Annotated in this window: 101 protein-coding genes and 1 tRNA gene (2 of these 102 only partly in view); 40 read left to right on the top strand and 62 right to left on the bottom strand. The window is 64.5% G+C overall.

Features of this window, described 5'->3' with window-relative positions; all coding sequences use genetic code 11:
• Nucleotides 1-1147, bottom strand: the 5' portion of a protein-coding gene (locus tag ABID26_RS18580; protein ID WP_354416025.1) for a glycosyltransferase family protein. Its footprint begins 56 nt before the window's first position; 1147 of the gene's 1203 nt are visible here — the first part of the coding sequence; its start codon is at nt 1145-1147; its stop codon lies beyond the left edge, outside the window.
• Nucleotides 1148-1347: 200 nt separating this feature from the next.
• Here ABID26_RS18580 and ABID26_RS18575 point away from each other — a divergent pair, with 200 nt between their 5' ends.
• Nucleotides 1348-2844 (top strand): lipopolysaccharide biosynthesis protein, encoded by a 1497-nt coding sequence (locus ABID26_RS18575; protein ID WP_292298486.1) that lies wholly within the window; start codon nt 1348-1350, stop codon nt 2842-2844.
• Between the two features lie 81 nt (nt 2845-2925).
• Entirely contained in the window at nt 2926-3948 is a 1023-nt protein-coding gene (locus ABID26_RS18570) for a phosphoribosyltransferase (protein WP_320302527.1), read from the top strand.
• A 178-nt stretch (nt 3949-4126) separates the two neighbouring features.
• On the opposite strand, the gene ABID26_RS18565 is transcribed toward ABID26_RS18570, so the two are convergent.
• The 8 genes from ABID26_RS18565 to ABID26_RS18530 all read right to left on the bottom strand — a co-directional run bounded on the left by ABID26_RS18565 (nt 4127) and on the right by ABID26_RS18530 (nt 12532).
• Nucleotides 4127-5206 (bottom strand): glycosyltransferase, encoded by a 1080-nt coding sequence (locus ABID26_RS18565; protein WP_292298483.1) that lies wholly within the window; start codon nt 5204-5206, stop codon nt 4127-4129.
• 72 nt (nt 5207-5278) lie between these two features.
• Nucleotides 5279-5722 carry a hypothetical protein gene (locus tag ABID26_RS18560; RefSeq protein WP_126096530.1) on the bottom strand — a complete coding sequence of 148 codons (444 nt, stop codon included), beginning with the start codon at nt 5720-5722 and terminating at the stop codon, nt 5279-5281.
• A gap of 11 nt (nt 5723-5733) precedes the next feature.
• Entirely contained in the window at nt 5734-7179 is a 1446-nt protein-coding gene (locus ABID26_RS18555; protein WP_292298481.1) for a GMC oxidoreductase, read from the bottom strand.
• Nucleotides 7180-7273: 94 nt separating this feature from the next.
• The gene (locus ABID26_RS18550) at nt 7274-8605 is read right to left on the bottom strand and encodes a UDP-glucose dehydrogenase family protein (RefSeq protein WP_126096532.1); all 1332 of its coding nucleotides are present in this window, start codon (nt 8603-8605) and stop codon (nt 7274-7276) included.
• 170 nt (nt 8606-8775) lie between these two features.
• Entirely contained in the window at nt 8776-9642 is an 867-nt protein-coding gene (exoK, locus tag ABID26_RS18545) for an endo-1,3-1,4-beta-glycanase ExoK (RefSeq protein WP_435528583.1), read from the bottom strand.
• 134 nt (nt 9643-9776) lie between these two features.
• Nucleotides 9777-10169 (bottom strand): single stranded DNA-binding domain-containing protein, encoded by a 393-nt coding sequence (locus ABID26_RS18540; protein WP_126096534.1) that lies wholly within the window; start codon nt 10167-10169, stop codon nt 9777-9779.
• A gap of 126 nt (nt 10170-10295) precedes the next feature.
• Nucleotides 10296-11312 carry a glycosyltransferase family 2 protein gene (locus tag ABID26_RS18535; RefSeq protein ID WP_292298478.1) on the bottom strand — a complete coding sequence of 339 codons (1017 nt, stop codon included), beginning with the start codon at nt 11310-11312 and terminating at the stop codon, nt 10296-10298.
• A 62-nt stretch (nt 11313-11374) separates the two neighbouring features.
• Nucleotides 11375-12532 (bottom strand): nucleotidyltransferase family protein, encoded by a 1158-nt coding sequence (locus ABID26_RS18530; RefSeq protein ID WP_354416024.1) that lies wholly within the window; start codon nt 12530-12532, stop codon nt 11375-11377.
• A gap of 498 nt (nt 12533-13030) precedes the next feature.
• Here ABID26_RS18530 and ABID26_RS18525 point away from each other — a divergent pair, with 498 nt between their 5' ends.
• From ABID26_RS18525 to ABID26_RS18500, 6 genes are all read left to right on the top strand, one after another.
• A complete protein-coding gene (locus ABID26_RS18525; RefSeq protein ID WP_126096537.1) occupies nt 13031-13183 on the top strand; it encodes a lasso peptide in 153 nt (50 codons plus the stop codon).
• A 158-nt stretch (nt 13184-13341) separates the two neighbouring features.
• Entirely contained in the window at nt 13342-13641 is a 300-nt protein-coding gene (locus ABID26_RS18520) for a PqqD family protein (protein WP_126096538.1), read from the top strand.
• 140 nt (nt 13642-13781) lie between these two features.
• A complete protein-coding gene (locus ABID26_RS18515; protein ID WP_245460151.1) occupies nt 13782-14144 on the top strand; it encodes a lasso peptide biosynthesis B2 protein in 363 nt (120 codons plus the stop codon).
• A gap of 3 nt (nt 14145-14147) precedes the next feature.
• The gene (locus ABID26_RS18510) at nt 14148-16067 is read left to right on the top strand and encodes a lasso peptide isopeptide bond-forming cyclase (RefSeq protein WP_292298474.1); all 1920 of its coding nucleotides are present in this window, start codon (nt 14148-14150) and stop codon (nt 16065-16067) included.
• Entirely contained in the window at nt 16064-17041 is a 978-nt protein-coding gene (locus tag ABID26_RS18505; protein ID WP_126096541.1) for a phosphoenolpyruvate carboxykinase (ATP), read from the top strand. The genes ABID26_RS18510 and ABID26_RS18505 overlap by 4 nt, the downstream gene beginning before the upstream one ends.
• A gap of 8 nt (nt 17042-17049) precedes the next feature.
• A complete protein-coding gene (locus ABID26_RS18500) occupies nt 17050-18963 on the top strand; it encodes an ABC transporter ATP-binding protein (protein WP_292298472.1) in 1914 nt (637 codons plus the stop codon).
• Here ABID26_RS18500 and ABID26_RS18495 read toward each other — a convergent pair.
• On the bottom strand, nt 18934-19200 hold the full coding sequence (locus ABID26_RS18495; protein ID WP_126102446.1) for an exopolysaccharide production repressor protein: 267 nt from the start codon (nt 19198-19200) through the stop codon (nt 18934-18936). The genes ABID26_RS18500 and ABID26_RS18495 overlap by 30 nt on opposite strands.
• 607 nt (nt 19201-19807) lie before the next feature.
• On the opposite strand from ABID26_RS18495, the gene ABID26_RS18490 reads away from it, so the two are divergent.
• The 3 genes from ABID26_RS18490 (at nt 19808) to ABID26_RS18480 (ending at nt 23059) form a co-directional block, all read left to right on the top strand.
• Nucleotides 19808-20485, top strand: a complete 678-nt coding sequence (locus ABID26_RS18490) for a sugar transferase (protein WP_126096543.1) — start codon at nt 19808-19810, stop codon at nt 20483-20485.
• A gap of 172 nt (nt 20486-20657) precedes the next feature.
• The gene (locus ABID26_RS18485) at nt 20658-21848 is read left to right on the top strand and encodes a polysaccharide biosynthesis/export family protein (protein ID WP_245460152.1); all 1191 of its coding nucleotides are present in this window, start codon (nt 20658-20660) and stop codon (nt 21846-21848) included.
• Between the two features lie 116 nt (nt 21849-21964).
• On the top strand, nt 21965-23059 hold the full coding sequence (locus ABID26_RS18480; RefSeq protein ID WP_126096545.1) for an acyltransferase family protein: 1095 nt from the start codon (nt 21965-21967) through the stop codon (nt 23057-23059).
• Nucleotides 23060-23332: 273 nt separating this feature from the next.
• On the opposite strand, the gene ABID26_RS18475 is transcribed toward ABID26_RS18480, so the two are convergent.
• Nucleotides 23333-24616 carry an O-antigen ligase family protein gene (locus ABID26_RS18475; RefSeq protein ID WP_126096546.1) on the bottom strand — a complete coding sequence of 428 codons (1284 nt, stop codon included), beginning with the start codon at nt 24614-24616 and terminating at the stop codon, nt 23333-23335.
• Between the two features lie 404 nt (nt 24617-25020).
• Here ABID26_RS18475 and ABID26_RS18470 point away from each other — a divergent pair, with 404 nt between their 5' ends.
• Together ABID26_RS18470 and ABID26_RS18465 are read left to right on the top strand one after the other, a co-directional pair.
• Entirely contained in the window at nt 25021-25800 is a 780-nt protein-coding gene (locus ABID26_RS18470) for a helix-turn-helix domain-containing protein (RefSeq protein ID WP_126096547.1), read from the top strand.
• A gap of 194 nt (nt 25801-25994) precedes the next feature.
• Entirely contained in the window at nt 25995-27167 is a 1173-nt protein-coding gene (locus ABID26_RS18465; protein WP_245460153.1) for a glycosyltransferase family 4 protein, read from the top strand.
• Nucleotides 27168-27262: 95 nt separating this feature from the next.
• Here ABID26_RS18465 and ABID26_RS18460 read toward each other — a convergent pair whose 3' ends face one another.
• The 8 genes from ABID26_RS18460 to ABID26_RS18425 form a co-directional block, all read right to left on the bottom strand.
• A complete protein-coding gene (locus ABID26_RS18460) occupies nt 27263-27844 on the bottom strand; it encodes a DUF1349 domain-containing protein (RefSeq protein WP_189521398.1) in 582 nt (193 codons plus the stop codon).
• A gap of 11 nt (nt 27845-27855) precedes the next feature.
• Entirely contained in the window at nt 27856-29295 is a 1440-nt protein-coding gene (locus tag ABID26_RS18455) for an aldehyde dehydrogenase family protein (RefSeq protein ID WP_126096549.1), read from the bottom strand.
• A 192-nt stretch (nt 29296-29487) separates the two neighbouring features.
• Nucleotides 29488-29973 carry a hypothetical protein gene (locus ABID26_RS18450; protein WP_126096550.1) on the bottom strand — a complete coding sequence of 162 codons (486 nt, stop codon included), beginning with the start codon at nt 29971-29973 and terminating at the stop codon, nt 29488-29490.
• Nucleotides 29974-30036: 63 nt separating this feature from the next.
• Entirely contained in the window at nt 30037-30924 is an 888-nt protein-coding gene (locus tag ABID26_RS18445; protein WP_126096551.1) for an ABC transporter permease, read from the bottom strand.
• On the bottom strand, nt 30921-31880 hold the full coding sequence (locus ABID26_RS18440; protein WP_126096552.1) for an ABC transporter permease: 960 nt from the start codon (nt 31878-31880) through the stop codon (nt 30921-30923). The genes ABID26_RS18445 and ABID26_RS18440 overlap by 4 nt, the downstream gene beginning before the upstream one ends.
• A 31-nt stretch (nt 31881-31911) precedes the next feature.
• On the bottom strand, nt 31912-33555 hold the full coding sequence (locus ABID26_RS18435; protein ID WP_292298464.1) for an ABC transporter substrate-binding protein: 1644 nt from the start codon (nt 33553-33555) through the stop codon (nt 31912-31914).
• Between the two features lie 56 nt (nt 33556-33611).
• A complete protein-coding gene (locus ABID26_RS18430; protein ID WP_126096554.1) occupies nt 33612-34385 on the bottom strand; it encodes a DUF427 domain-containing protein in 774 nt (257 codons plus the stop codon).
• A 12-nt stretch (nt 34386-34397) separates the two neighbouring features.
• Complete coding sequence (locus ABID26_RS18425) at nt 34398-35756, bottom strand: LLM class flavin-dependent oxidoreductase (protein WP_126096555.1); 1359 nt, start codon at nt 35754-35756, stop codon at nt 34398-34400.
• A 192-nt stretch (nt 35757-35948) separates the two neighbouring features.
• Between ABID26_RS18425 and ABID26_RS18420 the strand changes: the two genes are divergently transcribed.
• Entirely contained in the window at nt 35949-37748 is a 1800-nt protein-coding gene (locus ABID26_RS18420; protein WP_354416023.1) for an ABC transporter ATP-binding protein, read from the top strand.
• Between the two features lie 7 nt (nt 37749-37755).
• On the opposite strand, the gene ABID26_RS18415 is transcribed toward ABID26_RS18420, so the two are convergent.
• The 6 genes from ABID26_RS18415 to ABID26_RS18390 all read right to left on the bottom strand — a co-directional run bounded on the left by ABID26_RS18415 (nt 37756) and on the right by ABID26_RS18390 (nt 44433).
• The gene (locus tag ABID26_RS18415) at nt 37756-38649 is read right to left on the bottom strand and encodes a sugar phosphate isomerase/epimerase family protein (RefSeq protein ID WP_126096557.1); all 894 of its coding nucleotides are present in this window, start codon (nt 38647-38649) and stop codon (nt 37756-37758) included.
• A 70-nt stretch (nt 38650-38719) separates the two neighbouring features.
• Nucleotides 38720-39658 (bottom strand): ABC transporter substrate-binding protein, encoded by a 939-nt coding sequence (locus ABID26_RS18410; RefSeq protein ID WP_126096558.1) that lies wholly within the window; start codon nt 39656-39658, stop codon nt 38720-38722.
• 83 nt (nt 39659-39741) lie between these two features.
• Nucleotides 39742-40740, bottom strand: a complete 999-nt coding sequence (locus tag ABID26_RS18405) for an ABC transporter permease subunit (RefSeq protein ID WP_126096559.1) — start codon at nt 40738-40740, stop codon at nt 39742-39744.
• Nucleotides 40737-42281 (bottom strand): sugar ABC transporter ATP-binding protein, encoded by a 1545-nt coding sequence (locus tag ABID26_RS18400; protein WP_354416022.1) that lies wholly within the window; start codon nt 42279-42281, stop codon nt 40737-40739. Before ABID26_RS18400 ends, ABID26_RS18405 begins: the two co-directional genes overlap by 4 nt.
• On the bottom strand, nt 42278-43654 hold the full coding sequence (locus ABID26_RS18395; protein WP_126096561.1) for an FGGY-family carbohydrate kinase: 1377 nt from the start codon (nt 43652-43654) through the stop codon (nt 42278-42280). Before ABID26_RS18395 ends, ABID26_RS18400 begins: the two co-directional genes overlap by 4 nt.
• Entirely contained in the window at nt 43651-44433 is a 783-nt protein-coding gene (locus tag ABID26_RS18390) for a DeoR/GlpR family DNA-binding transcription regulator (protein WP_126096562.1), read from the bottom strand. Before ABID26_RS18390 ends, ABID26_RS18395 begins: the two co-directional genes overlap by 4 nt.
• Nucleotides 44434-44625: 192 nt before the next feature.
• Here ABID26_RS18390 and ABID26_RS18385 point away from each other — a divergent pair, with 192 nt between their 5' ends.
• The 3 genes from ABID26_RS18385 to ABID26_RS18375 are packed head-to-tail and all read left to right on the top strand — an operon-like array spanning nt 44626 to nt 47793.
• On the top strand, nt 44626-45666 hold the full coding sequence (locus ABID26_RS18385) for a class II aldolase/adducin family protein (protein ID WP_354416021.1): 1041 nt from the start codon (nt 44626-44628) through the stop codon (nt 45664-45666).
• A 4-nt stretch (nt 45667-45670) separates the two neighbouring features.
• Nucleotides 45671-46945, top strand: coding sequence for an FGGY-family carbohydrate kinase (locus tag ABID26_RS18380; protein ID WP_126096564.1), 1275 nt, complete (start codon nt 45671-45673; stop codon nt 46943-46945).
• The gene (locus tag ABID26_RS18375) at nt 46942-47793 is read left to right on the top strand and encodes a TIGR01459 family HAD-type hydrolase (protein WP_354416020.1); all 852 of its coding nucleotides are present in this window, start codon (nt 46942-46944) and stop codon (nt 47791-47793) included. Before ABID26_RS18380 ends, ABID26_RS18375 begins: the two co-directional genes overlap by 4 nt.
• A gap of 9 nt (nt 47794-47802) precedes the next feature.
• Here the strand turns inward: ABID26_RS18375 and ABID26_RS18370 are convergent, their stop codons facing one another.
• The 7 genes from ABID26_RS18370 to ABID26_RS18340 form a co-directional block, all read right to left on the bottom strand.
• A complete protein-coding gene (locus tag ABID26_RS18370) occupies nt 47803-48870 on the bottom strand; it encodes an ABC transporter ATP-binding protein (RefSeq protein ID WP_126096566.1) in 1068 nt (355 codons plus the stop codon).
• Between the two features lie 3 nt (nt 48871-48873).
• Nucleotides 48874-49722, bottom strand: coding sequence for a carbohydrate ABC transporter permease (locus tag ABID26_RS18365; RefSeq protein WP_126096567.1), 849 nt, complete (start codon nt 49720-49722; stop codon nt 48874-48876).
• Nucleotides 49722-50645, bottom strand: coding sequence for a carbohydrate ABC transporter permease (locus ABID26_RS18360; RefSeq protein WP_126096568.1), 924 nt, complete (start codon nt 50643-50645; stop codon nt 49722-49724). Before ABID26_RS18360 ends, ABID26_RS18365 begins: the two co-directional genes overlap by 1 nt.
• 223 nt (nt 50646-50868) lie before the next feature.
• On the bottom strand, nt 50869-52146 hold the full coding sequence (locus tag ABID26_RS18355) for an ABC transporter substrate-binding protein (protein WP_126096569.1): 1278 nt from the start codon (nt 52144-52146) through the stop codon (nt 50869-50871).
• Nucleotides 52147-52173: 27 nt separating this feature from the next.
• A complete protein-coding gene (locus tag ABID26_RS18350) occupies nt 52174-53376 on the bottom strand; it encodes a PLP-dependent transferase (protein WP_126096570.1) in 1203 nt (400 codons plus the stop codon).
• Nucleotides 53373-54104: a FadR/GntR family transcriptional regulator gene (locus ABID26_RS18345; RefSeq protein WP_126096571.1), complete on the bottom strand. Its 732-nt coding sequence runs from the start codon at nt 54102-54104 to the stop codon at nt 53373-53375. The genes ABID26_RS18350 and ABID26_RS18345 overlap by 4 nt, the downstream gene beginning before the upstream one ends.
• A 124-nt stretch (nt 54105-54228) precedes the next feature.
• Complete coding sequence (locus ABID26_RS18340; protein ID WP_126096572.1) at nt 54229-54936, bottom strand: DJ-1/PfpI family protein; 708 nt, start codon at nt 54934-54936, stop codon at nt 54229-54231.
• A gap of 87 nt (nt 54937-55023) precedes the next feature.
• On the opposite strand from ABID26_RS18340, the gene ABID26_RS18335 reads away from it, so the two are divergent.
• A complete protein-coding gene (locus tag ABID26_RS18335) occupies nt 55024-55971 on the top strand; it encodes a GlxA family transcriptional regulator (RefSeq protein ID WP_126096573.1) in 948 nt (315 codons plus the stop codon).
• Nucleotides 55972-56011: 40 nt separating this feature from the next.
• Here the strand turns inward: ABID26_RS18335 and ABID26_RS18330 are convergent, their stop codons facing one another.
• From ABID26_RS18330 to ABID26_RS18320, 3 genes are all read right to left on the bottom strand, one after another.
• Nucleotides 56012-56728, bottom strand: coding sequence for a DUF2161 domain-containing phosphodiesterase (locus tag ABID26_RS18330; RefSeq protein WP_126096574.1), 717 nt, complete (start codon nt 56726-56728; stop codon nt 56012-56014).
• Nucleotides 56729-56847: 119 nt separating this feature from the next.
• Complete coding sequence (locus ABID26_RS18325; RefSeq protein WP_245460155.1) at nt 56848-57198, bottom strand: hypothetical protein; 351 nt, start codon at nt 57196-57198, stop codon at nt 56848-56850.
• A gap of 385 nt (nt 57199-57583) precedes the next feature.
• Nucleotides 57584-60427 (bottom strand): autotransporter outer membrane beta-barrel domain-containing protein, encoded by a 2844-nt coding sequence (locus ABID26_RS18320; RefSeq protein ID WP_354416019.1) that lies wholly within the window; start codon nt 60425-60427, stop codon nt 57584-57586.
• Here ABID26_RS18320 and ABID26_RS18315 point away from each other — a divergent pair.
• Nucleotides 60417-60593, top strand: a complete 177-nt coding sequence (locus tag ABID26_RS18315) for a hypothetical protein (RefSeq protein WP_292298444.1) — start codon at nt 60417-60419, stop codon at nt 60591-60593. The genes ABID26_RS18320 and ABID26_RS18315 overlap by 11 nt on opposite strands.
• A gap of 391 nt (nt 60594-60984) precedes the next feature.
• Here ABID26_RS18315 and ABID26_RS18310 read toward each other — a convergent pair.
• Both ABID26_RS18310 and ABID26_RS18305 read right to left on the bottom strand, forming a co-directional pair.
• Nucleotides 60985-61060, bottom strand: a tRNA-Ala gene (locus tag ABID26_RS18310).
• Between the two features lie 164 nt (nt 61061-61224).
• Nucleotides 61225-61620: a TIGR02300 family protein gene (locus tag ABID26_RS18305; protein WP_126096577.1), complete on the bottom strand. Its 396-nt coding sequence runs from the start codon at nt 61618-61620 to the stop codon at nt 61225-61227.
• Between the two features lie 194 nt (nt 61621-61814).
• On the opposite strand from ABID26_RS18305, the gene aroA reads away from it, so the two are divergent.
• From aroA to rpsA, 3 genes are all read left to right on the top strand, one after another.
• Nucleotides 61815-63173 carry a 3-phosphoshikimate 1-carboxyvinyltransferase gene (gene aroA, locus ABID26_RS18300; protein ID WP_126096578.1) on the top strand — a complete coding sequence of 453 codons (1359 nt, stop codon included), beginning with the start codon at nt 61815-61817 and terminating at the stop codon, nt 63171-63173.
• Between the two features lie 259 nt (nt 63174-63432).
• A complete protein-coding gene (gene cmk / locus ABID26_RS18295) occupies nt 63433-64083 on the top strand; it encodes a (d)CMP kinase (RefSeq protein WP_126102449.1) in 651 nt (216 codons plus the stop codon).
• Nucleotides 64084-64289: 206 nt separating this feature from the next.
• On the top strand, nt 64290-65987 hold the full coding sequence (rpsA, locus tag ABID26_RS18290) for a 30S ribosomal protein S1 (protein ID WP_126096579.1): 1698 nt from the start codon (nt 64290-64292) through the stop codon (nt 65985-65987).
• A 129-nt stretch (nt 65988-66116) separates the two neighbouring features.
• Here the strand turns inward: rpsA and ABID26_RS18285 are convergent, their stop codons facing one another.
• The 4 genes from ABID26_RS18285 to ABID26_RS18270 all read right to left on the bottom strand — a co-directional run bounded on the left by ABID26_RS18285 (nt 66117) and on the right by ABID26_RS18270 (nt 70141).
• Complete coding sequence (locus tag ABID26_RS18285) at nt 66117-66824, bottom strand: SDR family NAD(P)-dependent oxidoreductase (RefSeq protein ID WP_354416018.1); 708 nt, start codon at nt 66822-66824, stop codon at nt 66117-66119.
• Nucleotides 66825-67053: 229 nt separating this feature from the next.
• Nucleotides 67054-68634, bottom strand: a complete 1581-nt coding sequence (locus tag ABID26_RS18280) for a 5-guanidino-2-oxopentanoate decarboxylase (RefSeq protein ID WP_126096581.1) — start codon at nt 68632-68634, stop codon at nt 67054-67056.
• Nucleotides 68631-69299: a TetR family transcriptional regulator C-terminal domain-containing protein gene (locus tag ABID26_RS18275; protein ID WP_126096582.1), complete on the bottom strand. Its 669-nt coding sequence runs from the start codon at nt 69297-69299 to the stop codon at nt 68631-68633. Before ABID26_RS18275 ends, ABID26_RS18280 begins: the two co-directional genes overlap by 4 nt.
• A complete protein-coding gene (locus ABID26_RS18270; RefSeq protein ID WP_126096583.1) occupies nt 69269-70141 on the bottom strand; it encodes a dimethylarginine dimethylaminohydrolase family protein in 873 nt (290 codons plus the stop codon). The genes ABID26_RS18275 and ABID26_RS18270 overlap by 31 nt, the downstream gene beginning before the upstream one ends.
• A gap of 211 nt (nt 70142-70352) precedes the next feature.
• Between ABID26_RS18270 and ABID26_RS18265 the strand changes: the two genes are divergently transcribed.
• The 6 genes from ABID26_RS18265 (at nt 70353) to ABID26_RS18240 (ending at nt 76226) form a co-directional block, all read left to right on the top strand.
• A complete protein-coding gene (locus ABID26_RS18265; protein ID WP_126096584.1) occupies nt 70353-71168 on the top strand; it encodes an ABC transporter ATP-binding protein in 816 nt (271 codons plus the stop codon).
• 56 nt (nt 71169-71224) lie between these two features.
• The gene (locus ABID26_RS18260; RefSeq protein ID WP_126096585.1) at nt 71225-72019 is read left to right on the top strand and encodes a transporter substrate-binding domain-containing protein; all 795 of its coding nucleotides are present in this window, start codon (nt 71225-71227) and stop codon (nt 72017-72019) included.
• Between the two features lie 206 nt (nt 72020-72225).
• On the top strand, nt 72226-72891 hold the full coding sequence (locus ABID26_RS18255) for an ABC transporter permease (RefSeq protein WP_189521519.1): 666 nt from the start codon (nt 72226-72228) through the stop codon (nt 72889-72891).
• Nucleotides 72891-73700, top strand: coding sequence for an ABC transporter permease (locus ABID26_RS18250; RefSeq protein ID WP_126096587.1), 810 nt, complete (start codon nt 72891-72893; stop codon nt 73698-73700). The genes ABID26_RS18255 and ABID26_RS18250 overlap by 1 nt, the downstream gene beginning before the upstream one ends.
• An 83-nt stretch (nt 73701-73783) precedes the next feature.
• Nucleotides 73784-74785, top strand: a complete 1002-nt coding sequence (locus ABID26_RS18245) for an Ldh family oxidoreductase (protein ID WP_126096588.1) — start codon at nt 73784-73786, stop codon at nt 74783-74785.
• Between the two features lie 457 nt (nt 74786-75242).
• The gene (locus ABID26_RS18240) at nt 75243-76226 is read left to right on the top strand and encodes a complex I NDUFA9 subunit family protein (protein WP_126096589.1); all 984 of its coding nucleotides are present in this window, start codon (nt 75243-75245) and stop codon (nt 76224-76226) included.
• A 68-nt stretch (nt 76227-76294) separates the two neighbouring features.
• Here the strand turns inward: ABID26_RS18240 and ABID26_RS18235 are convergent, their stop codons facing one another.
• Complete coding sequence (locus ABID26_RS18235; RefSeq protein ID WP_126096590.1) at nt 76295-77665, bottom strand: cytochrome P450; 1371 nt, start codon at nt 77663-77665, stop codon at nt 76295-76297.
• 225 nt (nt 77666-77890) lie between these two features.
• Nucleotides 77891-78088 carry a hypothetical protein gene (locus ABID26_RS18230; protein WP_126096591.1) on the bottom strand — a complete coding sequence of 66 codons (198 nt, stop codon included), beginning with the start codon at nt 78086-78088 and terminating at the stop codon, nt 77891-77893.
• Between ABID26_RS18230 and gyrB the strand changes: the two genes are divergently transcribed.
• Nucleotides 78063-80534: a DNA topoisomerase (ATP-hydrolyzing) subunit B gene (gene gyrB, locus ABID26_RS18225; protein ID WP_126096592.1), complete on the top strand. Its 2472-nt coding sequence runs from the start codon at nt 78063-78065 to the stop codon at nt 80532-80534. The two genes, ABID26_RS18230 and gyrB, sit on opposite strands and share 26 nt — an antisense overlap.
• 110 nt (nt 80535-80644) lie before the next feature.
• Here gyrB and ABID26_RS18220 read toward each other — a convergent pair whose 3' ends face one another.
• The 10 genes from ABID26_RS18220 to ABID26_RS18175 all read right to left on the bottom strand — a co-directional run bounded on the left by ABID26_RS18220 (nt 80645) and on the right by ABID26_RS18175 (nt 92969).
• Nucleotides 80645-82042, bottom strand: a complete 1398-nt coding sequence (locus tag ABID26_RS18220; protein ID WP_126096593.1) for an NAD(P)(+) transhydrogenase (Re/Si-specific) subunit beta — start codon at nt 82040-82042, stop codon at nt 80645-80647.
• Nucleotide 82043: 1 nt separating this feature from the next.
• Nucleotides 82044-82466, bottom strand: coding sequence for an NAD(P) transhydrogenase subunit alpha part 2 (locus tag ABID26_RS18215; RefSeq protein ID WP_189521399.1), 423 nt, complete (start codon nt 82464-82466; stop codon nt 82044-82046).
• Nucleotides 82466-83746, bottom strand: a complete 1281-nt coding sequence (locus ABID26_RS18210; protein ID WP_126096595.1) for a Re/Si-specific NAD(P)(+) transhydrogenase subunit alpha — start codon at nt 83744-83746, stop codon at nt 82466-82468. Before ABID26_RS18210 ends, ABID26_RS18215 begins: the two co-directional genes overlap by 1 nt.
• Before the next feature lie 86 nt (nt 83747-83832).
• Nucleotides 83833-84057 (bottom strand): aa3-type cytochrome c oxidase subunit IV, encoded by a 225-nt coding sequence (locus ABID26_RS18205; protein WP_126096596.1) that lies wholly within the window; start codon nt 84055-84057, stop codon nt 83833-83835.
• A 160-nt stretch (nt 84058-84217) separates the two neighbouring features.
• Nucleotides 84218-84367 carry a DUF3096 domain-containing protein gene (locus ABID26_RS18200; protein WP_126096597.1) on the bottom strand — a complete coding sequence of 50 codons (150 nt, stop codon included), beginning with the start codon at nt 84365-84367 and terminating at the stop codon, nt 84218-84220.
• A gap of 143 nt (nt 84368-84510) precedes the next feature.
• Nucleotides 84511-85272: an N-acyl amino acid synthase FeeM domain-containing protein gene (locus ABID26_RS18195; protein ID WP_126096598.1), complete on the bottom strand. Its 762-nt coding sequence runs from the start codon at nt 85270-85272 to the stop codon at nt 84511-84513.
• Between the two features lie 422 nt (nt 85273-85694).
• Nucleotides 85695-88010 carry a putative bifunctional diguanylate cyclase/phosphodiesterase gene (locus ABID26_RS18190; protein WP_126096599.1) on the bottom strand — a complete coding sequence of 772 codons (2316 nt, stop codon included), beginning with the start codon at nt 88008-88010 and terminating at the stop codon, nt 85695-85697.
• A 149-nt stretch (nt 88011-88159) separates the two neighbouring features.
• Entirely contained in the window at nt 88160-91636 is a 3477-nt protein-coding gene (locus ABID26_RS18185) for an indolepyruvate ferredoxin oxidoreductase family protein (protein WP_354416028.1), read from the bottom strand.
• A gap of 204 nt (nt 91637-91840) precedes the next feature.
• Nucleotides 91841-92368, bottom strand: coding sequence for a hypothetical protein (locus ABID26_RS18180; protein WP_126096601.1), 528 nt, complete (start codon nt 92366-92368; stop codon nt 91841-91843).
• The gene (locus tag ABID26_RS18175; RefSeq protein WP_126096602.1) at nt 92361-92969 is read right to left on the bottom strand and encodes a CGNR zinc finger domain-containing protein; all 609 of its coding nucleotides are present in this window, start codon (nt 92967-92969) and stop codon (nt 92361-92363) included. The genes ABID26_RS18180 and ABID26_RS18175 overlap by 8 nt, the downstream gene beginning before the upstream one ends.
• 199 nt (nt 92970-93168) lie before the next feature.
• Here ABID26_RS18175 and ABID26_RS18170 point away from each other — a divergent pair, with 199 nt between their 5' ends.
• The 4 genes from ABID26_RS18170 (at nt 93169) to ABID26_RS18155 (ending at nt 97746) form a co-directional block, all read left to right on the top strand.
• Nucleotides 93169-94074, top strand: a complete 906-nt coding sequence (locus ABID26_RS18170) for a branched-chain amino acid ABC transporter permease (protein WP_126096603.1) — start codon at nt 93169-93171, stop codon at nt 94072-94074.
• A gap of 232 nt (nt 94075-94306) precedes the next feature.
• Complete coding sequence (locus ABID26_RS18165) at nt 94307-94912, top strand: TRAP transporter small permease subunit (protein WP_126096604.1); 606 nt, start codon at nt 94307-94309, stop codon at nt 94910-94912.
• Nucleotides 94909-96705 carry a TRAP transporter large permease gene (locus ABID26_RS18160; protein ID WP_189521400.1) on the top strand — a complete coding sequence of 599 codons (1797 nt, stop codon included), beginning with the start codon at nt 94909-94911 and terminating at the stop codon, nt 96703-96705. Before ABID26_RS18165 ends, ABID26_RS18160 begins: the two co-directional genes overlap by 4 nt.
• Nucleotides 96706-96717: 12 nt before the next feature.
• Entirely contained in the window at nt 96718-97746 is a 1029-nt protein-coding gene (locus ABID26_RS18155) for a zinc-dependent alcohol dehydrogenase family protein (RefSeq protein WP_126096605.1), read from the top strand.
• Nucleotides 97747-97926: 180 nt separating this feature from the next.
• Here ABID26_RS18155 and ABID26_RS18150 read toward each other — a convergent pair whose 3' ends face one another.
• A complete protein-coding gene (locus ABID26_RS18150) occupies nt 97927-99036 on the bottom strand; it encodes a TRAP transporter substrate-binding protein (RefSeq protein ID WP_126096606.1) in 1110 nt (369 codons plus the stop codon).
• Between the two features lie 245 nt (nt 99037-99281).
• Here ABID26_RS18150 and ABID26_RS18145 point away from each other — a divergent pair, with 245 nt between their 5' ends.
• The gene (locus ABID26_RS18145) at nt 99282-100055 is read left to right on the top strand and encodes a gamma-glutamyl-gamma-aminobutyrate hydrolase family protein (protein WP_126096607.1); all 774 of its coding nucleotides are present in this window, start codon (nt 99282-99284) and stop codon (nt 100053-100055) included.
• 26 nt (nt 100056-100081) lie between these two features.
• Here the strand turns inward: ABID26_RS18145 and ABID26_RS18140 are convergent, their stop codons facing one another.
• The 5 genes from ABID26_RS18140 to ABID26_RS18120 form a co-directional block, all read right to left on the bottom strand.
• A complete protein-coding gene (locus tag ABID26_RS18140) occupies nt 100082-100468 on the bottom strand; it encodes a hypothetical protein (RefSeq protein ID WP_126096608.1) in 387 nt (128 codons plus the stop codon).
• A 137-nt stretch (nt 100469-100605) separates the two neighbouring features.
• Entirely contained in the window at nt 100606-101589 is a 984-nt protein-coding gene (locus ABID26_RS18135; RefSeq protein ID WP_126096609.1) for a 2-hydroxyacid dehydrogenase, read from the bottom strand.
• On the bottom strand, nt 101586-102608 hold the full coding sequence (locus ABID26_RS18130) for a LacI family DNA-binding transcriptional regulator (protein ID WP_126096610.1): 1023 nt from the start codon (nt 102606-102608) through the stop codon (nt 101586-101588). The genes ABID26_RS18135 and ABID26_RS18130 overlap by 4 nt, the downstream gene beginning before the upstream one ends.
• 62 nt (nt 102609-102670) lie before the next feature.
• Nucleotides 102671-103555 (bottom strand): DMT family transporter, encoded by an 885-nt coding sequence (locus tag ABID26_RS18125; RefSeq protein WP_189521520.1) that lies wholly within the window; start codon nt 103553-103555, stop codon nt 102671-102673.
• A gap of 251 nt (nt 103556-103806) precedes the next feature.
• Entirely contained in the window at nt 103807-104214 is a 408-nt protein-coding gene (locus tag ABID26_RS18120) for a DUF2000 family protein (protein ID WP_126096612.1), read from the bottom strand.
• 38 nt (nt 104215-104252) lie between these two features.
• On the opposite strand from ABID26_RS18120, the gene ABID26_RS18115 reads away from it, so the two are divergent.
• Nucleotides 104253-105137: an AraC family transcriptional regulator gene (locus ABID26_RS18115; RefSeq protein WP_126096613.1), complete on the top strand. Its 885-nt coding sequence runs from the start codon at nt 104253-104255 to the stop codon at nt 105135-105137.
• A gap of 190 nt (nt 105138-105327) precedes the next feature.
• Here ABID26_RS18115 and ABID26_RS18110 read toward each other — a convergent pair whose 3' ends face one another.
• Complete coding sequence (locus ABID26_RS18110; RefSeq protein WP_126096614.1) at nt 105328-105801, bottom strand: MarR family winged helix-turn-helix transcriptional regulator; 474 nt, start codon at nt 105799-105801, stop codon at nt 105328-105330.
• Nucleotides 105802-106182: 381 nt separating this feature from the next.
• On the opposite strand from ABID26_RS18110, the gene ABID26_RS18105 reads away from it, so the two are divergent.
• The 5 genes from ABID26_RS18105 (at nt 106183) to ABID26_RS18085 (ending at nt 111997) form a co-directional block, all read left to right on the top strand.
• Nucleotides 106183-107223 carry a CobW family GTP-binding protein gene (locus ABID26_RS18105; protein WP_126096615.1) on the top strand — a complete coding sequence of 347 codons (1041 nt, stop codon included), beginning with the start codon at nt 106183-106185 and terminating at the stop codon, nt 107221-107223.
• Nucleotides 107224-107386: 163 nt separating this feature from the next.
• On the top strand, nt 107387-108361 hold the full coding sequence (locus ABID26_RS18100; protein ID WP_126096616.1) for a WD40 repeat domain-containing protein: 975 nt from the start codon (nt 107387-107389) through the stop codon (nt 108359-108361).
• 113 nt (nt 108362-108474) lie between these two features.
• Nucleotides 108475-109851, top strand: a complete 1377-nt coding sequence (locus tag ABID26_RS18095) for an aspartate aminotransferase family protein (RefSeq protein ID WP_126096617.1) — start codon at nt 108475-108477, stop codon at nt 109849-109851.
• A gap of 11 nt (nt 109852-109862) precedes the next feature.
• A complete protein-coding gene (locus ABID26_RS18090; RefSeq protein WP_126096618.1) occupies nt 109863-111269 on the top strand; it encodes a glutamine synthetase family protein in 1407 nt (468 codons plus the stop codon).
• A gap of 59 nt (nt 111270-111328) precedes the next feature.
• Nucleotides 111329-111997, top strand: coding sequence for a UdgX family uracil-DNA binding protein (locus tag ABID26_RS18085; RefSeq protein ID WP_126096619.1), 669 nt, complete (start codon nt 111329-111331; stop codon nt 111995-111997).
• Between the two features lie 293 nt (nt 111998-112290).
• On the opposite strand, the gene ABID26_RS18080 is transcribed toward ABID26_RS18085, so the two are convergent.
• Together ABID26_RS18080 and ABID26_RS18075 are read right to left on the bottom strand one after the other, a co-directional pair.
• Nucleotides 112291-113556: a glycerate kinase type-2 family protein gene (locus ABID26_RS18080; RefSeq protein WP_126096620.1), complete on the bottom strand. Its 1266-nt coding sequence runs from the start codon at nt 113554-113556 to the stop codon at nt 112291-112293.
• A 172-nt stretch (nt 113557-113728) separates the two neighbouring features.
• Nucleotides 113729-114203, bottom strand: partial view of a heme-degrading domain-containing protein gene (locus ABID26_RS18075; protein WP_126096621.1) — the 3' portion only. It continues 32 nt past the right edge of the window; the window shows 475 of its 507 coding nt (coding positions 33-507); its start codon lies off the right edge, out of view — the gene reads right to left on this strand; its stop codon occupies nt 113729-113731.

The raw sequence follows: 114203 nt of genomic DNA, 5'->3' as shown, positions 1-114203 counted from the left end.
TTCCGCGAACGGACGTCAGGCCGCGCAGCTTGTCGACGAAGGCCAGGCAATCGCTGCGGTCGTAACTCCAGGTCCTCGGATTGCGGGCCAGCACCCGCGACTTCAGCGTGCCGAAGCGCTCCTGCCCCATCCGGCCGAGCGCGGTGTCGAGGCCTTCCGGCGTGGCTTCGGCTAGAAGCACGCCGATGTCCTGCCGCTCGAGGAACCGGCCGGTTTCGGTGCTCGCCATCGAAACCGGCACAGCGCCGAAGCGGCAGCCTTCATAGAGGCGGTTGGGAAGCAGCCATTCGGAATTCTGGCCCTGCTCGAAGAAATCGATCGCCCAGGAGAAATGCACCTCTCGGTAGATCGCCGCCATGTCCTCCGGATTGCGGTAGGGACCGCGAAAGGAGAGCCAGGGCTCGGCTTCGACGAAGGCATGAAAATCCGGGAATTCGGACAGTGCCGGGCGGCCCCTCAGCACCACTTCGAAGCGTCCGTTCTGCCGGCGGGTGAATTCGGCCAGCAGCTCCAGCGAGCGGCGGCATCTGAGCGCGCCGAACCAGCCGATGCGCCAGGGCGGCGCCACCGGGCTGTCATCTTCGCGCCGATGGTCCGCCGACACCGGCATGGTGTCGAAATATTTGTTCTCGATCAGCTCGACCGGTGCGACGATTTGCCCGAACGGCTTGAAATAATTGGCGATGAAGGCGGGGGAACTGGTGACCAGAAGCTTGACGTCGCGGGCGAGATAGCGCTCGGCGCCGCGCAGCATCCTGCCGATCAGGTCGTTGCGCAATACCAGCCGATGGATGTCCAGGCATTCGTAGACGATCGGCACGCTTGCGCCGAAAACCTGCTTGGCGCGGCGGGCGAGCGCCAGCATTTCCAGGTTGCGCGCGATGATGAGATCGGGTCGCGGCACCACACCAAGCTTGGCGCCGATCGACATCGCGGCCTTGGCCACCGCGCCGAGGCGCTGCGCGAATCGGCCATCGCGCGTCAGGCCGAGATCGACCGGCTCGAGACCTTCGACCTCGGCGATCGGACTGGAGGTGCGGCGGAAGCCCGCCAGGGTGATCCTGGCGCCGCCTGCCCTGAGCATTTTGACCCTCCGGCGTACCGCCGGATCGGAGACGTCATGCACAAGGTACAAGACATGCAGCATGAAATTCGACCGCTGTTGGGCCCGCCACCCGAGGGGAATGCTAGTACAGCTTTTGCTGCATCGCAACATTTTTGGTGCAGCGTAGCAAATGCTGCGCAATTTTTTGTTGCGCTGCAAAAACCTCTTGCGGTAGCTTGTTCATGGCGGCGGGCGCCGGTCGCGACGATGTCGGACCGGCGTAAAAATCAGGGATCCTGAATTTGGAAACCAGTGCATTCGATCCGCCCGAGGGCTCACTGCGCAGATCGGTCGGACGCGGCGCCATCGTCACCGCGATGGCGCAGGGCGTGCGGGTCGCCACCCAGATCGTCTCCGTCATCGTGCTGTCGCGGCTGCTGTCGCCGCAGGATTTCGGCGTGGTGGCGATGTGCGCGCCGGTGCTCGCCTTCATCGCGCTGTTCCAAGATTTCGGCCTGACCCAGGCGACGATCCAGAAAACCGGCATACGGCACGAGGAGGTCAACTACCTCTTCTGGATCAACACGGCGGTGAGCGCGATCCTCGCCTGCGTGCTTGCCGCGGCGGCTCCTTTGGTGGCCGCCTTCTACGCCGAACCGCGCGTGACAGGGCTGGTCGCCGCGTTCGGCCTGCAGATCATGGCCTACGGCCTCGGCGCGCAGCACCTGGCGCTCATGACGCGCCGCATGGAATTCACCCGGCTCGCCATCATCGATGTCGCCAGCGCCGTTTCCGGCCTCGTCGTCTCGATCACCTGGACCTTCGTCGACCGCTCCTACTGGGCGCTTTTTGCCGGCACGCTGACCGGCGCCGTGCTGCCGACGCTTTGCTACTGGGTGTCCTCGCGCTGGCGTCCCGGACTGCCGTGCAAGGTCGAGGGCATCGGCCAGTTGATCCATTTCGGTGCCGGCATCACCGGCTTCAACTTCGCCAATTTCTTCGCCCGCAACCTCGACAACGTGCTGATCGGCAAATACTGGGGCGAGGCGCAGCTAGGCCTCTACGATCGCGCCTACAAGCTGCTGCTGTTCCCGCTCAGCCAGATCACCAATCCGCTGTCGAAGGTGATGGTGCCGGCGCTCTCGCGTCTGAAAGACGAGCCGGATCGTTACCGCAGCGCCTATCTGCGCGTCATGCCGCTGATCCTCCTGGTGGCGCTGCCGGGCGTGGCCTTCGCCACCGCCATGTCCGACACGCTCATCCCGTTCGTGCTCGGCCAGCAGTGGCGGGAGAGCGCCAACATCTTCCTGGCGCTGGGTTTCGCCGGCCTGCTGCAGCCGCTCAACAATCCGGCCGGATGGCTGTTCGTCAGCCAGGGCCGCTCGGGCGACTTCATGCGCTGGGGCATTGTCACGGCCATAACCTCGGTGATGGCGTTTGCCGTCGGCCTCCCCTATGGCGCTCTCGGCGTCGCCATCGCCTATGCCGTCAGCGAATATCTGCGGACGCCTTTCCTCTGGCTCTATGTCGGCAAGGCCGGACCGTTGCGCGCGAGCCATGTGCTCTACGCAGCGACCCCGTTCGTGCTCGGCGCGCATCTGGGGCTGGCGCTGGTCTGGCTCGCCAAGCCGATGCTGCCTGCGCAGCCCGTCATCGCCCTGGCAGGCGGCGCGGTGCTGTCCTATGTCGTCACCATCATCGTCGCGCTCGCCTTTGGCGCCGGCCGCGAGGCGCTTCGAGAGGCCTTGCGGCTGATCCCGGCGCGCGGGCTCTCGCCGGCACCCAGCGAGGCGAAATAGCTTGCTCGGCGCAACGGCAATTGCGCTTCGATCACCGGCCGACAGCCGGCGAAACCGCTGATTTGAGGGTAAGGCAACAGCATGAATTACCGATCGATTTCAGACATGAACGACGCGATCGCGCGGAACCTGCACCGGCTGCCGCGTGACATCGACCTGGTCGTTGGCGTGCCGAGAAGCGGCATCCTCGCCGCAACGCTGGTCAGCCTGACGGCGAACATCCCGATGACCGATCTCGACAGCTTCCTCGCCGGCAAGATCTATACGTCGGGGATCACCAAGCGCCGCGCCGCGCTCGACCGGCAGCATGCCGAAATGCGCAAGATCCTGGTGATCGACGACAGCGTCAGCGGCGGCAACGCCATGCGCGATGCGCGCGCAAAGATCGCCGCCGCCGGTATCCAGGGCGATTTCGTCTTCGCCGCCGTGTTCGGGCTGCTCTCGCAGCATAAGGAAACCGACATCGTCTTCGAGGTCGTGCCGCATCCCAGGATGTTCCAGTGGAACTTCATGCACCACGTCTTCCTCGAGCAATGCTGTGTCGACATAGATGGGGTGCTTTGCCTCGATCCGACCGAGGAAGAGAACGATGACGGGCCGGCTTACGAGAAATTCCTCGCCGAGGCGCGGCCGCTGCTCGGGCCGACCCGCAAGATCGGCTGGCTGGTGACGAGCCGGCTGGAAAAGTACCGCAAGCTGACCGAGGCGTGGCTTGCCAAGCACGAGATCAAATACGACCATCTCATCATGCTCGACCTGCCGAGCAAGGCGGAGCGGCAGCGGCTCGGGGCGCATGGCAGCTTCAAGGCCGAGTTCTACCGCAAGTCGGACGCCATCCTGTTCATCGAGAGCGAGCATGAGCAGGCGCTCAAGATCGCCAAGCTGTCCGGCAAGCCGGTGCTGTGCGTCGAAACCAACATAGTGAGCTTTCCCGATGCGCTTTCCCTGCCGGCGCTGGAGCAGGCGGCGCGCAACCTGCCGGCGCGGCTCAGGCAGGTCAATTCGCCCGACGGGCGCAAGAAGGTCGTCAAGACCGCCGCGCGTGCCCTGCTTGGCGAACGCGCCTACGAGATGCTGAAGAGCCGGGTCAAAAGACCAGCGTAAGTAGAATCTTACGGGGTTGGTCTTAACGCAATTCCGGACGGAAAACCGTTACACACTTTTCCTGGAATTGCTTTTTAAAGCGCGTCGCGCTGAAACGGATTCAGGCGAGGCGCTTTAAGTCTTTGTTTTTATGCATGCCGTTTTCGCAAAACCGCTGCGCACTTTTGCGCGATATGCATTAAGCAGCGCGCCGGGCGCGCTGCCGGGCCGCCCTGTCGAGCAAGGCGAAGAAGGTGGCGAACTGACGATCAGGATCGAGCTCCGGGCGCTGAGAGAAGGCGAGCGCCGCCTCTGACAGCCGTTCATACTCTTCGCGGTCGTTCCACAGCTGCCTGACAGCCGCGACCCAGTGCTCGAGCGGCGCGTCGTAGTCCAGCACCAAGCCGCCCGAGCCGATCGCCTCCGGCAAGCCGCCGCGCCGCGAGCCGACGACGGGAATGCCGCTGCAATGCGCTTCAGAGGCGACGCGGCCCCAGGCCTCTTCCCATTTGCTCGGCGCAAGCAGGATTTTGGTGCGGCCGTAGAGGGTCTTCATGTCGTCGGTGCGGTTTTCCAGCTTGATGTTGGAGAACGGCGCGATCGTCTCGGCGATGCGGGCGCGGTGATCGTCCTCCAGCTTCCAGCTCTCGACGAACAGGAAGGGTATTTCCGGGCAGGCGGCCGCGATGCGCACCGCCAGATCGAAACCCTTTTCCTCATAAGGGTTGATGAAGGTGACGTACTCGCCCGTCGTCGGCGTGCTGTAGGCGGCGGGATTGATGGTCGGCGGGATCACCGCGGAATCGATGCCGAACTCCCGCTTGTAGGTGCGCGCCGTGAATTCGGAATTGGCGACATAGGATGCCGAGCTCAGCTCGCGCAGGTCGCCGCCCAACTCGTGGAATTCCACGTTCCTGAGGTAGACGACCAGCGGCACGCCCTCAGCCTGCAACGCCTTGCCGAGCGGAACCGACTTGTGACACTGCACCACCGCGACGTCCGGCTGCATTTTCTTGACGGCAAAGGCGGCCGCTTCCCAGGGAAACCAGGCCCGCACCACCGGATAGCCGGGGAAGCTGTCGACGACGGCGCGTTGGCCGAAGAGCTTCATCTTGGCGCGCGCCTTGTAGCCGAACATGCCCTGGCCGAACAAAGCGGCGAGCACCGACGCCTCATGGCCATGCTCGATCAGCTGCTCCGCCAGGTGATGCGTGCTTGACTGGACGCCGCCGCTGAACTGCGGCGGATAACCATTGCCGCCTGCGAAGAGAACTTTCATGGGTTCGGCTCCTTGTCACATTTTTCTTGGCCAGTGTCGCTGGCTTGCCGGCGAGCATGTCCGACGGGCGGTTCAGGCATTCTGCGGCTCGAGATTGGCGAACGGATTGGTGCATGGGTGCCAGCCGGTAAAGCGGATCGGATCGTTCGGCGAGCTACGCCACGCATAATCGGTCAGCATGTGGAATTCGGCGATGACCCAGCGCTCGAAATTCCCGACATCCTGCTGCTTCTGCCTGGGCAGGAATTCGCGCGCCTTGTCGAGCTTCACGGTCTCCAAGAGCGTCACCGCATCCGCCAGCTTGTCGCTCGGAAACACCCACGGATTGCGATTGCGGAATTCGAGCACGAACTGCTGCAGGTGCTCGATGCGCATGTTGAGCGGCCCGAAGTATTTCTCCAGCGTGAGGCGGACGAGATCCTCGTCGGAGAAGGACGACACGGCGGCAGCGGCAATGCCGGTCGAGGCAATGCCGCCGGCAACAACGGCCAATGCGGTGCGTCGGGTGATCTTCATCGGCCCCTCCTTCATGCCAGCCGGCCCGCGGCCCGCAGCGAAAGGGCAGCGGCGGTGAGGCTTGGGTTGGCGCAGGAACAGCTCGGATAGGTGCTGGTGCCGACAACGACCAGGTTGCGGAGCCGGTGGTGGATCATGTCGCGATCGACCACCGAGTCGGCCGGGCCGGTGCCCATCCGCAAGGTGCCCTGTACATGCGATTCGGTCGGCCTTATGCCGCGATCGAAGATCTGCTCGACCGGCAGCGGCTTAAGCAGCGACGGCAGCCGCTCGAGCGCCTTGGCCATGCCCTTGGTCGCATAATCGGACGCGCCCTTGAAGCTGACGAAGGCATTCTCGTTTTGATCGAGGATCACCCGGTTTTCCGGGTCGAGCAGGTTTTCGGTGACGATGACCAGCGGCAGCACTTGCCTGAGCCGCCCTTTCTCGGCGCGCATGCCATGCTGCCAGCGGTTCTCGAAATAGACCAGCGCCGCCGCGTGCTCGGCGCGATGCGGGCCGTCATAAAGGCCGAAATTCAGGCCGGTGGTGATGGTGCTGCCGTCGAAATTGTCGACCCCGTCGAGATAGACCTCGTAGTTCCAGCCATAGGATTCGTGCAGGCCGAGCCCGACGAACTCGCCGCCGAGCCCGGAGCGCAGCATGATCGCCGGGCTCTGGATGGCATTGGCGCCGAGGATCACGAGGTCGCCGCTGACCGAATATTCCTTGCCGTTGCGCAGGAACGTGACCGAACGGACCGAGCCGCCGGCATGGTCGAGCCGGCGCACTTCCGCGCCGAGGCACACAGACACGTCGGGGTGCTGGAAGACATGCATCAGGCCGTTGTTGATGGTGAACTTGGCGTCCGCCGGGCACAGCCAGCACCGGAGATTGGCGCAGCACGAGGCACGCTGCGCCGTCGCCACACGGGCGCGGGCGGTCGGCATGACGAAATGCTGCTCCGGCTGCGCCGCCTTCATCATCCGATCCGGGGTCGACATGCGGTGCGGCGGCTGCGGGAACGGCCGCGAGCGCGGCAGCATGCGGGCCATGTCGGGATCGCCGGAGATCGACATGACCTCCTCGGCATCGCAGTAGAACGGCTCCAGTTCGTCGTAGCTGATCGGCCAGTCGTTGCCGACGCCATAGGTGCTCTTCAGCCTGAAGTCGTTGGGATGGAAGCGCGGCGTTTGCGCGAACCAGCAGTTGGTGCCGCCGCCAAGGCCGATCGTGTAGTTCCACGGCTTGTCGGCGTTGTCGGTCTTGTAGGTGCTTTCGTCGTCTATGTCGGTGTTGGCGTTCTGGTCGAGCTGCCATTCATGCGTGTTGTGGCGGCCCCATTCCAGCACCAGGGCGCGGGCTTTGCGCCGCTTCAGGAACTCATGCAGGAAAAAGGCTGAGCCGAAACCGGAACCGATGACGACGAGATCGAAATGCTCGTTGGCGATTTGCTCGGGCCGAACGTCCAGCGCCATCAGATCGAACCCTTTCCCGAAACGCGCGCGATCATCGTCGGGCTCTGTTGTCGTTCGCCGGAGCCGTTTGGCGGGAAGCTCAGCGCAGCCACCGTCATGCCGCCATCCTGCCGATCGAGTGGTATTCGATGCCGTAGCGCGCGATGACCTTCGGGTCGTAAAGGTTGCGGCCGTCGAAGATGACCGGCGTGGTCAGCGCGTCCTTGAGCGCGTCGAAGGAGGGAGCCCTGAAGTTCTTCCATTCCGTGCAGATCAAAAGCGCGTCGGCGCCGCGCACGGCCGCTTCCTTGGTGCCGCACAAGAGAAGGTCCTCGCGCATGCCGTAGATGGCCTGGCATTCCTGCATGGCCTCCGGATCATAAGCCTGCACCTTGGCGCCGGCCGCCCACAGCGCCTCCATCAGGGTGCGCGAAGGCGCTTCGCGCATGTCGTCGGTATTCGGCTTGAAGGCCAGCCCCCAGAGCGCAAACGTCTTGCCCTTGAGGTTGCCCTGGAAATAGCGGTCTACCTTCTCGAACAGCACCGATTTCTGCGCGTTGTTGCGCTCCTCGACGGCGCGCAGCAGCTTGGCGTCGAACTTGACGCCCTCGGCGGTCTTGATCAGCGCGCGTACATCCTTGGGAAAGCAGGAGCCGCCATAGCCGAGGCCGGGATAGATGAAGTGGTAGCCGATGCGCGGATCGCTGCCGATGCCCTTGCGCACCTCCTCGATGTCGGCGCCCAACTGCTCGGCGAGATTGGCCATCTCGTTCATGAAGCTGATCTTGGTCGCCAGCATGCAATTGGCGGCATATTTGGTGAACTCGGCGCTGCGCACGTCCATCACGATCATCTTCTCGTGGTTGCGGTTGAACGGCGCGTAGAGCTCGCGCATCACCGCCTCGGTGTCCTCGCTGGAGGTGCCGACGATGATGCGATCCGGCCTCATGCAATCGGCCACCGCCGAGCCTTCCTTGAGGAATTCGGGATTTGAAGCGACGTCGAACTGCAGATCCTCGCGGCCGCGCGCCTTCAGCGTCTCGGCGACCTTCGCCTTGATCTTCTCGCAAGTGCCGACCGGCACGGTCGATTTGCCGACGATGATCTTGGGCGCGTCCATCTCGCGGCCGATGGCTTCGGCGACGGCGAGCACGTATTTCAGGTCGGCCGAGCCATCCTCGCCGGGCGGCGTGCCGACAGCGATCATCTGGATCTGGCCGTGCTTGACCGCGGCAGCCGCGTCGGTGGTGAAGCGGATGCGGCCGGCGGCGTGGTTTTCCTTGACGAGGCTTTCCAGCCCGGGTTCGAAAATCGGGATGAGGCCTTGATTGAGCCGCTCCACCTTCGCTTCGTCGATGTCGACGCACACCACTTCGTGGCCGACCTCGGCGAGCACCGCGGCCTGGACGAGACCGACATAGCCAATTCCAAACACCGTCAAATTCATTTGGTTCTATTCCTGTTTAAGGCCGGGCCGCAAAACGGCCCGGCCAGTTCAGATGTCCCCCAGGCCCTGTACGGAACCTAGACGTTGTACACGATCTTATCCGAACCGAAGGTCGGCGCAGCAAAAACCGGTTCTTTTCGCCGGCGCTGACCTTCGGCTCGCGATCATGCCTAGTTGCTGTTGGTTATGGTGCATGCCAGCGATTCCGGGAATTGGCACGGCTGACCCAAAGCAGTGAAGGCGATGCGCTTGACTTGCATGGTCACCTTGCGGCCAGGGTCCGCGAAGGCGCCCATCCAGTTGGTCAGCTTGTCGCTGCCCCACAGGCTAAAGAAGATCTTCTGCGGATTGGTCGGCAATTCGTCCGGATTGGTCACTTCGTTGACCAGCTTGCCGTTGACATACCAGCGCAGCCGGTCCTTCTCCCAGACGAAGCCATAGTCGTTGAAGCCCTTGTCGGCGCCGCCCTCGACATCGACCAGCTTGCCATTCTTCGGCTTGCCCTGGATGTAGCTGTTGACCTGGACTTTCGACGGATCCTTGGTCAGCACCTCGAAATCGATCTCGTCCCAGGGCTTTTTGTCCTGCGGCCCGATATAGGTGAAGAACGCGGCGTTGAGGCCGGAGCCGGTATCCGTCTTCATACGCGCCTCATAGACGCCGTAGCCGAAGCGCTGCTTGGTCTGGATCTCGGCGCAGGCGAACTCGCGGTCCTTCAATTTGCGCTTTTCGAAGCTCAGCGAAAGCACGCCGTCGGAAAGCCGGACAAGGTCCTTCGACCATGTGCAATTCTGATGATTGCCGTTGTTCCAACCGTCGGAGACGTACCAGCGCGAACGATCGAAGCTCGAAAAATTGTCGACGAAGGACGGCGCGCTCTGCATGTCCTGGGCATGCGCCGGGGCTGCCGCAAAAGCAGCTGCAACCGCAAACAGCGCGCCTGCCAAGCCAAGCCAAGGGCTCCCCGGCCCATTCGAGCGCACGCGCGGCCTGCCGCAAGCCGCCGCGGTTATCGTGTTATTCGACTCTGCGTTCATAACAAACTCACCTTGTGTTGTCCGCCCCAACCCAAAGTCATTCCTGGCCCGCCTCCGGCGAGCCGCTTCTGATCCTCTGCCCGTTGAACTCCTCTAATGTCTCTACTGATGACGGCGCCGCTTTCGCCGCGCCGTCAGCTTCTTGCCGCAGACCTCGCATGTCCGGCCTGAGAGCCGGGTCGACCGTCACCATCGTCGACAATCGCGTCGAGCGAATGACGCAGTTCCTTCATCAAGCCTTTCTGGCGGGCGAGCTCGGCGATGCGCCGCTCGTAGTTCAGGATCGCGCCGGTCATGGCGCTGACGTCCGACGACTTATCTGTCGACGCGGAGCCATTCTCCATTGCTTCGACCAGGAAGGCGGCGTTGGTGGCCGTCGACCGATAGCGGTTCTCCAGCCCGGCCTTTTCCGCCTCGATCTCGGCGCTGATCTGGTCGAAGAGCTTCGCCAGACGGTCGAAACGCTGGAGATCGGTCTGCCGGTCGCGGGCCGGGTCCCTGGATCTGAAGCCAAAAATCGAAGCCATCCGATCGGCCTTCCGAAATTGCTGCACCGCAACATAGAGTGCCATTCTCAGCGTAAGTAGGCAACCTCGTAGTTTCGGAAAGCGGATTTTTTTGGGAACGGTCCCGATTCCAGCGCCTTTGCCCGATCATTCCTTTGCGCCACTTGTTGCCGACATCAGGAAGCGCATCGGCGGCACTTGCTGCTTTGCAGTAATGCCGGCGCGGCGAAACAGCGCGTCCAGCTTGTCAGCGGCCACGCCGCGAACGATCGGGATCAGATTGGACTGGCTAGCGAAGGCATAGGCGGCGGCCGACGCCAGCCCGCGCTCCGCCTTCACGTCGAGGAAATTACGCAGCCGGTATTTGTCGCGCACATGGCGCTCGTGGCGCCGCAATGCGGCCCTCGAGCCTTCCGGCAGGTTGCCCAGCGCAAGCAGCGCCAGGTCGGCATCGGCAAGCCGCTTCAGATCCTGGGTCCTGTGGCGGCCGCTCAGCGAATCGGCGCGAACGATCGCGCCGTAGCCGCAGGACTTGATGATCTTGAAACGCGCCCCGCAGGCGACCGCGCGCGCATAGAGCTCGTAATCCTCGCCGAGCCGCAGGTTTTCGTCATAACTCAACCGGTGACGCTCGAGGAACGCCCGGCTGATCACCGGCTTGAGGAAGCCCAGTTCGCCGCGCAGCACGCGGCGGCGGGAGATGTTGCCTTCGATGAAACGCTCGAAATCGAGGAATTGCGGCTCGGGCGCAAAGCATGGCGCCGCGACCTTGGTGGGATCGGCCGCGGCATCGTCCCTGATCAGCATGATGTTGTCGGCCGCGAAATCCCAGTCGGCGCTGGCAAACAGCCGGTGGAAGCGGCCCTCGAGGAAGAAATCGTCGGCGTCGAGGATGCTGATGAAGGGCGAAGTGGAGGCCTTGATCGCGGCGTTGCGGGCGGAAGACGGGCCGCGGTTGACGTCGAGGCGCATCACCTTGAGCCTGCCGCTGCCGTCATCGGCGGCGCGCGCCACATGTTGGGTGTCGTCGCTGGAGGCGTCGTCGACCACGACGACTTCCGCCACCTCCGCCTCGCGCAAAGCCGAAGCGATGGCGACCGGTATGGTCCGCGCCGCGTTGCGGGCGGCGATGATGACGCAGACCCTGGGGGTCGTCACGGACATGGTTCACCTTTCGATTGCATGAGTGACAGCCCCGCCCACGAAGTTGAATGCCGAACCGGTTTTCATCCGTTGCCCCGCGCTGGCGCAATGGCCGCCGGCCGCTCGAAGATGCGCCGGCTGAGATCGGCGGAGGCCGCCCAGCCGGCCTCGGCCAGATAGCGCACCGGCTCGCGGCCGCAAAGTTCCCACAGCACCGCCCGCCGCTGCGGCCAGCGCAGCGACGACAGCCAGGGCGCGATCACCATGTGGAAGAGATCGGCGTTTTCGATGCGCGCCAGGATGCGGGTGGCGCGATCCGAAAGCAGCGTGGCGGTGCCGCCAAGCAGGACATCGGCCGCGCGCAGACCAAGCAGCAGCGTATCCGCCAGGCCCTGCTCGGCGGCGTGGTCGAGCACCTTCTGCTGCTCGGCTTCGCTCAGCCGGTTGGCCGCGGCTCTGACGTCGCAGACATAGCCGGCGCAGGGCTCGCGGTTGAAGAAGGCCTTGGCCACGCTGATGCAGGACAAGAGCAACATGTCGGACGCCGAAATCAGGGGCATGGCGGTTCCGGCAACCTCGACCTCGCGCTTGCGGCGCAGGAAGCCGTCGATGTCGCGCGGGCTCGGCGAACCCGGTTGCTGCAGCCGATGGTGGAGATCGACCGTGGCAGCCCGAACTCCGTCGTCGCGCACCATATGCTGCTCGCCGAGGAAGCGCACCCACCAGACCGAGCGCGACTTGCCTGCCACCTCGTATCCGACGGAACGCAGGGCCTCGCGAGCGGCGGCAAAGCCCGCCGGCGAAACCAGTATGTCGACATCGCCGGACGGCTTCATGAAATGATCGCCATAAAGCACATGCTGCTGGAGCGGACCTTTCAGGAAGATGAAGTCGATCTGCCTGCCCCGCAGCACCTGATGGATGGCGAGCGAATCGCCGATGCAGGCGGCGTTCATCGACATGGTGCGCCGTCGATAGCCATCGAGCCATGCGGGCAATCCGGCTGGCGCCGCGCCGGTCGTCCCGCGCGCCAGAGCCTTGAGCACGAAGACCGCGACCTTGTTCAACCTGGCAATGTCGGCGACGTTGACCACGGAGATTGCCGGAGCCGGCGTGCCGCCAAGGTCAGCGGCACCTGCGGCCGGACTGAAGAACAGCCGTAGACAGGCCTGCACATAGGCGACTTCGTCGGCGCAGCCGGCCGCACGCAGCCTGTCATAGGAAGCATCCTGCACGGCCATGCCCGATGTCGTTCTCCGCAAAAACCGCCCGCGGCTGTTATACTGCAGCTGCGAAGAAAAGCATCGCCAAAATCGCCGCGGCCGTCTAGTCACTCGCTGCGCTCGGCACCGTTCCTGCAACCACAGCGTTCAAATGAGAGGCGCAACGATCACTTTTGAAGACAGGCCCGGCTGCGCCGACGTGCAGCAATAAGCGGCATTCTTTGCAGCAATTTCTTCCCGGCTATAAAATAGGCATTCGCGAGCGGAAAATTATTGCAATTAAATCATAGGTTTATTTATGCGGCAAATATCCGGCGCTGAATTCTCGCGCGGGGCGCGCCCGATTATGGGATGCCTGCGGTTTGTTCACTGCAGAATATGCCCGCAACCGAGAATTGATTAACACCCGGTAAATCAGGCTTGACTCATAAATGTTGCCGTGCAGCAATTGCAACGCAGCATAGCAATATGCTGGCGGCATTCTGAAGCCGCTTCCAGTCTTAATCGGAGAGTAGAATGGAACAGAATGTTGAAAAGCATGAATACGAGACCCCCAGCCTGACGGTTCATGGTTCGATCGAAACGATCACGCAGGGTGCCTCAGGCACGACGGCTCTTGACGCGGCATTTCCCGCGCACACGCCGGTCGGCGATCTCACCTTCTCCTGAAGGTTAAGGCGTCCGGCATGTCGTAGTTGGGGCTCCGGACGCCGCTTTAGCTAGATGGGCCGGGGGACCAGTTGCCCCGCTTACTGGCCGGGCGATCGCAGGCAACCGATCCCGGTCCAGGTCGGAAGACGCGTGGCGTTCAACAATGAGGTTTTAGGATGCACTGGAACCCATCGGACCATGACCGCGTGGTCGCGACCGGCGATGCGGTGGCTTGCGAATTCGGCAACGGACTGGCGCTGCTCCATCTCAAATCCAACATCTACTACAGCCTGAACGGCGTCGGCGCCTACATCTGGGAGCTGATCCAGGAGCCGCGATCGATCCTCGACATAAGAAGCGCCGTGCTGACGCGCTACGACGTCGAAACGGAGCGCTGCAAGGCCGATGTCGAGGGCTTGCTCAAGGGGCTGATCGAAGCCGGGCTTGCGAGGCTCCACCATGAGGAACTGGCCTAAAGCGCGTCGCGATCCTTCGGATTCGCTCCATGCGCTTTAAACTCTTGATTTTGCGCATGTCTTTGTCCCGAAACCGGTCCCACTTTCGGCAGACATGCTTTAGGGTCCTCTCGCTGAGCGGCGCGGAGGCGCTGTTTCTGATGCGCTGCCTGGCAGTGGTCAGTGCCGTGCGGCTGGGACTGACCATCTTCTCCTATAACCGTGTGCGTGGCCTGGTGACGCGGCTGGAGGCGAGAGATGACGCTGATATCGCCGATCTGCGGCGCATCGCATGGGGCGTCGCCGCTGCCGCACGGTTTGTACCCGGCGCCAGCTGCCTCACCCAGGCGCTGTCCGGCCACTATCTGCTTGCCCGCCAGGGCAGCGCCTCGAAAATCCGCATCGGCGTGAGGCGCGACACCGGCGCGGAACTCAAGGCGCATGCCTGGCTGGTCAGCGGCAACCACATCGTGCTCGGCGGCTCGATCCACGGCTTCACCCATCTCGTCGATCACGGGCAATAGGCCATGAGCGGGGTCGCCGGAATTCTGCTGAGGCAAGACGGCAGGCCCGCCGCGGCAGCCGACATCCAGCAGATGCTGGCACGCATACGCCACCGGGGCCGCGACGGCAGCTCGTGGTGGACGGACAGAAGCGTGGCGCTTGGCCATGCCTGGCTCGACACGACGGGCGAGGACGGTCCCGGCCCGCTGACCATGGCCGGCGGCAAGCTCGCCGTCACGGCGGATTGCAGGCTGGACAACCGCGACGAGCTTTTGGCGCGGCTCGGCATACGCGACCCGACGGCCGCCGACGCGATGCTTTTGATGCGCGCCTATCTCAAATGGGGCGAGGCCTGCCCGACCTATCTGCAAGGCGATTTCGCCTTCGCGATCTGGGATTCCGAGCGCCGGGCATTGTTTTGCGCCCGCGACCATTTCGGCATCAAGCCGTTCTACTACCACGCGGGCGCCAGGCGCTTCGCGTTTGCCTCGGAGATCGGCCCGCTGCTGGTCCTGGAGGGTGTCAACACACGCATCAGCGAGCATCAGATTTCCGGATTCCTTGCCGGGCTGCCCGACGATCCACAGTCGACCCACTATGCCGAGATCTTCCGTTTGCCGGCACGCCATACCCTGACGGTGACGGACAACCAGGTGACGCTTCGTCAGTACTGGCACATCGAGCCTTCGCCAGAGCCGCTGCGCTCGGACGCGGCCGAAGAATTCAGGCATCTCTTCTACCGGTCGGTGCAAAACCGGATGCGCGGCACCCCTGCTATTGGCGCAATGCTGAGCGGCGGCCTCGATTCATCCTCGATCGCCTGCGTGGCCGGCCTGCAAGCCGCGGCGGCGCGGAAACCGGAGCTCAAGACCTTCTCGCTGGTCTTCGAGAAGGGCTCACCGATGGACGAGAAGCGGTTCATCGATGCAGTGCTGGGTCACCACCGGCTCGACAGCACGATGATTTCCATCGGCAACTACGCGCCTTTCGCCGAGTTCGAACGCATCCTCGAGGAACAGGAAGGGACTTTCCTGGCGCCTGGCCTGTCGCTGACCCGCAGCATCTACCGGACCGCGAAGACCAAAGGGGTGAAGGTGCTGCTCGACGGCCATGGCGGCGATGAAGTCGTTTCGCACGGGCATGGGCTGCTGCATGAGCTCGCCAAGGCGGGTCGATGGCTGGCGCTGTGGCGCGAGCTGCACAGCGCCGCCAATATCTATGGTGAGGGCATGCCGTCGCTGTATTTCAGGTTCCTGACCGTCTACGGGCCGGCCTGGCGAATCGCCAGGATGAGGGCGATGGCCAAACGCGTTCTCGGCAAGCTGCGGCGCAGACCATTCCAAGCGCCGCGCTCGGCCTGGGCGGGACTGGTCAATCCGGAGCTTGCCAGGCGCACCAACCTCGCCGAACGTTTCCACCGCGCCGGCTACATGCCGGCCAACGTCAGCGCCAGCGAAGCGCTGACGCATCGCTGGCTTCTGTCCACCGGGCTGGTGCCGCACGCTTTCGAAGTTCTTGACAAGGCCGCCGCCAATTTCGGCATCGAGCCCCGCTACCCGTTCTGGGACAGGCCGCTCGTTGAGTTCTGCCTGGGGCTGCCCGGCGAGGAAAAGCTCAAGGACGGCTTCGGCCGTCTTGTGCTGCGCCGAGCCATGCAGGGCATTCTGCCGCCCGTGGTGCAGTGGCGGCGCGACAAGATCGATTTTACCGCAAACCTCGTCAAAGGCATGATCGTCAATCATCGCGATCTCCTGGACAGGCTGCTGGTGTCGGACAGCGACTTGATCGCCCCCTATGTCAATCTGCTCGAAGTGAACGCCGCCTACGCCCGCATGCTTCGGGAGCCCGAGCAGGCGACGCTGCCCGATGTCCAACATATCTGGCGTTCGGCCTCGCTGTCGCTGTGGCTGCGGCAGGTCCAGCATGATGGAAGCCCTGCATGAACCCTCGGGCCGTTTCTCTTGCCACAAGGCCCGAAGCGGCCGCTCGGAATGGACGCGTCCGTCGCTTCTACAAGGCGTACGGTCTGACGATTGGGTCCGAGGTGGCTCTACCGGAACTGGAACCGACCGCGCCGGCAACGCCGGACATCGAGATTGCTGTCGGGCCGATCGATTTTCCGGAGGCCGCATCGGCGAACGCCACGGCCTTCCGGTTCGAGCAGAGCCATCAATATCTTTCATGGCCGGCGATCGGGACATTCAGGATCAGCGGTGCCGGCCGAATCGATGTTGACGCAGCGCCCGGGATCGACGACCCGCTGCTTGCCTTCCCGCTTCTCGGGCCCGTGCTGGCGCTTGCCCTGCATCAGCGCCGTCTGCTCATCCTGCACGCCAGCGCGGTCGCGGTGGGTGACCAAAGCCTGATCTTCATGGGCGACAAAGGCGCCGGCAAGTCGACCATGGCGGGCGCGATGATCCGCGCCGGTCACCTTCTGCTTACCGATGATGTCGTGGCGCTGGATCTGTCCAATCCTTCACGGCCGATGATCCTGCCCGGTTTTCCGCAGCTCAAGCTTGCAGCGGACGCTGCCGACGCCATCCGCATAGGCCAAGCGGAGGTGCGGCCGCAGGTGCATCCGCAGATCGAGAAGGCGCAGCATCGTCTGCGTGACGGATTTGCCGGCAAAGCCGTGAAGGCGGCCCGGATCTATGTGCTGGAGCGCGGGGAGCGGGCGGCGATCATGCCGCTGCCGGGCGCCGGCGCCCTGCCGGCGATCATCAAGTTCTCCTACGTCACCCGGTTTGGCCGACAGGCGCTGGTCGGCGATTTCGCGTCCACGCATCTCAGTCAATGCGCGCAGCTTGCCGCTCGCATCGGCGTCTGCCGGCTTGAAGTGCCGGCAGGGCTGGGGCGGATCGATGAAGTCGTCGACCTGATCGAGCGCGATCTGGCGGCAGGCGCGCAAACAAGGTGATAAGAGGCATGGCCTGGTCCTCAAAGCTTCGCCTGTCGCTTTTGCGGGATGTCGCCGGCTTCGGCGGCGTGATGGCGCAGGTCGGTGGACGGCGCACGGCGACGGCGCTGGCCTTCCTGATCCTGGGAAGCCTGACCGAGGGGCTCTCGATCCTGCTGTTGATCCCGCTCCTGCATCTGATCGGCAACGCCGACCAGGATTTCGCCGTGCGGATGCCGAACGCACTGCGCTGGGTGGCGCCCGGCGGCACGCTGTCGCTGGCGACGGTGCTCGCCCTGCTCGTCGCCCTGGTGGCGCTGCAGGCGATGTTCAACCGTTTCAAGTCGCTCTACATGGCGCGGCTGCTCTATGACTTCGTCAACCGCGTGCGCATGAACCTGTTCGAGAGCATCGGCAAGGCGCGCTGGGGCGTCTTCACGCGTATGCGCAGCTCCGACCTCGACCATGCGCTGACCGGCGACATCGACAGGGTGCAGGCGGCCGCCTTCTCGCTGCTGATGCTCGCCCAGACGGCGCTGCTGCTTGCCGGCTATCTCGTGGTGTCGCTGTTCATCTCACCGGTGATGACGTCCTTCGCCATCCTCATCGGCGTGCTCTTGTTCGTCGCGCTGCAGCCCTTCCGTGCGCGTGCCACCGCCTATGGCCGCGTGCTGACCGGCAGCCGCCAGGACCAGTACCGCACGGTTTCGGAATTCCTCGGCGGCATCAAGGTGGCCAAGAGCCTGAACGTCGAGGCGGGTTATTTCACGCAGCTCCGCGCGACGCTCGAGAAGATGAAGGCGGACAACATCGCTTATGTCCGCAACAGCACCATCGGTACCGCGCTGTTCCAGGTGACGAGCGTCATCGGGCTCAGCCTGTTCATCTATATCGCGCTGGTGCGCTTTCACCTGTCGCTCGCCGAGATCGTCGTGCTGCTCTTGGTCTTCATGCGGGTCGCGCCTCGCTTCATGGATATGCAAGTGCAGGCGCAGCAAATGCTGATCAACCTGCCGGCATATACCGCCATGCAGGCCCTCAAGGCGCGCTTCGACGCCGAGCGCGAGATGGTACCGGGCGATGCGGGACATGGCGCCAGGCTGTCGCTCGACACCGGCCTCAACGTCCGCGACGTCTTGTTTACTTATGGCGACGGCGACGGAAAACCGGTGGTCGAAGGCATCACCTTCGACCTTCCCGCCGGCAAGGTGACGGCGCTGATCGGTCCGTCCGGCTCGGGAAAGAGCACGATCGCCGACATGCTGCTTGGACTGCTCGAGCCGACCGAGGGCACGATCCTTGCCGACGGCGTCGAGATCACTGCCAAGAACCGCAGGGCCTGGCGCGACCAGGTGGCCTATGTGCCGCAGGACGTGTTCCTGCTGCACGACACGATCGCCGCCAATCTGCGCCTGGCTGCGCCGCGGGCCAGCGACGAGGAGCTTTGGACGGCGCTGCGCAAGGCGCATGCGGCCGATTTCGTCGAGCGGCTCGACCGGAGGCTGGAGACGGTGGTGAGCGACCGCGGCGTCCGGCTCTCGGGCGGCGAACGCCAGCGCATCGCGCTGGCGCGGGCGCTGTTGCGCAAACCCGTGCTGCTCATCCTCGACGAGGCTACAAGCGCGCTCGACTGGCAAAATCAGTCGCTGATCGCCCAATCGATCGAAGACCTGCGCGGCCAGATGACGATCCTCACCATCGCGCACCGGCCGTCGATGATCGCTTTCGCCGACTGGGTCGTGGCCATCGAGAGCGGGCGCATCGTCGAGGTCGGGCAATATCAAAGGCTGAAGGCAAAGCCCGGCAGCCGGCTGGCCAGAATGCTCTCCGGCGAGCGAGCCGAACGGGAAACCGCAACGCTGGCCGACAAGGCATTGGCCGACAATGCGCCGCTTCCGGCGCCGGGTGAACGATCAGCGGAGGCTGCCGCGCCTGGCGCTTAGCTTTTCGCCCTCGGCCACCTTGATGCCACGGTCGGCCTCTCGGCTCTTATCGGCGGGCACTGGCCCGCTCCTGGCAATCATGGCGTAGACCAGAAGGAAATAACCCACCTGAATGACCACGGCGCAAATGACGGTACGCATGATGATGGTGCCAAGCGATGCGCCGTCGAAGTAAGACCAGCCGACCACGATCGCGAGCGCGAATATCATCCCGACGATGAATTTTGGTAAAGACATGCTCGTCGGCCCGTCAACCGACACAAGCATGCAAAAGCTGTGACTTACCCACCCGCGTGACTCCCCGTTGCGCCAAAGAGCTATTTCTGGCTGCCCAACTCGGCCGGTTGCTTCCGGCCTTTCTGACCCATCCAAACTATGACAGAAACAGTTTGCGACTCTATTAAGGCGAGACCTTCGCAGCAAGGGCAAGCGCAAGTGATTTCCAACGGTTTTGCGGGATCGGCTCTGCCATGCTGCGACGCACATTCCGGCGCCACCACATATTCAGGATAGCTAAACTGACCATAGTAAAACTCAAAATATTAATTAGTATTTTACGCTAAGAACTTACCTCCGCGAGTGATTCGGCCAGCCTGCAACCACCAATCGTCTGCAACAAAGAATGAGCTGTCCAAAAACGGCCCAAATGGCGCACTACATTTCCCTGATTTTCCCTCACCTTGTCATAAACATGCCACAAAGGCCAAAATTTGTGCAGGGCAGGTTTATTATTTAGTCAATTCATGACGTGAACATTTCATGCGGATGGGAAATTGTGTGTTGCGCTGCAGCATTTTTTTGATATCGTGCCATAAACCATCCGTTCAACGTATGGAGCTTTTGCATGAGGGACGTCGCCAAGCCGGCCAATGCGGGTTTTTCGCAGGCCGGCATTGATTTTCCACCCCCCATCGGCGGTCTGCTCAAACGCAGTTTCGATATCGTCGGTTCGCTCGCCGGTCTGATTCTGCTCAGCCCGCTCTTCCTGATGGTCGCCCTGCTGGTCAAGCTTTCCGACCGCGGGCCGATCTTCTATGGCCACAAGCGGATCGGCCGCGGCGGAAGGATTTTCGCCTGCCTCAAATTCCGCACCATGGTCCAGGATGGCGAGAAGGTACTCGCGGCGCATCTGGCCGCCAATCCGGACGCCAATGCCGAGTGGCTGGCGACGCGCAAGCTGAAGAACGATCCGCGCGTGACGCGTGTCGGCCAGGTGCTGCGCAAGCTCAGCCTCGACGAGCTGCCGCAGATCATCAACATCCTGCAAGGCGACATGAGCCTTGTCGGGCCGCGCCCGGTCGTGCGCGACGAGCTCGAGATCTACGGCAGCGCCGCCGTCTACTATCTGAAGTCGCGCCCCGGTCTCACCGGGCTGTGGCAGGTGAGCGGACGCAACGACGTGTCCTACGACACGCGCGTCGCCTTCGATCGCCACTATGTCGAGAACTGGTCGATGGTCGAGGACATTCGCATCATCGTCAAGACCGTGCCAGCCGTGTGGATGTCGCGCGGCAGCTATTGACCGACGGGCCTCCCCGCCGAACTCGGGGCAGGTATCCGGCAGTGATCTCATCGGGCGGATGGGGCCAAAGCGGATCGGAAACGTTCATTTGAAAAAACACCCCTTCGGACTGTCTTTCGCCTGCAGTCTTCTTTCCAGGGCGCCCGGCCGATTCGCGGCCGCGGCGCTTGCGATGTCTCTGCTTACGCCGCAGATGGCGGCGGCCGAGGATTACCGGCTCGGCCCGCAGGACAAGCTCAACATCCGCGTCGCCGAATGGCAGACGGTCGACGGCACGTTCCGCGACTGGTCGGCGATCAACGGCGACTACTCGGTCGGCCCCGCCGGGACGCTCTCGGTGCCTTTCGTGGGCGAGATGCAGGCGGCCGGGAAGACGACGTCGGAGGTCGCAAATGCGATCGGGCTTACGCTGCAGCGCAAGCTGGCCCTGCCCGACAAGCCTGAAGCCTCGGTCGAAATGGCCCAGTTCCGGCCGTTCTACATTTCGGGCGAAGTGCAGAACCCCGGCCAGTTTCCCTATGTGCCCGACCTGACGGTGCTGAAGGCGCTGAGTATAGCCGGCGGCATCCGGCGCAGCGCCGATTACGGCCCTCAGCTCGGCAAGGACCTGGTCACCGCCAAGGGCAGTTTCGATATTTATGACGACCAGCGGCTGCGGCTGATCATCAAGCGCGCCCGCATCGATGCGGACCTCGCCGGCAAAGCGAGCTTCGACGTGCCGAAGGAGGTCGAGGGCGATCCGAGAGTGCAGGCGATCGTCGCCGACGAAATGCAGATTCTGACGGCCGACCAGAAGGCGCTGAAGCTGAAGCTCGACGCGCTCGACGACCTGAAAGGGGTTCTGCAGGGCGAAATCGAATCGCTGGAGAAGAAGATCGCCAACCAGCAGCAGCAGGTGGATCTGGCGCAGCAGCAGCTCACCAGCATCGGTCCGCTGGCGCAGAAGGGCCTGGTCGCCAATGCGCGGCTGCTCGATTCGAAACAGTCGGTGGCCGACCTGCAGGGCAAGATCCTGGACTATGAAACGGCGATCCTCACCGCCAAGCAGTCGATCAGCAAGGCCGAGCAGGACGCCATCGATGCCCGCAACACGCTCAATTCCAACCTGGCCGCCAGCCGGCAGCAGGCCGAGGCGGACCTCAACGAGGCGACGCTGAGGACAGCCATGCAGAAGGGCCTGATCGCACAGGCGTCGGATCCGGCGACGATGGCCACCATGACCGGCAGCGAGGAACCCACTCTGCTTTATTCGCTGGTGCGCGTTGCCGACGGCAAGACCAGCGAGGTCGACGCCAAGGAAGACACGCCGGTGCTGCCGGGCGACGTGATCAAGGTCAAGCTGGCGCCGACGGCCAGCCAATAGCGCAACGAGCTCGGGCCTCGCTTCAGCGGCCCGGCACGGAGGCGGGAGGAACAAGTCAGGCTCGTTCGCGCCAAGGCGCGGGCGAGCGATCTGTTTGCACCGCTTGAAGGCACAGAATGCAGCCCGCCGCTCCGCGTCACGTCTACCTCAACCTCGACGCCATTCGCGGCGTGGCCGCGATCAGCGTGATGCTCTACCACTTCTCGCCGTTCCTGGCCGACGGCAAGGTGCTGCCATCGAGCTATCTCGCGGTCGACCTGTTCTTCCTGCTCAGCGGCTTCGTCATCGCCCATGCCTACGACCGCAAGATCGAGAACGGCATGGGCTTCGGCACGTTCCTGGCCATCCGCCTGATACGCCTCTATCCGCTCTATCTCGCCGGCACGCTGCTCGGTTTCTTCTACCTGCTGGTCAAGAACGGGCTGATCCCGGCCGAATATATGCCTCTATCCGAGATCGGCATGCAGCTCACCACTGGCATGCTCTTCATTCCGCTGGTCGGCGAGGCCTACCATACGATCTTTCCGCTCAATCCCGCCTCGTGGTCGCTGTTCTTCGAGCTGATCGTCAACATCGCCTATGTCGCCATCTTCTTCCTGCTGTCGAGACGATTGCTGACGGGACTGATCGCCGTCAGCCTCGTGCTGCTGATCGTCGCCTCGGTATTCGCCGGCACGCTCGATTTCGGCATGACCGGCAAGACCATCATCAGCGGGCTGCCGCGCGTGTCGTTCTCCTTCTTCCTGGGGGTGCTCTTGTGCCGGTCGATGGCGCGCTACCAGGACAGCCTCGGCTTCCTGCGGCGCGGCTGGTGGGTCGAGGCCGCGATCCTGCTCACGCTCGCCGTCTTCGCCATCGCGCCTGTGGGCGCAGCCGGGCGCGTCGCCTATGATCTCGCTTCTGTCGCCATCGTCTTCCCGGTCATGGTGGTGACCGGCGCCGTGGCGCCGACCGCTCCGCGGCTGGCGGGCTTCTATGGTTGGCTGGGGCGTATCTCCTACCCGATCTACATAATCCACACGCCGATGCTGATGATCATCGCCGGAGCCGGCAAGGCGGTATCGGTCGACCCGTTCGCGCACCATCCCTGGTTCGGCCTCTTGATGGCCGCGGCGGTCATCGCCATCGCCGACATCGCCACCCGCATCTATGACGAGCCGCTGCGCCGCTTCCTGCAGCGGCAAATGCAGCGCGCGCGGGCGGTGGCCTAAGGTCTGTCGATATTCAGGTGATGCCGGCCTGCGAACGGCTACTTCCTCCGCTTCCGGTGCTCACGTACTTCAAGTACGCTCCGCTCCGGCCTTCGCCGGCCGAAGCCCTCATAAATGTCTCCGCCCTATGAAGGCTACGGCCGGCGTAGGCCGGTTCTCGGAAGCCACCTTTCTCGGCTCGGCCTGACCTGAATCTCAACAGACCTTACAGCGGTTCAGTTTTTCCGAACGGAAGACTGCCCCACACTTTTCCTTGGAATTTGTTGCAGCCGGTCAGACCGGGGCCGGCATGTGGCCGGCGGCCGGCTTTTCATCCTGGACCGGGATGACGACCCGCCGTCGCCGGGCAACCGGCATCGGGCTCAGCTTGAACAGGCCGAAATAGACGATGAAGGAGGCCATGAAGTAAGGGCCGAGGATCTCGACCTCGAAGAAGGAGCGGATCAGCATCAGCCCGACAACGCCGGCGAGCACCACCGAATCGGCGTTCCAGGCGCCGAACACCACCTTCGATACATGACCGTAGAAGGCGCGCAGGATGATCAGCGCCAGCATGGTGACGCCGACGAAGCCGATCTCGACCAGGGTCTCGATATAGGTGTTGTGGAAGTGGAAGCCGGTGCGGGTCGTGATGTAGAATTCCGCCCACAACCGTTCCGGATCGGCGAAGCCTTGCACCCAATAGGCCGCATAGCCGTAGCCGAGCAGCGGATGCAGTTGCGCCGCCTCCCAACCCTGCTGCCAGAGATAGGTGCGGCCGGTCAGCGTCGAATCCTTGCCGAAGATGCCGAGCACGACGTCCAGCAGGCCGAGGTTCAGCGCGGCCACCACGCCGGCCACCAGCGCGCCGCCGCCGACCACGAACAGCACGCGGCGGTAGCGCCGCGACAGGACCCTGCTCATGGTCAGCAGGATGACGATACCGAGCACTGCCGGCAGCGAGGCGACGGATGTCGCCGAGTGGGCGATCGCCAGCATGTAGGCCGACATCAGGATGATCGGCGCGGTCCAGAAGAAGCTCAGCCAGTTGCGCCGGTAGAACATCAGGAAGACGAGGGACAAAAAGATGCCGAGCGACGAGAAGAAACCGACCAGGTTCTTGGAGGTGAAAGCGCCGACGAAATTGAAGGTGCCGTCGATCGTGTCGAGTGCGTAAGCGTTGACTTTCAGCGAATAGAGCAGGACGAAGAAGATGCCGATCAACGAGCCCAGCACAAGCGTGCGGACACTGATGGTGCGGGCCGCGATATAGGCACAGACGATGTGCGAGGAATACTGCACCGCCGCACGCGCGCTGATGCCGGCAGCCTGCGACCAGAAGACCGACAGGCAGACATAGGCTGCGAAGAGTATCGGCAACCAGGCGTTCGAGAGCTTCCAGGTGAAGCGCCTGTAGTCGACGAAGAGCAGCGGCAGCCAGACCGCGTAATAGGCAAGGATCAGGATCTGGCCGAAATTGCTGGAATAGGCAAAGGCAAAGACGGAGATCACTACGGCAAAGGCGCCATAGGCCTTGTTTGCCTCCGGGTCGAGCAGAATGGATTTTGGAATCTTCATGCCGGATTTTCGTCCGTTGAGCCTTGGATGCCGCCGCAATTCATTGTGCACTGCAGCATAACCTATCGCCCTCTGGCCGGTGGCTCAACCGGAAATCTTGTCACGGGCAAAAGGGGCGGCCATCGGAGGCTTGTTGCATAGCGAAAAGGCCGGAATGGGGCGGGAGCAGGGCTCGGGCCCTGGTTAAGATTCGTTTCCTGCATTGACGCCGGCGCCGGCTTCGGCCAGCGCCGGCGCCCCTGATTTGTTTTTTGGCTTGAGACGGGCGCGCCCTTGCTCAACGAAAGCCACGGCGGGCCACCCGGGCCAGTTATTTCAGCTTGCCCTCGACCTCCTTGATCGCCGCCAGCGCGCATGCCTCGTCCAAATTGCCGCCGGGAGCGCCGCCGACGCCGATCGCGGGCATGCGCATGGGCAACATCTGGGCGCCGCTGGCCAAGGCGATCGCCTCCACCGGCACCGACAGGCATGTCGACTGCCTGATCGACCTGATCGGCGCCGACATCGCGCATGACCTAGTGACGGTGACACGCTATTCGGCGACCAAGACGCCGGAATTCGTCAAGCATCGGCATTTCTCGGACGAGATGGTGCGGCGCTATCTCGACAACTACTACGTCTTCGATCCCTTCTATGCCTCGTGGCGGCGCGAGCGGCGGCTCGGCATCATGCCGCTCAAGGGACTGGCCGACGAGGAGGCCAAGCGCGGCCAGTACATAGCCGGCTTCCTGGCGCAGTCGGAGATCTGCGACGAGGTCGGCATCCTGCTTGCCGATGGCGGCGACTGGTGCCTCGGCATCTTCCTCGACCGCTCGACCATATCGTTCAGGGACAGCGAGATCGCGCAGCTCACCGAACGGCTGCCGGTGTTCGAGGCCCTGCATGCGCTCGACATCAAGGCGCGCGGCAGCGACTTTTCCCGCACCTCGGCGCCGACCGGTCCCGGCGCCTCGCCACAGCAGAAGCCCAGAATACCGGAAAGCCTCTGGCCCGAGCTTTCGCTGCGCGAGCGAGAGCTGGTGCAGCTGATTCTCGCCGGACACCCGACCGCCAACATCGCCGAGCGGCTCGGCATCACCGTCGGCACGGTCAAGAACCACCGCCGCCGCATCTATGAGAAGCTCGACATCACCACCGAGCGCGAATTGTTCCTGCAGTTCTTCCAGCATCGCATGGACGTCTAAATTACGCTCGGCGCCATCCATGAAACCGCGGCATGTAGGTGTCCAACCCGTGCGATGGCGGCCAGCTGGTAACCAGCAGCGAGCCTGGCATGACGGCTTGACGGCCTGGCCAGAGGAGATCACAGGGGGAATGCGGGGTCTCAATAGCGCCGGTTCCTACGATCCGCCGGGCTATGGAGTGGGGGTGGACGGGTTTGCGACGAACACTGATTGTCTGCCACGACCCGCCTTTTCCGCCGACGTCCGGCGGCGATCTCAGGAATTTCGGCAATGCCATGGCTGCCGCCGCGTTCGGCCCGGTCTGCCTGGCCTCGCTTGCGCCGCGCATCGGCGAAGCCCATCCAGCCGGCGTGGACATCCGCGTGGCTCAGCTAACCAATCTGTCCGAGCGGCGGGCGCCTTCGCTTGGCTGGCGCAGGATGAAGGGCGAGAGCCGGATAGCGCTTCCAGCCCTGGCGCGCCTCAAGGCGCTGGTTCAGGACTTCCAACCGGACACGATCATCGTCGAAGGCATTGCGCTGTTCAAACTTCTCGCGCCCTTGCGGCCGATGGCCCGGCAACTCATTCTCGACATGCACAATGTCGAATCCGACCTCGCCGATCAGTTGCCGCGCAAGAAGAAGTGGCGGCCGTTTTCGTCCGGCGTCAGGCCACTTGAAAGAAGGGCGGCTGCCATCGTCGACCGGATCTGGATCTGCTCGCAGCTGGACCGCGAGCGGCTGGAGGCATTTGTCCGGCCCGCAATACCCGTCGACCTTGTGCCAAACGGTATCCCGCGCGCCGATCTGATGCCACGGACGCTGCCGCCACAGCCGGCCATCTCCGATAGCTTTCCAGTCATCCTCTATGTTGGCCATCTGGGCTATGCGCCGAACATCGACGCCGCCGAGCGGTTGGCCCTCGCCGTCCTGCCGCGCGTCCGGCAGGCGTTGCCGACCGCGAAGCTCGTCCTCGCCGGCCGTTCGCCACGGGCGCCCGTTCGTGCCCTGGCACGGCTGGACGGGGTCAGCCTGGTCGAGGACCCGGACGACACCAGGCCGTTGTTGTCCGCCGCCCATCTGACCATCGTGCCGCTCGCCATGGGCGGCGGCACGCGCATCAAGATACTCGAAGCGATGGCCTGGGGCGTTCCGGTCATCGCAACGCCATTGGCGGTGGAAGGCCTCGGCCTGATCGACAGCGAAGAGGTGTTGTTGTCCGAGAGTAACGACGATCTTGCCCGCCTGGCGGTCGAGCTGTGCCTGGATCGTGCCCGCATGGCCAGCCTGCGGGCCCGAGCCTATGATGGCGCGTGGTCCCGGTTCGGGCCGGAGGCGATCCGCGATGCGGTGCGCCACGGGCTGGGACTGGACGGCACCGGCCGATGACGCCAACCTTGGCGGGCTCCACGAACCACCGAGCCGCCCTCATGCAATTCCGGCCCAAAACCGTTACAGATTTTCCTGGAATTGGTTTTGCGCAATCAGCCGTGCAAGTCCCTGGAAATCGGCGGAGCGACCACAAAGTCGGAGAAGGTGACCTCGAAGCCTTCGCGCTGCGGCGAGCAGCACATCATGCCGACATCGACGCTCTTGGAGGTGGGGAAGTAGGCCAGCCGCACCGGCTTCCAGTGGCTGTCCGACGCATCGAGATATTGCACCCGGATCGCCTCGGCGTGGCGGGTCAGACGGATCCGGACGCCGTTCGGGTCCGGGGGAATAGCGACCAGCGACCAGTCGGACCTGTCGTTGGTGACGACGACGGAGAAATAGGCGAGGCCGTCGGTGTATTCGATGCCGGCCTTGATCCAGTGCGTTTCGCTCAGGCGCAGCATCATCCCGGCCTGATCGTAGAGCGCCTCGTATTCGCCCTTGATCGTGACCTCGGCGCTGAAGTCGCCCGCGACCGGCCTATAGAGAAAGTGGCCGTTGTCGCGCCGGAAGCCGTAGAAGGTCTCACGCCAGAAATCGGTCTCCTTGCCGGTGCGGACATGGAGCGTCCCGTCGCCGAACACATGGTGCGGCGGCGGGTTGCGCCAGGTCATTCCGGCAAGGTCCGACATCATTGAGCCGCCCGTTAGCCGGCGAGCGTATAGGCCGTCTTCACGGTGGTGTAGAACTCCATGGCGTAACGGCCCTGCTCGCGCGGGCCATAGCTCGAGCCCCTGCGGCCGCCGAACGGCACATGGAAATCGACGCCCGCCGTCGGCAGGTTGACCATCACCATGCCGGCTTCGGAATTGCGCTTGAAATGCGTCGCGTGCTTCAGGCTCGTCGTGCAGATGCCGGAGGTCAGGCCGAACGGCGTGTCGTTGGCCACAGCCAGCGCCTCGTCATAATCCTTGACGCGGATGACGTTGGCGACCGGGCCGAAAATCTCCTCACGCGAGATGCGCATGGCGTTGGTGGAGCCGAGGAACAGCGCCGGCCGCAGATAGAAGCCGGGCGTTTCCCGCTCCAGCCGCTCGCCGCCGAAGGCGAGCTCGGCGCCTTCCTGGCGGCCGATCGCGATATAGTCCTCGTCCTGCTTCAGCTGGGTCTGGTCGACGACCGGACCGATCTGCGTCTTGGCGTCCAGCGCATCGCCGATGACGAGCTTGTCCAGGCGCTCCTTCACGGCGTCGACGAAGCGGTCGTGGATGCCTTCGGTGACGATGAGGCGCGAGGACGCCGTGCAGCGCTGGCCGGTCGAGAAATAGGCGCCGTTGATCGCGCAGTCGACAGCAACCGCCAGGTCTGCGTCATCGAGCACGACGAGCGGGTTCTTGCCGCCCATCTCGAGCTGGAACTTGCGCATATGCTCCACACTCGCCGCGGCGACGCGTTTTCCCGTGCCGACCGAGCCGGTGAAGGAAATGGCGTTGACGTCGGGGCTGTCGAGCATGGCCTGGCCGACCACCGAGCCCTTGCCCATGACCAGATTGAGCACGCCCTTGGGCAGACCGGCGCGATGCAGGATGTCGACGATGGTCCAGGCGCTTTCGGGAACCAGCTCCGCCGGCTTGAAGACGATCGTGTTGCCGTAGGCGAGCGCCGGCGCGATCTTCCAGGCGGGAATGGCGATCGGGAAATTCCACGGCGTGATGATGCCGACGACGCCGACGCCCTCGCGCGTCATCTCGACGCCGACGCCGGGCCGCACGCTCGGCACCATCTCGCCCGACAGGCGCAGCGTCTCGCCGGCGAAGAAATCGAAGATCTGGGCCGCCCGGATGGTCTCGCCGACGCCTTCGGCCAGCGTCTTGCCTTCCTCGCGCGCCAGCGAACGGCCGATCTCGTCCTTGCGCGCCATGATCTCGTCGGAGGCCTTCTTCAGCACGGCATGGCGGGCCAGCGGCCCGGAGCGCGACCAGGAGGGGAAGGCTGCCTTGGCGGCCGCGATGGCTTGCCTCGCCTCCTCCGGCCCGGCCGAAGCATATTCGCCGACGACATCATTGGTGTTCGACGGGTTGATGTTGTGCGAGCCGGCCTCGCCCAGCCACTCGCCGTCGATCAGGTTCTTGCGGAGCACGGTCATCTTTTTTCCTTCGAGATTGGCTTATTTCTTCGAGATTGGCGGGGCGGCAAGCGCCGCCCATTTGTCAGACAAATGATATACGCATTGCCCGCCGAAAGGTCTACCCGAGAGCTTTCGATAAAGGTAGGCGCGCGGCAGCGGAAGTCCATCGGCTTCGACCGCGACGACCTGTCACGATGTAGAGGCAGCGCCTTAGACGGAGAACGACCAGAACAGGCAGGCGAGCGTGGCCGCGGCGAAGATGACGAAGAACAGGCTTCTGAGCAGGATATTGCGGCGAAGCTCGTTCATGGTGAGATGCGCTACCACGATGGCCGCGACGAAGAGAAAGCGCCAGTTGAGAAGCGCCCAGAGCGCACTTCCCTGGCCGAAAGCAAATCGGGCGAGAAGCGAACCGACGATGGTGGCGAACAGCACGATCGTGGCGCAGAAGATCGCGTCGGCGGCATGGGTGAGCACGATGCCGGCGGCGCGGATGGGCAGGATCATCATCAGCAGCGCGCTGAAGAAATAGATGGCGGCAATGGCGAGGAAGGAACCCGCATCCGCAATGCCGTCGAGACGCTTCATGCCGAAAACGCCGTAAGGGTAACCGTGCCTGGCGACCGCCAGCGACAGCGCCATCAGCAGGGCGCTCAACACCGTGACCAATGCGAATGTGCCGAGGGCCTTGCTCATGCCGTTTCCCGTCGAAGCGAATCAACGGGAGTTTAGCAGAGCGCAGCTGCCGAAAACCGCAATTCACCTCTCGGCATTCTCGAAGGCGCCCATGCCCTGGGCGATCAGGTTGGTTGCCATCACCAGCGAGACGATCGCCGCCGAATTGAACACCACCACCCACCATTTGCCGCCGGTGAGGAAGCCGTAGCCTTCGGCGACCGCCAGGCCCCAATCGGCCGAGGGCGGCTGGATGCCAAGGCCGAGAAAGCTCAGCGTCGCGATCGAGAAGAAGGCATAGCCCAGCCGCGTGACGAGCTCGATCAGGATCGTCTCCCTGATGTTGGGCAGGATTTCCAAGACCATTATGGCGAAAGCGCTCTCGCCCCCGAGGCGCGCGGCACTGACATAGTCGCGCTCGCGCTGCTCGCGCACGGCGGCGCGCACGGTTCTTGCCACCAGCGGCGCATAGGCGATGGCGATCACCAGGATGACCGTGGGGTTCGAGGGCCCGAGCGCCACCAGGGTCATGGTCACGAGCACAATGAAAGGGAAGGCCATCAGCGTGTCGAGCAGTCTCGCGCCTATCGCGTCGACCAGGCCATCGAAATAGCCGAGCGCCAGGCCGATGACCGTGCCGACGGCGACGCCACCAAGTGTCGCGAGCGGCGCCACCAGCAGGATATCGCGCGATCCGACGATGATCCGGGACAGCACATCGCGGCCGAGATGATCGGTGCCGAACCAGTGCGCGGCGTCCGGCGGCGCCAGCGTGGCGAGAAAATCCTCGGCATAGGGATCATACGGAACCAGCCGGTCGCCGAACAGGGCGCAGCAGATCCAGAAGATCAGGATGAGCGATCCGATGATAACGGACGCAGGAAGACCGCGAACGGCGCGGCCCAGCCTGCCAGCGACCCGCAAGACACCGGGCGCGTGCGAAGGTGCCGGGAATTCCAAAAGGTCCATCATGGCGACGCCCGCCGCCGCTGCCGCGGGTCGAGCAGCGCCTGAACGAGATCGCCCATCGCAGCGGACAAGACGAAGATCGTCGCCATGACGAGGACACCCGCTTCGAGCATCGGGAAGTCGCGCGACTTGGCCGCATTGAGCACCAGGTTGCCCAGGCCCTGGATGCCGAACAGCGCTTCGATCACCACCAGTCCGCCGAGCATGTAGCCGCTCTGGGTCGCAAGCACCGCGATCGTCGGCGTCAGCGCGTTGGGAAGCACATGCCGGAAAATGACCTGCCAGCGATCGAGCCCTTTCAGGGTCGCGGTGCGCGTGTAGTCGGCGGCCAGCGCCTCGATCACCCCTGCCCGCGTCATGCGCGCCAGATAGCCGGCGAGGTTGAGCACCAGCGGCAGCGCCGGCAGAATGAGATAGTAAGCGCTTGTCCAGAAGCCCGCGCCATCAGGAGCCGCGCCGGTGATCGGCACCCAGTTCAGCCACAGGCCGAGAACCAGGAGCAGAAGCAGTCCGGACACGAAATCCGGGACGATACCAAACGAGACGCCGGCAAGAACGATCAGCCGATCGACAAGCCGACCCTGGTTGAGGCCGGCGACGATGCCCGCGGCGACACCCAGCGGGACGAGAAACAGCAATATGATGCCGGCAAGCGCGGCCGAGCGACCGAGGCTTGCCAGCACGAAGGGGCCGACCGGCGCGCGCATCGACAGCGAGGTGCCGAAGTCGCCGGTGAGCGCCGCGCTGAACCAATGCCAGTATTGGACGAGCATGGGCTGGTCGGCGCCGAGCTGTTTGTTCAGCGCCGCGACGGCTTCAGCATCGGCGAAGGGACCAAGCATGACGCGTGCGACATCGCCGGGCAGGACCTGCCCGGCGAGGAAGACCAGCGCGCTGACCAGCCACAGGGTGAGCAGCAGCGAAGCTGCGCGCGTCGACAGGGTGCGGCCCGTCAGCATCCGGCGTCCCGCCCGGCTTGGCGTTTCCGCGTCATGCCTGGACGAAGGAAACGCGGTCGAGCAGCAGATGCGAGATCGCCGTGAAACGCACGCCCTCGACCTTGGTGCTGGCGATCCGGCTGTACTGCGAGAAGTAGCTGATGATCTCCGGCGCCTCGTCGAGCAGCAGGTTCTGAATCTTGCCGGCGGCGATGCGCTGCGCCTGAAGGTCGCGGGCCTTGCCGTAGTCGACCAGCAATGCGTCATAGTCCGCATTCTTGAAGTGCGCGGCGTTCCACGCTCCGGTGCTCTTCAGCGTCGCGTTGAGGAAGATGTCCGGCGTGCCGCGATGGCCGAAATCGGTGATGCCGAGATTGGAATCGAGCCATGGCGAGCTGCCGAACGTCGCCGATCCGTAATAGGCATCCTGCGGCAACACGTTGAGCTTGATATCGATGCCGGCCTTTTTGGCGAAGTTCTGGATGATCACGGCGTAGTCGGGAATGTCATAGGCGCGCTCGGTGGTCAGCGTCACCTCGAAGCCGTTGGGCACGCCGGCCTCGGCGAGCAGCCGCTTGGCCTCGGCGATGTCCTGCTTGCGCTGCGGCACCGACGGATCGGCCGAGGGGAAGATCGGCGCGAACGGGGTGTCGTTGCCGGCGATTGCGCGACCCTTGAGCAGACCCTTCACGATGGCCTCGCGGTCGAGGGTGAGCGCCAGCGCGCGGCGAATGCGCTTGTCGGTGAACGGCGCCTGGTCGGTTCTGAGATGCACGGCGTCATGCGAGCTTGCCTGCATGCTGAGCAGCTTGAAGTTGGGATTGCCCTCGATCGCGAGTTCCAGGCGCGTGGTGCTCGGGATGACGTCGAGCTGGCCGGCCTGCAGCGCCACGACCTGCGCCTGCTCGTCGTCGAAGAACTTGATCTCGACCCGGTCGGGCAGAGCCTTCTCGCCCCAGTAGTCGGAGTTGCGCACGAAGGTCGCGCCCTGTTTGGGGCGGAAGGATTCGAGCTTGAATGGGCCGGTGCCGTTGAAATTCTTCTCGAAGTCACCGGCATAGTCGGCCGGCAGGATCACGGCGTTGTAGACGTCGGAGGACACGTAGAAGGGGAAATTCGAGTTCGACTGGTCGAGATCGAAGGCGACCGTCTCGTCGTCGATAATCTTGGCGCCGCCCTTGGACAGGATGCCCTTGTAGGCCGACAGCGCCGACGAGCCGCTGTTCGGATCGACGAGGCGCTCGAAGCTCGCCACGACGTCCTTGGCTGTGACGGTGCGGCCATCGTGGAATTTCACGCCCGGCCGCAGCTTGAACGTCCAGCGTTTTGCCGTCTCATCCGCTTCCCAGGACAGAGCGAGCTTCGGCTGGAGCCCGTCCTTGGGATCGTCGAGGATCAGATATTCGCCGACCTGGCTGAGAACGCCGATGCTGGCCGGATCGGTGACCGTGATCGGATCGATCGCCTTGGTCGGCTGGCCGAGCCCGACGCGCACTGTGCCGCCGGCGGCAGCGGCGCGCGCCGTACCGGAAAAGCCCAAATCTTGCGAAGCGGCGAAGCCGGTCAGTCCGATCAGCGCGGCATATTTCAACAGGTCGCGGCGCTTGAGATAGCCCTTGGCGTATTCATCGACAGCGACATTCCAGATATCGCCGGACAGGTTGCGAAGGGAGTCGATTTCGTTGCGTTTGGTCATTTTTGCCTCTGTGAAAATTGTGGTTTTGAAATGAGGTGGAGACGACGGGGCCGGACTCAGACCGGCTGGCCGTCGAGATGGATGCGGTCGACTGCTTGCGGATAGAAGGCGATCAGCCCCTTGATCTTCGGCATCTCGGCGATCGGATCGCGGTAGCTCCAGGCGATGTCTTCGCTGAGCGAGCCGTCCTTGAGCACGCCGGACCAGTAGGAGGCGATGCCTTTGTAGGGACATCGGGTCCTCGTCAACGAGGCCCTCAGCCGGTCGAGCCGGACATCCTCCGGCGGAAGATAGAAACGTGTCGGCAGGTGCGTTTCGAACAGCAGCACCGGGCGGCGGCTGTCGGCGATGAGCTCGCCATCGAACCATATCGCGACATGGCTCGCGCTCTGCAGAACGTCGATGCGCGCATAGGGATCGCGGGCATGGACGAAGACTTCTTCCTCCTCCTCGAACCATTGGTCGACGAGATTCCAGGTGAAGGCGACGCGGCCGGCGAGCGGCGCGAGGTTCTCGTCGGGCGGCGCTGTGAACGACCAGGCGGCATCGGCGGCGCGCCGGTCACCGGCTTCGATATCCCAGTATTTCGTCTCGCCACCGACAGCATGCTGCTGGCCATGTTTCGATGGCTTCAGCACGGACTGGTCGACCGCCGAGAGCGGGAAGAAATAGATCGGCAAAAAGTGATTGGAGCGCAGCACCAGCACGTTGCGGCTGTCGGCGATGACGCGGCCGGCGAATTTGACGCGGACACGCTTGGGGCTGTGGAGGACATTGATCAGTTGCGGCGCAGTGGCTTCGCGCGGCTGCAGCCTCGGTGCGGCGGTCATGACGGCTCTCCTTCAGGATACGGCGCGCTGATTGGCGCGCTGCTCGGCAAAGCGGTTGGCGGGACGGGCGAGGCCGAAGCGGTCGCGCAGCGTGCCTGGCGCGTATTCGGTCGGGAAGACGCCGCGGCGCTGCAATTCCGGCACGACCTGTTCGGCGAAGTTCACCCAGTCCTCGGGCAGCAGCGGGAACATCAGGTTGAAGCCGTCGGCGGCGCCGGCCTCGAACCAGTCCTGCAGCTGGTCGGCGATCTGCTTCGGCGTGCCGGCGACGGTCGGCACCGAGCCGCTGTTGGCGAGCTTGCGCGCGATCTCGCGCAGGGTCAGATTCTGCTTGGCCCACTGCTTGACCCGGTTGAGCGAGGTGCGGCCGCCATTGAAGGTGCTTTCATCGGGGAGCGGCGGCAGCGGGCCATCCGGCGGATAGGCCGAGAGGTCGAGCCCGCTCCAGCTCGACAGGAGGTCGATGCCGACCCGGTCCGGAAGCAAGGTCTGGAGATAATCCTGCCTGTCGCGCGCCTCGGCTTCGGAAGCGGCGACGATCGGCAATATGCCCGGCAGGATCTTGAAGCTTTCCGGCCGCCTGCCGTGGCGGGCGAGACGGTCGTTGATGTCCTGGCGGTATCTGATGCCGTCTTCCCTGGTGCTGAAGATGGCGAAATGGGCGTCGGCGTGCGCGGTGGCGAAGTTCTTGCCGTCCTCGGATGAGCCGGCCTGCACGATCAGCGGATGGCCCTGCGGCGGCCGCGGGACGTTGAGCGGTCCGCGCACCTTGAAATGTGTGCCGCGGTGCTCGAGCACATGGACCTTGTCCGGGTCGGCGAAATAGCCGGTTTCCTTGTCGAATAGCAGCGCTTCGTCTTCCCAGCTGTCCCACAATCCCTTGACGATCTCGAGGAATTCCGCCGCGCGCTGGTAGCGGAAGGCATGCTCGATGTTGCCGTCGCGGCCGAAATTGCGCGCCTCTTCGTCCATGGCCGAGGTGACGACGTTCCACGACGCCCTGCCCCCGCTGATGTGGTCGAGCGAGGCGAACAGGCGCGCGACATTATAGGGTTCGCTGTAGGAGCTCGACGCGGTGGTGATGAGGCCGATGTGCTTGGTAACGCCGGCAAGCGCCGACAAAAGCGTCAACGGCTCGAGCCGGGCATTGGCGTAATGCGCGACACCGCTCTTCACCGAATCCCAGATCGACACGTGGTCGGCGACGAAAATGGTGTCGATCCTGGCGCGCTCGGCGGCCTGGACCAGCTCGCGATAGTAATCGAAGCCGAGCACTTCCCGGCCGGGCGCGCGCGGATGCCGCCACGACATGCGATGGTCGCCCTGCGGGTTGAAGAAGAATGCGCTGAGGATCAAGTGGTTTCGCGCCATGCCGGCCTCCTTGCAAATCCGCGCGAGGGACGCTGGCGCCACGTCGATCCGCGCGGTCAGCAATCCTCGATGTGCAAAAGGCTAGATTGCGCTCGCCATTAATTCGAGTAATTTTATAGAGATTATATACTCGACAAGCGGAAGCGATTGCCCCTGATGAGGGCGCCGGAAGAAAGTGGTTTCGAGGTCTTGATGTCCCCTTCTGTGCTCAACGTGGAAAAACTTTCCATCGCCTATGGCGGGAAAAGAGGATGGCAATCCGCCGTCGACGGCGTGTCGCTCTCGATAGGCCAAGGCGAAGCGCTGGGGCTGGTCGGCGAGTCGGGCTCGGGAAAGAGCTCGGTGGCGCTCGCCATACTGCGCTACCTGCCGGGAAATGCCCGGCTGGCCGCCTCGGCGCTGGAGTTCCAGGGCCGCGAAATCAGAAGCCTCTCCGGCGAGGAACTGCGCGGCCTGAGGGGCGACCGCATCGCCGCCGTCTACCAGCATCCGGGCGCCGCGCTCAATCCGGCAATGACGATCGGCCGGCAGATCGGCGCGACGATCATGCGCCATCGTCCGATCCGCCGCGATGAGGCGCGCTGGCGTTCGGCCGAGTTGCTCAAGCGCGTGCGGGTGAGCAATTCCGAGCGGGCGCTCGATCTCTATCCGCACGAGTTGTCAGGCGGCATGCAGCAGCGCGCCAACATCGCCATTGCCATCGCACTCGACCCGGCTCTTTTGGTGCTGGACGAGCCGACGACGGCGCTCGATGCCAGCGTGCAGTCGGAAGTCATCGCGATCCTCGACGAACTGCGCCGGGACCACAAAACCAGCATCCTGCTGATCAGCCACGACATCAACCTGATCCGCCGCTCCTGTGACCGGGTGGCGGTGATGCAGTCGGGCGCCGTGGTCGAGAGCGGCGATGCGCACGATGTCTTCGAAAACCCCACCCATGCCTATACCAAGACGCTGATCGCCTCGATTCCGGCGCTCAACTTCACCAAGCGGGACGGCCGGCTGGCCGAGGTCGACACGGCAGGTCGCATCCAGGCGGCCGCTCGCCAAACCGGTCCGGACGCGGAACGCCAGACCGCCATTGCCTGCAAGGGCATCAGCCATTCGTTCGGTTCGCAGGCCGTGCTGCACAATGTCGAGCTTCGCATCGGGCAAGGCGAAACCTTCGGCCTGATTGGCGAATCCGGCTCCGGCAAATCGACGCTGGCGCGGATCGTCACGGGCCTGCAGACGCCGAGCCAGGGATCGGTCGAGCTGTTCGGCAGGACGGTCGCGGCACGCGCCGAGAAACGCGCGCCTGGCGAGCGGCGTGACGTGCAGATGGTCTTCCAGTCGCCGGACCGCACACTCAATCCGCGCCACCGGATCGGGCGCATTATCAGCCGGCCGCTGCGGCGGCTTGCCGGGCTTGGCCGGAGCCGGGCGCGCGAACGCGTCGCCGACCTGCTGCGCTCGGTCCGGCTGGCGGACACGACCGCCGAACAGAAGCCACGCACGCTCTCCGGCGGCCAACGACAGAGGGCGGCGATTGCACGCGCCTTTGCCGGCGCACCGAAAGTGGTGGTGCTGGACGAGCCGACCTCGGCGCTCGACGTCTCGGTTCAGGCGACCGTCCTCAACCTGCTCAACGACCTGCAGCGCGAGAAGGACACGACATATCTGTTCATCAGCCACGACCTCAAGGTGGTGCGCTACATGGCCGACAGGATCGGCGTGCTTTATCGCGGCCGGCTGGTCGAGGCCGGCTTGTCCGAGCAGGTCTTCAAGGGTCCCAACCACCCCTATACGAAGCTGCTTCTGGCCGCGTCCGCCGACGCCGCGCAGGCCGTCTCAATCCAGGCCGGGATCCCAGGGGAGACCCAACCGGCCAAGGGATGCTGCTTTGCCGAGCGCTGCCCTCTTGCCTCGCCGCTATGCGGGGAGGCGGAGCCGGCCTCCACCGATACGGGCGACGGCCATCTCATCGCCTGCTGGCGGCGCGACGAGCTGTGATGAGCTATCAGGGTCTCTGCGAGGCCGAGACGAGCTCGGCCTTGCGCCGGGCCGTTTCCAGGCCGACGTCGATGAAGCGGCGCGCATGGCGGGCGAGCTCCATGTTGTCGATCCACAGATTGCGCCAGATCGCCGTCTTCCGCGACAGGTTCTCGTCGACGATCTCGGAGGAGAAGGATTCGAAGCTGAGGTCGTCGTCATAGCCGATCGCCGTCAGCGCATCGAAGATCGCGGCGAAATCGATGCTGCCGGTGCCGAGGAAGCCGCGATGGCTCTCGCCGATATGCACATAGCCGATCTTGTTCGCGGCATGGCGGATCGCGAGCCCGACATCAGCCTCCTCGATGTTCATGTGGAAGGTGTCGAGATGCAGGAAGATGTTGTCGGAGCCGGTGTCTTCGATGAAGGCAAGCCCCTGCGCGGCGGTGTTGAGCAGGTTGCTTTCGAAGCGGTTGACGATCTCGAGATTGAGCGTGACGCCGGCCGCCTTGGCGGTTTCCGCAACCCCGGCAAGCGTTCCGGCGCTGCGGTTCCACTGGTCGCGCGTCGGCGGCTCGGTCTGCAAGCCGTGGCTGGCCGAAAGGATGCCGCCGACCTTGCGGCCGCCGAGATCGCGGGTGAGCGCGATGGTGCGGTTCAGGATTTCGACGCCGCGCGCGGCGACCGCCTTGTCGGGGCTGGAGATGTCGCCGTCGGCCGGCAGGCCGATGCTGATCGCGACCCCCAGGCCGAGATCGGAGATGCTTTTGGCCAGCCTGGCGATATCGACGTCGGCCGGGTCGAGATAGGAGAACTCGATCAGATCGAAGCCGGCCTTCCTGGTGTCGACCAGTGTGCGTTCGAGGTCCGCCTGCGCTGAGCTCGCCGACCAGACGAAAGAATGGATTCCAATGCGCGACATGATCGTCTCCGTCCGATGGGATACGGCGCGGCCGGGTCGACCCGGCCGCGCCAGCCTTGGGGGGGCGGCGTTAGCGGGCCGCGGTCCAGCCCTTGTAGTCCTTGAGGTTCTCGGCGGTGATCAGCTTCGGATCGAGCAGGACGACCGGCTCGGCCGGCTTCTTGCCGGCAAGCACTTCGGCCGCCATCGTCAGCGACTGACCGGCCATGACATAAGGATCCTGCGACGCAGACGCCTTGATCATCGAGGTGCCGGAGGCGAACTCCTTTTCGATATCGGGCGCGCCGTCGACCGCGGTGAAGATGAATTCGGAGCGGTTGAGCTGCTTGGCCGCGAGCTGCGCGCCGATCGCCGTCGGGTCGTTGATGGCGAACACCGCGTCGATCTTGTCGAAGCGGGTGAGCAGCGACTGGAACACTTTCAGGCCGCCGTCGCGCGAGCCTTCGGCGTTCTGGTCGTCGGACAGGATCTTGATGTCCGAATGCTGCGAGAGCACGTTCTTGCAGCCCTTGACGCGCTCCAGGATCGAGGACGAGGCCGGGCCGTTGAGGATGACGTAGTTGCCTTTGCCGCCGGTTTGGTCGACCAGGTACTGGCAAGCCTCCTCGCCGGCCTTGACGTTGTTGGTCATCACGGTCACGTCCGCTCCTGGCGCCGAAACGTCGAAGGCCGCCACCACGATGCCGGCTGCCTGCGCCTTCTTGACGGCAGGCGCGATCGCCTTGGCATCGACGGCATTGAGCATGATCACGTCGACGCCGGCGGCGATGAAGGAGTCTACCTGCGAGACCTGCTTGTTGAGGTCGTAGTCCGCCGATACCGACGTCACCTCGACCTTGGGATTGATCTTCTTGGCCGCGTCCTCGATGCCCTTGATGGTGGCGACGAAGAAGGGGTTGCCGAGCAGGCCGACCGAGATGCCGACCTTGTTAAGGTCCTTGGCCGATGCCGGCGCGACGGCAAGGCCCGCGAGGGCAGCGCCGCAGAGCAGTTTGGCGATGGTCTTCATTTACTTGCTTCCTCCGATTGCCCCGCGCCTCTCACGGTGCGTTACACACAATCCGGCTCGTTTGGGCCGGCGACCGAGGTCAATCACGTTCTTGCTCCGGCCTGGAGCCGGTAACGGTCGAGGGCGACCGCCACGATGATGACCAATCCCTTGATGATGTACTGCCAAATGTCCGAGACACCGGCCAAAATGAGCCCGTTGGAGAGCACGGCGATGATCAGCCCCCCGATCAGCGTGCCCCAGATCGAGCCGACGCCGCCGACGAAGCTGGTGCCGCCGAGAATGACGGCGGCGATGGCATCGAGCTCGTAGGACTGGCCGAGCTGCAGGCCGTTGGCGGCGTAGAGCCTCGCCGCCGACATGACGCCGCCGAGGCCGGCGAGCAGACCGGAGACGCCATAGACGAAGAGCAGCACCAGCGGCACCTTGATGCCGGTCAGCCGCGCCGCCTCGGCATTGCCGCCCACCGCATAGATCCAGGTGCCGAGCACGGTGCGCTTGAGCACCAGCCAGGACAGCACAACCACCGTCAGCGCGATGATGACCAGCCACGGAACGCCGAACAGCGAGCCGTTGCCGATGAAGTCGAAGGGCAGGTCGGAATTGAATACCGTCGTGTCCTCGCCGAGCAGGCGGGCGACGCCGCGCACCGCGGTCAACGAGCCCAGCGTGACGATGAAGGGCGGCAGCCTGATATAGGCGACGAGCAGGCCGTTTACGACGCCGAAGCCGAGGCCGATCAGAATGGCGGCGGGAATGCCGAGCATGCCCCAGTCCGGCACCAGCGACACCAGCACGGCCACCATCGCCGAGGCGGCGAGAACCGAGCCCACGGAGAGGTCGATGCCGCCAGTGAGGATGACGAAGGTCATGCCGGCGGCGAGCACGATGTTGATCGACGATTGCTGCGTGACGATGAGCAGGTTGGTGCCGGTGAGGAAGCGCGGATTGATGAACTGGAAGGCGGCTGCAAGCAGCACCAGGACGGGCAGCATGCCGAGTGCGGCGAAGGCCGTGCGCAGCCGCCGGCTCCTGACCGCCGCCTGGTCCGCTGTCGTCGTCACGGTTGTCCTGTCGGTCATCGCTCAACCGCTCCCGTCGCAAGTTCCATGATCGCTTCCTGGTGAAGCGGCTCGCCTGCGGACGCCGTCACCTCGCCGGCGATGGCGCCGTCGCGCATCACCAGCACCCGGTCGGCGACTCCGATCACTTCCGGCAGTTCGCTGGAGATCATCAGGATGGCGATGCCCTTGTTGGCGAGACTGTCGATCAGCCGGTAGATTTCCGACTTGGCGCCGACGTCGACGCCGCGCGTCGGCTCGTCGAGCACGACGACCCTCGGCTCGGTTTCCAGCAGGCGGGCGAGCAGAACCTTCTGCTGGTTGCCGCCCGACAGCGACCCGGCATTGGCCCGCGCCGACCCGGTGCGGATCGAGAGGTCGGCGATTGCCTTGGCGGAACGCCGGTCGGCGGCGGCGAAATCGCGAAAACCGCCGGGGCGCGCATCCTTGGCAAGGACGCCCATATTGATGTTGTCGGAAATCGACATGTCGAGGAACAGGCCGAGCTCCTTGCGGTCCTCGGTGAGATAGGCGATGCCGGCATCGAGCGCCTCGCGCGGCGAGGCGATGGCGAGCGGCTTGCCGTCGAGCTCCAGCTCACCTGCGCTGCGCCGGTCGGCGCCGAAGATCAGCCTGGCGAGCTCGGTGCGGCCGGAGCCGACCAGCCCCGCCAACGCCAGCACCTCGCCGTGGTAAAGGTCGAAGGAACAATTCTTCAGCAGCCTGCCGTCCGACATGCCGCGCACCGACAGCGCCACTTTGCGCTTGCTGTCCGGCGGCCGGTGATCCTTCTTGTAGAAGGCCGAAAGGTCGCGGCCGACCATCATCGAGACGAGGCGCGAGGCGTTGAGATCGGAGCGCTCCAGCGTGCCGACATAGCCGCTGTCGCGCAGCACGCTGACGCGGTCGGCGAGCTGGTAGACCTCTTCCATGCGATGGCTGATGTAGATGATGGCGATGCCTTGCGCCTTCAGCGTCGCGATCACCTCGAACAGCCTGTCGGTCTCGCGCGAAGTCAGCGAGGTGGTCGGCTCGTCCATGACGATGATGCGGGCGCTGGTCGACAGCGCGCGGGCGATCTCGACCAGCTGGCGCTCGCCGAGCGACAGGCTGGAGACCAAGGCGCGTGCCGAGAAGGAGACGCCGAGCCGTTCGACGATTTCCTTGGCGCGCCGGTTGCATTGGTCGCGGTCGACGATGCCGAACCTGCGCGGCTCGTTGCCGAGGAAGATGTTCTGCGCCACCGTGAGGTTCGGCGCCAGCGACAGCTCCTGGTAGATGACGGCGATGCCATGGGCGCGGGCCTTGATCGGATCGCCGGTGGCGACGGGCGCGCCATCGATCAGGATCTCGCCGCCGGCATCAGGCCGATAGGCGCCCGACAGCACCTTCATCAGCGTCGACTTGCCGGCGCCGTTCTCGCCCATCAATGCGTGCAGCTCGCCGGCGCTGACGGTCAGCGACACATCCTGCAGGGCGCGGATGGGACCGAAGGTCTTGGAGATGTGACGCATCTCCAAGACCGGCCGCTGCGTTGCCTCGACGCGGGCGACGGCGGTCATGGCGCGCCTCCCGCCGGAGCGGCGATGCCGCGTTCGGCAATGAGACCGCGCCAGTCGTCGCGATAGCCGGCAAGGCCTTTGAAGCCTGCGACACGCACCGGCTCGGGCATGTCGGCGGCAAACTCGCGGCCGACGCTCTCGAAAGCGAGAGCGGCCGCGCCCGTGGCGCTGCCTTCCAGCGTGGCGCCCTGCAGGAAGGACTGGCCGGGACGCAGCGCGGCCAACAGCCCGGCGAGAAGGCCGCCCGCGTTCAGGCCGCCATCGACGATGACGGCGTCTCGCGAACGGATCAGGTCGAGCGACAGATCGATCATCAGCGCCACATAAAGCAGCGCCACGGCCGCGCGTTCCTCGGCATCGGAGACACGCCCAACAATTTCACCTGTCCGGCTGGGCATCGGCCCGCCAGGCGCAAAGCTCGGCAGCGCCATGACGCCGGCGTCGATCGCGCGCTGTATCGAGGCCGGCGCGATCGCGCCCTGCCAGTTGCCGCTGATCACGGCGAATTCGCGCCCGCCCATGAAACGGATGGTGGGAGCCGGACCGCCATCGACATCGACATTGACCAGCATGTCCCGGTCGCGGTCGAGCGCGTCGAGCGGGCAGTCCGGATTGAGCACGATTACCCAGGTGCCCGTCGACACCACGGTGAGCGGCCCGAGTTCCTGCCGCCGATACGCATGGAGCGCGGCGTTGCTGTCATGGACGCCGTTGTGAATGGCGACCGGTCTGCCGGCCTGGCCAAGCCGCCGCTCGCCGGTGACGGCGCCGGCCCGCGCGAAGGCGGGCATCTTGCCGCGCCAGCCTTCGGCATCGACCAGCGAGGAGAAGTCGCGCTTTCGCGGCGCCCACAGATGCGAATGGCAGCCGAGATAGGACACTTCCGAAACGGCGCGACCGCCGAAGCGCCAGCTCCAATATTGCGGGTAGCCGAGGATCGCCTTCGCCGCGGCGAAGGCGCCGGGTTCCACTTCCTGCAGCCACAGCATGTGGCGGCCGTAATTGAAGCCGAGTGGCAGGCGCGGCGAGAAGGTCTCGGCAAAATCGGGAATGCGGCGATCGATCCGCGCGGCGATTTCGGCGGGCGGCTCCTGCTCGTAGTCGAGGATCGGATGCGTCAGCGCCGTTTCGTCGACCAACGCAAAGGTGCAGCCATGGCCCGACACCATCAGGCCTTCGATGCCATGACCGTCGGCGGCCTGGTTGACGGCATCGAGCGCCCAGTCATGCAGCGCCGCCTCGTCGAGCACACTGAGGCCGCCCTTGCGTATCCAGTCGGGTTTGGTGCGCCGCTCATCGACGATGCGCCCGTCCTGGCCGAAGACGAACAGCTTCGAATTGGTCTTGCCGAAATCGAGCACCGCCATCTTCACTGTACGGCTCCCGCGGACGGGGCGATGCGCACGGTGACGCCGGCATCTTCCAGCATGCGCGCATCGGCATCGGAGAGGCCGTCATCGGTCACCAGCGTGCCGATGCGCGACAGCGGCAGCGCGACGTTGCGGGCGTGGATCGACAGCTTGCGGCTGTCGGCCAGCACCACGATCTGGTCGGCGCAAAGGCTGAGATCGACGATCGAACGTACCAGCAGCGGATGCGATTCCAGCACGCCTTCATGGCCGAGGCCCTGTGCGCCGAGAAAAAATTTCGATGCGTAGAAAGGCACGGCCTGGGTGAGCGAGTGGATGATGCCTGGCTCGCGGTGCAGATCGCCACCGGCGATGGTCAGGCTGCAATGGCCGTGGTCGCTGAGATAGGCAGCAAGCGGCATGGAATTGGTAAAGAGGCGGATGTTGCGGTCGGCAAGCTTGACGCCGAGATGGAAGCAGGTCGAGCCGCCATGGACGATGACGGCGTCGCCGTCGCGCACCATGGTGGCGGCGGCGGCGGCGATCTGCCGCTTGGCGTCCACCGCCAGATCGCGGTTCTCGTCATAGGGCCTGGCATAGGCGACCCCGGCATGGGCAGCGCCATCGAGAGCAGAGATACCGCCATAGACCTTCCGCGCCTCACCGGCCTCGTCGATCTTGTCGATGTCGCGCCTGACCGTCGCGGCCGAAACGCCAAGCCGCTCCTGCAGCTCGCGCACCGATGCAAAGGGGCGGTCCCGCAAGAGCTCGACGATCTGACGCTGGCGGCCGGGTTCGCTCAACCCTTTTCCTCCCGAAGTGCCATTTTCACGGCAATGGTGCAACTTACTCAACATTAGCCAGATTGCAAGTCAGTTTTGACGATACTAGATCACAGTTGACGGAGATCGCTCGCATCTGCGATACCAGCGCCATCGCTCCCGGCGACGGGAGATCGTGCAAGAACAAGGCCAAGCCGTTGGAGGACAAGCGCCATGGCGACCGAAGCTGACGCGCAGGAACTGGTCGCCCTGCGGGCGCTTTCGGCCAGGATCGGCAGCAACCCGCATCTGACGCAGGCGGCCGGCGGCAACACTTCGCTGAAGGCCGGCGACACGCTGTGGATCAAGGCCTCCGGCACCTGGCTGAAGGACGCGCTGTCCGACGACATCATGGTGCCGGTGGCGATGGGCCCCCTCATCGAGGCCGTCGAACGGCGCGATCCGGCCGCCGACAAGCCGCAGGCTTTTGTGATCGGCGCCCTCAATCCACGCGGCTTGCGTCCGTCGATCGAGACCACCGTGCACGCGCTGATGCCGCAGCGGGTCGTGCTGCATGTCCACTGCGTCGACACGATCTCGCTTGCGGTCCAGGCCGATTGTGAAAGCGAGGCCGCGCGGCGTCTCGAGGGCATCGAATGGGCCTATGTTCCCTATCGCCGTCCGGGCCTGCCGCTTGCCCACGCCATTGCCGAGCAGCTTCGGCCCGGGGTCGACGTGCTGATTCTCGGCAATCACGGGCTGGTCGTCGCGACCGAGACCGTGGCCGGGGCGGAGCGCCTGCTGCATCGGGTCAGATCGCGGCTCGCGCGCCCGGCGCGCGCGGTGGCGAACGCCGATACCGCCGCGCTGACGGCGCTTGCCGGCGACAGCGGCTACAGACTGCCGGCGGATGTCGAGGCGCATGCCGTGGCGCTCGATGCGGACAGCCGCCGCATGGCCGAAGCCGGCAGCCTCTATCCCGACCATGTCATCTTCCTCGGCCAGGGTTCGGTGGTGGCAAGGCCCGGCGAGCAGGTCGCCGACGTCATTGCACGGCTGGGCACGAACCCGGCCGCGATCCTCTTTGCCGGCGCCGGCGTGTTGATGCGCCGCGATGCCAGCTCCGGCGCGGACGCCATGCAGCGCTGCCTTGCCGATGTCACCGCCCGGATCGACACCACGACCCGGCTGAACTATCTCACCGCCGCCGACAATGACGAGCTGGTCAACTGGGATGCCGAGCAGTATCGCCAGAAACTCAACACCGCGGGCTAGTCGAATGGCGCCGCTTGCAATAGGCATCGACATCGGCACCTCCGGGTCGCGCGCCGTCGCCATGCACCCGGATTTTTCCATCGCCGCGCGCGCCGCCGTGCCGCTCGAGCGCTTTGGCGCGAACGGCCGCGATCCCTCCGTCTGGTGGGCGGCGGTCGAGGCGACGCTGAAGGAGCTCTTCTCGCACATCGATCGCAAAGCGGTGCGCGCGATCGCGGTCGACGGCACGTCGGGCACCTTGCTGCCGGTCGACGGCGCCGGACGACCGCTGGCCGAGCCGCTGATGTACAACGACAAGGTTTCGGACAACGCCATCCTTGCCGCGATCTCCCGCACGGCGCCGCAAACGAGCGCCGCGCATGGGGCGACATCCGGGCTTGCCAAGGCGCTCTGGTTCCAGCGCCTGCCCGGCATCTATGCGGTGCTGCACCAGGCCGACTGGATCGCCGGGCAATTCTCGGGCCGCTTCGACGTCAGCGACGAAAACAACAGCCTGAAGACCGGCTATGATGCCGAGAAGCGCAGCTGGCCGGACTGGATCGCAGAGCTCGGCATGCGCGTTGAGCTGCTACCCGCCGTCGCCAGGCCGGGTAGCGTGACCGGCAGGCTCACGGCCGCCGCAGCCGATCTGTTCGGGCTGCAGCGCGAGGTGGCGGTGGTTGCCGGCACGACGGATGGCTGCGCATCGTTCCTGGCGACGGGCGCGGCGGACACCGGCGAGGGCGTCACTGCGCTTGGATCGTCACTGACCATCAAGATCCTGTCCGACCGGCCGATCTTCGCGCCGCGCTATGGGATCTACAGCCACCGGCTCGGCGACGCCTGGCTGGCCGGCGGCGCTTCGAACACCGGTGGCAAGGTGCTTGCCCAGCATTTTTCGCTCGCGCGCATCATCGAGCTCAGCGCCGCGATCGACGCCGCGACGGAGACCGGCCTCGACTATTATCCGCTCGCCTCGGCCGGCGAACGTTTCCCCATTGCCGATCCGACGCTCAAGCCGCGCCTTCTGCCCAGGCCGGAATCCGATGCTGATTACCTGAAGGCTATGCTTGAAGGCATCGCGGCCATCGAGGCGCTCGGTTACCAGAGGCTTGCCGAGCTCGGCACGCCCCGGCTGACATCGGTACGCAGCGTCGGCGGCGGCGCCGCCAATGCCGTCTGGACCGAGATCCGGCGGCGCAAACTTGGTGTGGCTTTCCTACCGGCGCTCTCCGACGAGGCGGCCGCCGGTACGGCGAGGCTGGCGCTGATGGGCGCAACGGAGGCCGGGCTGCTGTGAGCACGACGCAAGCCAGGCATCTCGATGGGATCGGAGCGCTCGCCGAACGCTACGACGTGTTCCTGCTCGACCAATTCGGCGTGCTGCATGACGGGCAGCGGGCTTATCCGGGGGCGGTCGAAGCCGTGTCGGCACTGAAGCGCGCCGGCAAGACGGTGGTGCTGGTCTCCAATTCCGGCAGGCGGGCGGAGCCCAACGAACGGCGGCTGCTGAAGCTCGGTTTCGAGCCGGGAAGCTGGGACCATTTCGTCTCGTCCGGCGAGGTCGCCTGGCGCATTTTCAAGGACATGGTGGACTCGGGCGCGCTGCGGGCGGGAACAAAATGCCTGCTGATCAGCCGCGACGGCGACCGTTCGGCGATCGATGGCTTGCCCTTGACCCTGACCGAACGCGGCGACGACGCAGAGCTGGTGCTGCTCGCCGCCAGCGAGGGCGACCGCTACGATTTCGATTATTACAGCACGCTGCTGGGCCCGATCGCGGCGCGACGGGTGCCATGCTTTTGCACCAACCCCGACCGGATCATGCTGACCGCGGTTGGGCCGCGCTTCGGCGCCGGCGAAATTGCCGATCTCTACGAGAGACTTGGCGGCAGCGTCACCCGTATCGGCAAGCCCGATCCGGCGATCTATGAGGCGGCGCTGGCGCTTGCGGGAAATCCGGCGCGCGGCAACGTGATCTGCGTCGGCGACAGCGTCGAGCACGATATCGCGGGAGGCCGCGCTGCCGGCGTGGCGACCGCGCTGGTCAAGTCGGGGATATTGGCCGATGCCGGCGACCTGACCGGGCTTTTCCAAGAGTTCGGCGCGTGGCCCGACTACACTCTGGATGCCTTCCGCTGGCGTTGATCCGCGGACTTACCCGATCCGGTTTCCGTTCGCCGGATCGAACAGATGCAGCGCCGCCGGGTCGGCTGACAGCCGGACCGTGTCGCCTGGCCTGACATTGCTGCGGCCCATGACGAAGACGCAAACCTGCTGGTTGGCCAGCCTGACGTAGAACTGCGTCGACAGACCCAGCGGCTCGACCACTTCGACCTCGGCCTTGAGCGCACCGTCATCGGCCAAGCGGATATGCTCTGGCCGCAGCCCGACGGTGAGCGCATCGCCGTCCTTCAGCGGCAGGCCATCGGGCAATCTAAGCTTCTGGCCATCGGCCAGCACGGCATCCACCTTGCCGCCCTTGGCGACTTTTGCCGGCAAGAAGTTCATGCCGGGCGAGCCGATGAAGCCGGCAACGAAGGTGTTGGCCGGCCGGTCGTAAAGCTCCAGCGGATGCCCGACCTGCTGCACGTAGCCGTCATGCATGACGACGATGCGGTCGGCCATGGTCATGGCCTCGACCTGGTCATGCGTGACATAGACCGAGGTGGTCTTGAGCTGCTGATGCAGCGCCTTGATCTCGGCGCGCATGTGGACGCGCAGCTTGGCGTCGAGGTTCGACAGCGGCTCGTCGAACAGGAAGACTTTCGGGTCGCGCACGATGGCGCGGCCCATGGCGACGCGCTGGCGCTGGCCGCCGGAGAGCTGGCGCGGCAGGCGGCCGAGGAAAGTCTCCAGCCCAAGCCGCTTGGCGGCGGCGCCGACCCTGCCGTCGATCGTCGTCTTCTCGGCCTTCTTCAACATCAGGCTGAAGCCCATGTTGGAGGAGACGTCCATATGCGGGTAGAGCGCGTAGGACTGGAACACCATGGCGATGTCGCGGTCCTTCGGCGCCACGTCGTTGACCAGCCGCTCGCCGATGCGGATCTCGCCGCCGGTGACCTCCTCGAGGCCGGCAATCATGCGCAGCAGCGTGGACTTGCCACAGCCGGACGGGCCGACCAGCACGACGAACTCGCCATCGGCGATCTCGAGATCGACGCCATGCAGGATGCGCAGCGCGCCGTAATCCTTCTCGACATGTTGCAGCGTGACGGAGGCCATCGATTATCCTTTGACCGCGCCGGCGGTGAGGCCGGTGACGAGATAGCGTTGCAGGAAGGCGAAGAAGATGCAGACCGGGATCAGCGCCAAGATGGAGGCGGCCATCATCTGCCCCCAGTCGACCGCGAACTTGCCGATGAAGGTGAGCAGGCCGACCGCAAAAGTCTTCTGCTCGTCGCTGGAGATCAGCATCAGCGCGAACAACAATTCACTCCAGGCGGCGGTGAAGACGAAGCCGAGCGTGGCGCCCATGCCCGGCAAGGTGAGCGGCACGATCACCCGGCGCATGGCTTGCGCGCGCGTGCAGCCGTCGATCATCGCCGCTTCCTCCAGGTCCTTCGGGATGCCATCGAAAAAGGACTGCATGAGGAAGGTGGCGAAGGCGGTGTTGAAGGCGGTGTAGATGATGATCAGCCCGATCAGGCTGTTGGTGAGGCCGAGGTCGCCCATGATGCGGTAGATCGGCGGGATGACCATGACCAGCGGGAAGGTCTGGGTGAGCAGCAACAGGATCGCGAGCGTCGCCTTGCCCCGAAAAGTGAAGCGCGACATGGCGTAGCCGGCTAGCGTGGCGATGACCGTGACAAACGCCGCGGTCGACACCGAGACGATGACGCTGTTGAGGAAATAGCGCGGGAAGTCGGAAGCCTCGAGCACGGTGGCAAAGTTCTTGAGCGTCATTTGCGACGGCCAGAAGGTGATGCCTTCCGAGTAGAGCAGCCGCTCTGGCGTCACCGAGATCTTCAGCGTCCAGAAGATCGGGAACAGCGCGAAGATCACAAATGCCGCGATGGCCAGATAGAGGCCGATGCCGCCGGCGATGCGCGAGGAGGTGGAGCGTCCGGCGATCATCAGACATGCCTCACGAGCGTGCGGCGGATGGCGATCAACCCTATTGCGTAGGCAATCAGCAGCACGAGCAGCAGCACGGCGACCGCCGAGGCGTAGCCTTTATCGAGCGACTTGAAGGCGCTGACATAGATGTAGACCGGCACCGTGCTGGTCGAGCCCGCCGGTCCGCCCTCGGTCATGACGAAGATCAGGTCGGCGAAGGTGGCGATCCAGATCGTGCGCAGCATGACGGTAATCACGATGGTCGGCGCCAGGAACGGCAGCGTCACCTTGGTGAAGCGCTGCCAGGGTGAGGCGCCGTCGATCGCCGCCGCCTCGTGCAATTCGGACGGGATCGATTTCAGCGCGGCGAGCAGCGTGATGGCGAAGAAAGGGATGCCGAACCAGATGTTGGCGACGATCGGCCCCCACATGGCGGTGGCCGGGTCGGAGAGCACATTGGTCGGCTCGGCCTTCAGGCCGAGCGCGAAGAGCCAATGCGGCAGCGGACCGATGATCGGGTTGAACAGCCAGGCCCAGGTGAGGCCCGAGAGAAAAGACGGCACCGCCCAGGGCAGGAACACCACCGCCTGCACTATCCTGCGGCCGTAGAACGGCTTGTCGAGAAGCAGGGCCAGGCCAAGCCCAAGGAAGAACTGAAAGAACAGGCTGGCCACCGTCCACCACAGCGTGTTGATCAGCGCCTGGCCTAGCACGGCGTCGGAGAGCATCGCCTGGTACTGGCCGAGCCCGACATATTCCGACTTGAAGGCCGAGAATTTGCGGAAGGAATAGCTGATGCCGATGATCAGCGGCACCAAGAGCACTACGACCAGCAGGACGATAGCCGGCGAAAGATAGAGCCATGGCTCGATCGCGGCCTTGGTCAGCCGCTTCTTGCGCGGCCGGCCGGCGGATCGGATTTCGGACACTGCGTAGGTCATACGGTGCTCGCGTTGGGAGTTGGGGCCGACGACAGCGACACGGTCCTGCTCCCCGCATGCGGGGAGCAGATGCCGGTTCACCCTCCGTAGCAGCAGCACAGCTGCTGCGGAGGACGGGCAGGCAGCTGAAGGGCGGCGCCAGCTTCTCGGAACTTGGCGCTGCCCCTCATCCGGCCCTTCGGGCCACCTTCTCCCCGTGAAACGGGAGAAGGAAGAAGAGTGCCTACTTCTTGTTCTTGGCCATCCAGTCCTGCTGCTCCTTGGTCAGGAACTTGGCCCATTCGTCGGCCACGTCTTTGGCCGGCTTCTGGCCGAGCAGCACTTCCTGGAAGTTCTTGATCGCCACCTGGTCGACGAAATTGCCGAGGTTCTCGAGATGCGTCGGCGGCGTCACCATTTCATATTTGGAGCTGTCGCTGAGTTCGGTGAACCAGCCCTTGAACTGCTCGGTCTTGAAATGGGCGTCCTGGTCGGCGCCGTTGTGGATCGGGACGACACCGACTTCCTTCGCCCATTCCAGATTGTCCTTGGGCGACAGCAGCGTCGCCATCAGCTTCCAGGTCTCTTCCTTGTGCTGGGAATTGGCGAACATTGCCCAGCCGGCATAGCCGAGCGTCGGATAGGACTTGCCGCTCGGTCCGACAGGCAACGGCGCCACGGCGAAATCGTCGGCGCTCATCTTGTCGGCGATGCCGAGCAGCGCGTCCGGATCCTGGTTGAGCATGGCGCAGGTGCCGGAATAGAAGCCGGTCACCGTCTCATTGAAGCCCCAGCTCACGGAGTCCTTCGGCGCCAGGCCGTTCTTGTACATGTCGGCCAGCATCTGCAGGCCCTTGACCGAGCCCTCGTCATTGATGGTCGAGGTGCCGTCCTCGGTGAAATAGCCGCCCCGGCCGTCGGCGATGTTCATGAACATGTGCATGCCGTTGAAGGCGCCGGGGCCGCCGCGCAGGCAGTAGCCATATTTGCCGGGGATGGCCGAGATCTTCTTGGAGAACTCGACGAACTCGTCGAGGTTTTCCGGCGGACGATCGAGGCCCGCTTCCTTGAACAGCTTCTTGTTCCAGAACAGCGCGTTCACATAATAGCCATAAGGGATCATGAACTGCGTGTTGTTGACGGTCGAGCCGAACTGCTTGGCGCGATCGCCGAGCGTCTTGGCGTCGTCCCATTTGGCCATGTACGGCCCGAGGTCCTCGAGCTGACCGTTATTGGCATAGAGGCCCATCCAGCGCTCCGGCATCTCGACGACGTCAGGCGTGTCGCCGGCCTGGACCATGGTGAGGAATTTCTCGAAGGCCTGGCCCCAGGGCAGCGAGACGAGCTCCACCTTGATGCCGGGATTGGCCTGCTCGAACTCGGCGATCTGCTTCTTCAGGAATTCGGTGCGCGGCGGGCTGGTGATGACCTCGACCATCTTGACGGTGGTATCGGCCAGCGCGCTGTTGGCGCAGATCGCCAGACCGGCGACGGCGGCCAGCATGACTGTCAGTCTTTTCATGTTCGGTACTCCCATTTTGAACACCCGTTATTTTTTTGACTTGTCGAAGGCCTGGACGACGTCCGCCCAGAGATCCTCGACGTTTTCCAACCCGACATTGAAGCGGATGGTTCGGGGGCTGACGCCGAAGCGCGCCATCGAATTGAGACCCGGCGTCTGCTCGAGCGAGGCCTTTGCCGGCACGACCAGGCTTTCATGGCCACCCCAGCTGACGCCGATGCGGAACAGCTTCAGCGCATCGACGAAAGCCGGAATGTCGACATCCTCCGTGACCTCGAAGGAGAACAGCCCGGCATAGCCGGCCAGCGTTTTTTTCCCGGGGTGATTGGAATAGGCGGGGTGGTTGACCCGCTCGACCTTGCCATGCGCCTTGAGCCGCTCGGCAAGCGTCAGCCCGCTCTTCATGTGATGCGGCAAGCGCAGCGGCAGTGTGCGCAGGCCGCGCAGCAGCAGCCAGCCTTCGAAGGGCGACAGCTTGCCGCCGAGCGAGGAATAGGTCTGCTCGTTGATGTGCTTGATGTGGGCGGCGGAGCCCGCCACCACGCCGGCAACGGTGTCGCTGTGGCCGCCGAGATATTTCGAGGCCGAATGCAGCACAAGATCGACGCCGTTCGCGATCGGCTTCTGGAAGACGGGCGTGGCCCAGGAATTGTCGATGGTGGTGACGATGCCCTGCTCTTTCGCCAGCCGCGTCAGATGGGCGATGTCCTGCAGCTCGAACATCATCGAGGTCGGGCTTTCGAGGTAGAGCAGCTTGGCGCCGGGGAGCGCCGCGGCCACCGCGTCCGGATCCGAGCCGTCGACATAGTCGACCTTGATCTGCAAGCGCGGGAACAGCCGCTCGAACAGACGATAGGCGTCGCCATAGCAGTTGCGCACGGCAACGATGCGCTCGCCGGCGCCGACGAAGGCGAGCACCGTGGCGCTGATCGCCGCCATGCCGCTGGAGAAGCCGCGAGCTGCTTCGGCGCCTTCCAAAGCCGCGACGCGCGCCTCGAACTCCATCACCGTCGGGTTGTCGCCGCGCGAATAGATCGGCTGGCGGCGGCGCCCGGCGAAGGTGTCGGCCATGTCGGCATAGTTGTCGAAGGTGAACAGCGAGGTCTGGTAGATCGGCGGCACCACCGCGCCGCCGGGGAACGGATCGTCATGCGCGAGAAGCGTCGCCGCCTCGCCGAGATAGTCGCTGACGGAAATGCCTGGGTCGAAAGCGGTCGGGTGCTCGTTCATTTGCGGTCCGAAAGTTTGAGGTTGGCGGCACCGCGCTTCAAATCGTCCTCGACCGTGGCGATGAGCTTCAGCGCCTCGGCGCGGGCTCCGTCCGGATCGTGCGCGGCGATGCAGTCGAAGATGGTGCGGTGGTAGGGGAAGCTGGCATGACCGAAGTCGCGCACGCCGAGCGGATGCTCCCAGAAGCGGTGGAACAGCTCATGCATGGCGCTGATGATCTGCTCGAAGAGCGGATTGCCGGAAGCGCGGTAGACCGACTGGTGGAACTCCCAGTCCTCCTCCGACGACATGCCGGCGCGGGTGTGGAAGGCTTCTTCCATGATGTCGAGCTTGCGCTCGATCTCGGCGATCTCGGCCTTGCCGGCGCGGACGGCGCAAAGTGCTGCCGCCTCGGCCTCGAGCGCGCGGCGGATCTCCAACGTGCGCATCAGCCCGGCGAAATCATTGCCGCCGGCCAATGTCAGCGGCATGTGCAGCATGTCCGGCGAGACCGCCGCCTTGAGATAGGTGCCGCTGCCCTGGCGCCGCTCGACGAGGCCCAGCCCTTCCCACCGCGTCAACGCCTCGCGCACGGTGTTGCGACTGACCTTGAGACGTTCGGCCAGTATTCGCTCGGTTGGCAGTTTTTCGCCAGGTCCCAGCGACTCCTGCCTGACGAAGCCGGCCAACGCCTTCAGCACCGCGTCATCGCGAGCCGTCGTCTGGATGGGCGGGAGGCTGTCTGTCACGCCGGCCGATGCCTAAAGTGGTTCAATGGTCCAACCAATTTCTGCATAGACCGAATGGGGAGTCAACCGCCGAAATCGAGACAGGGCCGAACGGCGCGGATAAACGCAATTCGGCCCTGTCGTTTCAGGCGCGGATGAACGCCGGCGTGGCGGCCGCGCGTGCCTTGCGCCAGCGAGCGAACATTTCCTCGCGAACCCGCCTCGAAGCCGAGAGCCGCTCCTTTGCCTCCGCCAGGATAGCAGGCGAAGCCTCCGCTGGCGTGCCGGAGCGGAAGGGAGGCGCCGGCGCATATTCGAGCGAGAGCTGCACGACTTCCGCTTCGGACTGGCCGAGCAGCCTCGCGACCAGCGCCAGGCCGAAATCGATCCCGGAGGTGACGCCGCCGGCGGTGATCAGCTTGCCGTCCTCCACGATTCGCTCATCGACCGGAATTGCCCCGAACTCTTCAAGGAAGTCATGCGCATACCAATGTGTCGTCGCCCGCTTGCCCTTGAGCAGCCCGGCCGCGCCGAGCACCAGGGCGCCGCTGCACACCGAGGTGACACAGCGCGCCTGCGCCGCGCGCTCCCAGACGAAATCGAGAACCGCACGGTCCTCGAGCAGCGCGTTGACGCCGCCTCCGCCTGGAATGCACAGCACGTCGAGGGGCGGGCAGTCGTCGAAGGTCGCCGTCGGCGTGAGGGAAAGACGCGTCGAGGACGTCACCGGATTGCGATCCTTCCAGATCAAATCCACCTCGGCGCCCTTTGCCGACGCCAGAACTTCGTAGGGACCGGTGAGATCGAGCTGTTGGACATTGGGGAATACGAGGATGCCGAAACGAAGGGTCATGGAAATCTCCACAAGGTTGACTTCGGGCAATCTAAGGCATCATGCTTTGGCGCGATCGCCATTCATCCCTCGTTTCAGGCCAAACCCATGCGCCGCATCGAAATCCTTGCCTATCCCGACGTCCAACTCCTCGACGTCAGCGGGCCGCTGCAGGTGTTCGCCAGCGCCAACGACTTCAGGACGCAGGCCGGCGAGGCGGCTGCCTACGAGGTCTTGGTCGTCGCCGCTTCGCCGCGGATCAGGACATCCGCCGGCCTCGTGCTGGAGACCGCGGCGCTGCCGACGCGCGGGCTCGAGATCGACACGCTGATCGTGCCTGGCGGATGGGGTGTGAACGCGGCCTGCGAGGATCCCCAGCTTGTCCAGTGGATCATCGGCCGCTCGCGCGATGCCAGCCGCACAGCTTCCGTCTGCAGCGGCGCCATGCTGCTGGCGACGGCGGGTCTGCTCGACGGCCGCCGCGCGGTTACCCATTGGGGACGTTGCGCGGAGTTCGCCCAACGCTTTCCGGCGATCCGCCTGGAACCCGACCCGATCTTCATTCGCGACGGCAATGTCTGGACGTCCGCCGGCGTGACGGCGGGCATCGATCTCGCCCTTTCTTTCGTCGAGGCCGACCTTGGCCGACGCATGGCGCTTGCGGTGGCGCGCGAATTGGTCGTCTTCCTGAAACGTCCCGGCGGCCAGGCGCAGTTCAGCCAGACCCTCAAGCTGCAGGACGGCGATGGGCGATTCGATAAGTTGCATGGCTGGATTCTGGACAATCTGGGCGGCGACCTTTCGCTGACGGCATTGGCCGAACGCGCCAATATGAGCCCGCGCAGCTTCTCCCGTCACTATCGGAAGGCAACCGGCCGGACACCCGCCCGCGCGGTCGAAGAGATACGCATCGAGGCAGCGCGACGGATGCTGGAACAGGGACTGGCCGTGAACCAGACAGTACGGCGCTGCGGCTTCGGCTCGGAAGAGACGATGCGACGCGGCTTCCTGCGCGCCCTCGGCACGAACCCGCGCGACTATCGCGAACGTTTCTGATCGCGCCAACCTATTCAATCGATGAGACGGCGGCAGCCTCTCACGCGCCGACCTTCACGCCGAGCTGATCGGCCTGATACGGAGCGACCTGCAGCGGGCCCTCAACTATCCCATGTGACTGGACGGCCGCCCGACCGGCTTCGGTCAGCGCGTAGATGCCGCGCTCGGCCCTGGCGAACCAGCCATAATAGTTGTGCAGCAGGATGCCGGCCGCGCGCGGCGAAAGGGGCTTGAGATCGCGCGGCCGCTTGGGGCCGTCGGCCATGGCGGCGGCGCAGGCGATCGCCTCCTGCCGGTAGGCGGTCATAATGGGCTTTCGTCGCGTGCTGCCGCCGATGGACGGGTCGCCCTTGCGGCGGTGATGTTCCTCGACGAGGCGCGAGCGCCGTCTGGGGTCGCGCCGCGGCGGCACGGCGGCCGGGCTGAGCAGCAGCTCCACCTTACCCTTTCCGTCGACCGCCAGCAGGCCGAAGCCGAGCCTGCGGCAGAGCGCACGGAAGCGGCGGTCGTGCTCACGGCCCTTGCCGCGCGCCGACATCCTGGCGGCAAGCCAGACCTCGTCGCAGGCCGCCGCGCGATCGACACCCTGCAGGACGAGCTCGAGATTGAACTGCAGCTTCAGCTCGCAGATGACGACCACGGGCGGCTCGCCGTCGCGCAGCCCGAGGATGTCGCAGCCGCCGACCTCGCCCTTGACGATGAAATCCAGGCTCTCGAGGAACCGCTTCACCGGGGCATAGAGGGATGTTTCCTGCATGGGAGAGGCATAGCCGATTCGGACCTGGCCGGCACGTCGCAGGGTGACGTGCGGACTGCCAGGATAATCCCGCGATCCAGGTGCGGCCGTGGCAATCTCGTCGACTGCCGTTCCGTGGACTATTGCCTGGCGAACTGGCCCCTATAGGTCTGGCCGGCAAGCGCATAGGTGGCGGCCAGCGTTCCGTCAGGCTGCATCGTAAAGGTGGCGTCCGCGCCATTTGGCAGGCGCCCAAGCTTCAATGTGTTTCCGACAATCCTGCCGGCGCCGTCGGCGACCCCCGGCTTGTAGTCGGCCACATCGCCCCACGCATAGCTGACCGTCACCTGCCCGCCTGAAGAAACCGTCAGCACGGCCAGCTTGCCTTCATACATTCCATCCAGCCGTCCGGCCCATATGCCTGAGAATGCGGCGTATCTGGCCGGAATGCCCCTGCCGGGAGGCGTGATCGCCACGGTTTGGTCCAACACCGCCAAATCCGGAGAAGCGGGAGCCGCAACAGCAGCCGGGGTTGGTTGAGGTGGAGGAGCAGGCGGCGCCTCGGATGCCGATTGGCAGGCAACGAGGGCGAATGCCGCGAATCCGAGGATCAGAGAAGGACTGTTTGGCGGCAGTCGAGAGAGAACGGGTCCCTGCCGAAATTCCCTGACAGGGGCGGAAGAACGACGAATTTTCGGCATTTCAGCGATCAGCCCCACTTTCTTTGCGAGAAATCCTAAAGCGCGTCGCGATCTTTCAGATTCGCTCCATGCGCTTTAGGTTTTTGATTTCACGCATGTCTTTGTCCCGAAACCGGTTCCCACTTTCGGGAGACATGCTTTAGCACGAAACCGCTGCTCACTTTTGGCCGATGTATTAGAATTTTACGCCTACTCTCGCGCCGAAGGCGTGATCCTGGCCGCCTGAAGCCAATTGTCCGCTGTAGGTCACGCCGAAAACGGCATCGTCGGTAAGGTTCAGGTCAATGGCAGCCTCGACGACGGCGACATCCCTGGCGATCGGCACGCCTTCTATGGCAAACGCGTCGGAGCCGCCGAAGGTGAATGTGGAAAACGGGATCGTATCGCCATAGGCATGCCGCCAGCCGACCGTCCCATGCGCCGTGGCCCGCATGCCGGAAAGGTCGAAACCGGTCGAGGCTCGCAGCCCGAGCGTTGTGAAGGTCGCTTGCGTGGTCTGGCCCTTGGCATGAAGCACGCTCGCGCCGCCGCTTTCCGAATAGGCATCGGTGTGAAGGCTCGCATAGGAGAGATTGGCGAAGGGCTCGAAGGCAGCCGGGCCGGTATCGACACGGTAACCGGCTTCACCGAAGGTGTGTAAGGTTCCCGCGCCGTATTTTGCCTGCAGGCTATCGGCGAAGCCGGGGAAGGCCACCGTTCGGCCTGTCTCGATATTGTGCCATGTGTATGTCGCGCCGGCGCGCAGGCCGAACTGGTTCCATTGTGTGCCGCCGTAGAGTCCGAGGGTGTAGTTCTCGCTATCGCCGGACGAGGCACGGTCCTTCACGTCGAAATTGGTGTGGCTATACGCGGCTATCGCACCGACGCGCCATGCTTGGAAGGCAGAACCGTCGACGCCGACCACGACCCCACCGGTGGAGCGCTTGAGCGACGCGACACCATCCCCGTCCGCACGACCCCAAGATCCGATAGCGGTGCTCCAGGCGGCAAAACGATCGGTCGTGGCGGGAGCAAGTTCCGGCCCGCCCTCGCCAAAGGCCATCACGGGCAACGAAACAGTGGCGCCAGTTCCGGAGAAGGCTGCGCGCAGCCGCGCGTTGATCGCGTCGAGAACGAGGCGCGTGTCGTTGATCAGGGCTGTCTTGGCCGAAGCATGGATCTCGCCGGTCAACTGGTCGAAGGCGTCGCGGGTGGCTTCGACGTCGGTTTGCAGTGCGATGGCGTTCCACAGTGGATTGCCGGAACCGAGGCTGTCGACGGCGCCCGCGACCGCCCGCTGGTTGGGCGTGATGCCGACTTCGCCGAACTGGACGTCGTTGCGCACCAGTTCCAGCGTCACGTCGTTGCCGTCGCCTCCCGCATAGTCGAGCTTCTCGTCCAGGAACAGAAGGTTCTTGCTGACGGCGCCGAACACGCCGGTCACCGCATCCGTATTGTCATTGTCGATGATGGTGAAGGGTCCGTTGGAGATGTTCCAGCTGGACGCTGCATTTGGCGACATCAGCAGCTCGAGCGTGGCGCCGGTGATTTCGACCGTGCCGGAGACCTTGACCTGGTCGGCCGCGTCGGGCGTCGCCTCGATCTGCAGCGTGCCATGGTTGACGTAGTTTCCGGCGACGGTCTGCGTGCCGATCGAATTTCCGGGCGCATGCACGCCGCCGGTATCGATTGTCGTCGCCCCGACTGTCCCCGTGCCGCCCAGCCTGGCGCCCGTCCTGACAGTTACATTGCCGGTCAGGCTGCCGTTGACGGCAAGCGACCCGCTGACCACTTCCATTCCGTTGACAAAGGTGGCATCGCCGCCGAGGACCCACTTTCCGCCGGCGGCATCAACCTGCGCCGACGCAAAATTCAGGAAGTCTCCCCGGAAGCTGCCGCTGCCCGAACCTGCCAAAAGCAGTGTGTTGACTCCGGCCTCGGCATCGATGTCGCCCTCGATGGACGCGCCGGTTTCCAGCTTGAGGCTCGAGTTCCCAGAACCGAGCTTCACATCGCCGCTGATGAGGCTCCCCTGAAGGAGGGACAGGTCGAACGATCCCGTTCCGCCCTGAATCGCCGCCGCCGCTCCGGTGATGGACGCATTCGCCACGCTCATCCGCGTCTTGCCGCTGCCGCCGAAGCGGACACCGATACCGCTCGCGCTCGAAAGCCCGCCGGCGACGGAGCCGCCGCTGATGGAAACGGTCGTGTCTCCCGATGTCACGACGGACAGGCCGTGCGTGCCGCCATTGAGCGCGCCCGCCGTCTGCTTGAAGGACGCCGCACCGGTGGTCTGCAGGGCGACAGCATGCAATTTTGTTGCCGTGATCGTGCCTGAATTGGTGATGTCGGCGGTTCCCTGCGAAACGAACAGGCCGACATCGCGTCCCTCGATGGTCCCCGAATTGTTTGCCACGGCGTTGCCGTTTTGCAGCAGCACCGCATAGATGGGAGTGGAGAATGAACCGTCGCCTTTGGCGGTGTAGGTGCCGCTATTGGTGAAGGTGATGTTTCCTTGGCTCCAGAACCCCTGGCCGATGTTGGTAAACGCGACGGTTCCCGAATTGTCGAGCGATCCGCCACCGTTCATGATGACGCCATAGCCGCCGCCGTTGCTTGAAACGCTCCCTTTGTTGATGAAGTTTCCGGGCGTGGCCGAGGTCGCAAAGACGACGCCCCCCAGCATGGTGTTCCGGTTTTCGACCGTGCCTCCGGCAAGAACGTGCACGGCAATCCGACTGCCCGCGATCAGCCCGTCGTTCTGGACGTTTGCCGCGCCACCTTCGATCACGACGCCCTTGCGCGAACCCTCGACCTTGCCGGTCAAACTCACATTGACCGTTCCGCCCGCGCGCAGCCAGACACCGTAAACCTCGTTGTCCGCGTCAAGGACCTTGACGGAGCCGTCCACATTGACCGTCCACGCGCCCAGTCCGGGAGACATGTAGGGCTGAATGGCGTGATTGCCTCCCGACTGCGTTGTGACGGAGCCTGTCTGCGTCACGTTGATGGTTCCCGTCGGGTCTACGATGGATGACACCGGGACGGTGCTTGCGGTCGAAATGGTAATCGTCTCGGCCTGGGTCTGGCTGGCCCATAGGCCGGCAGCAATTGCAATCAAGGATGCAGAAGAGCAAAATAAACGACTTGCAAGAACCGAATTCTTCGCCAACCTTATTTTAGAATTTCCGAATAAATTCATGTAAATCCCCCCAAGCCTCAATGGGATATCGCATCGAGCTTCAGGGGCGTCAAGCCGGAGCTTTTCATCTTACACTTGAAGGGATTCGGCGTGAGACTAAAGCGCGTCGCGATCTTTCAGATTCGCTCCGTGCGCATTAGGTATTGAATTTACACATGTCTTTGTCCCGAAACCGGTCCCACTTTCGGGAGACATGCTTTAGCTGCGAACCGCGATCTTCGAGCTGTCGGGGAAATGTCGGGCACGGCAGCATTAAAAGCGCGTCACGGCGAAAATGTATTCAGGCGACACGCTTTAAGTCACTCGTTCCAGGCTTTGCGGAACGCGCAGCTAAACCTGGAAGGGCGCAACTATTTTTTCGCACTCTACAACTTCGTTGTCGGAGAAGGACTGTTTGGTGGAGCCAATCGGAATCGAACCGACGACCTCTTGAATGCCATTCAAGCGCTCTCCCAACTGAGCTATGGCCCCACTCCCGGCAGTCGGCCGGCGCCGTTTCCGGCGAAGAGATCCGGCGCGGTTGGGAACCGCGCCGTCGTTTAGTGCTGGCGGCTTCTAGCGCCGCCTTCGGTCAAGATCAAGCCTTGAAAAGCCGCTTTTTCGTCACAGGCCAAAATGGCCGGCAAACGATCAGATCAGACCTCGTCCTCGTCGTCGCCGACGCCGATCATGTCGGAGACGTCGTCGTCCTCTTCCTCTTCATCGGCAAGGAAGGTGTCGTCGTCATCGTCGCCGAGATCGACATCATCCTCGTCGTCGCCGATATCGGGAAGATCGTCGCCGCCACCCTTGGCCTCGTCATCAGCCTCTTCGAGCGAGACGACCTCGGCACCTTCTTCCTCGTCGCCGTCGATTTCCTTGTCGGCGACCTCCTCATCCTCCTCGATGGCGGAGATCTTGCCTTCGTCGAAATAGGAGCGCGGATAGCTCTTGCCGGTATAGGGCGAGACGATCGGGTCCTTGTTCAGGTCGTAGAATTTCCGACCCGTTTCGGGGTCGATACGCTTCGTGCCAAGTTCAGCTTTTGCCACAGCAGGCCTCGTCAAAAAAAGAATGGTCCCCATAACCGCAGTTTTCCGCGCTGTCAAAGCCAAAAGACATGTCCTGAAAACCCGCTTTTTCAAAGGCCCGCGCGAGGGGATGACCATTGCCCCGCGCCGTGATACGAGACCGCCGCACCATGACGAACTCAGCCGGCCAGCCGGCATTTCATTTGGACGACAAAATGTCTCATTCCGCCGCCGTTAAACCAGCAACGGCCCGCAAGTCTCCCGCCCTTTCCGGCACGGCCAGGGTGCCGGGCGATAAGTCGATCTCGCACCGCTCCTTCATGTTCGGCGGCCTTGCCTCGGGCGAGACGCGCATCACCGGTCTGCTCGAAGGCGAGGACGTGATGCGCACGGGTGCGGCCATGAAGGCGATGGGCGCGCATATCGAGAAGAAGGGCGCCGAGTGGGTGATCCGCGGCACCGGCAACGGCGCGCTGCTTGAGCCCGAAGGCCCGCTCGATTTCGGCAACGCCGGCACCGGCTCGCGGCTGACCATGGGCCTGGTCGGCACCTACGACATGGAAACAACCTTCATCGGCGATGCCTCGCTTTCCGGCCGGCCGATGGGCCGGGTGCTGGAGCCGCTGCGCCAAATGGGCGTGCAGGTGTTGAAGGCAGCCCCCGGCGACCGCATGCCGATCACGCTGCGCGGCCCGAAACATGCAGCCCCCATCACCTATCGCGTGCCGATGGCCTCGGCCCAGGTGAAGTCGGCGGTGCTGCTCGCCGGCCTCAACACGCCGGGCATCACCACGGTGATCGAGCCGGTGATGACGCGCGACCACACTGAAAAGATGCTGAAGGGGTTTGGCGCCAACCTGACCGTCGAGACCGACGAGCGCGGCGTGCGCCACATCTTCATCGAAGGCCAGGGCAAACTCATTGGGCAGACCATCGCCGTGCCCGGCGACCCCTCCTCGGCCGGCTTCCCGCTGGTGGCGGCGCTCATCGTGCCGGGCTCGGACATTACTATCGAGAACGTGCTGATGAACCCGACCCGCACCGGGCTGCTTCTGACGCTGCAGGAGATGGGCGGCCGCATCGACATCCTCAACCCGCGCAATGCCGGCGGCGAGGACGTGGCGGACCTGCGCGTACGCTCCTCGGAGCTGAAAGGCGTCGTGGTGCCGGCGGAGCGCGCGCCGTCGATGATCGACGAATATCCGGTGCTGGCTGTCGCCGCGAGCTTCGCCGAAGGCGAGACGCTGATGCAGGGGCTGGAGGAGCTGCGCGTCAAGGAATCCGACCGGCTGTCGGCTGTGGCCAACGGGCTCAAGCTCAATGGCGTCGACTGCAGCGAGGGCGAGGCGTCGCTCGCCGTGCGCGGCAAGCCCGGCGGCAAGGGGCTGGGTGCCCATCCCGACGGCCAGGATACGAAGGTGAAGACCCATCTCGACCACCGCATCGCCATGAGTTTCCTTATCATGGGGCTGGCGACGGAAAAGCCGGTGACGATCGACGACGCGAATATGATCGCGACGAGCTTTCCGGAATTTATGGGTTTGATGAAGGGACTGGGCGCGGAGATCGAGTAAGGCGATGGATGGATTGGAGCCGAACTGAGATGTTGGCGGGACAGCACCCCCCTCTGTCCTACCGGACATCTCCCCCGCAAGGGGGGAGATCAGATGTCGCGCAGGCTTTCGCCAATCTCCGACGCTGGACGGAAGGCGCTGGCATAGGAACTGCCAATCTCCCCCCTTGCGGGGGAGATGTCCGGCAGGACAGAGGGGGGTGTGAAGGAACTCGGCGCTTGTCTTGCTCATCGTGCCCTTCGGTTGCGTCGCCCCGCTAATGACCCAGACCTTCACCATCGCCATCGACGGCCCGGCCGGCGCGGGCAAGGGCACGCTGGCCCGGCGGCTCGCCGACCATTACCGGCTGAACCTGCTCGACACCGGCCTCACCTATCGCGCCGTTGCCCATAAGCTGCTCGAGCTCGGCCTGCCGCTCGACAATGTCTCCGCGGCTGAAACCGCGGCGCGTCAGGTCGACCTCTTGAACCTCGACCGCACGGTGCTTTCGGCGCATGCGGTAGGCGAGGCCGCCTCCAGGGTCGCGGTCATCCCCACCGTCCGGCGCATCCTGGTCGAAAAGCAGCGCGCGTTCGCCAAGGCGCCGCCGGGCGCGGTGCTCGACGGCCGCGACATCGGCACCGTCGTGTGCCCGGACGCCGACATCAAGCTCTATGTGACGGCAAGTGCCGCGGTGCGGGCGCAGCGCCGGCTGGCCGAAATTGAGAGCATGGGCGGCAGCGCCGATTTCGCCACCATCCTCGCCGACATCGAGCGCCGCGACGAGCGCGACATGGGCCGCGCGGACTCGCCGCTCAAGCCGGCCGCCGACGCGCACTTGCTTGATACCAGCGAAATGGCTATAGAGGCCGCGTTTCTGGCGGCGATGACGATCATTGACGACGTCCTGGCCAAGAGAAGCAAGGCCTGATCCGGGTTTTCTCTCACGCTTGCGATTGCCGAACGCGGGAAAAATACCCATATCGGGCACGAACCAGCCTGCCAGCATTCTCATGCGCCGGACTTGCCGCTCGAAAAGCGGCCGAGGGCTCTTCAGCCCGGAACGCCGGCAGGCTCACGCAACGCTAACCCACGGCGCCCGCTCCGCTACGAAAGCGGAGCACTCCAGGAGAAACAATGTCAGTAGCTAATCCCACTCGCGACGATTTCGCGAGCATGCTCGAAGAATCATTCACCGCCGGCCATTCCGGCGAGGGCCAGGTTGTCCGGGGCACGATCACCGCGATCGAAAAGGACATGGCCATCATCGACGTCGGCCTCAAGGTCGAAGGCCGCGTGCCGCTGAAGGAATTCGGCGCCAAGGGCAAGGACTCCTCGCTCAAGGTCGGCGACACCGTCGAAGTCTATGTCGAGCGCATCGAGAACGCGCTTGGCGAGGCCATGCTGTCGCGCGAGAAGGCCCGCCGCGAGGAGAGCTGGGTGCGCCTCGAAGAGAAGTTCACCAAGGGTGAGCGCGTCGAAGGCGTCATCTTCAACCAGGTCAAGGGCGGCTTCACCGTCGACCTCGACGGCGCCGTGGCGTTCCTGCCGCGCAGCCAGGTCGACATCCGTCCGATCCGCGACGTCTCGCCGCTGATGCACAACCCGCAGCCCTTCGAGATCCTCAAGATGGATCGCCGCCGCGGCAACATCGTGGTGTCGCGCCGTACCGTGCTCGAGGAGAGCCGCGCCGAACAGCGTTCGGAAATCGTGCAGAACCTCGAAGAGGGCCAGGTGGTCGAAGGCGTGGTCAAGAACATCACCGACTACGGCGCGTTCGTCGACCTCGGCGGCATCGACGGCCTGCTGCATGTCACCGACATGGCATGGCGCCGCGTCAACCATCCGACCGAGATCCTCAACATCGGCCAGACGGTCAAGGTGCAGATCATCCGCATCAACCAGGAAACCCACCGTATCTCGCTCGGCATGAAGCAGCTCGAGTCGGATCCGTGGTCGGATATCGGCACCAAGTTCCCGATCGGCAAGAAGATCAAGGGCACCGTCACCAACATCACCGACTACGGCGCGTTCGTCGAGCTGGAGCCGGGCATCGAGGGCCTCATCCACGTTTCGGAAATGTCGTGGACGAAGAAGAACGTGCACCCCGGCAAGATCCTGTCGACGACGCAGGAAGTCGACGTGGTGGTGCTCGAGGTCGATCCGGCCAAGCGCCGCATCTCGCTCGGTCTCAAGCAGACGCTGGAGAACCCGTGGGAAGCGTTCGCGCGCAGCCATCCGGCCGGCAGCCAGGTCGAGGGCGAGGTCAAGAACAAGACCGAGTTCGGCCTGTTCATCGGCCTGGAAGGCGACGTGGACGGCATGGTGCACCTCTCCGACCTCGACTGGACCCGTCCGGGCGAGCAGGTCATCGAAGAGTACAATCGCGGCGACATGGTCAAGGCGCAGGTGCTCGACGTCGACATCGAGAAGGAGCGCATCTCGCTCGGCATCAAGCAGCTGGCCCGCGACACGGTCGGCGAGGCGGCGAGCAGCGGGGAACTCCGCAAGAACGCCGTCGTCACCTGCGAGGTCATCGCGGTCAAGGATGGCGGTCTGGAAGTGCGGCTGGTCGAGAGCGGCCTCGAGACCTTCATCAAGCGTTCGGACCTTTCCCGCGACCGCGACGAGCAGCGCCCCGAGCGCTTCACCGTCGGCCAGAAGGTCGATGCCCGCGTCATCGCCTTCGACAAGAAGACCCGCAAGCTGCAGGTCTCGATCAAGGCGCTGGAAATCGCCGAGGAGAAGGAAGCGGTTGCCCAGTACGGCTCGACCGACTCCGGCGCCTCGCTGGGCGACATCCTGGGCGCGGCGCTGAAGAAGCAGGGCAACTAGAGCATTCCAGGAAAACCGCGTAGCGGTTTTTCCGTCCGGAATTGCGTAGGCCCTCCTTCGCCAGGAACCAAACAAAAACCCCGCCGGAGCGATCCGGCGGGGTTTTTCATTGCACTTTGATCTGTGAGGTCAGGCCCGGCCGTAAAGCGGCACCAGCGTGCCGCTCATCGCCTGGTTGGCGGGCGAGGCAAGATAGGCGATCGCCTCGGCGGCGACTTCGAGGCTCACCCATTTGGTGAAATCGGCGTCTGGCATGTCGGCGCGGTTGGCCGGCGTGTCGAGCGTCGAGGGCCCCACCGCGTTGACGAGGATGCCCTTGTGCTTCAGCTCCTCGGCCATTGCCTGCGTGATCGCGGCAACCGCCGCCTTCGAGGCGGCATAGGCGACCATGCCGGACCCGCGCCTGGGATCGATCCCGGCGCGCGCGGTGACGTTGACGATACGGCCGGCCGTGCCCGACGCCAGCATCGAGCGCACCGCGGCGCGGCTGCAAAGGAAGGCGGTGCGGGCATTGGTGTCCATCATCTCGGCAAAGGACGCCGATTCGATCTTTTCCACCGGCGCCATGGTGAACCCGCCGGCGAGGTGGATCGAAGCCCAAAGCTCCGGAAGCTGATGATAGAAGGCCTCGACCTTGGCGGAGTCCGAGAGGTCGACATTGTGCGCCAAGTGGACGCTGGCGTGGGCCGCGTAAGGAAAGTGCGGCGGAGCCGCGGCGTGGGCATTGGGCACATGGCAGATCGCCCCCTGCTCCAGCAATCTGCCGACAACCGCGCCGCCGAGCGCCCCAGTGCCGCCCGTCACCACGACATGCCTGCCGTTAAGCGTTTCCGTCATATTTCGACTGCTCCTGTCGTATTCTTATGGTTATGCCGCCCCAGTTTCGAACGTCGCGCCTTTCGCGCTGTCACTCAATTGAAATATCGACATGGCTGGCGCAGCGTCTTTGCATGTGTCAGGCCGTCGCGGAAGATCTTGTCGCCGCGTCTGGATTCGACCGGATCTTGTTCTGCGGAGCCGGCGCGGCAATTGGAGCGCCGGCAAATGCTCGCAGGCGCCAACGCCTTCAGTCGACCGTGATTTCGACAAGGCGCGGCTTGCCGGCCGCCCGCGCGCGCTTCAGCGCCTCGGCGAGGCTGCCGACCCCGGTCAGCCGTTCGGCCTCAATACCATAGGCCTCGGCGAGCTTGCAGAAATCCGGCGGCGCCGGCGACACGCCGACCGGCTCGACGCCGACATCGAGCATCGAGGTCTCGATCTCGCGATAGCCGCGGTTGTTCCAGACGACGAAGATCACCGGAGCCCCGGCGTCGAGCGCGGCGCCCAGCTCCGGCAAGGTGAACTGGAAGCCGCCGTCGCCGGTGAGACACACGACGGGCGCTTCGGGCACGGCAAGGGCGGCGCCGATCGCCGCCGGCGGGCCATAGCCCAGCGCGCCGAACCCGGTCGCCGCATTGAACCAGCCGCCCGGACGGTCATGATCGTAATAGAGATTTGCGGCATAGATCGGCTGGGTCGAGTCGCCGACGATAATGGCGCCGGGCAGCGTGTCGCGGATCGCCTCCACCGCGCGCACCTGCGCCACATATTCAGGTCTCAGCTCGGCCAGCGCTGCCTCTCGACCCGCTGCCGCGCGGACCTCGCCGTCTTTCGCGGCGACATGAGCAGGGCCGAGATCAGCCAGCAAAGCACCAAGCGCCGCGGCGCAATCCGACTGGATCGCAACGGTGACAGGACGACGGGCGAGCTGATCGGCGCCGATGTCGATGCGGATGAGGTTCGGCGGCAGCACGAAGCCGCCGTCGCCATAGCCGTCATAGTCGGTCGGGCCGAATTCGGTGCCGGCGGCGATCACCAGATCGGCGTCCGCCATCAGCGCGCGCACGGCCTTCAGGCTGGGGCTTGCCGGCACGCAGAGCGGATGGGCATGCAGCAGGCCGCGCGCATTGGCGGTTTCGACGACCGGCGCGCCCAACGCTTCGGCGAAGCGCGTCAGCGCCGTATCCGCCCTCTTGGCGCCGCCGCCGGCCAGGATCAGTGGACGGCGAGCCGTCCTGATCAACCGCACAGCATCGGCGATCGCCGCCGCTGCCGGAGCGGGCGGCGCAGCATTGCCAAGCACGGCCGCAATGCCGTCGGCGGGCTTCACCATGACGTCGGTCGGGATCTCGATATGGACCGGACCAGGGCGCGACGAGGAGAAAACGGCGAAGGCGCGGGCGAGCGCGCCGGGCAGTTGCCCGGCCTCGGTGACGCGCTCGGAGAACAGCGCCATCTTCTCCATCATGCCGCGCTGATCGGGCAGTTCATGCAGGAAGCCAAGCCCCTTGCCGAGTGTGTCGGTGGCGTTAACGCCGGAGATCACCAGCATCGGGACCGAATCGGCGCGCGCCTGACCCATGGCGGTGATGGTATTGGTCAGCCCCGGCCCGGTGATGACGAAGGCGACGCCCGGCCGGCCGCCGGCGCGCGCATAGCCGTCGGCCATGAAGCCGGCGCCCTGTTCGTGGCGCGGCGTGACGTGGCGGATCTTCGAGCGCGCCAGACCGCGATAGAGCTCGACGGTGTGCACGCCCGGAATGCCGAAAACGGTGTCGACGCCATGCGCCTCGAGCAAGGTGATGAGCGCTTCGCCGACGGTTGTCATTGGTTTTCTCCCTTTTCCGGCGCGAGGCCGAGCTCGGCCTCGACAGCCTTGATCCCAATCGCCGCCAATTCGCCGGGCGAGAACATCTCGCCCGCCAGGCAGCCTTCGATCCAGAGCCCGTCGATGATCGCGTTGATGGCGATGGCATGGTGGCGCAGCTCATTTGCGTCCGGCTTGCGCCGTTGGGCGGCGAGCACTTCGGCCACAACCGCTTCCACCTCGTTGCGAAAGCCGAGGTAGCCTTCGCGGTGGGCATGGGCCAGGGTCGGATCTGCACTGGCGCGGCCGAGGAAGGTTGCCCAGAGCGAAAACACCCGCGCGTCGATGATCGGCGCGTTGAGGTTGGCGGTGACGAAAGCCGCAAGGCGTTGGCGCGGCGTGGCGTTTTCCATGACCAATGCCGCTTTCGCCTGCTCGGTCATGCGGCCGACCAGCGCTGTATAGGCTTCCTGCAGCAATTCTTCCTTGCCGGGGAAATAGTGCCGGATCAGCCCGGCGGTGACGCCGGCACGCAATGCGATGGTGCGCAAGGTGGCGCCCTGCAGGCCATATTCCGCCACGCAGTCCAGGGTCGCCTCGATCAGATCCTGCCGCCGCCGCTCCTCGCCCTCGCGACGGAACTTGCGGCGCGCATTCATTGGCGCAGGATCGGCCGCGTCAGGCATGTCGGCCCGCCTTCGCAAGCGATGCAGAGCGCATCCGCCTCGAAGATTTCAACCGTGCAGCCGGCGGCTTCCATCGCCGCTTTGGTCTTGGGAAAGCCCGCAACGGCAATCACCTTGAGCGGGCTGGTCGGCAATACGTTCAGGCTGAGGCCGTTGGAAGCGGCGAACTCTTCGGCGTCGCCTTCGACCAGCCGGATGCCTCGCGCCTTCAGCATCTGATAAAACGGGGCCGGCAAAAGCGGTGAATAGACCAGCGCGAGGTCGTCGGCCAGCGGGCTGATCACCGACATCAGGTGCAGGCATGCCTCTTCGCCCTGCCACAGCGGCAGGTCGAAGCCGTAGACGGAAATGCCCAGCGGCGTCAGCAGGTTGGAAACCTGCTGGATGCCTTCCTGGTTGGAGCGGACACCGCGCCCGATCGCCAGCGTGCGGGCATCCACCCATACACAATCACCGCCTTCGACCTGGCCAGGAGCCTCGACGCGGCCGAGGATCGGAATGCCCAGTCTTCTGTAGGTTTCCTCATGCAGCGAGGGCTCCCCGGCGCGCAACGGCTTGCCCATGGACAGGATCAGCGCGCCGCGGTCGGTCATCAGCGACGGGTCGTGCGTGAACACTGAATCCGAAAGGCCGTCGGCCTTGTCCTCGATCCATTCGATTTCGGCGCCGGAAGCCAGTACCAGTTCGGCAAGGACCGCGTGTTGCGAGGCAGCTTTGGCCGGGTTGAACCCCGGGCCATAATGCCAGGCAACTCTGTTGGCGTCGCGCATGGCGTTGGCCGCCGACCGCATCAGCACGCGCCGCAGCGGCGCCGCCATGGACTGTGATCCGAAAGCGCTCATCGATGCCCTTTTAAGCTGAAAAAAATCGAAAAAATTTCACGAGAGGCTATTTATACACTTGCGCAACAAGCCCGCAAGTGCCGTAATGAGCAGGATTGACGGGCTCGCGCGGTCGGGTCCATGCTGAAGTCTGACGCGGGACAGTACAGCGTATGTTGATTAGCCGGATGGACGTTCGACGAACTGCCGTCGCCCCTACAGAGGTCACCCGGTGAGCGCGGTGGAAGCTGCCGCAGTCCCATCCGGCGAGGCGCAGAGCGGCGCCGCCGAAGCCATCCATGTCGAGAACCTGCACAAGAAGTTCGGCCAGTTGCATGTGCTGAAGGGTGTTTCGCTGTCGGCGCGAGACGGCGAGGTGATCGCGATCATCGGCGGCTCGGGCTCCGGCAAATCGACGCTGCTGCGCTGCATCAACTGCCTGGAAAACCCGACCAGCGGCCTCATCCGCGTCAATGGCGAGGAGATCAAGCTGAAGGCCGACAGCCACGGCCACACGGTTCCCGCCGACCGCAAGCAGATCGAGCGCATCCGTTCCCGGCTCGGCATGGTGTTCCAGAACTTCAACCTGTGGAGCCACATGACGCTGATCGAAAACGTCATCGAGGTTCCGGTGCATGTGCTTGGCGTCAAGCGCGACGAGGCGATCGCGCAGGCCGAGAAGCTGCTTGCTCGCGTTGGCCTCGCCGAGAAGCGCGACGTCTATCCGGCATTCCTCTCGGGCGGCCAGCAGCAGCGCGCCGCGATCGCCCGGGCGCTGGCGATCAATCCGCGCGTCATGCTGTTCGACGAGCCGACCTCGGCGCTCGACCCGGAGCTGGTCGGCGAGGTGCTGAAAGTGATCGGCGACCTGGCGCGCGAGGGGCGCACCATGGTGCTGGTGACCCATGAAATGAAGTTTGCCCGCGAGGTCGCGACGCATGTCGTCTACCTCTACAACGGGCTGGTCGAGGAAGAAGGACCGCCGGAACAGCTGTTCGGCGCGCCCAAATCCGAAAGGCTCAAGCAATTCCTCCGCAACGTCGGTTAGGGCCGGCGTCAAGCGGAGCGAAAAACCGGGAACAACAACAAACTGGGAGTCCTGAAATGAAGACTGTTCTCAAGACCTTCGCCGCGGCGCTGCTCTTCGGCGTCGCCGCGATGGGCGTGGCCAAGGCCGATCAGGTCAAGATCGGCGTCGCCGCCGAACCTTATCCGCCCTTCACTTCGCCGGATGCGACGGGCAAGTGGGTCGGCTGGGAGATCGATTTCATCGACGCCGTCTGCGCCGAGGAGAAGCTCGACTGCGTCATCACGCCCGTCGCCTGGGACGGCATCATTCCGGCGCTGACCACCAAGAAGATCGACCTCATCGTCTCCTCGATGTCGATCACCGACGAGCGCAAGAAGACGATCGACTTCTCGGATAAGTATTACAACACACCGACGGCGATCATCGGTCCGAAGGACCAGAAGTTCGGCGCCACGCCCGACGATCTCAAGGGCAAGGTGGTCGGCGTGCAGGTGTCGACGGTGCATGCGGTCTACGCCAAGAAGCACTTCACCGGCGCGCAGGAGATCAAGGAATACCAGACGCAGGACGAAGCCAACAATGACCTTGCGGCCGGCCGTCTCGATGCGGTGCAGGCCGACTCCATCGCGCTTGGCGAATTCCTCAAGACCGATCAGGGTAAGGCCTGCTGCGACCTGAAGGGCATGGTCGCCCAGGACGACGAGGTGCTCGGCCCGGGCGTCGGCGCCGGCGTGCGCAAGGAAGACACCGCGCTCAAGGAAAAGATCAACGCCGGCATCAAGGCGATCCGCGCCAGCGGCAAGTATGACGAGATTTCGAAGAAATACTTCGATTTCGACATCTACGGCGGCGCCACGCAGTCGAACTGACGATATTTCGCCCGTCAATTAGGGGCATGGCGCCAGTGCCGTGCCCCTAAGCCCAATCTTCCACGCATGCTTGCCGCTGGCCGCCAACGCCGGCGACCAGAGCCAGCAATCCGGGGGCGACGCTGATCGACATATTTCTTCCGGCCTCGGCGGCCGGCATCATCGAACTCCTGTGGCCTGTGCCGCCTGGCTGGGGCTACCAGCTGCTGGTCGGATTCCTGCATTCGATTGAGATCGCGATCGGCGCCACTTGCCTTGGGCTGCTGATCGGCACCGGCGGCGCCTGGGGCAAGCTCTATGGCGGTCCGGTGGCGCGCGACCTGCTCGCCGTCTACACGACCGTGGTGCGCGCCGTGCCGGAACTGGTGCTGATCCTGCTGCTCTATTACGCCGGCACCGACCTCATCAATCAGGTGCTGACGGCGATGGGCTACCAGCGCGTCGACATCAGCGGGCTGGCGGCCGGCATCTTCGTGCTCGGCGTCGTCCAGGGTGCCTATTCGACCGAAGTCATCCGCGGCGCCATCCTGTCCATCCCGCAAGGCCAGATCGAGGCCGCCCGCGCCTACGGCATGTCGCCGGGCCTGATGCTGAGGCGCATAACGCTGCCGGCGATGCTGCCCTTCGCCATACCCGGCCTCGCCAACCTCTGGCTGATCGCCACCAAGGACACCGCGCTGCTTGCCGTCGTCGGCTTCTTCGAGCTGACGCTTGCGACGCGGCAGGCGGCGGGCGTCACCAAGGCCTATCTGCTGTTCTTTCTCGCAGCCGGCGCGCTCTATCTGGCGCTGACGCTGTTCTCCAACCTGATCATCGGCCGCGTCGAAGCCTGGTCGCGGCGCGGCATGCCTTCCGTCAAGGAGGCTCGCTGATGGCGGCCGAAGCGACCGCGATCAACATGGCGGCGCGCGCCTCGCTCTGGCTCAGGCCACATCGCATCGTGCTGATCCTCATCGCGCTGGCATTGGTTTTCTGCGCCGCCTTCTTCATGCGCTGGGACTGGCTGCCGCAATATTGGGAAATGGGGCTGCTCGGCATCTGGCGGGCGCTGTGGATCCTCGTCGTCACCTGCGCGCTGGGCTTCCTGCTGGCGGTACCGCTCGGCCTGGCGCAGGCCGGCGGGCCATTCTGGTTTGCCGTGCCGGCCAAGGTCTTCTGCACCATCATCCGCGGCACGCCGCTGCTGTTGCAGCTCTGGCTGCTCTATTACGGACTGGGTTCGCTGTTCCCGCAATACCCATGGATCCGCGAGTCCTGGATGTGGACGTATCTGCGGCAAGCCTGGCCCTATGCCGTGCTGGCGCTGACCTTGTCCTTCGCCGGCTATGAGGGCGAGGTGATGCGCGGCGCCTTCGCCGGCGTGCCGAAAGGGCAGCTCGAGGCGGCCCGCGCCTTCGGCATGAGCCGCTTCAAGATCTTCCGCCGCATCTGGCTGCCTCAGGCCTTCTACCGGGCGCTGCCGACGCTGACCGGCGAAACCGTGCTGCAGCTGAAGTCGACGCCGCTGGTGGCGACGATCAGCGTCATCGATATCTTCGCCGTCTCCTCCAAGGTGCGTCAGGACACCTATCTCACCTACGAACCCTTGCTGCTGCTGGCGTTGATCTACATGACGATCACCGGCATCCTGGTGCTCATATTCAGCAGGATCGAGGCTCGGATTCCGGTGAAGATCGGTTAGCGAATAGAGAGTAGCGAATAGCGAGTAGTTCGTTTATTTCCCCCTACTCGCCATTCGCTACTCGCTGCTGCGGAGCAACTCCGATGCAACTCACTCTCGACCAGGCAACAGGGCTATGCCGGATGGCGGCGCTCGGCGCCGGCGCCAATGAGGAGGCGACACAGTCGCTCGTCGCCTCGATCATGGCGGCGGAGGCAGAAGGCCTGTCGGCGGTCGGCCTGTCGCATTTCATCGACTATCTGGAGGCAATCCAGGACGGCCGCATCGACGGCAATGCCGATCCGGTCGTCACCAGGCCGGCGCTGGCCATCTATCTCTCCGACGCGCGCGGCGGGCTTGCCCATACCGGCTTCGACCGCACGATCGATGATCTCGCCAAGGCGGCAAAACTGTTCGGCGTCGCCGTCTTCTCGCAGAAGAACGCCTATACCTGCGGCGCGCTCGGCTATTTCACCGGACGCTTGGCCGGGCAGGGCCTAGTCTCCTTCGCCGCCACCAACGGACCGGCAGTGCTTGCCGGCTCCGGTTCGGTCAAGCCGGTCTACTGCACCAACCCGATGTCTTTTGCAGCACCTGCCGCCGACGGGCCGCCGCTGGTCATCGATCAGTCGTCGAGCGCCACCGCCTTCGTCAACATCCGCAAGGCGGCGGAAGACGGCAAGAAGATCCCCGAAGGCTGGGCGCTGGACGCAAGCGGCAACCCGACCACCGATCCGGCTGCGGCGATGAAGGGCGCGATGCTCGCCTTCGGCGGCCAGCGCGGCGCCAATATCGCGCTGATGGTCGAGGTGCTGGCGGCAGGCATTTCCGGCGCCAACTGGTCGCTCGACGCGCCATGGTTCTCCGGCGGGCCGGACAGTCCCGGAACCGGGCTCTTCGTTTTAGCCGTCGAGCCCAAGCTGCTCGACCCGGACTTCGAGCAGCGCATGAAGGACCAACTCGACCGGCTGCGGCGGCGCTACGGCGTGCACATCCCCGGCCGCGCCCGCGCCGAGGCGGCTGAGAAAGCGACGGCGCGCGGCATCGACGTGCCCAAGGCGGTCGTCCAGCGCATTTCCGAATTCGCCGAACGCTATTCGGCCTGATCGAGACCGCCCACAACAGCAGGTCGCGTTTTCTTCACACGACCGATGAACCTTTTTTCGCCCTGCAGCGACCCATCGCCGGCACCCCACATCGCAAGCCGCAAAGGGTGGCTTGGGTCGCGGCTTGCGGTTGGCGGCGCCGCGCCGGGCGTCCAGGGCCGGGGCGGGCGTGCTTGCTCACGCCGCCTTGATACCGTCTCAGGTCAGGCCGCCTCGTTGGACCCTGTTTCGGCGCGAGCACTGCCCGGAAAACCCCGCTTCGGCGGGGTTTTCTGCGTCCCGGCGATCCTGCTCTTCTTCGCATCCTTGGCGGCACCTGTCATTCGGTCGACGCATAGCGGCAAGGCGTTCCGGCAGCGCTCAAAATTGGGCGTCGGCGACACCCGGTCGCCCTTTGCCTTTGGCGCGAAACCGACTATGAACGCCTCTAGCCAAGCCTAGCGCGCCGGAGCCAGCCATGACTGAAATCCTGCAGACCCCCAAGCTCGTCGTCGTCTTCGGCGGGTCCGGCTTTGTCGGCCGCCATGTCGTGCGCGCGCTGGCCAAGCGCGGCTACCGCATCCGGGTCGCCTGCCGGCGGCCCGACCTTGCCGGCCATGTGCAGCCGCTCGGCAATGTCGGCCAGATCCAGCCGGTGCAGGCCAATGTGCGCGTGCGCTGGTCGGTCGACCGCGCCGTGCAGGGCGCCGACCATGTCGTCAACCTGGTCGCCATCCTGAATGAAACCGGCCGGCAGAAATTCGGCTCCGTGCATGAGTTCGGCGCCCGTGCCGTCGCCGAGGCCGCGCGCGCGGTCGGCGCCGGCCTTACCCATGTCTCGGCGCTCGGCGCCGATTTGAACTCGAAGTCGGACTACGCCCGCACCAAGGCGCTCGGCGAGAAAGCGGTGTTCGAGACGATTCCCGATGCCGTGATCTTCCGGCCGTCGATCAATTTCGGGCCGGAGGACGGCTTCTTCAACCGCTTCGCCAACATGGCGCGCTATTCGCCGGTGCTGCCGCTGATCGGCGGCGGGCAGACGAAATTCCAGCCGGTCTATGTCGGCGACGTCGCCGAGGCGATCGCGCGCTCGGTCGACGGCAACGTCAAGGGCGGCCAAATCTATGAGCTCGGCGGCCCGCAGGTGCTGACCTTCAAGGAATGCATGGAGGAGATGCTTGCCGTGATCGAGCGCAGGCGCCTCCTGGTGCCGGTGCCGTGGTGGGTGGCGAACCTGCAGGCCTCGATCCTTCAGCTGTTGCCCAGCCCGCTTTTGACCAAGGACCAGGTCCTGCAGCTGCGCGAGCACAACGTCGTCTCCGAGGCCGCCGCCAAGGCGAACAGGACGATCGCCGCCCTCGGCATCCAGCCGCAGGCGATCGCCACGATCCTGCCCAGCTATCTCTGGCGCTTCCGCGCCGCCGGGCAGTTCCAGCAGCGCCGGCCGATAGCCGATAGATAGAAGATTCTAAGTTTTGATGCATGTCGTTATCCCAGAACCGCTGCACATTTCTGGGCGACATGCATTGATCAGCCGCGGCGGGAGACCTGCATCGGCAGGCCGCCCTGCGGCTGCGTGGTCAGCTTCTGCACCGGCCATGGCCGGGTTTCGGTCGTCACGTCGAAGCGGAAGCGCGACAGCAGTATGGCCAAAGCGATGATCGCCTCCTGCATGGCGAAGCTGGCGCCGATGCAGACGCGCGGCCCGGCGCCGAACGGCAGGTATTGGAAGCGGTCGATCCTGTCGCGGTTTTCCGGATGGAAACGCTCCGGCAGGAAGGCGTCCGGCCTGTCCCAAAGCTTGCGATGGCGGTGCACGACCCAGGGCATGACCAGCACGGCGGCGTATTTCGGGATATAGAGACCGTTCCAGGTTTCCGGCTCGATCGGCTCGCGGTTGATCGAAGGCGCCGGCGGATAGAGCCGGAGCGCCTCCTCGAAGGCGGCGCGGGTGAGCGGCATGGCGTCCAGCCATTTCGTCGGATCGGGTTCGCTCGCCAGCACCGCGTCGATCTCGCGCTCGATCTTGTCACGCTCCCATGGCGCCCCGGCGAGGCAGTAGATCGTCCAGCCCAGCGCCCGCGCGGTGGTCTCGTGGCCGGCTCCGATGAAGGTGATGATGTTGTCCTCGACTTCCGCGCGCGTCAGGCCGTCCGGCCCCTCGGCCTTCAGGAGCAGCGTCAGGAAATCCTGCGGCACGCCGCCCGGATCGCGCTTCAGCCGCTCCTCGCGCATCTTCACCGTGCCGGCAACGATGTTGCGGAAATAGGCCATGGTCTTGCGGCCGCGGATGCGGGTGAAGCGCGGCAGCCATTCCGGCGCGCGCAACAGGTCGAGCGGATCGACGCGACCCATGGTCTCGAACAGGCGGTCGACCTCCTTGGCGAAGCTGCCCTGCTCGCCCGCGATCTCGCCGGAAAACAGCGTTTCGGCGAGGATGTCATATGTAAGCATCGTCATGTCGCGGGCGACGTCGGTCGTGCCGCCGGCCTCGTAGCGGGTGACGAATTCCAGCGTGCGCTTCAGCATCGGCTCGGCGAAGCCGAAGATGTGGCGCGGCGTGAACATCGGCGCCATCGCCTTGCGCGACCGCTTCCATACCTCGCCCTCGGCGGTGAGCAGGCCATCGCGCAGGATCGGGCGCAGGATCAGCTGGCGCACGGTCGCCATCTTATAGTTCTTGGCGTTGTCGATCAGCACATGGCGGATGAGGCCGGGATCGTTGGCGATGACCAGCGGCCCGCCGATGCCGGTCACCGATATCCAGGGCTCGTTGTAGGTATGCTCGCCCCACAGCTCGAGCGGGTTGCGGTAGACGATGCGCATCATCTCCAGCGTCGAGGGCGGCCGGGTGCGCGGCTTCGGCGCGGGCGGCACGAAGGGGGCGGGCTTGGTGTCCATGGCATGCTCCGCTGGCAGCTCCAAATGTAGTGCCCGGCAAGGCGCGCGTCCATGCGACCGGACAGCAGGCCTTTGCGCCGGCTTCGCAAGTGGCGGTCCGCTTTTGTGGCTTAAAGCGCGTCGCGCTGAAACGGATTCAGGCGGCGCGCTTTTAAGTCTTTGTTTTATGCATGTCGGTTTCGCAAAACCGCTGCGCACTTTTGCGCGACATGCATTAGCCGCCGGTTACACCGCAAAGGCGACGAACGCATTGTCGATATTGCCGCTCGCCAAGCCGGCAAAATGGCCGCAAACCTTGGAAAACCAGCCATTTGCGCCTATATCTAGGACATCAAAACGGCGCGATTCGGGGCCATTTGTCCGCGCCGGATCAGCGACATCAATCAGACAGGTATTCATGAGCGACCAGACCGAAAGCGCCATTGGCGCGGAAGCCGAGTACGGCGCCGATTCCATCAAGGTTTTGAAGGGGTTGGACGCCGTCCGCAAGCGGCCGGGCATGTATATCGGCGATACCGATGACGGCTCGGGCCTGCATCACATGGTCTACGAGGTGGTGGACAATGCCATCGACGAGGCTTTGGCCGGGCACGCCGACCTAGTCACGGTGACGCTCAACCCCGACGGCTCGGTGACCGTCATCGACAATGGCCGCGGCATTCCGACCGATATCCACCCCAGCGAAGGCGTTTCGGCGGCCGAAGTGATCATGACGCAGCTGCATGCCGGCGGCAAATTCGACCAGAACTCCTACAAGGTTTCCGGCGGCCTGCACGGCGTCGGCGTTTCCGTGGTCAATGCGCTTTCGGCATGGCTGAAACTCAAGATCCGCCGCAACGGCGAGATCTTCGAGATGAGCTTCACGCATGGCAATGCCGACGCGCCGCTGAAGGTGACCGGCAGCTACGAACAGGACAAGCGCCCTGGCACCTATGAAGGTCGCAGCGGCAGCGAGATCACCTTCTTCCCGTCGGCCGAGACCTTCACCATGGTCGAGTTCGACTACAACACGCTGGAGCACCGGTTGCGCGAGCTCGCCTTCCTCAATTCCGGCGTGCGCATCGTGCTGACCGACGCCCGCCATGCCGACCTCGTGCGCCACGAGCTGCACTATGACGGCGGCCTCGAGGAGTTCGTCAAATATCTCGACCGGGTCAAGAAGCCGCTGATCGAGAAGCCGATCGCGATCCGCGCCGAGCGCGACGGCATCACCGTCGAAGTGGCGATGTGGTGGAACGACAGCTACCACGAGAATGTCTTAGCCTTCACCAACAACATCCCGCAGCGCGACGGCGGCACGCATCTGGCCGGCTTCCGCGCCGCGCTGACGAGGCAGATCACCGGCTATGGCGAGTCCTCCGGCCAAACCAAGAAGGAAAAGGTGTCGCTCACCGGCGACGACTGCCGCGAAGGGTTGACCGCCGTTTTGTCGGTCAAGGTGCCGGACCCGAAATTCTCCTCGCAGACCAAGGACAAGCTGGTCTCATCGGAAGTCCGCCCGGTGGTGGAAAGCCTGGTCAACGAGGCGCTCGGCACCTGGCTGGAAGAGCATCCGACCGAAGGCAAGGTGGTGGTCGAGAAGGTGATCCAGGCGGCCGCCGCGCGCGAGGCCGCGCGCAAGGCGCGCGACATCACCCGCAAGAGCACGCTCGGCGTCACCTCGCTGCCCGGCAAGCTCGCCGACTGCCAGGAGCGCGACCCGGCGAAGTCGGAAATCTTCATCGTCGAGGGTGACTCGGCCGGCGGCTCGGCCAAGGGCGGTCGCTCGCGCCAGAACCAGGCCATCCTGCCGCTGCGCGGCAAGATCCTGAATGTCGAGCGGGCGCGTTTCGACCGCATGCTTTCTTCCGACATGATCGGCACGCTGATCACCGCGCTCGGCACCTCGATCGGCAAGGACGAGTTCAATGCCGACAAGCTGCGCTACCACAAGATCATCCTGATGACGGATGCCGACGTCGACGGCGCCCATATCCGTACGCTTCTGCTCACCTTCTTCTTCCGGCAGATGCCGGAGCTGATCGAGCGGGGCCATCTCTACATCGCCCAGCCGCCGCTCTACAAAGTGACGCGGGGCAAGAGCTCGCAATACCTCAAGGACGAAAGCGCCTATGAGGAGTATCTGATCGATTCCGGACTGGAAGAGACGTCGCTGACGCTCGGCTCCGGCGAGGTGCGGACCGGACAGGACCTGCGCAGCGCCGTCGACGACGCGCTGGCGGTGCGCCACCTGATCAACGGGCTGCACACGCGCTACAACCGCAGCGTCGTCGAGCAGGCGGCGATCGCCGGCGCGCTCAACGCCGACGTGCTTGCCGATCTCGGCCGCGCCACTGCGATGGCGGAGCGTGTCGCGAACCGGCTCGACATGATCGCCGAGGAGACCGAGCGCGGCTGGACCGGGCGACTGTCGACCTCCAACGACGGTTCGGGCGGCTATGTCTTCGAGCGCACGGTGCGCGGCGTCAAGGACGCGGTCCAGCTCGACGCCGGGCTGATCAACTCGGCCGACGCGCGCCAGCTTGACCGCTATGCAGGGCGCCTCGCGGAAGTCTATGGCGGGCAGCCGACACTGCGCCGGAAGGAGATTTCGGAGACCATCTCGGGACCGCTGACGTTGCTCGACGCGGTATTCGCCGCCGGCCGCAAGGGGCTCACCATGCAGCGCTACAAGGGCCTCGGCGAGATGAATGCCGAGCAGCTCTGGGAGACCACACTCGACCCGAACGTGCGCTCGCTGCTGCAGGTCAAGGTGGCCGACGCGACGGATGCCGACAGCCTGTTCTCGCGGCTGATGGGCGACGAGGTCGAGCCGCGGCGCGAGTTCATCCAGGACAATGCGCTGTCGGTGGCCAATCTGGACATTTGAGCAGGACCTGGCCGACAGTTTCTGCAATAAAAAAGCCCGGCATCCGCCGGGCTTCCAAACTCCGATGCTTGGCTGGGCCGACAACCTTCTTGCAGAAGGTTGCGGCTTGATCAGTGATCCATGGCCTTGACGATCTCTTCCGTCATCTTCTTGGCGTCGCCGAGCAGCATCATGGTGCCGTCCTTGTAGAACAGCGTGTTGTCGATGCCGGCATAGCCGGAGCCGAGCGAGCGCTTGACGAAGAGGCAGGTGCGGGCCTTGTCGACGTCGAGGATCGGCATGCCGAAGATCGGCGAGGCCTTGTCGTCGCGCGCGGACGGGTTGGTGACGTCGTTGGCGCCGATGACATAGGCGACGTCGGCCTGCGTGAACTCGGAGTTGATGTCCTCGAGCTCGAACACCTCGTCATAGGGCACGCTGGCTTCGGCCAGAAGCACGTTCATGTGGCCGGGCATGCGGCCGGCGACGGGGTGGATGGCGTATTTCACCTCGACGCCGTTGGCCTTGAGCTTGTCGGCCATTTCGCGCAGCGCGTGCTGCGCCTGGGCGACCGCCATGCCGTAGCCCGGCACGATGATGACCTTCTGCGCGTTCATCATCAGATAAGCGGCATCGTCGGCCGAGCCTTGCTTGACCGTGCGCTCGATGCCGTCGCTGACCGCCGCGGCCGTCTCGCCGCCGAAGCCGCCGAGGATGACGGAAATGAAGGAGCGGTTCATGCCCTTGCACATGATGTAGGACAGGATCGCACCGCTAGAGCCGACCAGCGCGCCGGTGATGATCAGCGCCAGGTTGCCGAGGGTGAAGCCAAGTGCTGCCGCCGCCCAGCCGGAATAGGAATTCAGCATCGACACCACGACCGGCATGTCGGCGCCGCCGATCGGGATGATCAAGAGCACGCCGAGCACCAGCGAGGCGGCGACGATCAGCCAGAAGACCAGCTTGGATTCGGTGGTGACGAGCAGCACGATCAGCACCACCAGGGCTGCGCCGAGCGCGATGTTGATCAGGTGGCGGCCGCCGATCATGATCGGCTTGCCGGACATGCGGCCGTCGAGCTTCAGGAAGGCAATGACCGAGCCGGTGAAGGTGATGGCGCCGATGGCGACGCCAAGGCTCATTTCGACGAGCGCCTGGGCGTGGATGTCGCCCGCGGTGCCGATGCCAAAACTTTCCGGCGCGTAGATGGCAGCGGCCGCGACCATGACGGCGGCGAAGCCGACGAGGCTGTGGAAGGCGGCGACCAGCTGCGGCATCGAGGTCATGGCGATGCGGCGCGCCACATAGGCGCCGACGCCGCCGCCGATGGCGAGGCCGAGCACGATCAGGCCGAAGCGCCCGGCCGAGGGCAGCGCCAGCGCCAGCGTGGTGCAAAGAGCGATGCCCATGCCGATCATGCCGTAAAGATTGCCCTGCCGGCTGGTGGTCGGATGCGACAGGCCGCGCAGCGCCAGGATGAACAAGATGCCCGAGACAAGATAGAGGAAGGAAGCGAGATTGACGGTCACGTCACTTTTCCTTCTTCTTGTACATGGCGAGCATGCGCTGGGTGACGAGGAAGCCGCCGAAGATGTTGACCGAGACCAGCACCAGGGCGACGAAGCCGAAGCCCGCGGCAAGGCCGGAAGCCGCGATGCCGACGGCGAGCAGCGCGCCGACGACGATGACCGAGGAGATGGCGTTGGTGACGGCCATCAGCGGCGTGTGCAGCGCCGGCGTCACCGACCAGACGACATAGTAGCCGACGAAGATCGCCAGCACGAAGATGGCAAAGCGGAAGACGAAGGGATCGATGGCGCCGCCCGAGAGCGCATGCGCCGCGTTGCCGGCGGCCTCGGCGCCGGCCGGCGCGTTGGCCAGGTCCTGCACCGCGAGGCGAACGGCGGCGGTCGCCTGATCGAGCTGGTCGAGGGCTTTCTGCAAGGCTTCCATCACGCGGTCCCTTTCGACTTGGACGAGGGCGACTTGGCTGCGGCAGGTTTCTTTGCCACCGTCTTCTTGGCAGCAGGCTTGTCGGAGGCGTCAGCGACCATGATCGTCGCGGCAATGGCCGCCGGCTCGGTGCGCGGCGCCTCGGTCGCCTTGGCGAAATTGGGATGCACGATCTTGCCGCCATCGGTCAGCATCGTCGCCTTGACCAGCTCGTCGTCGCGCTTGATGGCAAGCTCTTTCTCCGCCTTGTCGACCATCGTCTCGAGGAAGGCGTAGAGGTTCTTGGCGTAGAGCAGCGAGGCGGATGCGGCAACACGACCGGGCACGTTGAGATGGCCGACGATCTTGACGCCGTTTTCCGTCGTCACGACCTTGCCGGGTTGAGCACCTTCGACATTGCCGCCTCGCTCGACGGCGAGGTCGACGATCACCGAGCCTGGCTTCATCGAGGCGACCATGGCGGCCGAAACCAGCTTCGGCGCCGGACGGCCGGGGATCAGCGCCGTGGTGATGACGATGTCCTGCTTGGCGATGTGCTCTGCCGTCAGCGCCGCCTGCTTGGCCTGGTATTCCTTCGACATTTCCTTGGCGTAGCCGCCGGCGGTCTCGGCGGCCTTGAACTCCTCGTCCTCGACCGCCAGGAACTTCGCGCCGAGCGACTGCACCTGCTCCTTCACCGCCGGGCGCACGTCGGTGGCGGTGACGATGGCGCCGAGGCGACGCGCGGTGGCGATGGCCTGCAGGCCGGCGACGCCGACGCCCATGATGAAGGTTTTTGCCGCCGGCACGGTGCCCGCCGCCGTCATCATCATCGGCAGCGCGCGGTCATATTCGGCGGCCGCGTCGATCACCGCCTGGTAGCCGGCAAGATTGGCCTGCGAAGACAAGACGTCCATGACCTGCGCGCGGGTGATGCGCGGCATGAATTCCATCGAGAAGGCGGTGATGCCGGCCTTGGCCATCGCGGCCACCGCCGCATCGTTGCCGTATGGATCCATGATGGCGATGACGGCGGCGCCCGGCTTGTAGCCTTTCAGCTCGGCATCGGCCGGCCGGCGCACTTTGAGCACCACGTCGGCCTTCGACGCGTCGGCAGCCTTGCCGATCGCGGCACCCGCCGCGGCAAAATCCTGATCGATGATGCGCGAGCCGAGGCCCGCGCCCTTCTCCACGATCACCTCGAAGCCCAGGCCCACCAGCCGCTTCACCGTCTCAGGCGAGGCCGCGACACGCGGCTCGTTCGCATCAAGCTCACGAGGGATGAATACCGTCTGCCCCACCGCATGATCCTTTCGGCTGGAACCTCGATGCGCAAGGCGTCGGCCGGGACCTCCAGCGGGACGTCATACGCAGTGGCTTGGAAAGTCTACCGCAGAATGAAATAGCCGACGGCCATGATCAGGATGAACAGGATGGTCGCCGAGAAGAAGCCGCCGACGAAGAAGCCGAAGGCCATTGCCAGCAGGATGGCGGCGCAGACGAGCGAGCCGTATTTGGCAAGCGCGAGGAATGCCTTGTAGGTGCGATCATGCTCGGCATAGTCCATCTGCGCGCCCAGTTCGACAGGACCGGTCGGCGTGTGATCAGCCATAGGAATACCTCTTCGAAAATGCCTTTGAGGCACATAGCGAAAAGCCGAACCGAGAGCAATGGCGCTATTGCCGCACGGTCCGCGACAACAGCCTCAAATGAAAGTTGAAATTGGCGAAAGTCGAAATTGGGACGAAACGCCGCCGGAGCGCTCCCGGGCCTCAGCCGGCGAGCTGCGGAAACAGGCCGAGCAGGCCGACGACGATCAGGTAGAGCGCGACGATGTAGTTGAGCAGGCGCGGCATCACCAGGATCAATATGCCGGCGATCAGGGAGATCAGCGGCGTGAGCGCAAGCGAGTGGATGGTCATGACCGTATCCCTTCCCATGAACAACCCGATATGAGCCGGCGAAACGCCTGCTGGGCAAGAATGCGGCGTCGCCCGATCGCAAGGCCGCTACTCGTAACGCGAGAATCGCAGGAAAGGTCCATGATGCCCGCAAGAACGCCCGTTCAGGCAGCGTCGCGTAGGTATTTCGCCGTCGGCACGATGGAGAGCGGCGTCAGTCGGTTGATGGCCGGATTGGCGAACATCATGCGCTGTTCCACCGGCGTCGACTTGAAGAACGGGAACCGTTCGAGCGTCTGGCGCAAGTTTTCGCCACAGGGGATTTCGAATAAGGCGATTGGAGCAAGGACACCCGGAAACACCTTGCCCTCGGTCCGCTGGATGGCATGGAAGATGCGGGCGTAGTAAGCGGAATGCTCGACCTTGACCGGCGTGAGCACCGCGGTCTGGCCAAAATAGCTGGAAGCCACCATGCCTAGCCTGAGCGTCAGGAAAGGCAGCACTCCTGGCGCGGGCGCGCTGTCTGCGTCGGTTGCAAACCGGGTTCCGTCTATGAAGGTTTCTCCGCGGGCAAGCCGCTCGGCCAATATTTCCGGATAGGCATCGACGGAGGGCGAATAGGGATGCTCGCGGGAAATGTAGTGGAGCCGCAGCGTGCTGACCAAGTGGCCGTCAAAATAGACACCGAAGCGATAGGAATTCGGCAGATTGTCCCAGCGATCTTCGAACATCCCGCTGGCGATCGGGCCGCACATGCCGGACCGCAGGTAGGATTGATAGCGCAGGCGGTAGATCGCCTCCAGATCCTCGCCCCCTGTGATGAGACGATAGTCGACATGCTCCAGCAATTGCATGATCGAGCGATTCAGCGCCGACCCAGCATTTGCGCCGGCGCCAGCCTGCGCATCGTTTCCCGCAGCATCCATTCTCAAGTCCTCGTATCCGCCTGAAAATAGGCTATTCGAGTTGAAATGAGACACAAGCCGAAAATTCGATCCGGCTGATTTACCGTTCGTTAACCTTAATAGTCAGGCGAAATCCCCGTCGGTGTAGTTGAGCCGAAAAGCAAGTTGAGCGCCCATAACTAAGTTAGGATTCAATATGACGTGCACAGAAAATTGGAAATATGTAAGCACTTTGACGGTTCATCCACCGTCAAAATCATACATATATATCTGATAATATTTTTTATAAGGCAATTCTTATGGAAAACTTCTGCAAAATTTTCCTGAAATTACTAAAAAAGAGCGTCGCCAGCAGATGTCAAATATTTCCGCTTTTGCGCAAACTGCTGCATTGCCCAAGCAATGCGCAAATCAATCTCGATCGGCGAAATTTGCGGTTGCAGCTATCTGGCTGTCCGCTTGGCGGCGAGACGCAAATCCGCGGCGAATGGCCAGGTGACGTTCGACATCGTCTCGATGCCGGACGCGCTGAGCGCGGCGCCGAAGAGGAAACCTTGCACGAGATCCGGTTTGACCGAACGCACCAATATCTTCAGCTGCTCGAAGGTCTCGACCCCTTCGATGGTGACGACCAAGCCCAACGTTCGCGTCAAGCCGACAATACCCTTCAAAAGGTCGAGCGACTGGGGACTCTGGGTTACGTCGATCAGGAAGGAGCGGTCGATCTTGATCTTGTCGAGCGGCAGCTTGTGCAGGTAGCTGAGGCTGGAATAGCCGGTGCCGAAGTCGTCGAGCGCGATGCGGACGCCCAGGGTCTTCAGCTCTTCGATCAATTCGCGCGTCAGCGACTTGTCGTCGAGCAAGGCAGTCTCCGTGACCTCGATTTCAAGCCGGTGCGGCGCAAGGCCCGAGGCCGCCAGGGCATCGCGCACCTTCTGCACGACGTCGCGGTTGCGGAAATCCTTGGCCGAGAGATTGATCGAAACGCTGGTCTGCGCCGGCCATTTGGCGCATTCGGCGCAGGCCGCCTGCAGCACGAAAGTGCTGATCTCGGAGATGATGCCCATCTCCTCGGCCAGCGGAATGAAGACGCCCGGCGAAATCGGGCCGAGATCGGGATGGTCCCAGCGGCAGAGCGCCTCGCAGCTGGCGATGCGCATGGTGCTCATGGACACGATCGGCTGGTAGACGACACGCAACTCCTTGGCTTGCACGGCGCTGCGCAGATCGGCCTTCATCAGCTGACGATTGCGGAAGGCGGCATCCATCGACGCCTCGAACAGCCGCCAGGTGTTCTTGCCGAGCTCCTTGGCCTTGTAGAGGGCGAGATCCGCCTTGACGATCATGGCGTCGACGTCGGTGTCCTTGACCATGGACAGCACCGCGCCGCCGCTGGCCTGGATGCGCAGGCCGTGCCCGGCAACGTCGACCTCGCCCTGCAGGTCGGCGAAGATCTCGTCGAGCAGGCTCGCGAGATGGCTCTCATCCTCGATGCGGTCGAAATAGATCATGAATTCGTCGCCGCCGAAGCGGCTGACATTGATGCCGGGCCCGGCAACCGCCGCCAGCCGCTCGGCCACGGCATAGATCAACCCGTCGCCGACCGGATGGCCGAGCGTGTCGTTGACGCTCTTGAAATCATCGAGGTCGAGCACCGCCAGGCCACAGAGCCGGTCGCGGTCGCCGGACGCCATGGCCTCGCCGGCCAGCTCGTGGAAGTAGGCTCGATTCGGCAAGCCGGTGAGGTTGTCGTAGCGCGCCATGAAACGGATCTTTTCCTCCGCCTCGACGCGGGCCGTCACGTCCTCGAAGGTGACGACTCCGAGTTCCTGGCTGCCTTCGCGCGCGGAGAACTCGTAGTGCTGGCCGTTGGCGAGCGAGACCAGCACCTTGCGGTCCCGGCCCTCGCGCAGGGCGCGCGTCAATTGCGCCTCGATGTAGCGGCAGTCCTTCGGCGCCAGCATGCCGCCGGCGACGCCGCGCATCAGAAGGCCGTGGATCGAGCGCCCGAGTAGCGCGTCGGCCGATTTCAGCGACATCAGATGGGCGGCCTCGGCATTGGCGACCGCGACGCGTCCGTCCGGGCCGAGCATGACCAGGCCGTGCGACATCGTGTTGAGCGCACGGTCGAACCTGCGCGTCAGATTCCTCGCCTGCTTGTGCCCGATGACCGCCGAGAAGAGCACGTTGCGGACATGGTCGGCGCCGGTGATGGTGATGAACGTCATCGGGATGATCATCAGGCCGAGGACGACGGAAGGCGCGTCCATGCGCAGCAGAAGCGCCAGCGCCGCCGGACCGATGAAGGTCACGGAAAAAATCCGCACCATGCGCGGAGAGCCGTAGTTGCGGGCGACAACCGTGACCAGGGTCGCCAAGGTCAGCGACATCGCCGCCAGCTCGGCAAAGGGATCGGGATAGACATAGATCGACACGAAACACAGCGCGCCCAATCCGAGACCTTGGAGGCAGCCCTTGAGGATGTAGCTGCGCTCCAACCGCTGTGCGTGTTCGACATCGGCGATTACGCCGCCTGTTTTCAGGAAGCTGCGAATGCCGAAGTAACGGATAAGGCTGACGGAAAGCAGAGCAAAAGAAAACGCCAGGAACAAGGGATTGTGCGTGCGCAAATAGATCATGAATCCGAGGATCCAGTAGCACGCACCACCGATCAACAACATGTGCGCGTTGTCGAACAACGACCGCACAAATTGGATATAAACATCCGCCGGGATGCTTTCGGTCTTTGTTTTGCCCATGTGGTCGGCCCAACGCTAAGCCTTGTCATGCCACAACCGCCTTAAGAAAGGCTTAGAACAGGGACCGCTTAAGCAAGGGCTTCGGCCCGCCAGTCAAGGACGGGAGAGGCCCAGGCAGACCGGAAAAGCCTTCGGGCCAGCGCTGGCGATCACTCGGCGGCGCTGAGAACCGGTACCGGCACGGTTTGGGTCAGCCGCTGGAGCAGCCTGGAACGCTCCTCCGCCGCCTTTGCGGCGCTGGCCTGCCGGACATGCCCATAGCCGCGGATGAGCGCCGGCACGGAGGCGAGAGCGGCGGCGGCATCGATCCTGCCCGGCGCAAGTGCCGTGGCGATCAGGTCGAGATCCGCCTCGTATTGCGCAAGCATCCGCCGCTCGGCGCGCCGTTCGGCGGTATGGCCGAACGGGTCGAATGCCGTACCGCGCAGGCCTTTCATGGCCGACAGCAGGCGAAAGGCTTTCATCATCCAGGGGCCGAAGCTCGATTTCCTCGGCTTGCCGTCGTTGCCGTGCCGCCCGAGGATCGGTGGCGCGAGGTGGAATTCCAGCTTCTCGTAGCTTTGGAACTGCCTTGCGAGATCGGCCGCGAAGCTGCCGTCGGTATAGAGCCGCGCCACCTCATACTCGTCCTTGATCGCCATCAGCTTGAAGAGATTCCTGGCGGCGGCCTCTGTGACTGCGCTCGAACCGGGAACTGCACGCGCTTCGGCGGCGCGCAGGGCGGCGACCCTGTCGGCATAGCGCCGGCCATAGGCGGCGTTCTGGTACCCGGCGAGGAAAGCAACGCGCCTGGCGATGATGTCGTCGAGCGTTTCGGCGGGCGCGGACGCCGGCTTGCCGGTCTTGCTGACCAAGTTGCGCACGAAATCCGGCTGGTGCGCGGCGCGACGGCCCCAGCGGAAGGCGGCGATGTTCATCGCCACTGCTTCACCGTTCAATTCGATAGCCTTTTCAACTGCTTCGGCCGACAGCGGCAGCCCGCCATGCTGGAAGGCGAAGCCGAGCATGAACATGTTGGCACCGAGCGAATTGCCGAACAGCGCGGTCGCCGTTCGGGTGGCGTCGAAGAAGTGGGCCTTGTCGTCGCCGGCGGCGGCACGGATCGCCTTCTTCAGCCGCTCGACCGGCAGCGAAAAATCGGCCGAACGGGTGAATTCGCCGGGCATGATTTCGGCGGTGTTGGCGAGAAACATAGTGTGGCCCTCGCGGACCGCTGCGAGCACTTTCTTGGCGCCGGAGACGACGAGGTCGCAGCCAAGCACGAGATCGGCCTTGCCGGCCGAAACACGGATGGCGTGGATATCCTCGGGCGTCGAGGCAATGCGGACATGGGTGAAGACCGAGCCGCCCTTTTGGGCAAGACCCGCCATGTCGATCATGCCACAGCCCTTGCCTTCAATGTGGGCGGCCATGCCGAGCATCGCGCCGATGGTGACGACGCCGGTGCCGCCGACGCCGTCGATGATCGCCGCCCAGCCCTCTGCGCCGAGCGGGAATTCGACGGGCGACGGCACGCCGTCCAGCGGATCGCTCTTGCCGGCAATGCCTTCGGCCTTCCTGATCTTGCCGCCGTGCACCGTCACGAAAGAGGGGCAGAAGCCGCTAAGGCAGGAAAAGTCCTTGTTGCAGCTGGACTGGTCGATCCGGCGCTTGCGGCCGAATTCGGTTTCGACCGGCTGGATCGAGACGCAGTTCGACTGCACGCCGCAATCGCCGCAACCTTCGCAGACCAGCTCGTTGATGAAGACGCGCCTGTCGGGGTCGGGGAAGGTGCCGCGCTTGCGGCGGCGGCGTTTTTCCGCGGCGCAGGTCTGGTCATAAAGAAGCACCGAGACGCCTTTCACCTCACGCAATTCGCGCTGCACGAGGTCGAGGTCATCGCGGTGATGGATGGTGGCGCCGGCCGGGAAATCGGCCTTGCCGGCATATTTGTCCGGCTCGTCGGTGACGATTGCGATGCGGTCGACGCCCTCGGCGCGCACCTGCCTGGCGATCATGTCCACCGTCAGGCCGCCTTCATGCGGCTGGCCGCCGGTCATGGCGACCGCGTCGTTGTAGAGGATCTTGTAGGTGATGTTGGCACGGCTCGACAGCGCGAAGCGGATCGCCAGCGCGCCGGAATGGTTGTAGGTGCCGTCGCCGAGATTCTGGAAGATATGGTCGCGCTTCGAGAACGGCGCCTGACCGACCCATTGCGCGCCCTCGCCGCCCATCGCCGTGAACCCGACTGTGTTCCTATCCATCCACAGCGCCATGAAATGGCAGCCGATGCCGGCGGCGGCGAGCGAGCCCTCCGGCACCTTGGTCGAGGAATTGTGCGGGCAGCCCGAGCAGAAGAAGGGGGTGCGCGAGCCGATGTCGACGGTGTCGGCGAGCATCGCCTGGAACTGGCGCAGCTTCGCCACGCGCGCGGCGATCTCCTCCGACGGGCCGATGGTGCGCAGGATCCGTTCGCCGAGCGCGATGGCGATGTCGTTCGGGTCGAGCGCGCCCTTGGCCGGAAACAGCCAGTCGCCGCGTTCGTCCTTCTTGCCGACGATGGCCGGCTGGATGGCCGAGCCGTAGAGGTTCTCGCGCAACTGCACCTCGATCAGCGACCGCTTCTCCTCGACGACGACGATGGTGTCGAGGCCGCGGGCGAAGTCGGCGATATGCTGATAGTCGAGCGGCCAGGGGCAGCCGACCTTGAATAGGCGGATGCCGATGCGGTTGGCCGCCCTCTCGTCGATGCCGATATCCTCGAGCGCCTGGCGCACGTCGAGATAGCTCTTGCCGATGGTGATGACGCCCAGCTTCGGCTTGCGGCCGCCGGAATAGACGATCCGGTTCAGCCCATTGGCCTGGATGAAGGCCGAAGCCGCGGCGCGCTTATGCTCATGCAGCCGCTCCTCCTGCCCGAGCATATCGATCTCGTGGCGGATGTTGAGGCCGCCGGGCGGCATGTCGAAGTCCGGAATGACGATGTTCAGCCTCTCGATCGAGGCGTCGACCGAGGCGGTCGACTCGATGTTGTCCTTGACGCATTTGATCGCCGCCCAGGTGCCGGCGAAGCGCGACATGGCAAAGCCGTAGAGGCCATAGTCGATGATCTCCTGGACGCCGGCCGGATTGAGGATCGGCACCATGGTGTCGACGAACAGGAATTCGGTGGCATGAGCATTGGTCGAGGACTCGGCCATGTGATCGTCGCCCATCAGGGCGAGAACGCCGCCATTTCTCGACGAGCCGGCAAGGTTGGCGTGACGGAACACGTCGCCCGAGCGGTCGACGCCCGGTCCCTTGCCGTACCAGACCGCAAAGACGCCGTCATGCGTGCCTTCGCCGAGCAGTTCGGTCTGCTGCGACCCCCAGCAGGCTGTGGCGGCGAGTTCCTCGTTGAGGCCAGGCTGGAAGACGATGTCGGCCTGGGCAAGCTGCCTCTTCGCCCGCCAGAGCTGCATGTCGAGGCCGCCGAGCGGCGAGCCGCGATAGCCCGAGACGAAGCCCGCGGTCTTGAGGCCGGCGCGACGGTCGCGCTCGCGCTGCATCAAAAGCATGCGTACGACGGCCTGCGCCCCGGACAGGAAAACGCGCTCCTTGCCAAGGTCGAACTTGTCGTCGAGCGCGACGTCATGCAGCGTCATCAGGCATTTCCTCTGCGGAGGCGCGCCTCAATCGGGCGGCCAACGTCGGAGTGGGACGCCGCAGTCTTTCTTCCCTAGCGGGAGAGGTCAAACGAAAAAGCAGGGGCCAGAGCGGACGCAACAAATGGTCCGGGTGAAGTCGCCCAGCGCATTTAAGATGACGCTAAACGCTTCATGAAGCACGAAAATTTCAGTGGCCAGCGCCTGTCAGGCAGCCTTCGAGCAATCCGGCTTCGGCTGATCGGGCAGCTTGCCGTCGGGATGACCGGCAAGGTCCGGGTTGAGCTCGTATTTCGGCCCGATCACCAGCGGCCGGTCCGGCAGCATGGTCTGATCCTCCGACGAGGTCATCGTCGTGTCGAGGCTCTGGAGCAACGTGCCGCTCGAATCCTCGATGCGGATCGTAACGGAATAGGGCTTGTCCTTGACCACGCAGCTGAGCGGCGGGCTGGTGAGCGTGATGTGGGGAAGCTTCGGCCAGATCTTCTGGTTGACGATGATCGGGTCGCCGCCGGCCGGATTCTGGAAATTCACCACGGCGACCTGCCCCTCGGCCATGGGCCGCAGCGGCCTCAGCGTGATGACGTAAGTGGCGATGCCGAGCCGGTAGTTGAATTCGAACAGCTTGCCGGAAATGGCGAAGAGCTGCTCCTTGCCGGTGTCGCGGCAGGCGCCGAGCGTGGTCGCGGCAATCAAGGCCGCGCCGAGAGCGATCGAACGGAACTTGCTAGTCATTGGCAGCCTCCCTGACCGCCGTTCGGCGGCGATAATAACGGTTCGCTTTCTGGCGGTTGCCGCAGACGGCCATGTCGCACCAGAGGCGACTCGAGTTGCGGCTGCGGTCAACGAACAGCCAGCTGCAGTTCGGGCAGATCCTGAGCCTGGCAACTGTTTCGTCCCGCAGCAGCGAAAGCGCCGAGACGGCCAAGGCCGCCTCGAAGGCGATCGGCGTCGCCGGATCGCCGAAAGGCCGGCCCGGCGCGCCGATCTCGGTCGTGCTGTCGGAGAGCCCTTCGGCGCAGGCCGTCAGAAAATCCGGCAGATGGCGGGTGGCGATCATGCCTTCCGCCACGGCATGCCGGAACAGGCGGTCGGTCGCCTCACGGATCGACAGCACAACCGGGGCGATGCCGTCCGGTTCCGGCGCCTCCAGCCGCCGGCCGCCGAGCTCGGCGGCGCGAAAGCCGCTTGCCGCCTCGGCGAAACGGGCGATTTCGGCCGGATCGTCGAAACGGTCGAAGGTCCTTTCCGGATCGTTGCGCAGCACGACGGTGTTCGCCGTGTCGAGCGCGAGAATACCGCCGGTGAAGCGGTGCGGGGTCCAGGATACCGTCATAACGAAAATCTAACCGATAAAACGTATTTGACAAGTTAGATTCCTGATGCAAGGCTCGCCATAGGGTCCGTCGCTCGGGCCAGCACATGATCCCTTCCGCAAATCGGAACCGATTTTCGGAAGGGATCATGTGCTAAATCAAAGCGCTACAGCGTCCTTTGCGCGTCCCAAAGGACGCGCGGCGCTGTAGGGATTCTCCATGCTCTATTTCTACCAGCAGGTGCTGAACGGGCTGCATTCGGGCGCGCTCTATGCGCTGCTCGCCTTCGGCTATGTGCTGACCAACGGCATCCTGCACCGCACCAACCTGGCCTACGGGGCGCTGTTTGCCTTTTGCGGCCACACCATGATCCTGACCGCGGCCTTCGGCTACCAGGCGCTGTGGCTGACGCTGTTCGCCTCGGTCGCGCTCGGCGTCGTCGCCGCCCTGGTTTATGCGGTGCTGATCAGCCAGGTGCTGTCGCGCAGCGTGTTCGAAAGGCTGGCGGACCGGTCGCCCAACGCCATCGTGGTGACGACGCTCGGCATATTGCTGTTCCTGTCGGAAGCGAGCCGCATCGCCGCCGACACCCATGATCTCTGGCTGCCGCCGATGCTCGCCCAGCCCGTCATCTTCGCCCAGGATACCGGTTTCAAGGTCACGCTCACCGTCATCCAGCTGCTCGACTGCGCGGCGGTGATCGCGGTGGTGGCGCTGGCCGCCTGGCTGTTTTCGCATTCTCGCTTCGGCCGCGCCTGGCGGGCCGTCTCCGACGACCCGAAGGCGGCCGCGATGTGCGGCATCGACGTGCGCGCCGTGTTTCGCCGCGCGGTGCTCTACGGCGGCTTCTGCGCGGCTTTTGCCGGTGTGCTCGCCGGCCTCTATTACGGCAATATCAGCTTCGGCACCGGCCTCGTCTACGGCCTCAAGATCCTGTTCGTGACGGCGGTCGGCGGCTATCTGTCGCCGCTCAAGGCGGCGCTCGGAGCGGCGGCCTTCGGCATGGCCGAATCGCTGTGGGCCGGCTATTTCCCGATCGAATGGCGCGATGCCTGGATCTATCTCTTCCTCGTCGCCATGCTGGTTCTGATCGGCGCCAGCCGCGACCAGGCCAAGGTCGCCTGAACCCATCAGACTTTGGTTGCATGACGTTCGGTGAACCGGCGGGTTTCCACCGGCGCCATCGTTTGTCGCGCCTTGTCGTGTTGACCTGCCAGACCACGCACTGCATACCGTTGGGCCAAGCGGCGCGACCCCGGAGGGGGAATCGGGCGCGCAGCAGCACTTTTGTGTCTACGCATCGTGCTTTCCGAAAATCGAACTCGATTTTCGGGCCGATACGCCAGGGAGGAAATGCATGGCAGGGCTGCTCGCTCTATCCAGGACGATCGATCGCATCAACGAGTTCATCGGCCGCTGGGTGTCATGGCTGATCCTGCTTGCGATCCTGGTGAGCGCCGTCAATGCCGTCATCCGAAAGGTGTTCGACATCTCGTCCAACGCCTGGCTGGAACTGCAGTGGTACCTTTTCGGTGCCGCCTTCATGCTGGCGGCCGCCTACACCCTGAAGCAGAACGACCATATCCGCATCGACATCGTCTACGGCATGTTTCCCCGCCGCTTGCAGCACTTGATCGACCTCCTCGGCCACCTCCTCTTCCTGATGCCGTTCGTGGTGCTGATGGTGATCTACTTCGTGCCTTACGTGTCACTGTCTTTCCACAGCGGCGAGATGTCGACCAACGCCGGCGGCCTGATCGTCTGGCCGGCAAAGGCCATCCTGCTCGTGGGCTTCTTCCTGCTGGCGCTGCAGGGCGTTTCCGAGATCATCAAGAAGATCGCCATCATGCGCGGCGACATGGAGGATCCCAATCCCTTCGTCTCGGCGCATGAGCAGGCCGAACTCGAGGCCAAGGCACTTGCCGAGGAAGCCAAGGCGCTGGCCGGCGAGGTGCGCTCATGATCGAGTTCATCGCGCAGAACATGGCGCCGATCATGTTCGCCTCGCTGATCATCTTCCTTTTGATCGGCTACCCCGTCGCCTTCTCGCTCGCCGCGAACGGCCTGTTGTTCTTCTTCATCGGCGTGCTGCTCTCGCCCTATTCCGGCGGATCGATCAATCTCGCCTGGCCGCTGCTGCATGCGCTGCCCGACAATTTCTACGGCACCAGGGTGATGTCCAACGACACGCTGCTGGCCATTCCGTTCTTCACCTTCATGGGGATCGTGCTCGAGCGATCCGGCATGGCCGAGGATCTGCTCGACACGGTCGGCCAGCTGTTCGGCCCGATCCGCGGCGGGCTTGCCTATGCGGTGATCTTCGTCGGCGCGCTGCTTGCCGCGACGACCGGCGTGGTTGCGGCCTCGGTGATCGCCATGGGACTGATCTCGCTGCCGATCATGCTGCGCTACGGCTATGACCGTCGGCTCGCCTCAGGCGTGATCGCGGCGTCCGGCACGCTTGCCCAGATCATCCCGCCCTCGCTGGTGCTGATCGTGCTTGCCGACCAGCTCGGACGCTCGGTCGGCGACATGTATGCGGGCGCCCTGATCCCCGGCCTCGTGCTGACGGGTATCTACATGGCCTACGTCCTGATCATGTCGATCATCCGGCCGAACTCGATGCCGGCGCTGCCCATCGAGGCGCGCACGCTCGGCCGCGGCGTGATCTCGCTGATCGTGGCCCTGCTGATCGCGGTCGCGGTCTCCTATGCGGCCTATCGCTACCTCGTGCCCGCCCATGGCGACAATGCCGACATACTGGGCGCCACCGTCGGCGTCATCGTGACCTACATCGTGGCGGTTGCCGACCAGCGGCTCGGGATCAACACGATGTCCAAGCTGGCGCAACAGGTGGTGATCGTGCTGATCCCACCGCTAGCGCTGATCTTCCTGGTGCTCGGCACCATTTTCCTCGGCATCGCCACGCCGACCGAAGGCGGCGCCATGGGATCCGTCGGCGCGCTCATCATGGCGTCGATGAAAGGGCGGCTTTCGCTCGACGTCATAAAGCAGGCGTTGGCCTCGACGACGCGGCTCTCCTCCTTCGTGCTGTTCATCCTGATCGGCGCGCGCGTCTTCTCGCTCACTTTCTACGGCGTCAACGGCCATATCTGGGTCGAGCATCTGCTGACCTCGCTGCCGGGCGGCGAGACCGGCTTCCTGATCGGCGTCAACCTTTTGGTTTTCGTGCTTGCCTTCTTCCTCGACTTCTTCGAGCTCGCCTTCATCATCGTGCCGCTGCTCGCGCCGGCCGCAGACAAGCTCGGCATCGACCTGATCTGGTTCGGCGTGCTGCTCGGCGTCAACATGCAGACCAGCTTCATGCATCCGCCCTTCGGCTTCGCGCTGTTCTACCTGCGCTCGGTCGCCGCGCGCGTGCCTTATCTCGACCGCCTCACCGGCAAGCAGATCGCGCCGGTCACCACCGGCCAGATCTACTGGGGCGCGGTGCCTTTCGTCTGCATCCAGGTGATCATGATCGGGCTCACCATCGCCTTCCCGCAAATGGTGATGCGCTATAAGGGCGCCACGGTCGAACCGAGCACGATCGACCTGAAACTGCCGGAGATGCCGGGACTGGCGCCGCTCGGCACGCCGCCGGCCGACAATGGCGCGGCACCCGCCAATGGCGGCGCGGCGCCCGCCGCGCCCGGCACGCCCGATCTGTCACAGCCGCCGAATTTCGGCGACACCGCCCCGGCCAAGCCGGCCGCACCCGCGCCCGACCTTTCGAAGCCGCCGAGTTTCAATTGAGGTGAGCAAGCCATGAGAGCCGTAAGGCTGGAAGCAATCGGCAGCATCGCGCTTCGCGAGGTCGAGAAACCTTCGCCGGGGCCGCAGGACGTTCTGGTGCGGATCGAGGCCTGCGGCGTCTGCGGCACCGACAGGCACCTGTTCCAAGGCGAGTTTCCGTCAAAGCCGCCGGTGACGCTCGGCCACGAATTCTGCGGCATCGTCGAGGCCGTAGGAGCGGCCGTCGCCGATATTGCCGTTGGCGACCGAGTCACCGGCGATCCCAACATTTCCTGCGGGCGCTGCAGCCACTGCCGTGCCGGCCGCGTCAATCTGTGCAGCAATCTGAGAGCCATCGGCATCCACCGCGACGGCGGCTTCGCCGACTATGTCGTGATGCCGCAAAACCAGGCTTTCCTCCTGCCCGCCGGTCTCAAGCCGACGCATGGCGCCTTCTGCGAGCCGCTGGCATGCTGCCTGCATGGCGTCGATCTCGCCGCCATCAAGCCCGGCGCCTCGGTGGTCGTTCTCGGCGGCGGCGTCATAGGGCTGCTCACGGTGCAATTGGCGAAGCTGGCGGGTGCGGCGACCATCATCCTGTCGACCAGGCAAGCCTCGCGCCGCGCGCTGGCCGAGGAGCTTGGCGCAACGGCGACGGTCGACCCCAGCGCCGCCGATCCCATCGAGGCCATCGCCGGAAAAGCCGGCATTGTACCTGGCGGCGTCGACGTGGTGCTCGAATGCGCGGGCGTCCCGGACACCGTCCAGCAATCGATGCGGCTGGCCAAGTCCGGCGGCACGGTGGTGATCGTCGGCGTGATGCCGCAAGGACAGAAGGTGGCCTTCGAGCCCTTCGACATCCTGTTCCGCGAGTTGAAGGTGCTCGGTTCCTTCCTCAATCCCTTCACCCACCGGCGCGCCGCGGACCTTGTCGCGTCGGGCGCAATCGAGATCGACAAGCTGATCTCAAGGCAAGTGTCCCTCGAGGAGGCGCCGCAGGTGATCTCGAATCCCGCGGCCCCGGGGGAGGTCAAGGTGCTGGTCGTGCCGGGCAAGGGCTGAGGCGCCGGCTTTGCGCTCAGTTCTTCCCTTCTCCCCTTGTGGGAGAAGGTGTCGCCGAAGGCGACGGATGAGGGGTGCTCCAGCTTGGCGCACCGACGGCACTCCGGCCAACACCCCTCATCCGTCTCGGCGCTGCGCGCCGATCCACCTTCTCCCACAAGGGGAGAAGGAGGGCCTCGCCTACAGCTTGCCGTTGCGCTGCTGCACCATCATGAAGGTATCGTAATTGTATTCGGCGACCTGGGCCCAGAGATAGTGCTCCTTGCGGAAGCCCTTGATCGAGTCCCAGATCTTCTTGAACGGCGCGTTGTTGGCTTCCATTTCGGCATAGACCTCGTTGGCCTTCTCGAAGCAAGCCGCCATGATTTCCTGGCTGAACGGCGCCAGCTTGGCGCCGCCAGCCACCAGCCGCTTCACCGCCGCCGGGTTGAGATAGTCGTATTTCTGCAGCATGTTGGCATCGGCGGCCTGCGCCGCCGTATGCACGAGCGACTTGTAGGCCGGCGACAATTCCTCGTACTTGGCCTTGTTGAACATCAGGTGCACGGTCGGGCCGCCTTCCCACCAGCCGGGATAGTAGTAATAAGGCGCGACCTTGTAGAAGCCGAGCTTCTCGTCGTCATAGGGGCCGACCCATTCGGCGGCGTCGATCGTGCCCTTTTCGAGCGCCGGATAGATGTCGCCGCCGGCGATCTGCTGCGGCACGACGCCGAGTTTCTGCACCACCTTGCCGGCGAAACCGCCGATGCGCATCTTGAGGCCGGAAAGGTCGGCGACCGTGTTGATCTGCTTGCGGAACCAGCCGCCCATCTGCACGCCGGTGTTGCCGCCCGGCAGCCCGAACAACCCTTGCGTGGCCAGGAACTCGTTGAACAGGTCGATGCCGCCGCCGTGATAGTGCCAGGCATTCATGCCGCGCGCGTTGAGCGAGAACGGCACCGCGGCGCCCAGCGCCCAGGTCGGGTCCTTGCCCCAATAGTAATATGCCACCGTGTGGCAGGCCTCGACCGTGCCGGCGGCGGTGGCGTCCGCCGCCTGCAGGCCGGGGACCAGCTCGCCCGAGGCGAATACCTGGACCTGGAAATTGCCGTCGGTCGCTTCCGACAGCATTTTCGAGAAGACTTCCGCGCCGCCATAGATCGTGTCGAGCGATTTCGGGAAGGACGATGCCAGCCGCCAGGTCACTTTCGGATTGGATTGAGCTATCGCCGGCGTGGCAAGCGCAGCGGCCGCCGCCGCGACGCCGACACCGGACGCACCGGCCTTGCGGATGAATGAACGACGATCCATGCAGTTTCCTCCCATTTTGGATCAACAGACCGACTTACAGGCATCCTCGCTGCCCTGGCCGGCTGCGCGAAACAATACACGGGCAAGGTGTCGAGTCCAGCATCGCGGGCAACGTGCAACTATAGTCTAACGCCAACCGCCGTGGCCCAGCCGGAACGGCGAAACTTGCCATGGCAAAGCGCCTTGGGATCGCCTATTTTGTAGGCAGAATAATTCGTTAGCTCTCGATGGAAACCGTATCCAAAATGCAGCAGCCGCTCGTTGCCGTCTCGACCGATGTCCGCCAGTTCGACAACTACACCTGGCATGCCGCGCCGCAGCAATACATCGAAGCGGCGATCGCCGGCGCCGGCGTGTTCCCGCTGCTGGTGCCCTCCTTCGGCGACCGGCTCGACTTCGACGAGCTGCTGTCTTCGGTCGACGGGGTCATGGTCACGGGTTCGAAGTCCAACGTGCATCCCTCGCTATATGGCGGCGACGCAACCGAGGCCAACGGCCCCTACGATCCCGCGCGCGATTCGACCACGCTGCCGCTGATCCGCAAGGCGATTGAGCGCGGCGTGCCGCTGCTCGCCATCTGCCGCGGCATCCAGGAGCTGAACGTGGCGCTGGGCGGCACGCTCGGCACCGAGATCCAGGAGCGCGAGGGCTCGCTCGATCACCGCGCGCCGGTGAGCGACAATCAGGACGAGCGCTTCGGCATCCACCAGACGATTTCGATCAAGCCCGGAAGCTGCCTCGCAGGCGTGTTCGGCGCCGGTGAAATGAAGGTCAACTCGCTGCATCGCCAGGCGATCGACCGGCTCGGCTCCAAGCTGCAGGTCGAGGCTTTAGCCACCGACGGCACGATCGAGGCGGTCTCGGTCAAGGATGCCCGCGCCTTCGCCGTCGGCGTGCAGTGGCACCCGGAATATTGGGTGAAGTCGGACAGCAACTCGGCCAAGATCTTTCGCGCCTTCGGCGATGCCGTGCGGCTCCACGCAGCGGCGAAAGCCGGGACACGCGCGGCGGCGGAATAGACCCGCCGGCCAAGCAGTTCCGTGGTTTACTCGCCGTTGTTCAGCGAAAGCAGCGGCGTGGCCGGCGCGTATGATTCGTAGCCGTCGCCATCGGCGACGCTGAAGGTGACGATCGGATCAGTGCCGTTCTCGCTGAAGGCGACCGAGCCATCGGCCTGCTCGCGCCAGAATTTCACGCGTTCGATGCCGGGCATCAGCTTGTGGCAGTTCGGTGCGACGCGGAGCAGCGACAAGCCGTCCGATAGCTCGGCGCCGCGCTGGACGGCGCAGGCCGCTTCGTCACCATTGGCCGTCAACCGATAGGTGCCGGATGGGGCAGCTTCTTCGGCCGCGCTCCGGCCATCGCCGCCATGCAGGAACTGCGCGCCCCCGAACAACGCAACCGACGCAACCAACCCGGCCAACAGCTTCACCCTGCCTCTCCGTACCAAAGCGCGTCGCGCGGCTCTTCTGGTCCATGCATGTCGCCGTCCGCGAACTTAGGCGACATGCATAACGAAGTATGCACAATGATTCCGAATGGTTAACCAGGCGCTAACAATGCGGCTTGTCAGGCGCGCGGCTTGACGCTGATCGTCTCCGGCACCGGGGTCAGCGGCCGGCGCTGGCCGAACCAGGAGATCAGATTGTCGACGCACAGATCGGCCATGGCCCGGCGTGTATGGTCCGACGCCGAGCCGACATGCGGCAGGAGCGAGGTGTTGGGCGCGTCGAGCAAGGCCTGAGGCACGTTCGGTTCGTCGGCAAACACATCGAGCCCGGCGGCGGCGATTGCGCCCTTCTCGAGGGCGGCGGCGAGGGCCGCCTCGTCCACCGTGCTGCCGCGGCCGATATTGACGAAGACGCCGTTCGGACCCAGCGCCGACAGGATCTCGGCATTGATGGCCTTCTCCGTCGATGCACCGCCCGGGGCGATGCAAATCAGCGTATCGACCGCTTCGGCCAAGCCCTTCAGCGTCGCATGGTATTCGTAAGGCAGGCCCTCGACCTTGCGGCGATTGTGGTAGGCGATCGGCAGGCCAAAGGCCTCGATACGGTGCGCGACGGCAAGGCCGATGCGGCCCATGCCGAAGATGCCAATGGTCCGGCCGCGCAAGGTGAGCCGGCTCAGGCGATAATTGCCCTTCTTCACCCAGTCGCCGTCGCGCAGCCATTTCTCGGCGGCATACATTTCGCGTACCGTGTTGATCAACAGCCCGATCGTGGTGTCGGCGACCTCTTCGGTCAGCACGTCCGGCGTGTTGGTGACCATCACGCCGCGCTTCGCCGCGTGACCGGCGTCGACCGAATCATAGCCGACGCCGAAATTGGCGATGATTTCGAGATTGGGCAGCGCGTCGATCACGGCCGCGTTGATGCCGCCGAAGCAGGCGATGCCGCGCACCGCTTCACGCATCTCGCCGGTGACCAGCGACGGGTCGGCGCGCTCGATCCGCACACGCTGGAACGCCTTGTCGATCCGGCCGATCGCATGGTCGTTGAAATGACCCGGCACCAGGATGGCGACCGGGAGCTTCGCTTCAGCTTTTGTCATTGACGCTCCACCGGCTTGCCGGTGGACTGGCGCACGTGCAGCTCCGGCTTGATCAGTTCCTGCGAGGGGCGCACAGCCTGCCCGTTCAGCTTGTCGAGCAGCGCGCTGGCGGCGCGGCGGCCGACCTCGCGCTGGCCATTCCAGACCGTTGTCAATGCCGGAGTTGCGATTGCGGCCTCCTCGAGATCGTCATAGCCGGTGACCGAGATGTCGACGCCCGGCACGAGACCAGCCCGCGCAATGCCGTTCATCAGTCCGATGGCGACGAGATCATTCCAGCAGCAGGCGGCGGTCGGCTTGTCTTTCAGCGCCAAAAACTGTCCTGCGGCCTCGAAACCGGCCTGCTTGGTGCGCGGGCCGGCAATGCGCCAGGTCGGTTTCACCTCCAGCCCGGCCGCCTCCATGGCGTGGACATAGCCCTGGTAGCGGTCGCGGCCGGTCGAGGTCTGGTCGGTGCCGCCGATCATGGCGATGCGTTTGTGGCCGAGCGAGATCAGGTGATTGGTGGCAAGGCCGGTGCCATAGGCGTCATCGCCGCGAAACACCGGAACGCCGGCGCCCTCGACCGTGCGCGCGATCAGCACCGCCGGCAGGCCGTTCTCCTCGGCCATGATGATGTCCTCGGCCGGCGTGCCGATGGCCGGCGACATGATGACGCCGTCGGCGCCGAGCTGCAGCAGCGTGTCGATGAATGTGCGCTGCTTTTCGAGCTGATCGTAATGATTGGAGAGGATGAACGTCTGGCGGCTGCGGTCGAGCTCGCTTTCGATCGAGCGCAGGATCTCGGCGAAGAACGGGTTCATGATGTCGTGCACGACGACGCCGACAATGCCGGAGCGCGAGGTGCGCAACGAGGCGGCGCGGCGGTTGTAAATATAGCCGATGGCGCGGGCATGCTCCTTGATGCGATCGCGCGTGGAGCCGGCGACCAGCGGGCTGTCGCGCAGCGCCAGCGATACCGTTGCCGTGGAGACGCCGAGCGCATCCGCGATCGTCGAAAGCTTGATCTTCTGTGCCAGCCCTTGGTCCCCCGGACTTTTAAACTGTTTAAATGGGGCTTATGCCATCGATCGGAGGCAAATCAAAGTTTTTTCGCCAGGGTCTCGGCCTCGGTGTCCAGCGAGGCGGAATTGCGCAGGCGCAGCCTGTGCTCGCGATGGATGATGTAGAGGCCACTGGCGACGATGATGGCCGCTCCGAGCAGCGTCCAGCGGTCGGGAAGCTGGTGGAAGATCAGCCAGCCGGAAATGATCATCCACACCATCTGCGAATAGGGGTAAGGCGCGAGAGCCGTCGTCGTCGCCAGGCGATAGGCCTGGACGAGCAGCCAATGACCGCCGGCGCCGAAGACGCCGAGCATCAGCAGGATCGCCCAGTGCCAGCCATCCTGAGGAAGAGACAATGAGAAGGGCAGCATCGGCAGGAGCAGCACCGCCGGCGCCAGCGCCGAGAACAGGATCAGGCTCTCCGATGTTTCGCTGGCCGACATGCGCCGGGTCATGATGACGTAAAAGGAGTTCGACAGCATCGAGCCGAGCGCGAAGAGATGGCCGATGCCGAAGACGCCGACGCCGGGCCGGGTGATGATCAAAACGCCGACGAAGCCGGTGAGAATCGCCAGCCAGCGCCGCCAGCCCGCCCATTCGCCGAGCAGCGGTCCGGCCAATGCGGTGATCACCATCGGGCCGAAGAAATAGATCGAGGTGGTTTCGGCGAGCTGCAGGGTCCTGAGCGCCAGGATGTTGAACATGGTCGAGCCGAACAGGAGGCATCCGCGCAAAATGTGCGCCGGCAGGTTGTTGGCGCGGAAGCGCGACGGTTCGCGCCAGCCGCGCAGGAAGACGCCGACAAGCAGGACATGGATGGCGAAGCGGGTCCAGGCGACGATCAGCGCCGAGACGCCGGCCAGCACCAGATATTTGCTCGAGGTGTCGAGAAAGGTGAAGCAGACATAGACGCAAAGCATCAAAAGCATCGCCGCGGGCGGCGTTGCGCTGTCGTCGTGGATTTTGGGAGTGTTCAAGTTCAGGCCGGAGGAAAGGTAGACCCCACCCTTTTGCGGCAATCGCCACCGGCCAGCAAGCCAAAAGCGACTGGCCCAACAAGCGCACCGAACAGGCTTAGAGCGCACTGCTGTTGGCGATTGGCAGGAACGTTCCTCGCAGTCGCCAATCCTGAAGGCGGAGCAAGGATCAAAGCCATCCCTACTCCCCTGAATCACGCATGCATGCGGGCGCCCTTGGTGATCTTGTCGACGAGCTTCTTTTCGGCGCGCAGCGCGATGCCGACCACCTTGGCGTCGTCAGGCGCGAATTCGGCGAAGACGGCGCGGTTGGCCACGTCATGGCCGGTCGAGAACATCTCCTCGACATAGGCGGATGTCGTCACGCCGCGCTCGAGGGCCCTGCGGTGGATGATGCTGAGCGTCGGCCCATCCGCCGACAGCACGATGACGGGCTGGATCGATAGCGGATTGAAGAGATTGCCGGCGCTATCGCGATAGGGTTCGCCGATGATCTCAGGGAACTGCGCGACGATGCCGCTGGTCAGGAAGGCGGTGACGTTGAGCTTCTGCCAGACGGCGAGGTCTTCCCTCAGAACGATTGCAAATTTCGTGTCGAACACCAAAATTGAGACTCCGGATGGTCCAAGAAGGGCATGTGATGGCGCACGGTCTAGGCGATGAGGCGCTGGAAGGTCTTGAACGTTCGTGCGCTGAGGACGACCGGATCGTTTCGGCGCCGGGCGCCACCGGCCTCGAGCGCATCGAGGCGCGCTTCCACGGCAATGCCTTCGACCTGCACCGCCACGACACCTATGCCATCGGCGTGACGCTCGATGGCGTGCAGCGCTTCCACTATCGGGGCGCCGTGCGGCACAGCCTGCCCGGCCAGGTGATCGTGCTGCATCCCGACGAATTGCACGACGGCGGCGCCGGCACGGAGGACGGCCTGCGCTACAGGATCCTCTATCTGGAACCGTCGCTGCTCTCCGACTGCCTTGGTGGCGCGCCGCTGCCTTTCGTGCCCGATGCCGTGGTGAGCGATCCGGCCTTGCGCGACACGCTGCTGTCGGCGCTAACGCCGCTCGACGAGGAGCTCGACGATTTGTTCGTCGCCGATTTCATTGCGCAGCTGGCGCGACAATTGAAGCGCCATGCCGGACAGCCGGCAAAACCGATGGGCAGGACGGCCTGGCGGGCGGCGGCACTTGCCCGCGACTATCTGGAAGAAAATGCCGAACGGCCGGTGCGCTCCGACGAGCTGGAAGCCGTCACCGGCCTCGACCGCTATGCGCTGTCACGCCATTTCCGCGCGACCTATTCGACCAGCCCGCATCGCTTCCTGTTGATGCGCCGGCTGCAGCGGGCGCGGCGCATGATCGAGACGGGGGAGCCGCTTGCCGAAACAGCTGTTGCGGCCGGCTTCAGCGATCAGAGCCATTTCAACCGGCATTTCAAGAAGGCGTTCGGGCTGACGCCGGGACGCTGGGCGGCGCTGGTAAGCGCGACGCGCAGCGTCGTCGCTCAATCGCGAGACGTCCGGTGATGTCGCTGAGGCGCGACGCGCAGCGTCGTCGCCCTTTCCGCTGAGCCGCCGATGCTTGGGTGGCGCGTGAAGCGGCTAAGCGGCGATGCTGCGCATCGCGCTTGCGTCGCTCGAGACGACGCTTACGCGTCGCTCGTGGGTCACCAACGTCTCGCGGTTAAGCGACGATGCTGCGCATCGCGCTCACGCGTCACGCTTCATCCAGCTCCGCGTCATCGTCCAGGAGGATCAGCTCCTCGTTGGAGAGGTTCGCCTCGACGCGGGCGAGCAGCTTGAACAGCGCCTTCTGGTCCTTCTTGTCGAGGCCCTTCAGCGCCTGCTTTTCGGTCTTCTTGACCGACTTCTCGATGGCGCGGATGGTCTCGCGGCCGGTATCGGTCAAAAAGATGTGGGCCTGGCGGGCATCGGCATTGGAGGCGCGCTTTTCGAGGAAACCCTGCGCCTGCAGCCTGTTGATGGTCTTGGTGATGGTCGGCGGGCGCACACCGAGCTTGCCGGCGAGATTGCCCGGCGTCTGGCCGTCCTCCCGGTCGAGCGCCAGCATGATCTGGTCCTGGCCGGCATAAAAGCCGTGCGCCAGGAGCCGCGCCGCAAGCGCTGTACGTGCAAGCCGCGCCGCCGAATGCAGCCGGCTCATTGTCGCTGTCTTGTCCGCCTTGGCCATGGTCTTTCCCTCTTCGGCCGAACCGGCGCGGGCAGCATAGAGGCTGTCCGACGGCTGGCAAATGACGATTTAAAGAGGCCGGCTTGCAGAACGCTTTGCCGGCAAGCAATTGCGGCGCCCGCGCAGGTGATGCCAGATGTTTATTTCAGTTAGATGACAAACGACTTTTGAACCGGCGAGATTCACAGCGGAAAGCCTGCATGGGCGAGATGACACCCGTGCGCGCCCTCCGCCTGGCCGCATCGAGCACCGCTATTCCATCCTCGACACCCGCGCCGATCGGGGGCCAGCTGGCCCATCGGTTTGGCGCGTGCAAAAGCGCGGCTCACACCCTATATGAGGCCGACAAATCCTTCGAGGCACAGATTTTCGAGGCAACCCATGAGCGATGCACAGACGCAGATCCCCGTAACCGTTCTCACCGGCTATCTCGGCGCGGGCAAGACGACGCTGCTCAACCGCATCCTGTCGGAGAACCACGGCAGGCGCTACGCCGTCATCGTCAACGAGTTCGGCGAGATCGGCATCGACAACGACCTGATCGTCGAATCCGACGAGGAAATCTACGAGATGAACAATGGCTGCGTGTGCTGCACGGTGCGCGGTGACCTGATCCGCGTCGTCGAAGGCCTGATGCGGCGGCCCGGCCGTTTCGACGCCATCGTCGTCGAGACCACGGGCCTCGCCGATCCGGTTCCGGTGGCGCAGACCTTCTTCATGGACGACGACGTGCGCTCCAAGACCAAGCTCGACGCGGTGGTGGCGCTGGTCGACGCCAAGCACCTGCCGCTGCGGCTCAAGGACTCCAAGGAAGCCGAGGACCAGATCGCCTTCGCCGATGTGGTGGTGCTGAACAAGACCGATCTCGTCACGCTGGAAGAGCTCGAAAAGGTCGAGGCGACGATCCGCGCCATCAACCCGGCGGCCAGGATCCATCGCACGGAGCGCGCCGGCGTGGCGCTGGGCGAGGTGCTCGACCGCGGCGCCTTCGACCTTTCCCGCGCGCTGGAGAACGACCCACATTTCCTCGAGGCGCACGATCATGATCACGACCATGACCACCATCATCACGATCATGACGGGCACGATCACCATCATCACGACCATGCTTCGGATATCCACGACGTGACGGTGAAGTCGGTGTCGCTGCGCGGCGGCGAGATGGACCCGAAGAAGTTCTTTCCCTGGATCGAGAAGGTGACCCAGATGGAGGGTCCGAACATCCTGCGGCTGAAAGGCATCATCGCACTCAAGGGCGACGACGACCGCTATGTCCTGCAAGGCGTGCACATGATCCTCGAAGGCGACCACCAGCGCGCCTGGAAGGACGGCGAGAAGCACGAGAGCCGGCTGGTGTTCATTGGCCGCGATCTCGACGCCGAGCGGCTCAGGAAGAGTTTTGAAGCCTGCCAGGCGGCTTGATTTCCAAGCCTTGCAACGTTAGCGCTGCCCCTCATCCGCCTGCCGGCACCTTCTCCCCGTGAAGAACGGGGAGAAGGGACGCGCTGCAACGCAGGCGATCCCCTCTCCCCGTCCTTACGGGGAGAGGGTAAGGGGCAGCGCTAAACTCGAATGGAATGATCTCGTGCCCACAGTCGCTCCGCTTGATCTCGAAGGCCATTGCGTCGCAGCCGTCTTCCTCGGCGACGTGCCGCATTTCGCATTGGCCGACGGCGCGATCCATCGGCTCGACAATGGGCACAAGACCGTGCAAGCCAATGACGGGCTGCTCGCTGCCTTCCATGACGCGGCGAACGACCGGCTGATCACCGGCGGCGAGGACGGCAGGGTGTTTGCCGTGAAAGCCGGCGGCGAGGCGAGCGAACTTGCCAGCGCCGGCAGGAAATGGATCACCAGTGTTGCCGCCGGGCCGCAAGGCGCGATCGCCTATGCGTCGGGCAAGGCCGCCTTCGTCCGTTTCGCCGACGGCAAGACCAAGGAATTTTCGCATCCGCGCTCGGTCGAGGGGCTCGCCTTCTCGCCCAAAGGGATGCGCTTCGCCGTCGCCCGCTACAATGGCGCGACGCTGCATTTCCCGGCGGCCGAGGGCAAGCCTGTCGAACTCGAATGGGCCGGCGCCCACACCGGCATCACTTTTTCGCCGGACGGCGCTTTCCTCATCACCACCATGCAGGAGAACGCGCTGCATGGCTGGAAACTGGCTGACGGCAAGCACATGCGCATGAGCGGCTATCCAGGCAAGGTGAAGAGCCTGTCGTGGTCGCCCAAGGGCAAATGGCTGGCGAGCTCCGGCGCGCCAGCGGCGATCGTCTGGCCGTTCGCCAGCAAGGACGGCCCCATGGGCAAGGCGCCGCTGGAACTCGGCACGCGCGGCAACACCATGGTCACCTGCGTTGCCTGCCATCCAAGCCAGGAAGTCACAGCCATCGGCTACGAGGACGGCATGGTGATTGCGGCGCGCTTTGCCGATGCCAAGGAAGTGCTGCTGCGCCGCCCCGGCAAAGGCGCCATCACCTCGATGATGTGGGACAAGGAAGAGCGCCGCATCGTCTTCGGAAGTGCGGCGGGTGATTGCGGCGTGATAGACATCACGGCTTAAGGGAATAGGCAGTAGGGAATGGGCAGTAGGGAAAGAGAGCCCTACTGCCTACTGCCTACTGCCTACTGCCTACTGCCTACTGCCTACTGCCTACTGCCTGAACGAGGGGCTTCATGCATTCAATCGACCGGATTTCCATCCGCGGCATCGCTGCCGCCCGCATCGCCGAGCTGCGCGAGACGGAAGCGGCGGCCTTCCGCAAGGCGCGGCCGAAATCGGAAGCCAAGGTCGGCAACGGCATGTCGGGCTTCCTCGGCGGCGTGCCGATGCACTGGATGACCGACTGGCCGACGCCGTTTCCGATCCTGGCCGACGGCGCCAGAGGCGCCATCATCACCGACATCGACGGCAACAGGCTCGACGATTTCTGCCTTGGCGACACCGGTTCGATGCTCGGCCATTCGCCGCCGGCGGTCGCTCGCGCGATCCGCCGGCAGGCCGGGCGCGGCCTGACCTACATGCTGCCTTCCGAAGATGCGCTGGCGATCGGCCCGCTCTTACAACAGCGTTTCGGGCTGCCCTACTGGCAGATCGCCACCACCGCGACCGACGCCAACCGCTTCGCGCTGCGCGTCGCCCGCGCGGTGACGGGGCGCGAAAAGATCCTGGTCTTCAACGGCTGCTATCACGGCTCGGTCGATGAGACGATGGTGCGGCTGATCGACGGCAAGCCGGTCAACCGGCCGGGACTGGCCGGCGAATTCCGCGACCTGACGCGGGCTACCAAGATCGTCGAGTTCAACGACATGGCGGCGCTGGAAGCAGCGCTGGCGGACCGCGACGTCGCCTGCGTCATCACCGAACCGGTGCTGACCAATTCCTGCATGGTGCTGCCGGAGCCCGGTTTCCACGACGCGCTGCGGCGCCTCACCCGCGCGGCCGGCGCGTTGCTTCTGATCGACGAGACGCACACCATCTCCACCGGCCCCGGCGGCTATACGAAGAAATATGGGCTGGAGCCGGATCTGTTCGTGCTCGGCAAGCCGGTGGCCGGCGGCGTGCCGGCGAGCATCTGGGGGATGAGCGAGGAGGTGGCCACACGCTACGGCGCCTATAACCTTACGAAGGAACCCGGCTATTCCGGCATGGGCACGACATTGTCGGCCAACCCGCTGCAATTCGCGGCGATGCGCGCCACGCTGGAAGAGGTGATGACCGAGGAGGCCTATGCCCATATGGACCGGCTGGCGCGCCGCCTCGACGCCGGGCTCTCCTCCGTCATCGACCGCTATCATCTGCCCTGGCATGTCACGCGGGTCGGCGCCCGGGTCGAGTTCATCTGCGCGCCCGGCCCGCTCAAGAACGGCGGCGAGGCGGAGAAGGCGCATGCGCCGGAACTCGAAGGCGCCATCCATGTCGCGCTGGTCAATCGCGGCGTGCTGATCGCGCCGTTCCACAATATGATGCTGATCTCGCCGGCGACGACCGCGGCCCAGGTGAGCCGTCTCATCGCCGCTTTCGCCGCGGTTGCGGCAAGGCTCACGGCGTGAGACAAGCGGCGATGGACAATCCGAACGCCGTCACGACCTCGCCTTCCGGCTCGACGCCCGCCGAGGCGAAAGCCTTTCTCGACGCCCATCCCGACATCGAGGCCTTCGACATCGTGCTCACCGACGCCAACGGCATCGGCCGCGGCAAGATCGTGCGGCGACACGAGCTGATGAGCATTTTCGAGGGCGGCCGGCACATGCCGATCTCGATCCTCGGCCTCGACATCACCGGCGAGGACGTGCACGAGACCGGGCTGATCTGGGACAGCGGCGACGGCGATCTCAGAGCCTGGCCGATCCCTGGCACCTTGGTGCCGCTCTACGGCACGCAGCCGCCGCGCGGCCAGGTGCTGATGGCGATGTATCATCTCGACGGCCAGCCGATGTCGTCGGACCCGCGACTGGCGCTGGCAAGGCAAGTGGACATATTGGCGGCCAAAGGTCTGCATCCGGCCGGCGCCTTCGAGCTGGAGTTTTTTCTCCTCGCCAACGAGCGCGATGCGGACGGTAAGGTGCAAGCCGCCCGCGCGGTGCTCGACGGCCGCCGCTCGGCCAAGACCGAAGTCTATTCGGTCGACCATCTGCACGGCATGGAGCCGCTGTTTTCCGATATTTACGCCGCGGCAAAGGCGCAAGGCATCCCGGCCGAGACCGTCATTTCCGAATACGCGCCCGGCCAGTACGAATTGACGCTCAACTATCGCAAGGACGTGATGCGGGCGGCGGACGACCTCGTCATGCTGAAGCGGCTTGTCAGGGCCCAGGCGCGCCGGCACGGCGTCACCGCCTGTTTCATGGCCAAGCCGATCGAAACCTATGCCGGCTCAGGCATGCATTTCCACGTCTCGCTGCAGGATGACGCCGGTCGGAACGTGTTCACCGAGGCTGCCGGCGAGAAATGGTCACTGAGCCTGCTCAACGCGCTTGGCGGCCTGATCCACACCATGGCGGAATCGATGCTGGTGTTTGCGCCGCACGCCAATTCATGGCGGCGCTTCGTCGCGCAGTCCTATGCACCGGTGGCGCCGACCTGGGGCGTCAACAACCGGTCGGTGGCGCTGCGCGTGCCGGCGGGCGACGCCAGGAACCGCCGCATCGAACATCGGCCATCCGGCGTCGACGCCAACCCTTATCTGGTGGCGGCGACGGTGCTGGCCGGCATCATCAAGGGCCTGGACGAAGGGCTGGACCCCGGCACGGAAACGACCGGCAACGGCTATGAGCAGGCAACGGAAGCGTCGACCATGCCGGCCGACTGGCGCGCCGCGATCGAGGCGGCCAGACACTCCGATTTCCTGAAAGCGGCGCTCGGCCCCGACCTGCACCGGACCTTCGTGGCGATCAAGCAGGCGGAATATCTGCGCGTTGCGCGCACCGTCAGCGAGCTGGATTACCACCTCTACCTGCACGAGGTGTGAGGATCGGGAACCATCGCCAGCCTCGCCCATTCAACTTCGACAGCCGGCGAGGATGGACGATGGCAGGCACGACCCCACATGAGACGGCGATTTCCGGCAGGCGCGCTCGAGCGGGACACGCCGAACCTCCGGACGAGGCAGAGCCGATCGCCGAGTTGCGCGATGAGGCGAAGGGGTGCCGCCGCTGCCCGCTGTGGCGCAATGCGACACAGACGGTTTTCGGCGAAGGGCCGGAAGACGCTGAGGTAATCTTCGTCGGCGAACAGCCGGGAGACCAAGAGGATCGGGCCGGCAAACCGTTTGTCGGTCCGGCGGGCCGGATGCTCGACGCCACCCTGGAAGATGCCGACGTCGACCGCCGGAAGGTCTACGTCACAAACGCGGTGAAGCATTTCAAATTCGAGCCGCGCGGCAAGCGGCGCATCCACTCCAAACCAAATGCCGGCGAGGTGCAGGCCTGCCGCTGGTGGCTGGACAAGGAGATCGGCCGGATCGGTCCCCGTCTTGCCGTGGCGCTTGGCTCGACCGCGGCGCAGTCACTGCTTGGCAAAGCGGTGCCGGTGTTGAAGAGGCGTGGCGAGGTGATCGAGCGCGATGACGGGCTGCGCGTGTTCGTCACCATCCACCCTTCGCTTATCCTGCGCATCCGCGAGCAGGAGGACAAGGACGCCGAGCGGGAGCGGTTTCTGAAGGATATGAGGAAGGTGAAGCGGCTGATGGATGGTTGATCGTTCTACGCACCCGAACGGAAACGGAAATACTACGAATGCTGTTGCACAGGATCGCGCGGCCTTCGAGATTGGCCGAAACGCCCGTCGCTTCGTCATCCACGGGCGGAGCAAGGAGCGAAGCGACGCGCGCAGACCCGAGGATCCATTCCGTTACTTCGACGTGTTGCAACGGTGCAGAATTCTGCTCCGGTGCACTCTTCGGCTAAGGTCACGGAATGGATTCCAGGGTCTGCGCGCGTCGCTTCGCTCCTTGCTCCGCCCTGGAATGACGACTTCCGTGGGGCCCGCCGCTACCTGACCAGGATCGCTCTGAGATCATTGACATTCGTCCCGGTCGGCCCCGGGACAAACAAATCGCCAACCGCATTGAAGGCCGTCCATGCGTTGTTGCCTGCCAGCATCGCCTTGGCATCGACGCCGGCCGCACGCATGCGCGACACCGTCGAACCGTCGGCAAACGCCCCGGCATTGTTCTCCGAGCCGTCTATGCCATCGGTGTCGGCGGCCAGGGCATAAATGCCTTCCAGACCACCGATGCCAATGGCGAAGGCGAGCAGGAATTCCGAGTTGCGGCCACCCTTGCCTTTTGCCCGCAGCGTCACCGTCGTCTCGCCGCCCGACAAGATCAGCACCGGTTTCTCGAAGGGCCGGTTGCGGGTCGCCACCTCGCGCGCGATCGCGGCATGGACGCCGCCGACCTCGCGCGCCTCGCCTTCGATCGAATCCGACAGGATGACGGCCCCGATGCCTTGCCGCTTCGCTTCGGCAGCCGCAGCTTCCAGCGAGACGCCGGCCGAAGCGATCAAATGCACTTCATTGCCGTCAAAGCGGGGATCGTCGGGACGCGGCGCGTCGGCGGCGGACGAATTGATGTGGGCCATGACCGCATCTGGCAGCTTCATGCCATAGGCGGCGATCGAGGCCAGCGCATCCGCGCGGCTGCCGGTGTCGGGAACGGTCGGGCCTGAAGCGACGAGCGCCGGATTGTCGCCGGGGATGTCCGAGACGACCAGCGACACGACCCTGGCCGGATGGGCGGCGGCGGCCAGGCGTCCGCCCTTGATGGTCGAGACATGCTTGCGGATGGTGTTCATCGCCGCGATCGGCGCGCCGGAGGCGAGCAGCGCCTCGTTGACGGCGATCTCGTCGGCTAAAGTCAGGCCGGGAGCGGGCGACGGCAGCAGCGCCGAGCCGCCGCCCGAAATCAGCGCCACCACCAGGTCGTCTGACGTTAGTCCCTGCACCTTCTCCAGCAGCCGTCGCGAGGCTTCGAGGCCGGCCGCATCCGGCACCGGGTGCGCCGCCTCGATGATCTCGATGCGCTCGCATCTGGCGCCATAGCCGTAGCGGGTGACGACAAGGCCGTCGATCGGCCCGTCCCAGACTTTTTCGAAGGCGGCCGCCATCTGCGCCGAGCCTTTTCCCGCGCCGATGACGATGGTGCGGCCTTCAGGTTTCGCCGGCAAATGATTTCGGATCGTCTTTTCTGGATCGGCGGCGGAGACAGCCGCGTTGAAGATCGCGGTAAGGAAGGCTTTGGGATCGGTCACGGTCATATTTGGCGGCCACCGGCGTTGCGCAGATTTTTCCGACGTCGGCGCCGCCCCTCACCCTTACCCTCTCCCCGTAAGAACGGGGAGAGGGGGTCACCGGCGTCTGAGCGCATCCCTTCTCCCCGTTCTTCACGGGGAGAAGGTGCCGGCAGGCGGATGAGGGGCGGCGCCAACGTCACGATTTGTCTTCCGGCGACAGCGCTAATTGTTTCCGATCAGCGCCGAGATAGGCACAGAGCGCATCGACCACGACGCCGTGGTCCTGGCGCTCCGGCAGGCCCGAGACGGCGATCACACCAATGACGCCGGCGCCTCTCACGGTGACGGGAAAGCCGCCGCCGGCCAGTACATAATCGGCAATGTCCAACCCCTCGCCGACCTTGAAGGTGCGGTCAGGGCGCTGCTGCTCCAGCACCATGCGGTAGGTGCTTCTGAGATAACGCTTGACGACATTGATCTTGCGCCGCGCCCAGTCGGGATTGGAGGCATTCGATCCCGGCATCGCGGCATAGAAGAGCGGCCGGTCGAAAGTCCTGATGTCGACGATGATCGGCAGGTCTTCCTTTAGCGCCCGGTCCCTGATCGCCGAGCCGATCTCGAAGGCCACGGCCTCGTCGAAGGCCGGGAAGACCAACGTGGCTTCCTGTTTC

The organism is Mesorhizobium shonense, from assembly GCF_040545255.1.
Classification (GTDB): Bacteria; Pseudomonadota; Alphaproteobacteria; order Rhizobiales; family Rhizobiaceae; genus Mesorhizobium; species Mesorhizobium shonense.
The sequence above is the reverse complement of the archived record's forward strand: the minus strand, read 5'-3'. Positions and strand labels throughout refer to the sequence as shown.

What these genes read in the sequence shown, in the direction of transcription:
- gyrB (WP_126096592.1), top strand. Translation starts at nt 78,063, where the DNA reads ATGAGCGACCAGACCGAAAGCGCCATTGGCGCGGAAGCCGAGTACGGC.
- ABID26_RS18190 (WP_126096599.1), bottom strand. Translation starts at nt 88,010, where the DNA reads ATGGGCAAAACAAAGACCGAAAGCATCCCGGCGGATGTTTATATCCAA.
- ABID26_RS18205 (WP_126096596.1), bottom strand. Translation starts at nt 84,057, where the DNA reads ATGGCTGATCACACGCCGACCGGTCCTGTCGAACTGGGCGCGCAGATG.
- ABID26_RS18475 (WP_126096546.1), bottom strand. Translation starts at nt 24,616, where the DNA reads ATGAAGATTCCAAAATCCATTCTGCTCGACCCGGAGGCAAACAAGGCC.
- ABID26_RS18195 (WP_126096598.1), bottom strand. Translation starts at nt 85,272, where the DNA reads ATGGATGCTGCGGGAAACGATGCGCAGGCTGGCGCCGGCGCAAATGCT.
- ABID26_RS18170 (WP_126096603.1), top strand. Translation starts at nt 93,169, where the DNA reads ATGCTCTATTTCTACCAGCAGGTGCTGAACGGGCTGCATTCGGGCGCG.
- ABID26_RS18515 (WP_245460151.1), top strand. Translation starts at nt 13,782, where the DNA reads ATGCGCTGCCTGGCAGTGGTCAGTGCCGTGCGGCTGGGACTGACCATC.
- ABID26_RS18500 (WP_292298472.1), top strand. Translation starts at nt 17,050, where the DNA reads ATGGCCTGGTCCTCAAAGCTTCGCCTGTCGCTTTTGCGGGATGTCGCC.
- ABID26_RS18335 (WP_126096573.1), top strand. Translation starts at nt 55,024, where the DNA reads ATGCGCCGCATCGAAATCCTTGCCTATCCCGACGTCCAACTCCTCGAC.
- ABID26_RS18430 (WP_126096554.1), bottom strand. Translation starts at nt 34,385, where the DNA reads ATGACCGCCGCACCGAGGCTGCAGCCGCGCGAAGCCACTGCGCCGCAA.
- ABID26_RS18355 (WP_126096569.1), bottom strand. Translation starts at nt 52,146, where the DNA reads ATGAAAAGACTGACAGTCATGCTGGCCGCCGTCGCCGGTCTGGCGATC.
- ABID26_RS18380 (WP_126096564.1), top strand. Translation starts at nt 45,671, where the DNA reads ATGGCGCCGCTTGCAATAGGCATCGACATCGGCACCTCCGGGTCGCGC.
- ABID26_RS18455 (WP_126096549.1), bottom strand. Translation starts at nt 29,295, where the DNA reads ATGACCGTGCTCCGCAAGAACCTGATCGACGGCGAGTGGCTGGGCGAG.
- rpsA (WP_126096579.1), top strand. Translation starts at nt 64,290, where the DNA reads ATGTCAGTAGCTAATCCCACTCGCGACGATTTCGCGAGCATGCTCGAA.
- ABID26_RS18425 (WP_126096555.1), bottom strand. Translation starts at nt 35,756, where the DNA reads ATGGCGCGAAACCACTTGATCCTCAGCGCATTCTTCTTCAACCCGCAG.
- ABID26_RS18260 (WP_126096585.1), top strand. Translation starts at nt 71,225, where the DNA reads ATGAAGACTGTTCTCAAGACCTTCGCCGCGGCGCTGCTCTTCGGCGTC.
- ABID26_RS18415 (WP_126096557.1), bottom strand. Translation starts at nt 38,649, where the DNA reads ATGTCGCGCATTGGAATCCATTCTTTCGTCTGGTCGGCGAGCTCAGCG.
- ABID26_RS18520 (WP_126096538.1), top strand. Translation starts at nt 13,342, where the DNA reads ATGCACTGGAACCCATCGGACCATGACCGCGTGGTCGCGACCGGCGAT.
- ABID26_RS18245 (WP_126096588.1), top strand. Translation starts at nt 73,784, where the DNA reads ATGCAACTCACTCTCGACCAGGCAACAGGGCTATGCCGGATGGCGGCG.
- ABID26_RS18420 (WP_354416023.1), top strand. Translation starts at nt 35,949, where the DNA reads ATGTCCCCTTCTGTGCTCAACGTGGAAAAACTTTCCATCGCCTATGGC.
- ABID26_RS18280 (WP_126096581.1), bottom strand. Translation starts at nt 68,634, where the DNA reads ATGACAACCGTCGGCGAAGCGCTCATCACCTTGCTCGAGGCGCATGGC.
- ABID26_RS18490 (WP_126096543.1), top strand. Translation starts at nt 19,808, where the DNA reads ATGAGGGACGTCGCCAAGCCGGCCAATGCGGGTTTTTCGCAGGCCGGC.
- ABID26_RS18560 (WP_126096530.1), bottom strand. Translation starts at nt 5,722, where the DNA reads ATGAAGATCACCCGACGCACCGCATTGGCCGTTGTTGCCGGCGGCATT.
- ABID26_RS18405 (WP_126096559.1), bottom strand. Translation starts at nt 40,740, where the DNA reads ATGACCGACAGGACAACCGTGACGACGACAGCGGACCAGGCGGCGGTC.
- ABID26_RS18410 (WP_126096558.1), bottom strand. Translation starts at nt 39,658, where the DNA reads ATGAAGACCATCGCCAAACTGCTCTGCGGCGCTGCCCTCGCGGGCCTT.
- ABID26_RS18480 (WP_126096545.1), top strand. Translation starts at nt 21,965, where the DNA reads ATGCAGCCCGCCGCTCCGCGTCACGTCTACCTCAACCTCGACGCCATT.
- ABID26_RS18535 (WP_292298478.1), bottom strand. Translation starts at nt 11,312, where the DNA reads ATGTCCGTGACGACCCCCAGGGTCTGCGTCATCATCGCCGCCCGCAAC.
- ABID26_RS18525 (WP_126096537.1), top strand. Translation starts at nt 13,031, where the DNA reads ATGGAACAGAATGTTGAAAAGCATGAATACGAGACCCCCAGCCTGACG.
- ABID26_RS18330 (WP_126096574.1), bottom strand. Translation starts at nt 56,728, where the DNA reads ATGCAGGAAACATCCCTCTATGCCCCGGTGAAGCGGTTCCTCGAGAGC.
- ABID26_RS18230 (WP_126096591.1), bottom strand. Translation starts at nt 78,088, where the DNA reads ATGGCGCTTTCGGTCTGGTCGCTCATGAATACCTGTCTGATTGATGTC.
- ABID26_RS18460 (WP_189521398.1), bottom strand. Translation starts at nt 27,844, where the DNA reads ATGATGTCGGACCTTGCCGGAATGACCTGGCGCAACCCGCCGCCGCAC.
- ABID26_RS18175 (WP_126096602.1), bottom strand. Translation starts at nt 92,969, where the DNA reads ATGACGGTATCCTGGACCCCGCACCGCTTCACCGGCGGTATTCTCGCG.
- ABID26_RS18145 (WP_126096607.1), top strand. Translation starts at nt 99,282, where the DNA reads ATGCAGCAGCCGCTCGTTGCCGTCTCGACCGATGTCCGCCAGTTCGAC.
- ABID26_RS18505 (WP_126096541.1), top strand. Translation starts at nt 16,064, where the DNA reads ATGAACCCTCGGGCCGTTTCTCTTGCCACAAGGCCCGAAGCGGCCGCT.
- ABID26_RS18370 (WP_126096566.1), bottom strand. Translation starts at nt 48,870, where the DNA reads ATGGCCTCCGTCACGCTGCAACATGTCGAGAAGGATTACGGCGCGCTG.
- exoK (WP_435528583.1), bottom strand. Translation starts at nt 9,642, where the DNA reads ATGAACGCAGAGTCGAATAACACGATAACCGCGGCGGCTTGCGGCAGG.
- ABID26_RS18565 (WP_292298483.1), bottom strand. Translation starts at nt 5,206, where the DNA reads ATGAAAGTTCTCTTCGCAGGCGGCAATGGTTATCCGCCGCAGTTCAGC.
- ABID26_RS18555 (WP_292298481.1), bottom strand. Translation starts at nt 7,179, where the DNA reads ATGGCGCTGGACGTTCGGCCCGAGCAAATCGCCAACGAGCATTTCGAT.
- ABID26_RS18160 (WP_189521400.1), top strand. Translation starts at nt 94,909, where the DNA reads ATGATCGAGTTCATCGCGCAGAACATGGCGCCGATCATGTTCGCCTCG.
- ABID26_RS18350 (WP_126096570.1), bottom strand. Translation starts at nt 53,376, where the DNA reads ATGAACGAGCACCCGACCGCTTTCGACCCAGGCATTTCCGTCAGCGAC.
- ABID26_RS18485 (WP_245460152.1), top strand. Translation starts at nt 20,658, where the DNA reads ATGTCTCTGCTTACGCCGCAGATGGCGGCGGCCGAGGATTACCGGCTC.
- ABID26_RS18365 (WP_126096567.1), bottom strand. Translation starts at nt 49,722, where the DNA reads ATGATCGCCGGACGCTCCACCTCCTCGCGCATCGCCGGCGGCATCGGC.
- cmk (WP_126102449.1), top strand. Translation starts at nt 63,433, where the DNA reads ATGACCCAGACCTTCACCATCGCCATCGACGGCCCGGCCGGCGCGGGC.
- ABID26_RS18400 (WP_354416022.1), bottom strand. Translation starts at nt 42,281, where the DNA reads ATGACCGCCGTCGCCCGCGTCGAGGCAACGCAGCGGCCGGTCTTGGAG.
- ABID26_RS18385 (WP_354416021.1), top strand. Translation starts at nt 44,626, where the DNA reads ATGGCGACCGAAGCTGACGCGCAGGAACTGGTCGCCCTGCGGGCGCTT.
- ABID26_RS18440 (WP_126096552.1), bottom strand. Translation starts at nt 31,880, where the DNA reads ATGCTGACGGGCCGCACCCTGTCGACGCGCGCAGCTTCGCTGCTGCTC.
- ABID26_RS18095 (WP_126096617.1), top strand. Translation starts at nt 108,475, where the DNA reads ATGCATTCAATCGACCGGATTTCCATCCGCGGCATCGCTGCCGCCCGC.
- ABID26_RS18150 (WP_126096606.1), bottom strand. Translation starts at nt 99,036, where the DNA reads ATGGATCGTCGTTCATTCATCCGCAAGGCCGGTGCGTCCGGTGTCGGC.
- ABID26_RS18165 (WP_126096604.1), top strand. Translation starts at nt 94,307, where the DNA reads ATGGCAGGGCTGCTCGCTCTATCCAGGACGATCGATCGCATCAACGAG.
- ABID26_RS18250 (WP_126096587.1), top strand. Translation starts at nt 72,891, where the DNA reads ATGGCGGCCGAAGCGACCGCGATCAACATGGCGGCGCGCGCCTCGCTC.
- ABID26_RS18530 (WP_354416024.1), bottom strand. Translation starts at nt 12,532, where the DNA reads ATGGCCGTGCAGGATGCTTCCTATGACAGGCTGCGTGCGGCCGGCTGC.
- ABID26_RS18450 (WP_126096550.1), bottom strand. Translation starts at nt 29,973, where the DNA reads ATGAGCAAGGCCCTCGGCACATTCGCATTGGTCACGGTGTTGAGCGCC.
- ABID26_RS18240 (WP_126096589.1), top strand. Translation starts at nt 75,243, where the DNA reads ATGACTGAAATCCTGCAGACCCCCAAGCTCGTCGTCGTCTTCGGCGGG.
- ABID26_RS18340 (WP_126096572.1), bottom strand. Translation starts at nt 54,936, where the DNA reads ATGACCCTTCGTTTCGGCATCCTCGTATTCCCCAATGTCCAACAGCTC.
- ABID26_RS18090 (WP_126096618.1), top strand. Translation starts at nt 109,863, where the DNA reads ATGGACAATCCGAACGCCGTCACGACCTCGCCTTCCGGCTCGACGCCC.
- ABID26_RS18570 (WP_320302527.1), top strand. Translation starts at nt 2,926, where the DNA reads ATGAATTACCGATCGATTTCAGACATGAACGACGCGATCGCGCGGAAC.
- ABID26_RS18270 (WP_126096583.1), bottom strand. Translation starts at nt 70,141, where the DNA reads ATGAGCGCTTTCGGATCACAGTCCATGGCGGCGCCGCTGCGGCGCGTG.
- ABID26_RS18445 (WP_126096551.1), bottom strand. Translation starts at nt 30,924, where the DNA reads ATGATGGACCTTTTGGAATTCCCGGCACCTTCGCACGCGCCCGGTGTC.
- ABID26_RS18360 (WP_126096568.1), bottom strand. Translation starts at nt 50,645, where the DNA reads ATGACCTACGCAGTGTCCGAAATCCGATCCGCCGGCCGGCCGCGCAAG.
- ABID26_RS18470 (WP_126096547.1), top strand. Translation starts at nt 25,021, where the DNA reads ATGCGCATGGGCAACATCTGGGCGCCGCTGGCCAAGGCGATCGCCTCC.
- ABID26_RS18550 (WP_126096532.1), bottom strand. Translation starts at nt 8,605, where the DNA reads ATGAATTTGACGGTGTTTGGAATTGGCTATGTCGGTCTCGTCCAGGCC.
- ABID26_RS18115 (WP_126096613.1), top strand. Translation starts at nt 104,253, where the DNA reads ATGGCGCACGGTCTAGGCGATGAGGCGCTGGAAGGTCTTGAACGTTCG.
- ABID26_RS18435 (WP_292298464.1), bottom strand. Translation starts at nt 33,555, where the DNA reads ATGACCAAACGCAACGAAATCGACTCCCTTCGCAACCTGTCCGGCGAT.
- ABID26_RS18110 (WP_126096614.1), bottom strand. Translation starts at nt 105,801, where the DNA reads ATGGCCAAGGCGGACAAGACAGCGACAATGAGCCGGCTGCATTCGGCG.
- ABID26_RS18235 (WP_126096590.1), bottom strand. Translation starts at nt 77,665, where the DNA reads ATGGACACCAAGCCCGCCCCCTTCGTGCCGCCCGCGCCGAAGCCGCGC.
- ABID26_RS18540 (WP_126096534.1), bottom strand. Translation starts at nt 10,169, where the DNA reads ATGGCTTCGATTTTTGGCTTCAGATCCAGGGACCCGGCCCGCGACCGG.
- ABID26_RS18085 (WP_126096619.1), top strand. Translation starts at nt 111,329, where the DNA reads ATGGCAGGCACGACCCCACATGAGACGGCGATTTCCGGCAGGCGCGCT.
- ABID26_RS18510 (WP_292298474.1), top strand. Translation starts at nt 14,148, where the DNA reads ATGAGCGGGGTCGCCGGAATTCTGCTGAGGCAAGACGGCAGGCCCGCC.
- ABID26_RS18200 (WP_126096597.1), bottom strand. Translation starts at nt 84,367, where the DNA reads ATGACCATCCACTCGCTTGCGCTCACGCCGCTGATCTCCCTGATCGCC.
- ABID26_RS18495 (WP_126102446.1), bottom strand. Translation starts at nt 19,200, where the DNA reads ATGTCTTTACCAAAATTCATCGTCGGGATGATATTCGCGCTCGCGATC.
- ABID26_RS18105 (WP_126096615.1), top strand. Translation starts at nt 106,183, where the DNA reads ATGAGCGATGCACAGACGCAGATCCCCGTAACCGTTCTCACCGGCTAT.
- ABID26_RS18215 (WP_189521399.1), bottom strand. Translation starts at nt 82,466, where the DNA reads ATGGAAGCCTTGCAGAAAGCCCTCGACCAGCTCGATCAGGCGACCGCC.
- ABID26_RS18180 (WP_126096601.1), bottom strand. Translation starts at nt 92,368, where the DNA reads ATGACTAGCAAGTTCCGTTCGATCGCTCTCGGCGCGGCCTTGATTGCC.
- ABID26_RS18125 (WP_189521520.1), bottom strand. Translation starts at nt 103,555, where the DNA reads ATGCTTTGCGTCTATGTCTGCTTCACCTTTCTCGACACCTCGAGCAAA.
- ABID26_RS18315 (WP_292298444.1), top strand. Translation starts at nt 60,417, where the DNA reads ATGGATGACACCGGGACGGTGCTTGCGGTCGAAATGGTAATCGTCTCG.
- ABID26_RS18285 (WP_354416018.1), bottom strand. Translation starts at nt 66,824, where the DNA reads ATGACGGAAACGCTTAACGGCAGGCATGTCGTGGTGACGGGCGGCACT.
- ABID26_RS18155 (WP_126096605.1), top strand. Translation starts at nt 96,718, where the DNA reads ATGAGAGCCGTAAGGCTGGAAGCAATCGGCAGCATCGCGCTTCGCGAG.
- ABID26_RS18275 (WP_126096582.1), bottom strand. Translation starts at nt 69,299, where the DNA reads ATGCCTGACGCGGCCGATCCTGCGCCAATGAATGCGCGCCGCAAGTTC.
- aroA (WP_126096578.1), top strand. Translation starts at nt 61,815, where the DNA reads ATGTCTCATTCCGCCGCCGTTAAACCAGCAACGGCCCGCAAGTCTCCC.
- ABID26_RS18135 (WP_126096609.1), bottom strand. Translation starts at nt 101,589, where the DNA reads ATGACAAAAGCTGAAGCGAAGCTCCCGGTCGCCATCCTGGTGCCGGGT.
- ABID26_RS18080 (WP_126096620.1), bottom strand. Translation starts at nt 113,556, where the DNA reads ATGACCGTGACCGATCCCAAAGCCTTCCTTACCGCGATCTTCAACGCG.